The sequence below is a fragment of the Chryseobacterium sp. P1-3 genome, assembly GCF_000738495.1.
Lineage (GTDB): Bacteria > Bacteroidota > Bacteroidia > Flavobacteriales > Weeksellaceae > Chryseobacterium > Chryseobacterium gallinarum.
Window position 1 is genome coordinate 749,729 of the sequence record NZ_JPEQ01000007.1, and the last position, 115,343, is coordinate 865,071.

The 115,343-nt window shown below is 38.6% G+C and carries 83 protein-coding genes, 2 tRNA genes and 7 pseudogenes (1 of these 92 cut by a window edge); 24 read left to right on the top strand and 68 right to left on the bottom strand.

All coding sequences use genetic code 11. The annotated features are described in order from the left end of the window. From HX13_RS12005 to HX13_RS12080, 17 genes and pseudogenes are all read right to left on the bottom strand, one after another. On the bottom strand, positions 1 to 1,133 hold the 5' portion of the coding sequence (locus HX13_RS12005) for a condensation domain-containing protein (protein ID WP_050021255.1). Its footprint begins 631 nt before the window's first position; only the first 1,133 of its 1,764 coding nucleotides appear in the window; its start codon is at positions 1,131 to 1,133; its stop codon lies beyond the left edge, outside the window. Continuing rightward, complete coding sequence (locus HX13_RS12010; protein WP_128572377.1) at positions 1,096 to 5,424, bottom strand: amino acid adenylation domain-containing protein; 4,329 nt, start codon at positions 5,422 to 5,424, stop codon at positions 1,096 to 1,098. The genes HX13_RS12005 and HX13_RS12010 overlap by 38 nt, the downstream gene beginning before the upstream one ends. After that, positions 5,351 to 6,688, bottom strand: coding sequence for a non-ribosomal peptide synthetase (locus tag HX13_RS25590; protein ID WP_050021257.1), 1,338 nt, complete (start codon positions 6,686 to 6,688; stop codon positions 5,351 to 5,353). Before HX13_RS25590 ends, HX13_RS12010 begins: the two co-directional genes overlap by 74 nt. Continuing rightward, complete coding sequence (locus HX13_RS25595) at positions 6,678 to 7,181, bottom strand: AMP-binding protein (protein ID WP_128572378.1); 504 nt, start codon at positions 7,179 to 7,181, stop codon at positions 6,678 to 6,680. Before HX13_RS25595 ends, HX13_RS25590 begins: the two co-directional genes overlap by 11 nt. After that, a complete protein-coding gene (locus tag HX13_RS12025) occupies positions 7,147 to 11,013 on the bottom strand; it encodes a non-ribosomal peptide synthetase (protein WP_050021259.1) in 3,867 nt (1,288 codons plus the stop codon). Before HX13_RS12025 ends, HX13_RS25595 begins: the two co-directional genes overlap by 35 nt. Beyond that, on the bottom strand, positions 10,997 to 12,001 hold the full coding sequence (locus tag HX13_RS25600; protein ID WP_157837439.1) for a condensation domain-containing protein: 1,005 nt from the start codon (positions 11,999 to 12,001) through the stop codon (positions 10,997 to 10,999). The genes HX13_RS12025 and HX13_RS25600 overlap by 17 nt, the downstream gene beginning before the upstream one ends. Further along, positions 11,946 to 15,317 (bottom strand): non-ribosomal peptide synthetase, encoded by a 3,372-nt coding sequence (locus HX13_RS12035; protein WP_050021261.1) that lies wholly within the window; start codon positions 15,315 to 15,317, stop codon positions 11,946 to 11,948. Before HX13_RS12035 ends, HX13_RS25600 begins: the two co-directional genes overlap by 56 nt. Continuing rightward, complete coding sequence (locus tag HX13_RS12040; protein ID WP_316931307.1) at positions 15,226 to 23,532, bottom strand: non-ribosomal peptide synthetase; 8,307 nt, start codon at positions 23,530 to 23,532, stop codon at positions 15,226 to 15,228. Before HX13_RS12040 ends, HX13_RS12035 begins: the two co-directional genes overlap by 92 nt. Then, positions 23,501 to 23,716 (bottom strand): condensation domain-containing protein, encoded by a 216-nt coding sequence (locus HX13_RS26370; protein WP_128572404.1) that lies wholly within the window; start codon positions 23,714 to 23,716, stop codon positions 23,501 to 23,503. Before HX13_RS26370 ends, HX13_RS12040 begins: the two co-directional genes overlap by 32 nt. Beyond that, a complete protein-coding gene (locus tag HX13_RS25605; protein ID WP_316931308.1) occupies positions 23,667 to 24,314 on the bottom strand; it encodes a phosphopantetheine-binding protein in 648 nt (215 codons plus the stop codon). The genes HX13_RS26370 and HX13_RS25605 overlap by 50 nt, the downstream gene beginning before the upstream one ends. After that, positions 24,295 to 25,866 (bottom strand): non-ribosomal peptide synthetase, encoded by a 1,572-nt coding sequence (locus tag HX13_RS12050; protein WP_050021264.1) that lies wholly within the window; start codon positions 25,864 to 25,866, stop codon positions 24,295 to 24,297. Before HX13_RS12050 ends, HX13_RS25605 begins: the two co-directional genes overlap by 20 nt. Then, positions 25,808 to 27,826: a condensation domain-containing protein gene (locus HX13_RS12055; protein ID WP_050021265.1), complete on the bottom strand. Its 2,019-nt coding sequence runs from the start codon at positions 27,824 to 27,826 to the stop codon at positions 25,808 to 25,810. Before HX13_RS12055 ends, HX13_RS12050 begins: the two co-directional genes overlap by 59 nt. Continuing rightward, positions 27,768 to 30,317, bottom strand: coding sequence for a non-ribosomal peptide synthetase (locus tag HX13_RS12060; protein ID WP_410493130.1), 2,550 nt, complete (start codon positions 30,315 to 30,317; stop codon positions 27,768 to 27,770). The genes HX13_RS12055 and HX13_RS12060 overlap by 59 nt, the downstream gene beginning before the upstream one ends. Before the next feature lie 73 nt (positions 30,318 to 30,390). Further along, a pseudogene (locus HX13_RS12065) lies at positions 30,391 to 33,534 on the bottom strand (non-ribosomal peptide synthetase); the annotation flags it as partial. 365 nt (positions 33,535 to 33,899) lie between these two features. Next, a complete protein-coding gene (locus HX13_RS12070) occupies positions 33,900 to 35,504 on the bottom strand; it encodes an FISUMP domain-containing protein (protein ID WP_050021268.1) in 1,605 nt (534 codons plus the stop codon). Between the two features lie 388 nt (positions 35,505 to 35,892). Continuing rightward, on the bottom strand, positions 35,893 to 36,456 hold the full coding sequence (locus HX13_RS12075; RefSeq protein WP_128572381.1) for a hypothetical protein: 564 nt from the start codon (positions 36,454 to 36,456) through the stop codon (positions 35,893 to 35,895). Positions 36,457 to 37,190: 734 nt separating this feature from the next. Beyond that, positions 37,191 to 37,263 (bottom strand) — tRNA-Lys (locus tag HX13_RS12080). A 270-nt stretch (positions 37,264 to 37,533) separates the two neighbouring features. On the opposite strand from HX13_RS12080, the gene HX13_RS12085 reads away from it, so the two are divergent. Both HX13_RS12085 and HX13_RS12090 read left to right on the top strand, forming a co-directional pair. After that, entirely contained in the window at positions 37,534 to 37,989 is a 456-nt protein-coding gene (locus HX13_RS12085; protein ID WP_050021270.1) for a MarR family winged helix-turn-helix transcriptional regulator, read from the top strand. Positions 37,990 to 37,996: 7 nt separating this feature from the next. Next, positions 37,997 to 38,509, top strand: a complete 513-nt coding sequence (locus HX13_RS12090; RefSeq protein ID WP_050021271.1) for a hypothetical protein — start codon at positions 37,997 to 37,999, stop codon at positions 38,507 to 38,509. Positions 38,510 to 38,736: 227 nt separating this feature from the next. On the opposite strand, the gene HX13_RS12095 is transcribed toward HX13_RS12090, so the two are convergent. The 3 genes from HX13_RS12095 to HX13_RS12105 are packed head-to-tail and all read right to left on the bottom strand — an operon-like array spanning position 38,737 to position 42,709. After that, positions 38,737 to 40,326, bottom strand: coding sequence for a beta-carotene 15,15'-monooxygenase (locus HX13_RS12095; protein ID WP_050021430.1), 1,590 nt, complete (start codon positions 40,324 to 40,326; stop codon positions 38,737 to 38,739). Continuing rightward, positions 40,319 to 41,383, bottom strand: a complete 1,065-nt coding sequence (locus HX13_RS12100; RefSeq protein WP_050021272.1) for an HlyD family secretion protein — start codon at positions 41,381 to 41,383, stop codon at positions 40,319 to 40,321. Before HX13_RS12100 ends, HX13_RS12095 begins: the two co-directional genes overlap by 8 nt. Before the next feature lie 3 nt (positions 41,384 to 41,386). Beyond that, positions 41,387 to 42,709, bottom strand: coding sequence for a TolC family protein (locus HX13_RS12105; protein ID WP_050021273.1), 1,323 nt, complete (start codon positions 42,707 to 42,709; stop codon positions 41,387 to 41,389). Positions 42,710 to 42,975: 266 nt separating this feature from the next. Between HX13_RS12105 and HX13_RS24240 the strand changes: the two genes are divergently transcribed. Together HX13_RS24240 and HX13_RS24245 are read left to right on the top strand one after the other, a co-directional pair. After that, positions 42,976 to 43,233 carry a hypothetical protein gene (locus HX13_RS24240; protein WP_238555311.1) on the top strand — a complete coding sequence of 86 codons (258 nt, stop codon included), beginning with the start codon at positions 42,976 to 42,978 and terminating at the stop codon, positions 43,231 to 43,233. Further along, entirely contained in the window at positions 43,217 to 43,657 is a 441-nt protein-coding gene (locus HX13_RS24245) for a helix-turn-helix domain-containing protein (RefSeq protein WP_238555275.1), read from the top strand. The genes HX13_RS24240 and HX13_RS24245 overlap by 17 nt, the downstream gene beginning before the upstream one ends. A 9-nt stretch (positions 43,658 to 43,666) precedes the next feature. Here the strand turns inward: HX13_RS24245 and HX13_RS12115 are convergent, their stop codons facing one another. From HX13_RS12115 to HX13_RS12130, 4 genes are all read right to left on the bottom strand, one after another. Further along, positions 43,667 to 44,455, bottom strand: coding sequence for an SDR family oxidoreductase (locus HX13_RS12115; protein ID WP_050021274.1), 789 nt, complete (start codon positions 44,453 to 44,455; stop codon positions 43,667 to 43,669). A gap of 93 nt (positions 44,456 to 44,548) precedes the next feature. Next, entirely contained in the window at positions 44,549 to 45,016 is a 468-nt protein-coding gene (locus HX13_RS12120; RefSeq protein ID WP_128572383.1) for an SMI1/KNR4 family protein, read from the bottom strand. Positions 45,017 to 45,171: 155 nt separating this feature from the next. Further along, complete coding sequence (locus tag HX13_RS12125; protein WP_128572384.1) at positions 45,172 to 45,435, bottom strand: hypothetical protein; 264 nt, start codon at positions 45,433 to 45,435, stop codon at positions 45,172 to 45,174. A gap of 56 nt (positions 45,436 to 45,491) precedes the next feature. Next, positions 45,492 to 46,082, bottom strand: coding sequence for a TlpA family protein disulfide reductase (locus HX13_RS12130; protein WP_050021277.1), 591 nt, complete (start codon positions 46,080 to 46,082; stop codon positions 45,492 to 45,494). 214 nt (positions 46,083 to 46,296) lie between these two features. On the opposite strand from HX13_RS12130, the gene HX13_RS12135 reads away from it, so the two are divergent. From HX13_RS12135 to HX13_RS12150, 4 genes are all read left to right on the top strand, one after another. Continuing rightward, entirely contained in the window at positions 46,297 to 48,627 is a 2,331-nt protein-coding gene (locus tag HX13_RS12135) for a TonB-dependent receptor (protein ID WP_050021278.1), read from the top strand. Positions 48,628 to 48,630: 3 nt separating this feature from the next. Beyond that, positions 48,631 to 49,443, top strand: a complete 813-nt coding sequence (locus HX13_RS12140; RefSeq protein ID WP_050021279.1) for a DUF4249 domain-containing protein — start codon at positions 48,631 to 48,633, stop codon at positions 49,441 to 49,443. Positions 49,444 to 49,663: 220 nt separating this feature from the next. After that, entirely contained in the window at positions 49,664 to 50,059 is a 396-nt protein-coding gene (locus HX13_RS12145) for a VOC family protein (protein WP_050021280.1), read from the top strand. A gap of 131 nt (positions 50,060 to 50,190) precedes the next feature. After that, positions 50,191 to 50,643: an SRPBCC family protein gene (locus tag HX13_RS12150; protein ID WP_050021281.1), complete on the top strand. Its 453-nt coding sequence runs from the start codon at positions 50,191 to 50,193 to the stop codon at positions 50,641 to 50,643. 397 nt (positions 50,644 to 51,040) lie between these two features. Here HX13_RS12150 and HX13_RS12155 read toward each other — a convergent pair whose 3' ends face one another. Both HX13_RS12155 and HX13_RS12160 read right to left on the bottom strand, forming a co-directional pair. Then, the gene (locus tag HX13_RS12155) at positions 51,041 to 51,694 is read right to left on the bottom strand and encodes a response regulator transcription factor (protein WP_050021282.1); all 654 of its coding nucleotides are present in this window, start codon (positions 51,692 to 51,694) and stop codon (positions 51,041 to 51,043) included. Then, on the bottom strand, positions 51,694 to 53,355 hold the full coding sequence (locus HX13_RS12160) for a sensor histidine kinase (protein ID WP_238555276.1): 1,662 nt from the start codon (positions 53,353 to 53,355) through the stop codon (positions 51,694 to 51,696). The genes HX13_RS12155 and HX13_RS12160 overlap by 1 nt, the downstream gene beginning before the upstream one ends. Positions 53,356 to 54,192: 837 nt before the next feature. On the opposite strand from HX13_RS12160, the pseudogene HX13_RS12165 reads away from it, so the two are divergent. Beyond that, positions 54,193 to 55,330 (top strand): annotated as a pseudogene (locus HX13_RS12165) (vWA domain-containing protein). Positions 55,331 to 55,414: 84 nt separating this feature from the next. Further along, entirely contained in the window at positions 55,415 to 56,869 is a 1,455-nt protein-coding gene (locus tag HX13_RS12170) for a sigma 54-interacting transcriptional regulator (protein ID WP_050021284.1), read from the top strand. Positions 56,870 to 57,173: 304 nt separating this feature from the next. Here the strand turns inward: HX13_RS12170 and HX13_RS12175 are convergent, their stop codons facing one another. The 7 genes from HX13_RS12175 to HX13_RS12205 all read right to left on the bottom strand — a co-directional run bounded on the left by HX13_RS12175 (position 57,174) and on the right by HX13_RS12205 (position 71,228). Further along, complete coding sequence (locus HX13_RS12175; RefSeq protein ID WP_185113605.1) at positions 57,174 to 58,172, bottom strand: thioesterase domain-containing protein; 999 nt, start codon at positions 58,170 to 58,172, stop codon at positions 57,174 to 57,176. Next, entirely contained in the window at positions 58,156 to 60,546 is a 2,391-nt protein-coding gene (locus HX13_RS12180; RefSeq protein WP_050021286.1) for a non-ribosomal peptide synthetase, read from the bottom strand. Before HX13_RS12180 ends, HX13_RS12175 begins: the two co-directional genes overlap by 17 nt. After that, positions 60,497 to 61,003 (bottom strand): condensation domain-containing protein, encoded by a 507-nt coding sequence (locus HX13_RS25610; RefSeq protein WP_050021287.1) that lies wholly within the window; start codon positions 61,001 to 61,003, stop codon positions 60,497 to 60,499. The genes HX13_RS12180 and HX13_RS25610 overlap by 50 nt, the downstream gene beginning before the upstream one ends. Next, positions 60,996 to 68,681: a non-ribosomal peptide synthetase gene (locus HX13_RS12190; protein WP_128572387.1), complete on the bottom strand. Its 7,686-nt coding sequence runs from the start codon at positions 68,679 to 68,681 to the stop codon at positions 60,996 to 60,998. The genes HX13_RS25610 and HX13_RS12190 overlap by 8 nt, the downstream gene beginning before the upstream one ends. 647 nt (positions 68,682 to 69,328) lie before the next feature. After that, positions 69,329 to 69,727, bottom strand: coding sequence for a VOC family protein (locus HX13_RS12195; RefSeq protein WP_238555277.1), 399 nt, complete (start codon positions 69,725 to 69,727; stop codon positions 69,329 to 69,331). After that, a complete protein-coding gene (locus HX13_RS12200; RefSeq protein WP_050021289.1) occupies positions 69,717 to 70,310 on the bottom strand; it encodes a dihydrofolate reductase family protein in 594 nt (197 codons plus the stop codon). The genes HX13_RS12195 and HX13_RS12200 overlap by 11 nt, the downstream gene beginning before the upstream one ends. A 45-nt stretch (positions 70,311 to 70,355) precedes the next feature. Then, positions 70,356 to 71,228 (bottom strand): alpha/beta fold hydrolase, encoded by an 873-nt coding sequence (locus HX13_RS12205; RefSeq protein ID WP_050021290.1) that lies wholly within the window; start codon positions 71,226 to 71,228, stop codon positions 70,356 to 70,358. A 248-nt stretch (positions 71,229 to 71,476) separates the two neighbouring features. Between HX13_RS12205 and HX13_RS22520 the strand changes: the two genes are divergently transcribed. Next, positions 71,477 to 71,620 (top strand): bacteriocin-like protein, encoded by a 144-nt coding sequence (locus HX13_RS22520; RefSeq protein ID WP_156173307.1) that lies wholly within the window; start codon positions 71,477 to 71,479, stop codon positions 71,618 to 71,620. A gap of 289 nt (positions 71,621 to 71,909) precedes the next feature. Here HX13_RS22520 and HX13_RS12210 read toward each other — a convergent pair whose 3' ends face one another. Together HX13_RS12210 and HX13_RS26375 are read right to left on the bottom strand one after the other, a co-directional pair. Next, the gene (locus tag HX13_RS12210; RefSeq protein WP_128572388.1) at positions 71,910 to 72,533 is read right to left on the bottom strand and encodes a LysR substrate-binding domain-containing protein; all 624 of its coding nucleotides are present in this window, start codon (positions 72,531 to 72,533) and stop codon (positions 71,910 to 71,912) included. Between the two features lie 148 nt (positions 72,534 to 72,681). Continuing rightward, positions 72,682 to 72,801, bottom strand: coding sequence for a LysR family transcriptional regulator (locus HX13_RS26375; protein WP_128572389.1), 120 nt, complete (start codon positions 72,799 to 72,801; stop codon positions 72,682 to 72,684). Positions 72,802 to 72,890: 89 nt separating this feature from the next. Here HX13_RS26375 and HX13_RS12215 point away from each other — a divergent pair, with 89 nt between their 5' ends. Then, a complete protein-coding gene (locus tag HX13_RS12215; protein ID WP_050021292.1) occupies positions 72,891 to 74,297 on the top strand; it encodes a pyridoxal phosphate-dependent decarboxylase family protein in 1,407 nt (468 codons plus the stop codon). Between the two features lie 450 nt (positions 74,298 to 74,747). Here the strand turns inward: HX13_RS12215 and HX13_RS12220 are convergent. The 5 genes from HX13_RS12220 to holA form a co-directional block, all read right to left on the bottom strand. Then, positions 74,748 to 74,832, bottom strand: a tRNA-Ser gene (locus HX13_RS12220). A gap of 548 nt (positions 74,833 to 75,380) precedes the next feature. Further along, a complete protein-coding gene (gene trxB, locus HX13_RS12225; protein WP_050021293.1) occupies positions 75,381 to 76,322 on the bottom strand; it encodes a thioredoxin-disulfide reductase in 942 nt (313 codons plus the stop codon). Between the two features lie 207 nt (positions 76,323 to 76,529). Then, complete coding sequence (locus HX13_RS22525) at positions 76,530 to 76,691, bottom strand: hypothetical protein (RefSeq protein WP_157837440.1); 162 nt, start codon at positions 76,689 to 76,691, stop codon at positions 76,530 to 76,532. Further along, the gene (locus HX13_RS12230; RefSeq protein ID WP_050021294.1) at positions 76,669 to 77,358 is read right to left on the bottom strand and encodes an alpha/beta hydrolase family protein; all 690 of its coding nucleotides are present in this window, start codon (positions 77,356 to 77,358) and stop codon (positions 76,669 to 76,671) included. Before HX13_RS12230 ends, HX13_RS22525 begins: the two co-directional genes overlap by 23 nt. 107 nt (positions 77,359 to 77,465) lie before the next feature. After that, positions 77,466 to 78,503 (bottom strand): DNA polymerase III subunit delta, encoded by a 1,038-nt coding sequence (gene holA, locus HX13_RS12235; protein WP_050021295.1) that lies wholly within the window; start codon positions 78,501 to 78,503, stop codon positions 77,466 to 77,468. A 7-nt stretch (positions 78,504 to 78,510) separates the two neighbouring features. On the opposite strand from holA, the pseudogene HX13_RS12240 reads away from it, so the two are divergent. Both HX13_RS12240 and HX13_RS12245 read left to right on the top strand, forming a co-directional pair. Beyond that, positions 78,511 to 78,943, top strand: a pseudogene (locus HX13_RS12240) (type I restriction enzyme HsdR N-terminal domain-containing protein). A gap of 148 nt (positions 78,944 to 79,091) precedes the next feature. Continuing rightward, positions 79,092 to 79,835 carry a dienelactone hydrolase family protein gene (locus HX13_RS12245; RefSeq protein WP_050021432.1) on the top strand — a complete coding sequence of 248 codons (744 nt, stop codon included), beginning with the start codon at positions 79,092 to 79,094 and terminating at the stop codon, positions 79,833 to 79,835. Positions 79,836 to 79,916: 81 nt separating this feature from the next. Here the strand turns inward: HX13_RS12245 and HX13_RS12250 are convergent, their stop codons facing one another. The 7 genes and pseudogenes from HX13_RS12250 to HX13_RS12280 form a co-directional block, all read right to left on the bottom strand. Continuing rightward, positions 79,917 to 80,312 (bottom strand): hypothetical protein, encoded by a 396-nt coding sequence (locus tag HX13_RS12250; protein WP_050021296.1) that lies wholly within the window; start codon positions 80,310 to 80,312, stop codon positions 79,917 to 79,919. Between the two features lie 219 nt (positions 80,313 to 80,531). After that, positions 80,532 to 80,903, bottom strand: a pseudogene (locus HX13_RS12255) (cupin domain-containing protein). Further along, complete coding sequence (locus HX13_RS12260) at positions 80,890 to 81,426, bottom strand: GNAT family N-acetyltransferase (protein WP_050021297.1); 537 nt, start codon at positions 81,424 to 81,426, stop codon at positions 80,890 to 80,892. The pseudogene HX13_RS12255 and the gene HX13_RS12260 overlap by 14 nt, the downstream one beginning before the upstream one ends. A gap of 3 nt (positions 81,427 to 81,429) precedes the next feature. Further along, positions 81,430 to 82,032: a DUF2911 domain-containing protein gene (locus HX13_RS12265; protein WP_050021433.1), complete on the bottom strand. Its 603-nt coding sequence runs from the start codon at positions 82,030 to 82,032 to the stop codon at positions 81,430 to 81,432. 29 nt (positions 82,033 to 82,061) lie between these two features. Further along, on the bottom strand, positions 82,062 to 83,105 hold the full coding sequence (locus tag HX13_RS26040; RefSeq protein WP_050021298.1) for a bifunctional transcriptional activator/DNA repair enzyme AdaA: 1,044 nt from the start codon (positions 83,103 to 83,105) through the stop codon (positions 82,062 to 82,064). 2 nt (positions 83,106 to 83,107) lie between these two features. Further along, positions 83,108 to 83,335, bottom strand: coding sequence for a hypothetical protein (locus HX13_RS12275; protein ID WP_050021299.1), 228 nt, complete (start codon positions 83,333 to 83,335; stop codon positions 83,108 to 83,110). A gap of 97 nt (positions 83,336 to 83,432) precedes the next feature. Continuing rightward, entirely contained in the window at positions 83,433 to 83,945 is a 513-nt protein-coding gene (locus HX13_RS12280) for a methylated-DNA--[protein]-cysteine S-methyltransferase (RefSeq protein WP_050021300.1), read from the bottom strand. Positions 83,946 to 84,132: 187 nt separating this feature from the next. On the opposite strand from HX13_RS12280, the gene HX13_RS12285 reads away from it, so the two are divergent. Next, the gene (locus HX13_RS12285; RefSeq protein WP_050021301.1) at positions 84,133 to 84,987 is read left to right on the top strand and encodes a hypothetical protein; all 855 of its coding nucleotides are present in this window, start codon (positions 84,133 to 84,135) and stop codon (positions 84,985 to 84,987) included. 76 nt (positions 84,988 to 85,063) lie between these two features. Further along, entirely contained in the window at positions 85,064 to 86,044 is a 981-nt protein-coding gene (locus HX13_RS12290) for a hypothetical protein (protein WP_050021302.1), read from the top strand. Positions 86,045 to 86,196: 152 nt separating this feature from the next. On the opposite strand, the gene HX13_RS12295 is transcribed toward HX13_RS12290, so the two are convergent. The 13 genes and pseudogenes from HX13_RS12295 to HX13_RS12335 all read right to left on the bottom strand — a co-directional run bounded on the left by HX13_RS12295 (position 86,197) and on the right by HX13_RS12335 (position 98,020). Continuing rightward, positions 86,197 to 87,255, bottom strand: coding sequence for an alpha/beta hydrolase (locus tag HX13_RS12295; RefSeq protein ID WP_050021303.1), 1,059 nt, complete (start codon positions 87,253 to 87,255; stop codon positions 86,197 to 86,199). Further along, positions 87,239 to 88,057 carry a PepSY-associated TM helix domain-containing protein gene (locus HX13_RS25615; RefSeq protein ID WP_262483536.1) on the bottom strand — a complete coding sequence of 273 codons (819 nt, stop codon included), beginning with the start codon at positions 88,055 to 88,057 and terminating at the stop codon, positions 87,239 to 87,241. The genes HX13_RS12295 and HX13_RS25615 overlap by 17 nt, the downstream gene beginning before the upstream one ends. 64 nt (positions 88,058 to 88,121) lie before the next feature. Next, positions 88,122 to 88,508 (bottom strand): annotated as a pseudogene (locus tag HX13_RS25620) (PepSY domain-containing protein); the annotation flags it as partial. Positions 88,509 to 88,626: 118 nt separating this feature from the next. After that, on the bottom strand, positions 88,627 to 89,937 hold the full coding sequence (locus HX13_RS24265) for a TonB-dependent siderophore receptor (RefSeq protein WP_316931309.1): 1,311 nt from the start codon (positions 89,935 to 89,937) through the stop codon (positions 88,627 to 88,629). Continuing rightward, positions 89,879 to 90,814 carry a TonB-dependent siderophore receptor gene (locus HX13_RS24270; RefSeq protein ID WP_238555278.1) on the bottom strand — a complete coding sequence of 312 codons (936 nt, stop codon included), beginning with the start codon at positions 90,812 to 90,814 and terminating at the stop codon, positions 89,879 to 89,881. The genes HX13_RS24265 and HX13_RS24270 overlap by 59 nt, the downstream gene beginning before the upstream one ends. Positions 90,815 to 91,009: 195 nt before the next feature. Next, entirely contained in the window at positions 91,010 to 91,510 is a 501-nt protein-coding gene (locus HX13_RS12310; protein WP_050021304.1) for a hypothetical protein, read from the bottom strand. Positions 91,511 to 91,622: 112 nt separating this feature from the next. After that, positions 91,623 to 91,787 carry a hypothetical protein gene (locus HX13_RS22530; RefSeq protein ID WP_238555279.1) on the bottom strand — a complete coding sequence of 55 codons (165 nt, stop codon included), beginning with the start codon at positions 91,785 to 91,787 and terminating at the stop codon, positions 91,623 to 91,625. A 58-nt stretch (positions 91,788 to 91,845) separates the two neighbouring features. Beyond that, positions 91,846 to 92,073 carry a hypothetical protein gene (locus HX13_RS12315; protein ID WP_050021305.1) on the bottom strand — a complete coding sequence of 76 codons (228 nt, stop codon included), beginning with the start codon at positions 92,071 to 92,073 and terminating at the stop codon, positions 91,846 to 91,848. A gap of 169 nt (positions 92,074 to 92,242) precedes the next feature. Next, a complete protein-coding gene (gene carB / locus HX13_RS12320; protein ID WP_050021306.1) occupies positions 92,243 to 95,422 on the bottom strand; it encodes a carbamoyl-phosphate synthase large subunit in 3,180 nt (1,059 codons plus the stop codon). A gap of 46 nt (positions 95,423 to 95,468) precedes the next feature. Next, positions 95,469 to 95,642, bottom strand: coding sequence for a four helix bundle protein (locus HX13_RS26045; protein ID WP_316931310.1), 174 nt, complete (start codon positions 95,640 to 95,642; stop codon positions 95,469 to 95,471). Beyond that, entirely contained in the window at positions 95,620 to 95,832 is a 213-nt protein-coding gene (locus HX13_RS26050) for a four helix bundle protein (protein WP_316931293.1), read from the bottom strand. The genes HX13_RS26045 and HX13_RS26050 overlap by 23 nt, the downstream gene beginning before the upstream one ends. 11 nt (positions 95,833 to 95,843) lie before the next feature. Beyond that, positions 95,844 to 96,927: pseudogene (locus HX13_RS12330) on the bottom strand (carbamoyl phosphate synthase small subunit). 200 nt (positions 96,928 to 97,127) lie between these two features. Then, positions 97,128 to 98,020, bottom strand: a pseudogene (locus tag HX13_RS12335) (aspartate carbamoyltransferase catalytic subunit). 241 nt (positions 98,021 to 98,261) lie between these two features. On the opposite strand from HX13_RS12335, the gene HX13_RS12340 reads away from it, so the two are divergent. Continuing rightward, on the top strand, positions 98,262 to 98,723 hold the full coding sequence (locus tag HX13_RS12340; RefSeq protein WP_050021307.1) for an Lrp/AsnC family transcriptional regulator: 462 nt from the start codon (positions 98,262 to 98,264) through the stop codon (positions 98,721 to 98,723). A 382-nt stretch (positions 98,724 to 99,105) separates the two neighbouring features. Here HX13_RS12340 and argH read toward each other — a convergent pair whose 3' ends face one another. The 8 genes from argH to HX13_RS12380 form a co-directional block, all read right to left on the bottom strand. Beyond that, positions 99,106 to 100,401, bottom strand: coding sequence for an argininosuccinate lyase (argH, locus tag HX13_RS12345; RefSeq protein ID WP_050021308.1), 1,296 nt, complete (start codon positions 100,399 to 100,401; stop codon positions 99,106 to 99,108). A 341-nt stretch (positions 100,402 to 100,742) separates the two neighbouring features. Beyond that, positions 100,743 to 101,825, bottom strand: a complete 1,083-nt coding sequence (locus tag HX13_RS12350; protein WP_050021309.1) for a M20 family metallo-hydrolase — start codon at positions 101,823 to 101,825, stop codon at positions 100,743 to 100,745. Next, positions 101,800 to 102,594 carry an acetylglutamate kinase gene (gene argB, locus HX13_RS12355; RefSeq protein ID WP_050021434.1) on the bottom strand — a complete coding sequence of 265 codons (795 nt, stop codon included), beginning with the start codon at positions 102,592 to 102,594 and terminating at the stop codon, positions 101,800 to 101,802. The genes HX13_RS12350 and argB overlap by 26 nt, the downstream gene beginning before the upstream one ends. A gap of 47 nt (positions 102,595 to 102,641) precedes the next feature. After that, positions 102,642 to 103,601, bottom strand: a complete 960-nt coding sequence (locus tag HX13_RS12360) for an acetylornithine carbamoyltransferase (RefSeq protein ID WP_050021310.1) — start codon at positions 103,599 to 103,601, stop codon at positions 102,642 to 102,644. A gap of 234 nt (positions 103,602 to 103,835) precedes the next feature. Continuing rightward, entirely contained in the window at positions 103,836 to 104,975 is a 1,140-nt protein-coding gene (locus tag HX13_RS12365; protein ID WP_050021311.1) for an aspartate aminotransferase family protein, read from the bottom strand. Positions 104,976 to 105,059: 84 nt separating this feature from the next. Beyond that, positions 105,060 to 106,025, bottom strand: coding sequence for an N-acetyl-gamma-glutamyl-phosphate reductase (gene argC, locus HX13_RS12370; RefSeq protein WP_050021312.1), 966 nt, complete (start codon positions 106,023 to 106,025; stop codon positions 105,060 to 105,062). A gap of 53 nt (positions 106,026 to 106,078) precedes the next feature. After that, positions 106,079 to 107,275: an argininosuccinate synthase gene (gene argG, locus HX13_RS12375; protein WP_050021313.1), complete on the bottom strand. Its 1,197-nt coding sequence runs from the start codon at positions 107,273 to 107,275 to the stop codon at positions 106,079 to 106,081. Beyond that, positions 107,247 to 107,846 carry a GNAT family N-acetyltransferase gene (locus HX13_RS12380; protein WP_082129208.1) on the bottom strand — a complete coding sequence of 200 codons (600 nt, stop codon included), beginning with the start codon at positions 107,844 to 107,846 and terminating at the stop codon, positions 107,247 to 107,249. The genes argG and HX13_RS12380 overlap by 29 nt, the downstream gene beginning before the upstream one ends. Before the next feature lie 165 nt (positions 107,847 to 108,011). On the opposite strand from HX13_RS12380, the gene HX13_RS12385 reads away from it, so the two are divergent. From HX13_RS12385 to HX13_RS12415, 7 genes are all read left to right on the top strand, one after another. Beyond that, entirely contained in the window at positions 108,012 to 108,428 is a 417-nt protein-coding gene (locus HX13_RS12385) for a helix-turn-helix domain-containing protein (protein WP_050021314.1), read from the top strand. Positions 108,429 to 108,682: 254 nt separating this feature from the next. Beyond that, positions 108,683 to 110,062: a hypothetical protein gene (locus HX13_RS12390; RefSeq protein WP_050021315.1), complete on the top strand. Its 1,380-nt coding sequence runs from the start codon at positions 108,683 to 108,685 to the stop codon at positions 110,060 to 110,062. Between the two features lie 95 nt (positions 110,063 to 110,157). Beyond that, positions 110,158 to 111,738 carry an MFS transporter gene (locus HX13_RS12395; protein WP_050021316.1) on the top strand — a complete coding sequence of 527 codons (1,581 nt, stop codon included), beginning with the start codon at positions 110,158 to 110,160 and terminating at the stop codon, positions 111,736 to 111,738. Positions 111,739 to 111,781: 43 nt separating this feature from the next. Further along, a complete protein-coding gene (locus tag HX13_RS12400) occupies positions 111,782 to 112,009 on the top strand; it encodes a DUF6814 family protein (protein WP_050021317.1) in 228 nt (75 codons plus the stop codon). Between the two features lie 65 nt (positions 112,010 to 112,074). Next, the gene (locus HX13_RS12405; RefSeq protein ID WP_050021318.1) at positions 112,075 to 112,269 is read left to right on the top strand and encodes a hypothetical protein; all 195 of its coding nucleotides are present in this window, start codon (positions 112,075 to 112,077) and stop codon (positions 112,267 to 112,269) included. After that, positions 112,262 to 114,967 (top strand): ATP-binding protein, encoded by a 2,706-nt coding sequence (locus HX13_RS12410; RefSeq protein ID WP_050021319.1) that lies wholly within the window; start codon positions 112,262 to 112,264, stop codon positions 114,965 to 114,967. Before HX13_RS12405 ends, HX13_RS12410 begins: the two co-directional genes overlap by 8 nt. A gap of 9 nt (positions 114,968 to 114,976) precedes the next feature. Continuing rightward, positions 114,977 to 115,336: a response regulator transcription factor gene (locus HX13_RS12415; RefSeq protein ID WP_050021320.1), complete on the top strand. Its 360-nt coding sequence runs from the start codon at positions 114,977 to 114,979 to the stop codon at positions 115,334 to 115,336. Positions 115,337 to 115,343: the final 7 nt, after the last annotated feature.

Sequence of the window (115,343 nt, forward strand, 5' to 3'; positions counted from 1 at the left end):
ACAATATCGTCCTGACCGGAATAAGCAGACAGCATCAGATAATAGCCCCCTAACATCAGACTATAAAGACTTACTCCCAGTTTCTGGGAAAGGACTCTAAGTTTTTCCCCCTGTTCTTTATTCAGATGGAAATACAGGTTTTCTCCTTCGTAGGATATCTGAGCTGGTCTTTTGAAATCTGAAGGTAAGTCCAGATTCTGGAAATCATCCAGTTTATTTTTCCAATAATTAATTTGACTATCGAGGCGTTCTCCTGAAAGATAATTACGCTGCCATAATGCAAAGTCTCTGTATTGAACTTTTACAGGGGAAAGTTCCGGTTCTTTTCCTTCAACGAGAGCGTAATAAACAGAGGCTACTTCTTTTAGGAAAACATCGGTAGACCATCCGTCGAAAGCAATGTGATGAACTACAACAGACAGATAAACCTGCCCTGCAAGGCTGAACATATTGATTTCTACAGGAAGTTCTTCATCTAACCTGAAGATTTTGTTCACACATTTATTGACAGAACTTTCTAATTCTTCCTCATTCTTCACTTCTGAAACTTTAATTTCAGGAATGAGGTCTGTAACCTTCTGATATCCTACTCCATTTTCAGTGGTGTGAATCATGGAACGAAGTATATCGTGTCGCATAACCACAGTTCTCAAAGATTCCTCAAACAGATTGATCTGAATGCTGTCATCTAATCTTGTAACGATAGGAATGTTATAGGCACTGCTTCCGTCTTCATAGGATTCTATAAACCAAAGTCTTTCCTGGGCAAAGGATAATTTTTGCTCTTCAGGGGAATTAACTTTGATTGGAACAAGCTCTATTTGTTTATCATTATTATTTTCCTGAGCCAGAACATTGGAAAGAGAGGCCACAGTTTTATGATTAAATACCATTCCTATGTTAACCTGCAGATCAAGATCCTGTCTGATTTTGCTGATTAATTTAACCGCCATGATACTATTTCCTCCCAATCTGAAGAAATCATCATGAATACTGATCATTCCAGGGTTAATTCCTAATACATCACCGTACACTTTGCATAGTTTTTCCTGTAATTCATTTTCAGGAGCAACATAATGAGTGCTTCCGGTAAACTCAGGTTCTGGTAACGCTTTTTTTATCCAGTTTACCATTGATTGTCAACGGTAAAGAGGTTAAATGAACGTAGATTCCCGGAACCATGTATTCAGGAAGTGATTCTGACAGATATTCTGACAGTAAGGATGAATCTATGGCTGTATCAGATACATAATACCCGGCAAGATATTTCAAGCCGGCCTTATTTTCCTTGGCTAAAACAGCCACCTGACTGATTTCAGGATAACCCAGTAATTGATTTTCAATTTCACCAAGCTCTATTCTATAGCCTCGGATCTTCACCTGGAAGTCATTTCTTCCAATATATTCAAGCTCTCCGTTGGATAACCAGCGTACTAAATCTCCGGTTTTGTATAAACGCCCGTTATCTTCTTTTACCTTCTGATTTTCAGTCTGGAAAGGGTTTGCAATGAAACGTTCTTCTGTAAGATCTGTTCTGTTCAGATAGCCTCTTGCAATTCCAGCTCCGCCAATGTATAGTTCTCCTACTGCTCCTACAGGAACAATACGATGATGATTATCCAGTACATAAACGGTCATATTTCCGATTGGCCCACCGATATTTACAGGATTTTCATCTTCGTTATAGTGGTGAAGCGTGGCACATACAGTAGTTTCTGTTGGTCCGTAAGCATTGATAAGGTCTACTCCATGTTCTTTGTACATCGCCATCACCTGAGGATTGGTAACGTCTCCGGCTACAACAAGGATCTCTAACGGTAAAATATATTCCTTCGTTAAAAGTACTGGCGGAATAGTGGCAATACTGATGTTATTCGTTTCGATATAGTCTTTTAAAGCAGACAGATCGGTTTGAAGGTCTTTTTCTAAAATATAGATGCTATGACCATGGGTAATGGATGGATACAATTCCCAAACATGGGCATCAAATACATAATTGGCGTACCATAAACAGTTCTTTTGAGCACCTGTTCCCAGCAATCCGAATTCTTTGGCTTCCTGGTGAATCAGGTTGGCCACATTTCTGTGTTCAACCATTACGCCTTTAGGCAATCCGGTAGTTCCACTGGTGAAAATAACGTATGCTAAATTTCCTGGTTGAGTATTAGTAACAGGGTTTTTAGCATCAAAGGTTTCAAGCATTGCTTTAAAGGTAATCTCATCTAAAGAGACCACATCTGTACTTACATTTTTCAGCTTTTCTGCTGTACTTTCCTGGCCTAAAATCAGTCTTGCCCCAGTGTCCTGAAGAATGTGTTCTATTCTTTCCACAGGATAAGAAGGATCCATTGGAACATAGGCTGCTCCGGATTTTAAGACTGCTAAAATAGCAATCAGCATATTCTCGGAACGATCTAAGCATAATGGAACTAATTCGTCTGGCTGAATATTATAGGTTTGGATCAGATACTTTGCTAAGCGGTTTGCTCTTTCATTCAGTTCACTGTATGTCAGGACAGCATCCTGATAAACCAATGCAATATTTTCCGGAGTTTTCGCCACTTGTTCTTCAAATAACTGATGAATGGTTTTATCAGAAGGATAATCTGATTCTACAGTATTCCACTCTTCCATTAGAGCAATTTGATTATCAGAAACATGCAAGAATTCATCGGAAGTAATTGTCCCGTTCGCAAGGATTTGGGCAAGAACCGTTTTCATTCCATCAATCAGCTGCTCCATCGTATGCTGTTCAAAAAGAACGCCTTCATAATTGATTTTCAAGGTTACACTTTCTCCCTGTTCAAATGCCATAATTCCTAGTGGATAATCCAGTTTTTCAACTGAATCTTTGAAGACAAATCCTAATTCATTATTGTCATCGCCACCTTGTGGTACCGGATAGTTCTCGTACACAAATAAGCTGCTGAAAATACGTCTTGCATCCTGGTGAAGTTCTGCAAGGTTTACGTCACTGTGGGTATTCAGTTCACTGATTCGCTGTTGAATATCAGCAATAATATCCACCACTTTGCCTTCAGTATGCTGTACAATTAATGGAAGTGTATTGATAAAGAGACCTGCTGAAGATTCTATGTCATCTACAGGAAGACTTCGTCCGGATACGGTGGTTCCCACTACTGTGGTTTCAACGCCTCCATATACACTTAGCTGATTATGCCATAAATATTGCAGTACCGCATTAATCGTCAGACCGTTTTCAATGGTAAATTTTTTCAGCTGCTGATATTCCTCTTCAATGATAGTCATTTTTACAGCCTGATGATCTTTAATCTGGCGATAGGTTCCCACATCAATATGCTTTTGGGATTCTTTAAGCAGGCTGCTCAGGTCTTCACGATCTTCGAGAAGGTTCATATAAGCATTCCAGAAGCTTCGGCTGCTATCTTTTTGCTTCTGAAGGTATTCCTGAGTTTTGATATAGGCATGATCTGTGACAATATTCAGATCCTGTTTTTTAGTCAATTTCAGATAGATATCGTGAATACTGGTCAGTATGACAGGCATACTCCAACCATCCAACACTGCGTGATGGTTGCTGAAAAGACAGGTATAATGCTTTTCAGCACGTTTGAACAGATATACTCTGAATAATCCTCCTTTTGATAAATCATATACTTCAAAGCGGTCTTTTTGGGTAGCTTCTCTAATCAATTCTTCCTGCTTTTCTTCATTCATTGTACCCAGATCCTGATAACGCCAATCTAGGCTTCCTTTTTTATCAATGATCTGAATAATTTCTCCGTTCCAGTCAAATCTAAGTCTTAGTGCAGGAAACTGCTGTTGAGTGTAAGACCATGCTTCTTTAAGGGCCTCCACATTCATATCCGAAAGATAATCCCATACCAATTGTACACGATAGGCATCATCTGTATCTCCCTGGTTCAAGGCATGATACACAAATCCTTCCTGAAGACTGTTTGCCATATATATTTTCTCAACCTCTGCCGATTCCTGAACTGATAAGAGTTGTTGATCCTCTATGATATAATCAATATCCGAACGGGTAAGGAAGCTGCGGGTATGTTGAGAAAGTTCTTCCACCACATGAATAATCTGTTTTTTAAAAGATTGTGCAAACTGCTCTACCTGTTGTTGAGTAAGATATCCTGAAATACTGAAACGAAGCTGTCCATTCAATACTCCACCATTAATACTGATAATATGGCTGTCTTTGTTCCCTTTTCCTATTGAAAGACCGGTATCTTCTGCTGCAATAGACCATGTTTTTTCACCGGAATGGTCTTCCTGATCCAGCTGTCCAAGATAATTGAATCCAATCTTCGGAAGTTCGTGGTTAGTATAGCCAACAAGGCCTCCATACCCAACACCATGATCCGGAATTTCCCTTAAGGCTTCTTTGGTCAATATTACTGTATCACTCGCATTTGCTCCGGTTGTCAGTAATAGTGGATACATTGAAGTAAACCAGCCTACCGTTTCCGTAATATCCAGATTAGTGAATACCTCTTCACGGCCATGTCCTTCCAATACGATAGCATGTCGGGATGCTCCGGTGAAATCTTTAAGTGCAGATGCCAATGCAGCCAACAGCAGATCATTGATTTCAGTGTGGTATACGTGATGGCTTCCTCTAATCAGTTTTTCAGTAGTATTCTGATCCAGAAGAAGGATATCATGATGGTATTCAGTACCTGAAATTTCTTCAAGAGTCTGATTACTTTGATCTACATCAGAAGTTATTCCATTCCAATAAGCCAGTTCTTTATCTCTGGATTCAGCATCTTCAGATTTATAATTTTTAATCGCCTGTGCCCATTGGCGGTAGCTACTGCCTTTCTTAATCTGATAATTTTCTCCTTTTTCAAGCGTCTGATAGATGTTTCTGAGGTCTTCAAGAATGATTCTCCAGCTTACAGTATCAATAATAAGGTGATGGAAAGCAAAGAAAACTCTTGCGGTTTTATCCTGATATCCTGTGATGTAGCCAATATTGTAAAGTGGTCCTTTTTCAATCTCAAACTGCTCCTGCCATGTGGTGAAGATACCGGAAAGCTCTTCCTTATTCAATTGGGAAACATCAAGATAATTGATTTTTACCCTTGCATTCTGATCTCCGTAATACTGACTATAATTTCCGTTTTCAAGAGGATAATATAATCTGAAAGCATCATGTTTTTTAATCAGAAGCGTAATGCTTTTTTCTAAAAGACTGCGATCCAGTTCCGGAACATTAATCAAGAATGCCTGATTCCAGTGGTTTGAATCTGCCAGGTAACCCTTTTCTTTTTCGCTAAAGAACCATTCCTGAACAGGGAGAAGCGGAACTTCACCTGTAAGGATTCCTTGTTCTGTAAGAATCTCAACTTCAGCTCCTGATTTTTTCTCTTCCATCAGAACCGCCAATGCTGCTGCGGTTCTTGAGGAGAATATTTCTTTCACGCTCAGTCTTACCTCCAGACGTTTGTTTTATTTTTCCTACCAGCTGAATACTGATGATACTATCCCCTCCTAATCTGAAGAAATCATCATGAATGCTGATACTTTCGGCATTGATTCCCAGTACTTCTCCATAAATTTCTACAAGATTCTTCTGAAGTGCAGTTTCAGGTGCAGAGTATTCTTTGTTTCCTGTGAAATCAGGTTCCGGTAAGGCTCTTTTATCCAGTTTTCCATTGATTGTTAATGGTAAGGCATCTAAGTGAACAAAAGCTCCGGGAACCATATATTCAGGAAGAGTTTCAGATAAATATTCTGAAAGCAACCCTGAATCAATCATTGCATCAGAAACATAGTATCCGGCCAGATATTTAATTCCTGATTTATTTTCTTTGGCTATGACAGCAACCTGACGAATGCCTGGATAGCCTAACAATGTATTTTCAATCTCTCCTAATTCGATACGATAGCCACGGATTTTCACCTGGAAATCGTTTCTTCCGATATACTCCAATTCTCCGTTTGGTAACCAGCGTACTAAGTCTCCGGTTTTATACAACCTTCCATTCTCTCCTTTTACGTGTTGTTCAGAAGTTTGGAAAGGATTGGAAATAAAACGTTCTTCGGTAAGCTCAGGACGGTTCAAATAGCCTCTGGCAATACCTGCTCCGCCGATATAAAGCTCTCCGGCTGCACCTACAGGTACAGGACGTTGATAATCATCCAGAACATACACCGTCATATTCCCAATAGCTCCTCCGATATTCACCGGATTGCCATCTTTGTTATAATGATGTAAAGTAGCACATACGGTACTTTCTGTAGGTCCATAGGCATTGATAAGATCTACTCCCTGTTCTTTATACAGCTTCATCACCTGAGGATTGGTAACATCTCCTGCCACCACCATTATTTCTAAAGGAAGAATATGGTCTTTTGTGAGAAGTACCGGTGGTATGGTCGCAATACTGATATTATTTTCATGTATATACTCCTGTAAAGCAATAAGATCGGTCTGTTTATCTTTTTCCAGGATATAAATGCTGTGTCCATGTGTTATGGACGGATATAATTCCCAAACATGCGCATCAAATACATAATTAGCGTACCATAGGCAGTTTTTATGAACAGAGTCTGATTTCAGACCAAATTCTTTGGCTTCCTGCTCTATTAAGTTGGCTACACTTTTATGTTCAATCATTACTCCTTTTGGAAGTCCTGTAGTACCGCTGGTATAAATTACATACGCCAGGTTCTCAGGTTTCACTTCTGTTACAGGATTTTCTGAAGATACTGTTTCTAGAATAGCATGGACAGTGATTGTATCCAGTGAAATAATCTCTACTGATGTATTTTTTTACTTTTTCTGAAGTATTTTTCTTCTGCCAAAAATGATTTTTTGCTGCTGTATCCTGAAGAATATGTTCTATTCTGTCTGCTGGATATGAAGGATCCATCGGCACATAAGCTGCACCGGATTTTAATACCGCTAAGATGGCAATAAGCATTTGTTCAGAACGGTTCAGACATAGTGGGACAATATCATCCGGCTGAAGACCATACGTTTCAATAAGATGGTTCGCCAAGCGGTTAGCACGTTCATTAAGCTCATGATAAGACAGTCTTACGTCCTGATACACTACAGCAATATGATTTGGTGTTTTTGCTGCCTGTTTTTCGAATAATCCATGAATAGTTGTATCAGAAGGGTAAAATACTTCTGTTTCATTCCATTCTTCTGTTATTTTTTTTAGCCGTATCTTCTGTTATTAAACGAAGATGGGAAAGCTTGGTTGTTTCCAGGTTCACATCATTACCGAAGGCCTGTTCAAGCAGAAACAGATAAGAATCTATCATATTATTGACCGTTTCTCTTGCAAAAATTGCCTTGGCATAATTGAACATTCCCTGGATTGTTTCTTCGCCATCATCAATCATCGTAGTCAGATCAAACTTAGCCACCTGATAATCTGTATCTCCTTCATAAGGATGGAACAGCAAATCTGCATCATCAGTATTTCTTCCAAAACTCTGTAGCCCAAACATCACCTGGAATACCGGATGGCGGGACATGTCCTGTTCTACCCCCAATTCTTCAACCAGTTTTTCGAACGGAAGGTCCTGATGAGATTGCGCCTCCATTACAGACTGAGCGATCTGAAGAATAAAGTCTTTCAAATTTTGCTCTGCATCAATGGTTTCTCTTAAGGCCAATGTGTTCACAAAGAACCCGATCATATCCTCAAGACCTGCATGATGCCTGTTGGCAATAGGGCTTCCTACTACGATATCATCCTGACCGGAATAAGCAGACAGCATCAGATAATACCCTCCAAGCATCACACTGTATAAACTCACTCCAAGATCTTTAGATGTTTTTCTCAGGCCCTGGGCCAGTTTCGGAGACAGTACAAAATGGATGGTTTCTCCATCATAAGAAACCTGGTTGGGCCTCTTATAATCTACAGGCAGATTTAAGGTCTGGAAATCATCCAGTTTTGCTTTCCAATAGTCTACCTGATGGTCAAGTCTTTCTCCGGAAAGATAATCTCTCTGCCATAATGCAAAGTCTTTATATTGTACCTTAACTTCAGGAAGCTGAGGTTCTTCACCTTTGATAAGGGCATTGTAAATGGTTTGTATTTCTTTTAAGAAAATATCCGTTGACCAACCATCAAATGCAATGTGATGAATCACAACTGACAAATGATGGTGGTCTCCTAACCTAAAAATGCTAATTTCTATAGGAAGTTCTTCATCCAGACGGAAGATTTTATTGGAAACTCTGTTGATTTCCCTGTCCAGCTCCTCTTTTGTATTTACATCGTGTAAATGAATCGTCGGAACTTGGTCAAGAATCAGCTGATATCCTTTTCCTTCGTCGGTTGAACGGATAATGGTTCGTAATACTTCATGTCGTATCACAATGGTTTCGAGCGCCTTACCTATTACCGAAAGGTCTGTTTTTTCATTCAGGCGGACAGTCATAGGAATGTTATAGGCACTGCTTCCTCCTTCATAGGTTTCAATAAACCAAAGTCTTTCCTGGGCAAATGATAACTTTTGCTCTTCAGGGGAATTCACTTTTACCGGTATTATTGTAACCTGTTCATCAATATTATTTTGATCATTTAATGCTTCTGAAAGTGAGGCTACTGTTTTATGCCCAAATATCACAGCTACTCCAACCTGCATATCCAGAGTTCGTTTGATGGAGCTGATTAATTTGATGGCCATAATACTGTTTCCTCCAAGACTGAAGAAATCGTCATGAATACCAATGCCTGAAGCGTCTAATCCAAGGACTTCACCATAGATCTGACATAATTTCTCCTGTAATTCGGTTTCAGGGGCTGTATATTCTCTACCTCCTGTAAATTCAGGCTCTGGTAATGCTCTTCTATCCAATTTTCCATTGATGGTCAGCGGTAATGAGGTTAAGTGAACAAATGCTGCAGGAACCATGTATTCTGGCAATACCTCTGATAAAAATGCGGTAAGATCACTTATTTCATGGGCTTTTTCTGAGACATAGTATCCAACAAGGTATTTCAGTCCGGCTTTGTTTTCTTTGGCCAGAACCACAGCTTGTTTTACTTCCGGATATTCCTGAAGTCTGTTTTCTATTTCTCCTAATTCGATTCTATACCCTCGGATCTTAACCTGGAAATCGTTTCTTCCAATGTATTCCAGTTCGCCATCAGCAAGATAGCGTATCAAATCTCCTGTTTTGTACAGGATTCCATTGGTATTCTGCTCTTTTTCTTCTAATGTCTGGAAAGGATTGCTGATGAAACGTTCGGCTGTAAGCTCTTCACGGTTCAGATAACCTCTTGCTATTCCTGCTCCGCCTACATACAATTCTCCTACAGCGCCTACCGGAACGGCTCGAAGATGTTTGTCCAAAATATACATGCCCTGGTCTGGAATATTCTCCCCGATCAATGAGGCTTTATCCAGGTCTTCAGCACTTAATTTCTTGTAGGTTACATGGACGGTTGTCTCAGTAATTCCATACATGTTGATCAGTGTTGGGGAAGAATGATAGCGTTCATACCAAGGTTTTAAAGAAGCCAGATTTAAGGCTTCTCCTCCGAAAATCACATAACGAAGGCTGCTTAACTGTTCGTCTCTCTGAATGGCAGTATCAATAAACTGATAGAAGGCAGTTGGGGTTTGGTTTAATACCGTTAAACCTTCTTCTAGACATAAGCTGAAGAATAAATTCGTGTCTTTGGTTTGTTCAGAGGATGGAACTAATAGTTTTCCACCATAGAATAAAGCTCCCCAGATTTCCCATACACTAAAGTCAAAGACATAGGAATGGAATAAGCTCCAGACATCCTGATCATTAAACTGATACCAATGATCTGTCGCACTGAATAAACGGGCTACATTGCGGTGTTCCTGTAGTACACCTTTTGGCATTCCTGTAGTTCCACTGGTGTAGATGACATAAGCCAGATGATGAGATGCAACGGAAGTAACAGGGTTTTCAATGCTATAATTTTCAAGAACTGTTCCCAGTTCCGGATCGTTCAAAATAAGCATGGACGTTTCTTCTCCACAAGCTTCAAGGACATTAAGCTCAGAACCGCCTTGTGTAATCACAATTTTTGCACCTGTATCGGTAAGAATATGTTTGATTCTATCGGCAGGATATGATGGATCCATCGGAACATAAGCTCCGCCGGATTTTAGCACAGCAAGAATAGCCACAAGCATTTCTTCGGACCGCTCAAGGCATAAAGGAATAAGATCATCAGGCTGAATATCATATGTTTTAATAAGATAGTTCGCCAAACGGTTAGCTCGCTCATTAAGCTTACGATAAGAGAGTCTTACGTCCTGATAAACGATTGCTGTATGATCTGGTGTTCTTTCAACCTGGGTTTCAAATAATTGATGAATGGTGGTATCACTCGGATAGTGAACTCCGGAAGACCATAATTTGGAAACCGTTTTATATTCTTCCTGAGTAAGATAAGATAACTGTTCAGATGAAATTTCTGAATCTTCAAGAATCTGATCCAAAACAGTGTTCATTCCACCGATTAATTGCTGAATCATAGCCTCTTCAAAAAGATAACCTTCGTAGCTGATATTCAGCCAAATCTCATCACCTGCTTCGTAAGCTACTATTCCCAACGGATAATCCAGGCGTTCTACCGAACCTTTGAAGACAAATGATAATTCATTATCCTCATCTCCTTTCGGAGCCGGGTAATTTTCATAGACAAATAAGCTGCTGAAAATTCTACGTCCGTCATGCTGAAGGCTTGCCAGGTTTACACTACTATGGGTATTGAGCTCACTGATCCTGTTCTGAATTTCCGAAATAATATCAGCTACTTTACCTTCCGTATGGCTTACAATTAATGGCAAGGTATTGATATAAAGGCCGACTGATGATTCAATCCCATCTACCGGTATACTTCTTCCGGAAACCGTAGTTCCTACCACCGTAGACTGCGTTCCACTGTAAATTGCCAACTGCTTATGCCACAGGTATTGAAGTACAGCATTGATGGTAAATCCGTTCTTTGCTGTAAACTTCTTCAATTGCTGGTATTGTTCACCCACAATCGACATTTTTTATCGAGCGATGGTCTACAATCTGTTTGTATTCTGAAAGATCAATCTGTTTTTTAGATTCTTTAATCCAGCCACTGATATCTTCACGGTCTTCGAGAAGTCCCATATAGTCTTTCCAGAAATCAACATTCGCATCTTTATGGTTCTGAAGATACTTTTGGGCTTCTGCATACGCTTCATCCGGTGCCGGAGAAAGCTCCTGATTTTTAATGAGTTTTAAATAAGCTTCATGAATAAGGGTGAGGAATATAGGCATACTCCACCCATCAAGAATGGCGTGATGATTACTGAACAGACAGGTATAATGCTTCTCTGAGCGTTTGAACAGGTATATTCTGAAAAGACTTCCTTTTGCAAGATCATATACTTCGAAACGGTCTTTATGAGTTATTTCTGCAATCAAATCTTCCTGCTGATCTTTATTCATTTCACTCAGATCATGATAACGCCAGTCGAGACTTCCTTTTTTGTCGATGATCTGAACAATTTCTTCACTCCAGTCAAACCTTAGTCTTAATGTAGGAAGCTGATTTTGAGTATATATCCATGCTTCTTTAAGCTTATCAAGATTTATTTCAGAAAGATAATCCCATACCAGCTGTACACGGTAAGCATCATCAGTATCTCCCTGATTCAATGCATGATATACAAATCCTTCCTGTAAGCTGTTGGCCAGATATACTCCTTCTACAGCTCCTGATGCCTGAATATACATCAGCTGGTCTTTGCCAACGATGTTCTCTGTATCTGATGGCGTTAACCAGGTTCTCTGTTCTGCTGTTAATTCATCAACAATCTGTTTTATATAGTCTTCAAATTTTTCAGTAAGCAGATCTACCTGATCCTGTGAAAGATATCCTGAGATTCCAAAGCGAAGCTGCCCATCGGCAATAGCTCCGTTGACACTAATGATATAGCTGTCCCGGTTTTTATCCCCCATGGAGTTTCCACTGTTTTCTCCTGAGATATACCAGTTTTTTTTCACCTGTACTTTCTTCCTGGTCAAGCTGCCCAAGATAGTTGAAACTGATTTTTGGAAGGGCCTGTTCGGTATATCCGACAAGGCTGCCATATCCAATTCCATTATTTGGAATGCCTCTCAGTGATTCTTTGGTTAAAACAACGGTATCTTTTATGTTTTTTCCTGTTTGTAACAGCAATGGATACATGGAAGTAAACCATCCTACTGTTTCTGTAATATCCAGGTTATTAAATACTTCTTCACGGCCGTGTCCTTCCAGAAGAACAGCATGTCCTGACGTTCCGGTAAGGTCTGAAAGCGCAGAAGCAAGGGCAGATAATAAGATATCATTAATCTGTGTATGATAAACATGATGAATCTCTCTGATCAGCTTCTCTGTATAGCTTTCTTCAAGGCTAAGATTTGCAAAATGATACTCCTCAGAAGATATTTCAGTTAAAATATCATTGTTTTTCGCAACATTACCGGCAGTATGAGTCCAGTAAGTAAGTTCTTTGGTTCTGGCTTCAGGGTTATCAAGAAGATATCCTTTTACAGCTTCAGTCCATTGGCGGTAGCTGCTTCCTTTTACATAGGTTTCAGGCTGGTTTCCTTTTTCCAGGTTCTGATATATATTTTTCAGGTCTTCTGTAATAATTCTCCAGCTTACGGCATCAATAATCAAGTGGTGCAATGCAAAGAAAATTCTTGCACTTCCGTCCTCATATCCGTGAGCATATCCAACCTGGAATAAAGGTCCGGTTACAATATCAAAATGAGACTGCCATTCTGTGAATACGTTGGAAATTTCTTCTGATGACATTCCTGAAATATCAAGATCTTTAATCTCCGGTATATATTCTGTTCCGTACTGTTGAGTGTATGCATTATTTTCTTTTGGATAATAGATTCTGAAGGCATCGTGCTTTTCAATCAGCAGCTTTATACTTTGCTTCAGTACTTCTGGATTAAGCTCAGGAACGGTAATCAGGAAAGACTGGTTCCAGTGATTAAGATCTCCTACATAGCCTTCCTCAACCAAATTGAAGAACCATTCCTGAATAGGTAGGAAGGATAAACTTCCGGTAAGTTGACCTTGTTCCGTCAGAATTTGAGTTTGCTCTTCTTTGGCCTTGCTTTCCATTAATTCGGAAAGTTTCAGAACTGATCTGGTGGTAAAAATATCTTTAACGCTTACTCTTATATCAAGTCTTTGCCTGATCCTGCTGACAAGCTGGATACTGATAATGCTATCCCCTCCTAATCTGAAGAAATCATCATGAATACCAATGCCTGAAGCATCTAATCCAAGGACTTCTCCATAGATCTGACATAATTTCTCCTGTAATTCGGTTTCAGGGGCTGTATATTCTCTACCTCCTGTAAATTCAGGCTCAGGTAAGGCTCTTCTGTCTAATTTTCCATTGATGGTCAGCGGTAATGAGGTTAAGTGAACAAATGCTGCAGGAACCATGTATTCTGGTAATACTTCTGATAAGAATGCGGTAAGATCACCTACTTCATGGGCTTTTTCTGAGACATAATATCCAACAAGGTATTTCAGTCCGGCTTTGTTTTGTTTGACCAGAACCACAGCTTGTTTTACTTCCGGGTATTCCTGAAGTCTGTTTTCAATCTCACCTAATTCTATTCTGTATCCGCGGATCTTCACCTGGAAGTCATTTCTTCCGATGTATTCCAGCTCACCATCAGCAAGATAGCGTACCAAATCTCCTGTTTTATAGAGGATTCCATTAGTTCTCTGTTCTTTTTCTTCCAAGGTCTGGAAAGGATTGCTGATGAAACGTTCGGCGGTAAGTTCTTCACGGTTCAGATAACCTCTCGCAATTCCTGCTCCTCCTACATACAATTCCCCTACTGCCCCTACAGGAACGGCACGAAGATGTTTATCAAGGATATACATACCCTGGTCTGGAATATTTTCCCCGATCAATGAAGCTTTATCCAAGTCTTCTGGACTTAATTTCTTGTAGGTTACATGGACGGTTGTCTCAGTAATTCCATACATATTAATCAGTGTTGGGGAAGAATGATAGCGTTCATACCAAGGTTTTAAAGAGGCCAGATTTAAAGCTTCTCCACCAAAAATCACATAACGAAGACTGCTTAATATCTCGTCTCTCTGAAGTGCTGTATCAATAAACTGGTAGAAGGCAGTTGGGGTTTGGTTAAGCACTGTTAATCCTTCTTCTAAACATAAGCTGAAGAATAAATTCGTGTCTTTGGTCTGTTCAGAGGATGGAACTAATAATTTTCCACCATAGAACAACGCTCCCCAGATTTCCCATACACTAAAGTCAAAGACATAGGAATGGAATAAACTCCAGACATCCTGATCATTAAACTGATACCAATGATCTGTCGCACTGAATAAACGGGCTACATTGCGGTGTTCCTGTAGTACACCTTTTGGCATTCCTGTAGTTCCACTGGTGTAGATGACATACGCCAGATGATTAGATGCAACGGAAGTAACAGGGTTTTCAATACTACTATTTTCAAGAACAGTTTCCAACTCTGGATCGTTCAAAATAAGCATGGAAGTGGCTTCTCCGCAAGCTTCAAGGACATTGAACTCAAATCCTTTTTGAGTAATCACAATTTTTGCACCTGTATCGGTCAGAATATGTTTGATTCTGTCAGCAGGATATGAGGGATCCATCGGAACATACGCTCCTCCGGATTTTAGCACAGCCAGAATAGCTACAAGCATTTCTTCGGAACGTTCAAGACATAAAGGAATAAGATCATCAGGCTGAATATCATACGTTTCAACTAGATAATTCGCCAAACGATTAGCTCGTTCATTAAGCTCACGATAAGAGAGTCTTACATCCTGATAAACGATTGCGGTATGATTGGGTGTTCTTTCAACCTGATTTTCAAACAATTGATGAATGGTTGCATCACTTGGGTAATCAACTCCGGATGACCACAGTTTGGAAACAGCTTCATGCTGTTCTTCAGGAATAAGATTTAGTTCTGATATCGCAAAGCCTTTCTTATCATTAATTTCTGCGATCTGACCAAGCAGAAACAGATAGGTATTCAGCATATTCTGAACGGTTTCTTTTGAGAAAACAGATTTCGCATAGTTGAACATTCCCTGTAAACTATGGCCAATATCGTTAATCATCGTCGTCAGATCAAACTTTGCTACCTGATAATCAATATTTCCATTGAAAGGATAAAGCAGCGTGGTTTCATTTTCCGGTTGAGATAGTTCTTCACCAAAACTCTGAAGCCCAAACATTACCTGAAACACAGGGTGTCTGGAAGTGTCCTTCTCTACTCCAAGTTCTTCTACCAGTTTTTTCAAAAGGAAGATCCTGATAAGACTGTGCTTCCGTTACGGACTGAGCTACCTGTAAAATAAAGTCTTTTACCTGCTGATTCGGATCAATATTTTCCCGAAGGGCCAGGGTATTGACAAAGAACCCGATCATGTCTTCAAGTCCTGCATGATGACGGTTCGCAATTGGGCTTCCTACAATAATATCATCCTGTCCGGAATAGGCGGAAAGCATCAGATAATACCCTCCCAGCACAATGCTATATAAACTTACACCAAGATCTTTTGACAGATTTTTCAATTTTTGGGTTTGTTCTGCATCAAGGCTGAAATAGATATTTTCCCCTTCATAGGAGATCTGAGCCGGTCTCTTGAAATCTGTAGCCAGATCAAGGTTCTGGAATCCGCTAAGTTTGTTTTTCCAGTAACCAATCTGCTGCTCAAGTCTTTCTCCTGTAAGATGATTACGCTGCCATAGTGCAAAATCCTTGTACTGGATCTTTAGTGCTGGTAATTCGTGTGGATGTCCTTCCTTAATGGCATTATAAATACTGATTAATTCTTTTAAGAAGATATCTGTGGACCATCCGTCAAATGCGATATGGTGAATCACTACGGATAAATAATGATTTTTTTCAAGTTTGAAGATGTTGATCTCTATGGGCAGTTCTTCTTCTAAGCGGAAGATCTTATTGGCTGCATGGCTCACTCTTTCTTCCAGTTCCTGCATTGTTTTCACTTCATACTGATGAATCGCAGGAATATCATCCATAACCAATTGCCAGCCTTTTCCTTCATCGGTTATGCGAATGACTGAACGAAGCACTTCATGGCGCATCACAATAGCATCCAATGCTTTGCAAAGGGTTGTAATGTCTGTATTTTTATCCAGAAGGAAGGCCATCGGAATATTATAAGCACTGGTTCCGCCTTCATAATTTTCAATAAACCAAAGTCTTTCCTGAGCAAAAGATAAGCTCTGTTCTTCAGGGGAATTAACTTCTACAGGAGTAATAATCACCTGCTCGTATCCATGGGTGTCTTCTGATAGAACAGCGGATAATAAGGCAATAGTTTTATGATTGAATATTTTGGAAACTTCTACCTGCATCTGTAAAGCCTGTTTAATCTTACTGATCAGCTTAATGGCCATGATACTGTTTCCACCCAATCTGAAGAAATCATCATGAATGCTGATAGTGCCTGCATCCAATCCTAACACTTCCCCATAAACCTGGCAAAGCTGCTTCTGAAGGCTTGTCTTCGGAGCGGTATATTCTTTACTGCCAGTAAAATCGGGCTCAGGTAAAGCTTTTCGGTCTAACTTCCCGTTGATGGTTACTGGTAAGGCCGTTAAATGCACAAAAGCATTAGGAACCATATAGTCAGGAAGAGATGCTGATAAATATTCTGAAAGCAGTTCTGAATCTATAACCTCATCAGAAACATAGTACGCAGCCAGATATTTCAATCCGGACTTGTTTTCTTTGGCCAATACGGCAACCTGACGAATTTCAGAGTATCCTAACAGTGTATTTTCAATTTCTCCTAATTCAATACGATAGCCACGGATTTTCACCTGGAAGTCGTTTCTTCCTACATATTCCAGTTCTCCGTTTAGTAACCAACGTACCAAGTCTCCGGTTCTGTATAAACGTCCGTTTTCTCCTCTTTCTTTCTGATCTGAAGCCTGGAAAGGATTTGAAATGAAACGTTCTTCGGTAAGTTCAGGACGGTTTAAATAGCCTCTTGCAATTCCCGCTCCCCCGATGTACAATTCACCTACAGCACCTACAGGCACCAGGCGATTTTGCTCATCAAGAACGTATGCATAAGTATTGGAAATTGGCCCACCGATATTCAATGGATTTCTATCTTCTTTATAGTAATGAAGTGTGGCACAGACGGTTCCTTCTGTAGGGCCATATTCGTTCACAAAAATAATATCATCAACATTTTTATCCAGGGTAGGGAAACTTTCTCCTCCGGCAAATATGAGTTTCAGATTCGTTCCGTTCTCTACAACTTCTCTTAACAGAACTGGCGGAATGAATGAAACTTCAATATTATTTTCTTTGATATACTCATTAAGTTCTCCTATTGATGTTCTGAGGTCATTACTGTACAACCACAAAGTATTTCCATTGCATAGTACAGGCAATGCTTCATATACAAAGGCATCAAATACATAGTTTGAGTAACATCCCACTTCCTGATATTCTTGAAGTCGGTGAGCTTTTATCATTGATTCAATGAGGTTTATCACTCCCGAATGTTCAATCATAACTCCTTTTGGAAGTCCCGTGGTTCCACTGGTGTAGATCACATAAGCAAGGTGATTGGCATTTACCTGGGTAACAGGATTTTCAGATGATATTATTTCAAGTTGTGCTTGAAGGCTTACCCCATCTAAAGAAAGAACTTCAACAGATGCATTTTCCAGTTTTTCTGCTGTACTTTCCTGTCCGATTACCAGTTTTGCCTGAGTATCCTGAAGAATATGCTGTATTCTGTCTGAAGGATAAGAAGGATCCATCGGAACATAGGCTGCTCCGGATTTTAAGATGGCAAGAATAGCAATCAATGTGTTTTCAGATCGTTCTAAGCAAACAGGAACCAGATCGTCCGGTTGAAGTGCATAATTTTCAATCAGATAATGAGCCAGCTGATTGGCTTTTTCATTCAGTTCCTGATAAGAGAAACGGATATCCTGATACACCAAAGCTGTTTGAGCAGGAGTCTTTTTCACCTGATCTTCAAAAAGCTGATGGATTGTTATTTCTGATGAATATGCTTTATAGGTGGCGTTCCATTCTTCTGTTAATTTCTTATTTTGCTCGAGAGGAACCCAATTCAATTCGGAAAGTGTCATTTCCTTCTTATCATCACCTTGTGCTATCTGCTCCAGTAAAAACTCATAAGAACGGATCATATTGCCTACCGTTTCTTTTGAGAAAATGGCTTTAGCATAGTTGAACATTCCTTTGATATGATCTTCTCCATCATCAATCATGGTTGTCAGATCAAATTTAGCCACCTGATAGTCTATTTCCCCATCAAAAGGATACAACAGTCTGTCCTGATTATTTTGAGAAGAAGAATCGTTTCCAAAATTCTGAAGGCCAAACATTACCTGGAAAACAGGGTGTCTTGAAGTATCCTGTTCTACTCCAAGTTCCTCTACTAATTTTTCAAATGGCAGATCCTGATGAGACTGTGCATCAGTCACCGATTTTGAAACCTGAAGAAGGAACTCTTTAAGTTTTTGTTTGGGATCTAATGTTTCTCTCAATGCCAATGTATTGACAAAGAATCCTATAATATCCTCAAGCCCTGCATGATGACGATTGGCAATAGGACTTCCTACCACAATATCATCTTGTCCTGAATACGCAGAAAGCATCAGATAATACCCGCCCAGCATAACAGAATACAAGCTTATTCCAAGCTTTTTGGATAAAGCTCTCAGTTTTTCACTCTGTTCTTCATCCAAACTGAAATATAGGTTTTCTCCTTCATAAGAAATCTGGGAAGGTCTTCTGAAATCTGTAGGAAGATCCAAATTCTGAAAACCTTCCAGTTTACCTTTCCAATAGCTGATCTGTTTTTCAAGACGTTGGCCAGAAAGATAATCGCGCTGCCATAAAGCATAATCTTTGTATTGAACCTGTACTTCAGGAAGTTTCTCAGGATTTTCGTTATTGAGAATAGCTTTGTATATTGTCTGAATTTCTTTCAGGAATATATCGGTAGACCACCCGTCAAAAGCAATATGGTGAATGACTGCTGACAGATAATATCGGTTTTCAAATCTGAAAATGTTAATTTCAATAGGAATCTCTGTATCAAGTCGGAAGACTTTATTTGCACATCTGTTGATGGCTTCATCTAAATCTGCCCTTGTGCTTACTTCCGTCACATTCCATTCAGGCAGTTGATTGGTAACCATTTGGTAGCCTACTCCATCTTCTGTTGTTTTAATGACTGAACGAAGGACTTCATGACGCTTAATGACTTCTTCAAAAGCTTTCTGCAAGACTAAAATATTTGTTTTCTCGTCCAGAATTGCCGTCATTGGAATATTGTAAGCACTGCTTCCGCCTTCATAGGTTTCAATAAACCAAAGCCTTTCCTGGGCAAATGATAATCTTTGTTCCTCAGGAGCATTTACTTTTACAGGGGTAATTGTAATCTGCTCTTTCAGCTGAGTTCCATCCGCTAGTACTTCCGATAAAGAAACAATTGTTTTATGACTGAAAATGGCTGCTACTTCTACTCTGATATCAAGTACCTGCTTTATCTTGCTGATAAGCTTGATCGCCATGATACTGTTTCCTCCTAATCTGAAGAAATCATCATGAATACCAATATTAGCAGCATCAAGACCAAGAATCTGAGCGTAAATTTCACATAATTGTTTCTGTAATTCGTTTTCAGGAGCAGTATAATCTGTACATGCTGTAAATTCAGGCTCAGGCAGACCCCGACGATCTAATTTTCCATTGATAGTTAGTGGCAGAGCGTTAAGATGAACAAATGCCACCGGTATCATATACTCTGGTAATGTCAGTGATAAGAATGAGGTAAGAAGTTCTGGCTCTATTGAAGAATCTGAAACGTAATATCCCACAAGGTATTTCAGTCCTGGTGTATTTTCTTTAGCCAATACAACTGATTGTCTTACCTCAGGATATTCCTGTAATCTGTTTTCAATTTCACCCAGCTCTATTCTATAACCACGGATTTTTACCTGGAAGTCATTTCTTCCAATATATTCCAGCTCTCCGGAAGGCAAATAACGCACAAGGTCTCCGGTTCTATAGATGTTTCCATTTTCGCCTTTTTCTTTTTGCTCTTCTGTTTGGAAAGGGTTTTTCAGAAAGCGTTCAAAAGTGAGTTCAGGACGGTTCAAATAACCTCTGGCAACTCCTGAACCACCAATATAAAGTTCTCCAATGGCACCTACAGGTACCGGACGATGGTAAGAATCAAGTACATAAATACTGGTATTCGCAATTGCCTTTCCGATATTATTTACCTTGTTATTGGCATTAACAAGGGAGGTAACCGTAGTTTCAGTAGGGCCGTAGGAATTAACCAACTTAAATGCCCCATCTTTTAACCTGTTATGTAAATCTGTAGGTAAGGCTTCCCCACCTGAGTTCAGTATACGCAAGCTTTTTACCTTAGTAATATCAATACTTTGTAATACTGAAGGAGTAAGGTGTATGTAAGAAACCCTATGATCCGTTAATGTTTTTACAAAAGCCTCTTCGTTGAGTAAAAGCTTTTGGCTTTCTATCAATACCAGTGTATTTCCATTTAATAGAGCCAGTAACATCTGCTCTACAGAAGCATCGAAAACGTAGTTCGCAAACTGAAGGATAACATCCGTTTTATTTAAACCATAGCGTGGATAAAGGTCATGAATTAAATTCACAACTCCTTTATGTTCAATCATTACTCCTTTCGGAAGTCCCGTAGTTCCACTGGTATAGATCACATAAGCAAGATTGTCCTCTGTAGCTTCAGTAGGGGGATTATTGGTGTTCATCCTTGCAAGTACACTGCTGAAAGATAGGCTGTCAAGAGATAAGACATCTAAATCTCCATCTGTATTTTGAGCTATAATTTCTTGTGTACTTTCCTGAGCAAGAACCAATAAAGGGTTGGTATCTTTTAGAATATGCTGTATTCTTTCGGCAGGATATGACGGATCTATCGGTACATAAGCTGCCCCTGCTTTCATTACTGCAAGAATGGCAATAAGCATATGTTCTGAGCGGTCCAGGCAAAGTGGAATCAGATCATCCGGTTGAATGCTATAATTCGCTGTCAGATAGTTGGCTAAGCGATTAGCACGCTCATTCAGTTCCTGATAAGAAAGTTCTATATCTTTATATATCAGCGCTGTATGATCCGGAGTTGTTGAAACCTGTTCTTCAAATAACTGATGAATAGTCTTTTGTATGGAAATACCATTCCAGCTATCATTCCAGACTTCTGTAAGATTTTTATATTCTTTTTCCGTGATAAGAGAAAGCTGGTCTGATGTTATATTCTGATGATCAATCATCTGATCAAGGATTGTTTCCATTCCTTCGATCAGTTGGTTCATCGTATCTTTTTCGAACAGGAAGCCTTCATAATTTAGGGTTAATGAAACTTCGTTTCCTCTTTCAAAAGCTACAACACCTAATGGATAATCCAGTTTTTCCACAGCATCTCTGAAAACAAAGCCAAGTTCATTCTGATCTTCTCCTTCCGGTACAGGATAGTTTTCAAACACAAATAAACTGCTGAAAATTCTGCGTCCATCATGATGAAGTTCCGCCAGGTTAATATCGCTATGGGTATTGATATCACTTATTCTGTCCTGAATTTCTCTGATATGATCAATCACTTTTCCTTCTTCATGGGTAACAATCAGTGGTAAAGTATTGATGTATAGCCCTGCAGAAGACTCAATGCCATCAACTGGTAAACTTCTTCCGGATACCGTTGTTCCTACAACCGTTGTACTTAACCCGCCATAGATTCTCAACTGCTGGTGCCACAGGTATTGTAATATAGCATTTACGGTTAATCCATGGGCCTTTGTAAAGTCTTTCAGCAAATTATACTTATCTCCGTCAATCGTCATTTTTACCTGTTGATGATCCCGGATATGACGGTATGTTCCTAAGTCAATAGATCTTTGAGAAACTTTAATTAATCCGCTTAAGTCTTCCTGATCTTCCAAAGACTTCATATAGGTATTCCAGAATGCTCTGGCTGTTTCTTTATGTTCCCGAAGATACTTCTGGGTATCTGTATAAGCACGATCTTGTGTAACAGAAACCTTCTGCCCTTTCGTAAGGTTCAGATAGTGAGTATGAATGCTGTTAAGGATAACAGGTATACTCCATCCATCCAAAATAGCATGATGGTTACTGAACAGACAGGTATACTGTTCTTTTGAACGTTTAAACAGGTATACTCTGAAAAGGTCTCCCTTGGAAAGGTCATACCCTTCCAAACGGTCTTTTGCTGTAATATCTTTAATGAATGTATCCTGAGCATCTTCAGTTATCTCACTGATATCCTGATAACGCCAGTCTACATTTCCATTTTTATTAATAACCTGAACAATCTCTCCGTTCCAGTCGAACCTCAACCTTAACGAGGGGTAAGCTTCCTGAGTAAGGCACCACGCTTTTTTAAGACTTTCTACATCAAGAACAGCATTATAATCCCATAATAGCTGTACTCTGTAGGCATCATCGGTTTCTCCCTGATTCAAAGCGTGATATACAAATCCCTCCTGTAAACTGTTGGCAAGATATACGCCTTCTATTTCTGCTGTCTTTTGGATCTCTGTAAGCTGTTCAACATCTACCACATGATCTACATCAGAAGGAGTTAGATAACTTTGGGTTGCCTGAGAAAGGGTTTCAACGATAGTTTCAATATTGGCTTTAAAGTCCGCTGCAAACAGTTCAAGCTGTTCTTCAGACAGATAACCTGTAATTTCAAAACGTAACTGTCCGTCCACAACAGCACCGTTCATACTGATATAATGACTGTCACGGTTATTTTTTCCTGTTCCCGATCCGGCATCTTCGGCAGCAATAAACCAGCTTTTCTCTTCTGATTCCTGATCTAATTGTCCTAAATAATTGAAACTGATCTTTGGCAGCTCCCGCTCTGTATATCCAACCAAGCTTCCATAACCAATTCCATTATGAGGAACATTTCTTAGGGATTCTTTAGTTAAAACAATAGTATCTGTCAACCCTTTTCCAGTTTTCAAAAGTAAAGGGAACATCGTGGTAAACCATCCTACCGTTTCCGTAATATCGAGCTGCGGGAATACTTCTTCACGGCCATGGCTTTCTAAAAGGACAGCATGAGATTCCTCTCCTGTCAATTCCGAAAGAGAAACGGACAAAGCAGAAAGTAACAGATCGTTGATCCGGGTCTGATAAACATGATGCGTATTTCGGAGTAAAGTTTCTGTTATTTCTTTATCTAAAATCAGACTACTATGGTTGGAGTCTTTTGTTATGAGATGATCCAGCGTTTTATTATGAGCTTCTGTGGTCTCTGCGGATGTATTCCAGTATAATAATTCTTGGATTCTGGCTTCCGGATCTTCAGAACGATAGCTTTTTACAGCATTCACCCACTGACGGTAGCTGCTTCCTTTCGTATGAGAAATGACTTTTTCTCTATCTCCTTTTTTTAAGAGACTGATAAATATTCTTTATATCTTCTGTAATAATCCTCCAGCTTACTGCATCAATCATCAAGTGATGAAAAGCAAAGTAAAGTCTGGCACTGCCATCTTCATATCCATTAATATATCCAATCTGATATAACGGACCTTGCTCAATATCAAAACCTGATTGCCATTCTGTAAGGATTTTTTGATAGATCTTCCTTATTCAGACCAGAAGCATCCAACTGCTTAAGAGAAGGGAAAATCTGAGTATTTCCATACATCTGAATATACCCATTATTACTTTTTTCAAATTTTAGCCTGAATGCATCATGTCTTTCTATCAAATACTGGATAGATTCTTCCAGTAATTCTTTATTCAGTTCAGGAACGTTCACAAGGAAAGCCTGATTCCAATGGTTGAAGTCTGCAAGATATCCCTGTTCTTTCTGGCTAAAGAACCACTCTTGAACAGGAAGTAAGGAAACTTCTCCTAGCAATATTCCTTGTTCTGTTTCAATTTGTGTTTGTTCGTTCTGTTTTTTCTCTTCAATAAGTAAAGACAGCGCTGCTGCTGTTCGGAACGTAAAGACTTCTTTTACACTTATCTTTACATCCAATTGTTGTCTGATTCTTCCTACCAGCTGAATACTGATAATACTGTCACCTCCTAGTCTGAAGAAATCATCATGAATACTGATGGTTTCTGCATCAATTCCCAATACACTGCCATAAATCTGGCACAGGCTGGTCTGAAGTTCGGTTTGTGGAGCTATATAGTCTTTACTGCCTGTAAATTCGGGTTCAGGAAGCTGTTTTTTTATCCAGTTTTCCGTTAATCGTAAGCGGTAAAGCCTTTAAATGAACAAATACCCCCGGAACCATGTATTCCGGTAAAGATGCTGAAACATACTCTGAAAGATGCTGAGATTCTATTTCGGAATCAGAGACATAATATCCGGCCAAATATTTCAATCCGGCTTTATTTTCTTTTGCAATAACTGCTGTCTGGCGGATTCCCGGATAACGTACTAATGTATTTTCAATTTCTCCTAATTCAATTCTGTATCCACGGATTTTCACCTGGAAATCGTTTCTGCCCAGGTACTCCAGTTCTCCGTTAGTAAGCCAGCGTACCAAATCCCCTGTTTTATATAATCTTCCGTTTTTACCTTCTGACTTTTCTTTTAAACTTTGGAAAGGGTTGATTATAAAACGTTCTTCTGTAAGCTCAGGACGGTTCAGATATCCTCTGGTAATCCCTTCGCCTCCAATATAAAGCTCACCTATTGCTCCCACCGGAACCGGACGTAAAGTATCATCCAGAACATAGGATGTCATATTTCCAATAGGCCCGCCTATATTCAGTGAATTGTTGTCTTGTTTGTAGTAATGAAGAGTGGCACATACCGTTCCTTCCGTAGGTCCATAAGCATTAATAATATCCACTCCTTCCTTCTGATAAAGGGCCATCAATTGTGGATTGGTTACATCTCCCGCCACCATAAGCTTTTCCAATGGTAAAATATAGTCCTTGGTAAGCAATACAGGAGGGATGTTTGCAATTCGTATATCATTTTCACTGATATAATTTTGCAATGCTGCAATATCAGTCTGTTTTTCTTTATCCAACAGATAAATACTATGGCCATGAGTAATGACTGGAAAAAGTTCGGCTACATGCGCATCAAAAACATAGTTGGCATACCAAAGACAATTCTTTACATCCTTAGAAACCAACCCAAGAGTTTTAGCAAATTGAGTGGCAAGATTTGATACTCCCTGATGTTCTACCATTACTCCTTTCGGAAGCCCTGTTGTTCCACTGGTATAGATCACATAGGCTAGATTTTCAGGTTTTGTACTGGTAATAGGATTATCTGAATCTTGTATTTCCAGCTGTGCCTTATATTGAACCTCATCCAGAGAAATAAGTTCAACATTTTGATCTTGTAATTTTTCAATTGTATTCTCTTGACCTATCACCAATCTGGCCTGGGTATCCTTAAGAATATGTCTTATTCTGTCTGACGGATATGATGGATCAACCGGCACATAAGCTCCTCCGGACTTCAGTACTCCTAAAATAGCAATCAGCATATTTTCAGAACGTTCCAGGCACAAAGGAATGATTTCGTCCGGTTGAATATTGTATTTTCCGATCAGAAAATTAGCCAACCGGTTTGACTTTTCGTTTAATTCTTTGTAGGAAAGTTGAATATCCTGATATACCAAAGCAATATGATCCGGAGTTTTTACTACCTGATCTTCAAACAGCTGATGAATGGTTTTATCGGAAGGATATTCAGAACCAGTATTATTCCAGTCTTCTGTTACTTTTTTTATACTCTGCAGCTTTAAGGAACTGGAAATCATTGATTTTAACCTTCGCTGTATTTTCGGTACCCATCGCTGCAATTTGCTCTAAAAGCAGAACATAGGTATCTTTCATCCTCAAAATCGTGTCCTTACTGAAAAGAGAAACAGCATAATTAAACATTCCTCTTATCTTTTCTTCTCCATCATCAATCATCGTGGTCAGGTCAAACTTCGCCGCCTGATAATCTATTTCGCCTTCAAAAAGGGAGAATAGAGCATCTTTTTGGGTCTCTCTTCCAAAACTTTGAACCCCAAACATCACCTGGAACACCGGATGACGGGACATATCCTGCTCTACCCCAAGTTCTTCTACTAATTTCTCAAATGGAAGATCCTGATGAGACTGCGCTTCTGTTACAGATTGGGATACCTGAAGAATAAAATTTTTAAAATCCTGATTTGCATTAACATTTCCTCTCAGTGCCAATGTGTTAACAAAGAAACCGACAATATCTTCAAGTCCTGCATGGTGGCGATTGGAAATCGGACTTCCTACAATAATATCATGCTGTCCGGAATAAGCGGAAAGCATCAGGTAGTATCCACCTAACATTACACTGTATAAACTTACTCCAAGATCTCTGGAAATCGCTCTCAATCCTGAGGCAACTTCCGGAGAAAGATCAAAGTAAATGGCAGCTCCTTCATAAGAAATCTGAGCCGGACGTTTGAAATCTAACGGTAAATTAAGGGATTCAAAGTCTTCTAATATACCCTTCCAGTAATTAATCTGCTTATCCAGGACCTCTCCTTTCAGGTAATTTCTCTGCCAAAGGGCAAAGTCCTTATACTGAACAGGAAGATCAGGAAGCTGGTGAGCCGTTTTGTTAATTAAAGCTTCATATACTGTCTGAATTTCTTTTAACACAATATCCACAGACCATCCGTCAAATGCGATATGATGAACCACTATGGATAAATAATGTTGATTTCTCAGTCTGAACAGGGTAATATCCAAAGGAAGTTCTTCTTCTAAACGGAATACTTTATTAGCCGCAGTATTAATAGCCGTTTCCAGCTCTTTTTCTGTGTGAACTTCTACCATTTTGAATTCCGGCATAGCATCTGTAACCACCTGATATCCTATTCCTCCTGCTGTTGTTTTGATTACAGAACGAAGGACTTCATGACGCATAATGACTGTTTCCAGAGCCTTTTGAAGCTCTTCCAGCTGTACATTTGAGTTTAAAGTAAGCACCATTGGAATATTGTAGGCACTGCTACCGCCTTCATACGCTTCAATAAACCAAAGTCTTTCCTGTGCAAAAGATAAACGCTGCTCCTCAGGTGAGGAAACCATCACAGGCTCTATATGTATATTTTCTTCCTGGAATTCTGTTTCCAGAAAAGAGGCAAGAGAAGCAATTGTTTTATGATTAAATACAGTAGTTACCTGAATGCGGAGATCCAGTTGGTTTTTAATCTTACTGATCAGCTTAATCGCCATGATACTGTTTCCTCCCAGACGGAAGAAATCATCATGAATACTGATCTCTTCAGCATCAAGTCCTAATATTTCCCCATAAATATGGCAAAGCTTTTCCTGAAGCTCTGTTTGTGGAGCTGTATATTTTTGGATGCTGGTAAATTCTGGTTCCGGTAAGGCTCTTCTGTCTAATTTCCCGTTAATGGTTAACGGAAGGGCATCAAGGTGCACATACACTGCAGGAATCATATATTCCGGTAAGGTTTCCGATAAGAACTCTGAAAGCTTAGTTTCATCTGCAACTTCATCAGATACATAATATCCGACAAGGAACTTCATTCCTGCCTTATTTTCTTTGGCAAGAACCACGGCCTGCTTTATGCCTGCATATTCCTGCAGCTTGTTTTCAATTTCGCCTAATTCAATTCTGTACCCACGAATTTTTACCTGGAAGTCGTTTCTGCCGATATACTCAATATTTCCATCCGGATGAAGGCGTACCAAATCTCCGGTCTTTGTAAATTCTTTCATTTTTACTTCTTATTTTCTGTACTGGAGTCTGGAAAGGATTTACAATAAAACGTTCGGAAGTAAGATCCGGTCTGTTCAGATATCCTCTTGCAATTCCGTTTCCGCCAAGATAAAGCTCTCCTATTGCACCCAAAGGAACGGGGCGGTAATTCGCATCAAGTATGTAGGCTGCAGTATTTCCGACAGGACGTCCAATAAGATGTACATCACCATGCTCTACCTGTTTGTAAGTTGCATAAATGGTTGCTTCTGTTGGTCCGTAAAGGTTATAAAGATTAGTATATTCTGACCAGTATTTCCCGGTTTCATAATCACATGGTTCTCCGGCATACAGCATTCCTCTCAGAGAAGGATATTTTGTTTTCGGCAATACCGAAAGCATTACCGGCGGCAGATAAGCATAAGCAATGTCGTGGTCTAAAAGGTAACGGCTTATGGCATCGGCATCTTTTTTAAGAGTTTCATCAAGGATATGCAGCTCATTCCCATATAGCAGGGCATTAAAAAACTCTGATACTGATACGTCAAAAACATATGAGGTATAAGCTGTTATCTTCTCTCCTTCACTGAAACCATAGGCATCTCTGATCTGTGAAACGACATTCACCACATTCTGATGCTCAATCATGACCCCTTTAGGCATACCGGTAGTTCCACTGGTATAAATGACATACGAAAGATTCTCCGGGGTAACTTTTGTAACAGGGTTATGAAACAATGCTGTTTCCAGAACGGGTTTAAATGCAGGATCATTTAAGGATATAACCTGTACATCCTCTGCTTCAATTTTATTTTTCGAAACTTCATCCGTAAGAACTACTTTCGCCTGAGTATCATGAAGAATATGCTGGATTCTGTCTGCCGGATACTGCGGATCCATCGGAACATAGGCAGCTCCGGATTTTAAAACACCTAAAATGGCTACAAGCATATTTTCCGAACGTTCTAAACATATAGGAATCAGCTCATCAGGTTTTACATCATAGGTCTCAATAAGATGATTGGCCAAACGATTGGCTCTTTCATTCAGCTCCTGGTAAGACCATTTGATATTCTGGTAGACCAATGCCGTAGCATTTGGAGTTTTTGCTGCCTGATCTTCGAATAATCTGTGAATGGTATACCCTTCAGGGTAATCATACTCTATATTATTCCAGTCTTTTATAACCTTTTGATAATTTTCATCATTCAGAAGCTGAAGGTTCTTAATGGTCTTATTATTTGAAGCCGTACTTCCTATTTCAACCAGTTGGTTAAGAATAAGCACATACGTCTCTTTCATTCGGATAATAGTCTCGTCTTTGAAAAGAGCGACTGCATAATTGAAGATTCCACGAATATTATCTCCGTGAACATCAATCATCATCGTCAAATCAAATTTGGCAGATTTATAGTCTATATTTCCGTCAAAAGGAAGAAGGACTGCATCGTTATTTTTATGGAAAATTTTGTCTTCAAAGCTTTGGATTCCAAACATCACCTGGAAAATCGGGTTTCTGGAATTATCCTGCTCTACCCCCATTTCCTCTACCAGTTTTTCAAAAGGAAGATCCTGATGAGACTGGGCATTGGTGATAGACTCTGAAACCTGTACAATGAAATCTTTTATGTCCTGTTCGGGATCTATTGTTTCTCTTAAAGCAAAGGTATTGACAAAGAATCCTATAATATTTTCAAGGTCGGCATGGTGACGGTTCGCAACGGGACTTCCCACGACAATATCATCCTGTCCCGAATAGGCGGATAGCATCAGGTAATATCCACTCAGCATCACACTGTATAAACTTACTCCAAGATCTCTTGATAGATGCTGTAACCCCATTGCAAGCGGCTCTGGAAGGTCAAAATAGGTTGTCGCTCCTGTATAGGAAACGTGAGCTGGTCTCTTAAAATCTAAAGGAAGATCCAGGGTCTGGAACCCTTCCAATCTGTTTTTCCAATATGAAATCTGTTCCTTAAGTATTTCGCCAGAAAGGTAGTTTCTCTGCCATAATGCAAAGTCTTTGTATTGAATTGATAATACCGGAAGTTCAGGATTTTTCCCTTCGATAAGCGCTTGGTAAATAGTATTGAATTCATTGATGAAAACCTCTGTAGACCACCCATCAAAAGCAATATGGTGAATAACAACAGATAAATAATCATTTTCCTTCATCCTGAAAACAGAAGCACTTATCGGAAGCTCCTGATCCAGATGGAAAACTTTATTCGCCACCTCATCTATAGCCTGATCAAGTTCCGCTCTGGTTTCTACCCGTCCGAAATGAACCTTAAGCTTTTCGTCGGTTACCTTCTGATATCCTACTCCATCTTCTGTGGTAAGAATAATACTTCGCAATACTTCATGACGCTGCATCAAAAGATCAAAAACCTGCTGAAGAAGTTCCATGGAAACATGTTCTCCCAATTTAAACACCATCGGAACATTATAAACACTACTGCTTCCCTCGTAAGATTCTATGAACCAAAGCCTTTCCTGTGCAAAAGACAAACGTTGTTCTTCAGGTTTCGAAACTGGTACTGCATTGATGATTACAGGTTGAGAAACAACATTATTTTTATCAAGTATATGAGATAATGAAGCCACTGTTTTATGTCCAAATACCATCGATACATTGACCGGAATTTCAAGCTCCTGTTTGATCTTACCGATGAGTTTAATCGCCATAATACTATTTCCCCCAAGCCGGAAGAAATCATCATGAATACCAATGCTGGTGGGTTCAAGTCCTAAAGTTTGCCCATAAATATTACATAGTTTCTCTTGCAGTTCATTTTCAGGACCTGTATATTCTCTTTCTCCACTGAATTCAGGTTCAGGCAGCTGTCTTCTGTCTAATTTTCCATTAATGGTTAATGGTAAAGCTGTTAGTTGTACAAAAACACTTGGCACCATGTATTCAGGCAATGTTTCTGATAAATATTCTGTCAGCTTTTCGGCATCCAGTTCTTCTTCAGAAACATAATACCCTGCCAGGTATTTCATTCCTGTATTATTTTCTTTGGCTAAAACCACAGACTGCTTGATATCAGGATGCTGAGATAATCTTTCCTCAATTTCTCCCAATTCTATTCTGTACCCTCTTATTTTTACCTGAAAATCATTTCTGCCAATGTATTCTATATTTCCATCAGGAAGCCATCGAACTAAATCCCCGGTTTTATATAATCTCCCGTTTACTCCTTTTTGTTTTTGGATTTCAGTCTGGAAAGGGTTTTTGATAAAACGTTCTTCAGTGAGGTCAGGACGATTCAGATACCCTCTTGCAATGCCTGCTCCGCCCAGATATAATTCTCCAACGGCTCCTACCGGTGACAACTGCTGGCAAGCATCCATGATGTAGGCGGAACTGTTTCCTACAGGCTTACCGATAACATGAACATCCCCATGCTCTATCTGTTTGTATATCGCATAAATAGTTGCTTCTGTAGGACCGTAGAGGTTATAAAGCACCTTTTTTTTCCGACCAATATTTTCCTGTCTCATAATCACAGGGTTCTCCTGCATACAGGAAACCTTTCACCGAAGGATAATCTACTCGCGGTAAAACAGATAACATTACCGGCGGCAAATAGGTATAAGCGATCTCATTGTCTAGCAAATATCTGCTTATCAGATCTGCATCTTTTTTAGTTGATTCATCCAATAAATGAAGCTCATTTCCATATAATAAAGCATTAAAAAATTCAGATACGGAAACATCGAAAACATAAGAAGTATAGGCTGTTATTTTTTCCCCTTCAGAAAAGCCGTATGCTTCTCTTACACCATCCACTACATTGATAACACTCTGATGCTCTACCATTACTCCTTTCGGAAGTCCTGTAGTTCCACTGGTATAAATTACATAAGCCAGATTGTCTGCAGAAACCCCGGTTACAGGATTTGAGAACTCCTGCGAATTCATTAGAATACTGAAATTCAAATCATTTAAGGAAAGACACTGTACAGAAAGGTGGTTTACTTTCTCTATCGTATCCTCTTCTCCAATAACGACTCTGGCTTTCGTATCTTTGAGAATATGTTCAATTCTGTCTACAGGATAGGAAGGATCCATAGGAACATAAGCAGCTCCGGATTTCAATACTGCTAAAATTGCAATCAACATATTTTCTGATCTTTCCAGACATAATGGAACCAATTCATCGGGTTGAAGATCAAAAGTATTGATTAAATAATGCGCTAAACGGTTTGAACGTTCATTAAGCTCCCGGTAAGTGAGTTTAACCTCCTGATAGACTAATGCAGTATCATCTGGGGTTTTTAAAACCTGATCTTCAAACGCTTTATGAATTGTTTTATGATCCTGATGATTATTATCTATTGTATTCCAGGCATCTATAACTTTTTGATAAGAATTCTCATTTAAAAGTTCATATTGGGAAATGAGTTTGTTTGCATTTCCTTCCAATAAATCTTCCAGTATTTCAATAAACAACCTCTGATAGATCTCTACAAAATTGGTTATCAATTCCGCATCAAGCTTCTGGTTTGCGTACCGGACCTTATAATTAATCTGACCATCCCTTACTTCCTGTTCAAATGACAGCGTTCCAACTAAATCTACATTCAGATCACTGTTAATGATCACATTACTGGCGCCTTCATAGTGAATAACCACATCCTTAAGGCTGGTTTGAACAAACCCAAATTCTAATATATTGGAAGTTGGTGCATAGCTGATAAGCTCTTCAATAGGCAGATATCTGGCTTTGCTTGTCTTTAATTGATTGTTATATTCTATATTTTGATGGATAAGATCCTGAAGAGAAGTCTTCTGCCCGAACCTGTATCCTTTTAAAATCGTATTAATATGAGCACCAAAGATAAAATCCTGGCCCTCTGTAATCCCAACAGGATAATTGATTACCAAATCATTAACTCCTGAAATTCTATGTAATAAAACAGCAAAAACCAATTGTCCATAGGTATATGGAGTCAGCTTATATTTCGAGATCAGCTGTCTTACTTTAAGAAATACTGATTCCGGAAAATGAAAACGGAGTTCACTGACAGGATTGATCAGGGCATGTTCTTTTTCCTGGGAATCAAGGAGGAGTGAATCTGCGGTTTGTAAAAATTTAAAACCAATATTTTCAACTTCTTTTAACTCTGATTTCCAGAATTCGGACATTTTTGCTTTTCCTTTTGTAAGGATATCTTCAAGCTGATTTCTCAGTTTTTCGTATCGTTCTTTCTGTTCTGTGAGGCTGATAGGATTTACATAGTTAAGATCATTGTAAAAAGCGCTGAGTTCAGCGTAAATACTGTTTGCACTTAATCCGTCAACAAGAATATGGGAAAATATATGAATAATTCTGTATCCACCATTATTCAGTTTAATAGCATAAAATCTGGCTAACTGCTCTTTTTCTAAATCAAAAGGCTGTAAGGCAAGTTGTAAAATTTCATCATCGCCGGGTTCTTCGGCAATAAATGTTACTATTTGTGTATCTTCAGAAAGCAAAGGCCTGCGCTTCCAGACCAGATTTTCTGATTCACTTACAACATTACTGTTCAACAGTAAGTTATTGTTAACAAATCTGACTAAGCTTGAGTTCAGCCGTTGGATATCAACATATCCGGACATAGACTGGTCAAAGATAATATTGTAGTCACTTCTGGATGGATTCAGTATCCATTCGTTATAGAAGGTAGATTGATATGGAGTTAGCTTCATAGCAATATATTCCGGGAGACGGTACATTAGATTAGGTTAGGTTTAGGTAAGTTCTTATTCACTTCATCGCTTTGAATTCTTTCTGATCAGATTGCAGGTCATCCTATTGATTAAAAAAAAAGAGAATCCTTAAAGCCGTTAATAACAAGCTCCGCATATAAGAATGAATATTAGAATTAAGTGAGTATAGATGCTTTTCAGCAACATTATTAAATCAAAGCAAATAACCCGAAGTACTGATCAGATCAATACTCCAAGTTAATATAACTTTTATCCAGACTCACCAGAGAATGAGAATTATCTATTAAATATGTTTCTTTAAAAATATTTATTTAAAATAGCAACCAACAATGTTGGCCGCTATTTCAATAATTGTATTTCAATGATATTTTTTACTCTTTAATACAACGAACTGAATTTCCTTGTGATTTGGAAGATCCACTAGTTGTATTAGCTGTTCCAAATGTTGGAATCTGAAGGACATAAGCAGCAGGGTTCGCAACAGCATCAGTAGTGCTGCTCCAATAAAATCCTTGTTGTCCTGTGTATACAGATGATAATGTTCCTTGTCCTGCATCCCGTATTCCCGGAACTGTTAAGCCCAATTTACTTGCAGAAGCTCCGGAAGCTCCATTTAATACATTCATGTTCAGGTAGTTTGTCAACTGATCTCTGGTTGGAACTTTAAATCCTACAGGGCACGGATTATTGGTAGATGTTGAATTATCCCATAAATTCGAATTAGGATTTACTCTCCAATCTCCACCCACTGCAATAAATAATGGATTAGGAGGTACATCATTTTTTACTCCGGTAGTACCATTAGCAGGAGTTCCACTGTTTGGCCCTGTCCAGTTAATCAGTTCATGGGCGTCAGGCCTTCTTCCCCACTGGAATAATGATCCATAGGCACGGTAATCTGATGAAGATGTCGCTTTTTGCCCAAGATTAAAGTTGGGTCCGTTCACATTGGTATAATCTGCTCCTAAGTTATGGTTTAGCCATACATTATTATCTTCAGCCTGTATTGGAAGATAAAGGAAATTATGATTAAAATTCCCCTGAACATCAGGCTCATTAAACATTCTATCCGGAATAGCAGCGATGATACGAACTTCATATCCTTTTTGAACTCCTGAATTAGGAAGTAAGAATTTTCCTAGTAATACTCCAAGGTAATCATTTCCGATTCCAGCATTTACATCCAGCTTACGGGCATTTAATGTTCCGACTTCAGATTTCAGAGTAGCAGTAATTGACTTCGTGGTAGCATTATACGACTGGGAGTTCCATGAAAGAGTAATATTTCTTGAAATACCATCTTCAGTAAGATTAGGATCTATATTAATGGTCTGGCTCCATGCTCCCACAGTACCGCTTCCGGTAGCTGTTGCAGGAATATAAACTGTAAGCCCTGAAGTAGGAATTACCCCCTGCAGATCAACCAGTGTTTCAGGAATTCCGTCAGCAGCCACAGGTCTGGCAGTAGTAGCAGGGCCTGTAGGGGTAGTAAATGGTGAATAATCCTGATCATACACAGAAGCTATAAAATATCTGCCTTCTAACGTTATGTTTGTTGGGATTATAGGCGTTCCCGGATTTACCGGAAGAGTAAGAGCCGGACACGAACTTCCATTCACGGTAACATTGAATGTCGCACTTCCTGAAGCAATAGGAAAACCAGTAACAGATAATTGTAACGTTCCATTTCCTACTGCAAAAGTACCTGCTGCCAATGTGGCAGTTAAACCATTAGCCTGGAAGGTTTGCGCAGCATAAGCGCTTCCGTCACCACCTGTGTAAGGAATCGTCAACGTTCCTGTATAAGATTGTCCCTGTGTTGCAGGATTAGGAGTAAATGTAGCAGCTCCGCAATTTAAAGCAAAAGCAGGATTTTCTTTCCAGAAACATTGTGACCAGGCTCCTCCCTGAAAAGCCTTTACACATTGTTCTGATACATCATAGATCAACATTCCGTTTACCGGATTATTAATCACTCCTGTATTAGGAACTCTGTTCAGTAATAAACTCTTATTGGTAGACCCCAGTTCAAGGTCAGCACTTAAATGAGGATTAGGTTGATTAATCCCAACCTGTGCAATGGAAAAAGAGCTAATACAAATGTAAATAGGTAATAAGAACTTTTTTTTTCATGTTGAATTTTTGTTGTGGTTTAATAAAATTTGTCTATATAAATATCTTTCATTGAAGTTGCAATGAAATAAAGAATAGCAAATTCCAGTAAACAGATTCTGAAAATACCTGTATTAGATACAATACATACACCTTGTAAATGAATCAAGGTAATGCCGGGTATATATTGATTGACTTAAAGATAAAGATATTCAATGGCTTGAAACTGGTCACCGGAAAATATCTATTACATTATTTAGAAACAACAGAACAGGTATTTCCTGCAATAATGGTATTAAATGTGATATTTCCGGTCTTGTCCGGGGTTCCGGTAATAGAATACTGTAAGCTTCCGTTTCCTACAGCAAAGTTTCCGGCGGGCAAAAAAGCAGTTAATCCATTGGCCTGAATAGACTGTGCCTCATAACGCCCACCATTTCCTCCTGTATAAGGAATTGTTAAAGTTCCTTTAAATGCCTGGCCTGCAACCGGATTAGGAGATACAGTAGCAGAAGTACATAATAATGATACCGGATTAGCCAATGCTTTTTTTCCAGTCAGCCCTTTTCCAAGACAATTAGACCATTTACCATTCTGATATGCTTTTACACATTCTTCTGATTGATCATAAATCATCATACCATTAACCGGATTAGCAACAGCAGCAGTGTTGGGAACTCTATTCAACAGTAAGGTTTTATTAGCAGAAGCCAGCTCTAAATCCGTACTTAAATGCGGGCTAGCGGTTCCAATACCAACCTGGGAGAAACAAAGAGCACTATAACAAAATGCCAATAGTAATAACTTTTTTTTCATGGGAATCATATTTGGTTGTGTTGTATATTTTCTTCAAGGCAAATTTATATGTAATTTTTGAAACTGCAAAGAAAAAAAACATATTTTGTCACAGTGTAATGATTTTTTACTACATTATATATAGTTATATTACAAACACATATAGACTAATACATTTCACTATTGAAGGAATTTATAGGTGATCAATAGGAAAAAAATTCATCATTTTTTCACTTTTTATAAATACAACATTATCTCAATTAAATATATTGGTTAATAACAAATGTCTTTTAAGTGTTGATGACAAAAAAAAATAAGATCAGGTTTAAAAATTGGAGGGCAGGAATGATTAGGTGTCTTTTGCACTTATCATTGGATCAGGATCAAAAGTTGGGAACATAATAAATTGAGTCTGAATATAAAAAAATTCTGTTCATTATTGATTAGCGTCAAAATTATTGAGATCGTTTTTCACGCAAAGTTTAAAAAAAAATAATGTTCCATTTCAAGTAGGCAAAGAAGGCAGCATAGTTGCTGATTAATCGCATGCAAAGTCCTTAAAATAAAGAGTAATCAAAAAGAAATCTTACGTGAATTTTAAAAATTAAATAGATCTAAATGTTATAAGACCACAATTTTTGCGCTTGTCCCCTTATCATACAATATAAGATATAAAAAAATCTTTTTTTTGCATTACATTTAAAAGGCAAAACGAAAAAACGGACAAAGCATTAAAAATGTCTTGTCCGTCTTAGTGACCCGGCTGGGATTCGAACCCAGGACCCATACATTAAAAGTGTATTGCTCTACCAGCTGAGCTACCGAGTCGCACTTTACCTGATTTTGTCAGAAATCCCTGTGTTTAAGGGACTGCAAAGATAGAGAAATCCCCTTTAAATCCAAACTTTCCGGCAAGTTTTTGTTATTTTTTTTCGTCTTATTTTATTAAACAACTGTTTATAAAATAATTACATTTTTATTTTTTCATAAGAGTTCCTCTCCTTTTTTCCTAATCGTCTTCAGATATTTTATTTTCAATTTGGATGAATCAAAAATAAATAATATCTTAGCAACTAAGATACTTTAATACTAAAACAAATGAATAAAGACAGGCTGAAACAATTCCGGGAAGCCAGCAGACAATATTCGGATGCTTCCATTTTTATGCATGAAGCTATTGCCAGGAAGGCAGGCTTATCCAATGCGGACCATAAATATTTAGGGCTGATTCTGCAATATAACACTATAACTGCAGGGGAGATTGCAAAACTGACAGGACTTACAACCGGTGCGGTAACCGGCCTGATAGATCGTCTGGAAAAAAAGGAATTACTGAAAAGGCAATTTATCCGGGAAGACAGAAGAAAAGTCATTATCATTCCTGATAGGGAAAACAGCATGAAATTACTGGGTCCGATTTTCGATGAACTGCAACAGAAAACCATTCAGCTTATTTCGACCTTTTCAGAAGCGGAAACAGACATTATCGAGCGGTATTTCAAAGGAGCAACAGCCATCATGAAAGAAACAGCCGATCAATTAAACAATACATAACAAAACCATGGAAAGTTTAACAACCACTTACGCCACACGCGCAGAAATATGGCTCTGTATTACCACATTGCTTTATTTCCTTATGAATGGGGCTCAAATCTTTGAAACCTTTGTTTTCGTTCCCAAATGGACATTTTCGCCACCTGATAATTTTAAACTATTATCAGACGGAAAGGGAGCAAGTCTGAAGTTCTTTTGGATTATATTCCATTCCCTGCATGAAATAGCTTTTATTCTTGCTATTATTTTTTGCTGGAAAATTCTACCTGTAAGAAACTGGCTTCTGATTTTATTGGTAGCACACATTGCCGTAAGGATATGGACATTGGTATATTTTGCCCCACATATTATTTATTTCCAAAAAACTGCTGAATCTCCCGGTGTTGCGGAAGACCTGTCATCCAGGGTTTCGCTATGGCAAACGCTTAACTATGTCCGTGTCACTCTTTTCATTATTATTTCACTGGGACTTATCCCTTTATGTATCAAATTATTCAGCTTCGTCCATAATATGAAGTGAGTAATTCTTTTCTAATAATTACATTTATCTGAGAAAAAAACTTTCAAAGCATGTGAACCTTGGAACTTCTCTACCGGTATTTAAAATAAGGAACAATCTGGAAAAACGTTAACCCACTCTCATAAAAAAGAGGCTGCCTTGCAGGCAGCCTCAAAGCACTCTATAAAAAAACAGCTAAACAGCTATACTTTTCTAATGTAAAACCGGAATCATCACCTCAGGACTGGCTAGGCAGGAGATAATTTACGGGATCTTAAATATAAAACCGTGCGGTTCAGATAGGGAAAAAGAAGAATCAATAATAAAGAAGCAAAAAGAAGCCAGCCCATTATTTCATAATAGTCCATAGCAAAACGTACATGATTCTGAACGTTTATCCTGCCCAGCAATAGTCTCTCAGCTGCTTTTGCTGCATGATCTTCAGACATTCCTTTTGCTGTAAGTTTAGCGGTTTGCGTGTGGAGAAAGCTTTTCACAGCAGGATCTATTGTGGTCAGGTGATCCTGGAAAGCATTGTAATGGCGACTCTTTTCAAAAAGTTCATAAAAATTAATCAAAGCAATACTGGTGCAAAATCCAAGATACCTTACGGCCAATGCAGTTGCTGCAGCGGAAGGTCCAATGGAAGCAGGAACTGACGAAATGATAAAAATAATAGTAGGAACCATAATCAAGCCTACTCCCAGTCCCTGGATAAATAAAGGAATAAAATAATTGAACTCATCCGCCTGAACATCAAAAGAATAATACATCATCACATGAAAGGCAAACAGCATCAGGAACCCCGGGCCCCAGAGGTATTGTATTTTTTTCTTCTGTAATACCATACAACAGGCAATAATCACTCCCAATATAAGCCCGGAAAGGTTAAAGATATTGATATAGGAGATGTGGAAAGGATCCAAATGCAGTTCCGTTGCAAAATAATTATTGGTAATCCCTGAAGCAAAACGACAGATATACATAATGAAAAGAATAAGCAGTCCTACTTTAAAATTACGGTATCTGAACACCCTTAAATCTATATAAGGTCTTTTAATTGCATATTGACGAAATACAGAAATACCTCCCAATAATACAATTCCAACAACACTTCCCAGGATTCTTCTATCTTCCAGCCAATAGTACTCCTGACCGTAAATAGTGATATAACCTATCAATACCAATATGATACTAAAGAGGACAAAACTTTCCCAGTCCAGCTTATAAAGCGGGAACCTTGCTTCCGGCCTGTAATTACTCATGGTGAGGGTCAGAAAAATAAGCCCCGGCAAATACGAAAAAATGGCTGTTTTGTAAACGATATTAAAATTATAGGAATCGATCAGGTCTGCAGTAATCAGGTTATTAAAAGGTAAAGCACAGAGAAGGATTCCGAAGAATACTGAAAAACTGATTTCCCTGCCTCTTTCACTACTCAATCTTGTAAATATTAAAGTAAGTGAAAGATTTACATTTCCGGCAAACAACATCCCCTGAAGAAAACGCACCGGAAAAAGAATATATATTTCATGGGTATAATAACAGATCAGGCAAGCCATAATCTGTAATGTTGTAAAGATCAAAAAGTATTCTTTGGCGGCCAGGAAACTGAAGAACCGTCTTTCCAGGCTATAGAACCCTACGTATCCCGCATAAAACAAAGCTACTGCAAACTGGATGTCTGCCGGCTCACTGCCATAGTATCCTGCCGCTGCATTACTATTCGCCAATGGCAGGAAGAAAATAATAATTCCGGGTAAGGTCATGGAGAAAAGAATGATTTTGATCAGCCATTCAGGTGCCCAGCGTTTAAAAATCGGGATTTTTCTAGCCATTGAAATGCTTTTTACGGGCATATACATTTACATTCATCCCCACTTTCAGGACATCAATATCCTTTCTTTTTCCATCCACGCGAATTCTTACGGGAATACGCTGTACAATTTTCACATAATTTCCGGTAGAATTATCAGGCGGCAGTAACGAAAAACTTGATCCCGTAGCTGGAGATAAAGAAATAATGGTTCCCTGAAATTCTCTGTCGGGATAAGAATCGGCTACAATCTTTACATGGTCTCCGATATGCATATCCTTAATCTGGGTCTCTTTATAATTGGCCACCACCCATTTATCCGTTTCATTATTGACGATAAAAGCCAGTGTTTCTCCGGCTTCAATCATCTGCCCTACCTCAACGGTTCTTCTCCCCATCCTACCATCATATGCTGCTGTAACAGCTGTATAGCTTACATCCAGCTTATGGCGGTCCAGTAAAGCTTCCAGTCTTGCAATCTCAGCCAGAACAACCGTTTTCTCGGCCTGGATATCGTTTATTTTGGATACAGAAGCAGCATAGATATCCTGTGAAGACTTATAATCATTCTCATTCACCTCCAAAGTGGCTTTTACATCTTCCAGCCTCTGCCTGGTGGCCGATTCTTCATTGTAGAGTTTCTCATAGCGGTTATAATCAAGCTGCTGTTTCCAGACTTTCGCTTTATTGGCAGCTACCTGGGCCCGGGCTGAAGCCGCCTGCTTCTCTGTGGTACTGGTATTGCTTTCCAATACTTTCAGCTCCGCCCTGGCTTTCTGAAGGGCTGCCTGGGTTTGTTTCTGCTGGAGAATATATTCACGGTTATCAATGACCAGGAGGGTATCCCCTTTTTTAACTTCCTGATTCTCTTCAAACTTTACCGCGACAATGAACCCGCCTGCCCTGGAAATAATCGGATTTACATATTCCTGTACCTGGGCATCGTTGGTTTGTTCATATTTAGAATAGTTTCTGAGTGTAAATCCGCCCCATACCGCCAATGCTGCTACGATAAAAAGGGAAACCCAACCTGTAATCCTGGTAATTAAACGGTCAGTAGGCGTATATTTCTTTTTCATTGTTTATAAAGTACCTGTTATGTTTTGTAATAAATAATAATTGTTTTGTGCCATAATTTTTGCCGCTTCCAGTTCAAATTTTGTCTGAAGCAGCTGTATATCTGCATCCAGCAGATCTGTGATTAAAGAAGTCTGGCTGAAATAGGTATTTTTGGTAATCCGTGCATTTTCTTTGGCCTGGGTTACATTGGTTTCTGCAACCCTGATCTGCTCAAGGGCTTCCTGGTATCGCAGATACGCTTCTTTCACCTGCTGCCTCACTTTATCTTCCGTATCCTTATGGGTCTCTTCTTCTTTCTCAAACTCCAGGGCGGCAGCTTTTACCTTTTGTGTGTTATGATACAGCGATGAAATGGAAAAAGAAGCTTTCAGACCTACAATTCCTAATGAATACCAATAAGGGTTATAAGGATACAGGAAAATCTGCGGATTAGCATAGTAAAACTCGCCATACAAACCAATTTTAGGGCTTACATTCGCTTTTACCTGCTTTAGTTTAATTTTGCTGAGTTCTGTCTGCTGTTCAGAAACATGATAATCAAAAGAATGATCCAGCGCCAGTTGCAGATATTCCTTATATGTTGTATTTTCATCCCACTGACTGAACGGAGCGTCAGGAATAACAATCTGGTCATCAGGAATCCCCAGGATAATATTCAGCTTTTGCATGGCGATAAGAATATCGTTTTCAATAGTCATCAGGGCCATTTTCCGTTTGGAAAGTTCAAGTTCTACCCTTAAAACATCTGTCTTTAATACCACCCCGTTTTTGTAAAGGGCCTGTATTTCCTTAAGCTGTGTTTGCTGATCAGCAATATCCTGCCTGATAAGGTTACGGAAAATTAAAGTTTTCTGAAGTTCAAGATAAAGGGTGGCTGTTTTGTAATGGATATCGGAAACTGACTGTTCTTTCCTTATATTTTTAATTTTTTGAAGCGTCTGATTTTCTTTGATTTTAAGATTGAGTTTATTTCCTTCATAAATATTGAGGTAAAAGTCGGCTCCGGCTCTGTAAAGGGTGTGAATTACTTCATGCTGGACCGGTCTGGAAAAGATTCCGTTTTCATAGATAGGGATGTTGGAAGCCTTTTCAATGGAACCTTTCACTCCTATTTCCGGTAATCTTTCCCGTTTGGCATCTTTTACTTCCGCTTCTGCAATATCTGTATTGATGGTATTGATTTTAATATAACGGCTGTTTTCTTCAGCTCTTTGCCATGCGTCTTTTAGAGAGAGCCGGATGGTATCATTTCGGAGACTGCCTGCCTGGGCCGGTATGCTATAGATAATACCCAGCAACAGCAGTCCGGTGAGATAAATTTTCATCTGAATTTTTCGAATTATTGCAGTGCAAATTTATCGGCAATCCTGAAAATATTTTTATCTAAAATAGTCAAGTTTTACATGATTCCGGCCAAATGATTATATTTGCATTCTGATATTATTTAAGTTCTTTGTATGGGATTAATCGCTACACTTCCGCATATCGATCAGCATGATAAAAAGTGTCTTTGTGATGCACGAAAAAATCTGAAAAACTGATCCCGTTCCACAAGCATACCAAAGGTCAGTTAAGTTATGTAGAAGGTGGCATCGCCTATATTACCATTGATAACCGTACTTATGTGGTACCAGCACGGCATTTTTTCTGGATTCCTCAGGGAATGGAACACATCCTTGAAATCGGCCACTCTGCTACCATGCTTCGTTCACTTTATTTCTATGCCTATGATGATGTTTCAGATCCTTTTTATGGCAGATTAGGGATCTATCCTGCATCAGAATTGCTGATTCAGATGATTAAATACACAGAAATATGGGACGAAAAAACATGTGACTTCCGGGGATGAAAACTTTGAATTTTTAGTTGCCTTAAAAAAAATTCTCCCCAAAACGCATCAACAGCCTTTACCAATTATTCTCCCTGCCACCCACAACAAGCAGATGATCAAAATAGTTTCTTACCTTGAGTGGAATATCGGCGAAAAGCATACTTTAGCCAATGTAAGCTCCCGGTTCGGATTAAGTGAGCGTTCCATGTCCCGCCTGTTTAAAGCAGATATGAATATTTCTTTTCTTCAGTATCTGAAAACATTGAGGATTATCAAGGCTATCGAACTGCTTCTGAATACGGATAAATCCATCAGTGAAATTGCCGATGATGTCGGTTACAGCTCCATCAGTGCGTTTAGTGACACGTTTCACGAATTTACCCGGTCCAGGCCTTCCGATCTTAGAAAAAGCAGTACAATATTCAGGAATCCTGCCAACTGATCTTCAAACTTAATAGGTATTATTCAGGCCTCCATCCAGAGGAATACTTGCTCCTGTAAGATAGGCGGCATATTCCGAAGCCAGAAAAGCTACAAGATGTCCATACTCTTCAGGTTTTCCTAATCTTTTCATCGGAATTTTATTTTCCCTGGCTTTCCTGATGGCTTCAGCAGATCCTCCGGTTTGTTGGGCTTCATGCTGAATCAGGTTTTGTATTCTTTCCGTATCAAAATAGCCGGTCAGAACATTATTAATGGTAATATTATGTTGTGCTATTTCATTAGACAGGGTTTTTGCCCACGCGATTACTGCTGAACGAATGGAATTGGATAGTGCCAGATTGCCTATAGGCTCTTTGACTGACAGAGAAGAAACATTGATAATCCGTCCCTCATTTTTTGCGATCATATAAGGCAAAGCCAGGAGGGTGGTTTCACAGACGGTCTTAAAAAGGAGGTCAAATGCCTGTTGATAATCCTCCGGTATTTTATCTAATGCCAGTCCCGGCTCGGGCCCATTGGTATTGTTGACCAGAATATCTATGGAGTTATTATGAAAATATTCACGAATCACTTTTTTATAGTTTTCAAAATCAGAAAAGTCAGCTACAAGATATTGATGTTTCTGATTAGCATGAACAACAGGCAATGAAGACACAAAATCCTGAAGTTTTGTTTCGCTACGCGACATTACCGTTACATTGGCTCCACATTTTGCCAGTTCAGTGGCAATTCCGGCACCTATCCCTTGTGTGGCCGCTCCTACTAATGCATTTTTTGAAAAAAGCTGAATATTCATAAGCGATAATATTGTTTGTTTATGATAAATGTAAGAAAAACCCTCAAAACCCGGAAGGCATTTGCACTCTACGGATCATAAAAGATTAAACCACTACACTGTAAAAGGATAATTTTCACTTAATGCAGGATCTAGGATATGTAAAGTTTCATAAAAATATTGTTTAACGGTTTCCGGGATATCATCGTATTCATCCGAATATTCATCCAGCTGCTGAATAATAAATGCCATTTGCAGCCATTGTCCAAAATTGATATTCATCGGCTGAAGTTTTTCATCATCATGATCATAAAACAAAACATTTCCATCCGGATCAAAAAACCAGCGGTCTCCTTGTCCGTTACCTGCAAAACACCAGTAATCCGGCATTTGAAGTGATTTATTTTCATTCACAGCTTCTACAGAACTGTATAAAATAGCTTCTGAAGCAATTTCACTGGTTTTTATTGAAGTAACCAGACTTTTATACCGGTCAGGAAAAGGAAAATCAACGGTTTTTGGAAAGTTTTGCAGGATTCTTTTTTCCTTTAAAATTTCTGTTTCTATCGCTTCAATCGACATTATTTTAAATGGATTCATAGCAAGCCGAATTCTTATTTTGTTTGAAAAATTTCAAAATGATATTTGGTATGATTTAGATTACTCTGCATATACAGGTACGGGCCGGCCTTTCAGCATACATGGGATAAATTCAACTTCTCCCTGTAGTTCTTCCCTCAGGGCAAGAACGGCTTTTTCGAAAACAGATCACCTACACCTCCTGTATAGCATGTATACAGATCGTATTGGTGAAGGAAATCATCCAGATGCAGATGATGCTCTTCAGAAAATTCTTCTTTAATGGGAATGCAGTTATTTCTGACAGGAGTATCCCTGTATCCGGAAAGCTGAAATTTATTAAAAATGATTCCCTGTTTATCGATCACGGAAAAATAATAATCTTCTTTCTCATGGAAAGAAAATAAGGTGTAGGAATTCATTATTTCATTCTCTACCATATACAAAAAAACAACATTCACACTTCAGGTTGCTGTATCTACTTTAATAATGTATCAATTCCGTTATAAAAAGAATCCTTGCTATAGTCTGCAACTCCTGTATGCCGAAGCCGGATTTTCCCCTGCTTGTCCAAAACTACTGTAGTAGGCAGTGATCCGTCGTAAATTTCTTTTGGAACAGAACCTGCGGGAGTCAGAAACGGAACTGTAAATCCTTTTTCTTTCAGGTATGCTTTTCCCGCTGCCGGATTATCGTCCAGGTTTACTGTGAGGAAAATCAGGTCCGGATGGGAACGGTATTTTTCATAAAATTTCTGGATAGAGGGAAATTCAGCACGGCATGGAGGGCACCATGACGCCCAAAAATTGATAAAAACCACTTTCCCTTTCCAATCTGATATATTTTTCCCTTGTTCATCTATCAGGGGAAAATCTGCATATGAAATCTCTGATACACCTTTATCATCTTTATTTCCAGGCTCTGACATACTGGAATTGAGCAGGCCGGTGGAAGCAACCTGCCTCATCAGCCATGCTTTGGCATCGGGATTTACAAGCAATACAATCAGCAGGATAGCTAAAACCACTGTAGACCCATTGCTTACAAGCCATTTCTTTAGTTGTCCCATATACTGTTTCTGACAATTTTTTACAACAATATAAGGCTAATATTTGAATCGATAGCCATAGGAATACATGTATATTGAACTGAAAAAAGCATTTTCAAGTGCATTTATTTCATAATTAACGCTTTATATGTAACTAATCTTTCTTTTCACCAACTAATCCAGTAAACTATAACTGATATTGAAGGGATTTCTACTCGTGTAAAAAATAAACTCAATGCAAACATCTTTTTTTAAAATTGCTGCCGCTTCAGCCGCCTTCTGTATCAGCAGTTGGGCTATAGCCCAACAAAAATACCAGGTCAGCGGAACCGTTAAAGATCAAAAAAACGGAGAACTTCTGATCGGAGTAAGTGTAAAAGTAGCTGAAGATCCTTCTATTAATGTGATCGCCAATGAATATGGCTTTTATTCCCTGTCTTTACCGGAAGGGAATTACAAGATCATAATCTCTTATCCTGGTTATCAGGATTTTGAACAGCAGATTACGGTCAATCAGAATATCAAACAGGATCTCCTGCTCAGCCAGCAGGAACAGGTATCAAAATCAATTGATGAAGTAATTATTACCGGTATTAAAAAGGACAAAAACCTGACATCAGCTCAAATGGGGGCTGAAACATTAAGTATTAAAAATATAGAAAAACTCCCTGTTCTTTTCGGAGAAAAAGATGTAATGAAAACTATACAGCTATTGCCGGGTATTAAAAGCAACGGTGAGGGAAGCAGCGGATTCAGCGTGAGAGGTGGTGCCACCGACCAGAACCTGATCCTACTGGATGAAGCCCCGGTTTATAATGCCTCACACTTACTGGGCTTTTTCAGTACTTTCAACAGTGATGCTTTAAAAGATGCCAGCATTATTAAAGGAAACAGCCCCGCCCAATACGGAGGGAGGCTTTCTTCAGTACTTGACGTGAAGATGAAGGACGGAAATAATAAAGACTATAATATCAACGGAGGAATCGGGTTAATCAGCAGCAGGCTAAGTGTAGAAGGACCTATTCAAAAGGAAAAGTCTTCTTTCATTGTTTCGGGAAGAAGAACATATGCGGATCTATTCCTTAAAACAAATAAAGATTATAAAGACAACAAATTATACTTTTATGACCTGAACCTGAAAGCCAATTACCAGATTAACGAAAATAACCGGCTTTATCTTTCAGGATATTTCGGGAGGGATGTTCTGGGATTAGGAAATACATTTTCTACAGATTGGGGAAATACCACCGCTACATTGAGATGGAACAGCATTATCAACAGCAAATTATTTTCCAATACCTCATTTATCTACAGCAATTATGATTACAAAATCAGTCTGAAGAGTAACAATAATACTTTCGGATTGAATTCAAAAATACAGGACTGGAATCTAAAGCAGGATTTCACCTGGTTTGCCGGAAACAAACATTCGGTCCGTTTTGGTCTTCAGTCGATTTATCATACCATTACCCCAAGCAGTGCTTCAGGAACAAGCGTAAGCAGTTTTCCGAGGAATCCAAGAAAATCATGGGAAAATGCATTGTACATCAATGATGATTTTAAAGCTACGGAAAAGCTGACAATCAACTATGGAGCCAGGCTTTCCATGTTCAGTATTCTGGGAGGTGATACATTTAATACTTATGAAAACGGGGTGCTTACCGGCAGCAGGTTTCTTGAAAAAGGTAAAATCGGAAAAACCTATGCCAATCTTGAGCCCAGAATTTCGGCAAACTACCGGATCAATGAGGTGAGCAGTGTGAAAGGAGCCTATTCCCGCAATACCCAGAATCTGCATCTTTTAAGCAATTCCAACAGCGGCAACCCTACAGACCAGTGGATCGGAAGCAGCTATACGGTAAAGCCTGAAATTGCAGATCAGATCAGTCTGGGATACAGCAGAAATTTCAACAATAACAATTATGAGCTGAATGCCGAGATCTACTACAAATCCATGCAGAACCAGATCGATTTTAAAAACGGCGCCCAGATCACTTTTGATACAGCCGCTGATGTAGAAAGTGAACTTCTATTCGGAAAAGGAAGGGCTTACGGTCTTGAGCTTATTGCCAAAAAGAAAAGCGGAAAGCTTACAGGATGGATCTCCTACACCCTGTCTAAAACAGAACGAAAAATCAACGGGATCAATAATAATGACTGGTATAATGCCAGAATGGACAAAACCCATGATCTTTCTGTGGTAGCAACTTATCAGCTGAATCCTAAATGGTCTGTCTCAGGATTGTTTGTATACAGCACAGGAAATGCCGTAACCTTCCCTACCGGGAAATATGAACTGAACGGCCAGACTGTTTTCCAATACAGCAATAGAAATGCAGACAGAATGCCTGCTTACCACAGAATGGACCTGAGTGCAACATACGAACCGGAATCCAATAAACGATTCCGTGGCTCATGGACTTTTGGAATTTATAACCTGTATGGCCGTGAGAATGCCTACATCATCAAATTCGAAGACAATCCGGATAACCCGGGAACAACCCGTGCCATGCAAACTTCTTTATTCCGCTGGGTACCTAACATCACTTATAATTTCAAATTTTAAATCATGAAAAATCCATTTTTTATTATATTATCCCTGTTTTTAGTTATCTCATGCCAGAAAGAAATTGACCTGGATCTGGCTGATCAAAGTGGCAGGATTGTCATTGAGGGCAATGTAACCGACCAGGTGGGTCCATACACCGTAAGAATTACAAAATCTGTAGCTGTTAACCAGCAGAATCAGTATCCTGCAGTAACCGATGCACAGGTCATTCTAAGTGATAATACAGGCCAAACAGAAACCTTACAATACATTGGTGACGGAAAATATCAGACCTCAACCTTTATAGGGGTATCAGGAAGAACCTATACACTTAAGGTACAGGCGGAAGGACAGCAATATATTGCTCAAAGTACCATGCCGGAAGCAGTAGACTTTGAAGGTCTTGCACAGGATTCTTTTAAATTCGGGGATAAAATGAGTTATACACTCCTGCCCATTTTTACCGATCCTGTAATGTTAGGAAACCGTTACCTGTTCAGTTTTACAATCAATGACCTGTCTAAAAAATATATTAGTGTATTTTCAGATAACCTCAACAACGGATTACCTAATCAACGTCCACTCATGCTTCCGAATGATGATAATGATGGTGCAGATCATGAGGTGGTAGCGGGAGACACCATTTATGTAGAGATGCAAAGCATTGATAATTCTATATTTACCTATTACAGTGCCCTTCTTGATATCTCCGGCAATGGCAGCGGGGTAACTCCGGCCAATCCCCCCAGCAATATCAGCAACGGTGCTCTGGGATATTTTTCTGCGCATACCCAAAGTAATAAAAGTTTTATCATCCAGCAGACCACTCCATAGATTTAAAAGGATATTCCACCTTTTGGAAATATCCTTGATAACACGGCTCCGGAGAAAATTTTTCTCCGGACCTTACATTACATTTTGGACTGTGTTTTTGAATTCCCAATACTGCCATTGAGCTTCTATATACAATCTATGAAAAGACTACTGACATGCTGTTGTCATTGCCCTACTCTACCTTTGTTTAAAATTATTCAACAATACAATTTTAAACAGTATGAAACTTACATCATTAAGAGTTATTACCAAAGACATCAGACCATCCGTTCAGTTTTATGAAAAAGTAACCGGATTAACGGCCCGATGGTATACAGAAGATTTTGCAGAACTTTCTGCCGGTACGATTACCATTGCTATCGGAAGCCTCAGGACCATGAAGCTGTTTGGCGGAAACCCCGCAACACCGGTAGGAAATAAAAATACAATCATCGAGTTTCTGGTTCCCGATGTAGATGAATCCTATCAAAGAATTAAAACTCTTACCAATGATATCATTCAGGAGCCTACAACTATGCCCTGGGGAAACCGGTCGCTCCTGTTCTGTGATCCGGACGGGAATTTAATTAATTTTTTTACTCCTGTGAGTGATGAGGCAATAAAGAAATTTAGCTAAGTGCTTTAATTTCTTATAGCAATTCCTGAAATTTTGATTTCTTGCCTTATGCAAAGATTACTGGTCAATAATTTACCTACCATTGTATTGCCTACCAATTTTTCAAGTAAAGTAAAATAAAAACTAAATCTATGGATAATTACAGTAATACTCTTGAAGTAAAAGCTACTTCTGATAAGATCTATGGGGCATTAACCCGTACCATTCCTCTCTGGTGGAGTGAAATGTTTGAAGGATCATCTGCACACAAGGACGATGTATTTACTATCAGATTTGGAGACAACATTCATAAAACCATGCGGGTGAAAGAAGTGATTCCTGGTTCCAAGATCAGCTGGTACGTCGAAGACTCACTGATCGCTATTCCTACATTAAAAAATCAAAAAGAATGGATAGGAACCACTATAGTTTGGGAAATGGAACAAAACGAAAGTTCAGGTTTATTACGACTTACACACGTCGGTTTACAACCTTCCATCGAATGCTATGAAGTGTGCTCTGTCGGCTGGGAACAATTTATCAGCAGCTTAAAACTATTCCTGGAAACAGGAAAAGGAAATCCCTATTTAAAAAACGGAATATAAAGAAAAAGGAGGCAAAAAGCCTCCCTTTTAGTGTTAAATAACCTGAAATTATCTTTTGTTTCTTTATATTTATGTTTGTGTTTTTTTTAGTATAAGTTTTCAAGAAACGCCAGATAAGGTTATTCCAAACTTTTTATAATTTAATTTCATCATTTGTTTTATATTTAATTTCATCACTTGCGTTTTTTATATAACTATAGTTTATTATTTTTATAGTTACTCCAATTTACCTTAAATCCATTTGTGTTTTTTTTAATCGGGTAAATTTTATACTGCAAAGTAACAACATTAGGATATAATTTCCCATAAAAACCCTGTAGATACACATCGGACATCTTATCGATATTTATCGATAATCCGGATTTAGCAAGGAAAAAGTGAGAAATAAGTTTAAAAACTAAATATTATGGTGTGTTTTGATCAGATCAATTAATTCGACAAGGTTTTCTATTTTCAGTTTACTGAAAATGTTCTTTTTAATGGTACTGACTGTATTTTGTTTGATATCCAGCTTATTGGCAATCTCAAGATTTCCGAGACCTTCCGCATACATTTCTGCAATTTCCAGCTCTCTTTTCGTAAGGCTATTAAGGGGATTAATTAAATTAGGATTGTAAAGGAACTGTACTAACAGTTCGCGGGAGGTCGCAGAAAAATATTCTCCTTTTTTTACAAAATATGAGATAGCCTCACGTATTTCTTCTTCTTCACTGAGCTTGCTCAGAAAACCGTTGGCACCTGCTTTAATAAATTTAAGAACATGCAGATCTTCTTCAAGCCCTGAAAATATCAGAATTTTGATATCAGGATTTACCCTTTTCATTTCAGATAAAATATGCAGGCTGTTGCCGTCAGGAAAATGAGCATCAATGATGGCTATATCAATTCCCTTTGACTCTGTCAGTTCTACAATCTGATGTAATGATGAAGTATGAAACACCCTGGCGTCAGGAACAATATCATGGAGTATAATCTCAATTCCCTGTCTTACAATACTATGATCATCTGCTAAAAGAAAGATGATTTCTTTGTTTTCAAATTCTGTCTCCATTATTTATTAGTATTTAGATGTAACCTGAATGTTATTTTTGTTCCCTTGTACAGTTTACTGGTAGCCGATATTTCTCCGTCAAAAAGATCTACAATCTCCTTTACTAAGCTCAGCCCCAGCCCTGCACCAAGATTGTCTACCTCATCAGACACTACTCCCTGGTAATAAGGTTCAAAAATCTTTTTCACATCAGATTCCGATATACCGACTCCTGTGTCTGCTACAGTTGTGATCAGGGAAATTTTATTTTTATCAACGGATTCTGTGGTCAGGATAAGATCGATTTGTCCGTTTTCCGTAAACTTATTGGCATTCCCCAGAATGTTCATAAATATCTGGTTGATCCTTATATTATCTGAGTTGACAACCATATTCTCGGGTATTCCGTCCGTTACAATAAATTTATTATTCCGGGTCTCCATATAAGGTGTGATCACTTTAACAATAGAATTAATCTCATCTTTAAGGTTAAAAACGGAATTGATAAGCTTTTTTTCGGCATCCTGATTCCTGGTATATTCCAGGATCTGATTAGATTGCAGAAGCAGGGTGCTATTGGTAAATTTTATGGATTGAAGATAGTCTTTTACTGTAGCATCTTCGGTACTTTTATAAATTTTATCAATAAAGATATTAATAATCTTCAGTGGTGACCTTAAGTCGTGGCTTAGCATACCCAGGATCCGGTTTTTGAAATTAAGATTGTTCTTAATCTCTTCATTCGCAGCATTTAATTTCCGTTCATATAGAAAAGCTACCCTGGTAAAGTACATAATCAAAATCGATACAATAAACATCAAAATCATTAAGCCGAAAACCAGATATCTCCTGATTTTATTATTGCTTGAACTTTGTTCATTGTATTCCTTCTCTAATTGTGATTTGAAATCTTTGATGGCACTTTCATACACTTCTATCAGCCCGTTGCTATACACCAGCAATTTGCTGAAATTACTGTAAAAACGCATATTATCCCGTTGGCTCTGGGCAGCATAGAGTTGTACTTTTTTTACTTCGGCTGCATAATGCCTGTCCATAGATTTCATTACGTTACTGACCTCTGACTTTACCTGGGAAAGATCCACTTCCTTATTATTGGTCATTGTAATAACCGTATTTTCTTTCTGAACATTTACTTTTCCCGTTATTGCATCTTTCAGACGTCCCATAAAACCTTTCTTCTTGATGGTGTCCGTATAAGTGTGGGTCTGTATATTTAAATTCTCTAAACTATTCTTATACTTTTCCGGCTGATAAGACTGCTCTTCCATCTTTACAGGAGGATTCAACGAAGATTTATATGCAGAATCTATTAATGTTTTTAACCGTGTCGCTTTCAGGGTATCCTTTTTCTGCAAAGCCAGACTGTTTTTCAGTCTCGGGCTGGTATTTTCATAGGTGCTGATCTTATCAAAATTATTTTTAAGCTTTCTTAATGACTGAAAATAGAGCTGCAGTTCTTTATCATCCTGATTCATCATGTACTTTTGAAGGTGATCCTGGGCGTCCATGAAATCTTTCCTGGAGTTATCAGTCAATCCTCCCAGAGCTCTGCTTTCCTCCAACTGGTTCTTAATAAACTTCAGCTTTTTCTCATTAACAAACTCATTATAAATGAATACAGCAATAATAACCTGTATTAATAAAATACACAATATCAATGAGTAATGAACAATTTTCCTCAGTCTAAAATTTAAGAATTTATATTTCATAGGTGCCTATACGCTCAATTAATTTTGTGGTTTCTTACGTTACATTATTAAAATGACATTATTACCAAAAATTTAATGATTAATACTGATCATTTAGCTGACAAAGTTAAAGTAATTTTTTATTTTTTTTATAATGCTAAATATCAGATAAAAAACCAAAAAAACAGAACAATATGAAAAAAATAAAGATAATACATTAAATCTGATATTTAATTCATTTTTATATAAAAAAACGGGCTTTACATTGAATATAGAAAATATTTTTTTTCCTTGTCTGTGCCTTTACCGGCTGTAGTGTGAGCTAAAACAATTACCTGAACTGTTTTATTCCTAAGAGCATAAAGAAAATCCCGGTTTTTTCTCATCAGCTTATATTATCATTTTTAAAAATAAAACATTATTATTATAAAAAATCATTACAGTATATGGTAAGATAAATTGAAAATAAAATCATTTTTGTAATCTCCATATTATGATATCAGTCTGAACATTTTGAAATGCAAATACAAGGGAATGGAGTGAAAGCTCATCGAGAGTGCAAGGTATTGATATATATATTTTTTTTGTGGGGGTTTATTGTATAATATATGTTTTCATATCACAGTTATTAGTATTTTCTATTTTTCATAAGGGATCCTGAGATGATATTTTCCTAACTTTTCAGTTTGAAACGATGTAAGGAATTACAAATATCTTAGGTGATAAATGATAAAAAACTGTTTTTAATTTCATCTAACCTGAGTATTTAAGGAAGACAACGGATTGTTTCATCATAAGCCAAGACGAATGAATAAAGATTTTAATTTTCAAAAAGGTTTTACATTCAGTAAACACATACCGGCTGAAATATCCAATTTTGACCGGGTATTTGATATTTTCAAAGATTTGCTCACCCACACTTCCGGTGATATTGAGGAAGCCTTTGAATGGCTGGATATGCTTGATAAAGAATATGACATCTTCAATGAAGAATATACGCTCGAAGATTTTGAAGAAGATCTGAAAAAACGGGGATATATCAGGGAAGAAGAATCTGAAGATGGAAGTACAGGAGATAGAAAAGGGAAAAATCTCCTGACCCCGAAACTGGAAGCCGCCCTTCGGGAATATGCTTTGGACCAGATTTTCGGGAAATTGAAAAAAAACGGACTGGGAAACCATCGAACCACCAAAACAGGAACCGGTGATGAGCGGGATGGTGAAAACCGCCCTTTCCAATATGGAGATGATCTGGCTGCTGTAAATATGACTGAAAGTTTAAAAAAACGCCCAGATCAATAATGGAATTTCAGATCTGCATTTAACAGAAGATGACCTTATTGTAGAAGAAACCAAACATAAGGCACAAATGAGTACCGTCCTGATGATTGACATCAGCCATTCTATGATCTTATACGGAGAGGACCGCATCACGCCTGCCAAAAAAGTAGCGATGGCATTGGTAGAACTGATTAAACGAAAGTATCCGAAAGATTCCATAGATATTATCGTATTTGGTAATGAAGCCTGGCCGATTAAAATCAAGGACCTTCCCTATCTAAAAGTAGGGCCTTACCATACCAATACGGTGGCAGGCCTGGAACTGGCCATGGATATTCTTCGCAGGAAAAGAAATACCAATAAACAGATTTTTATGATTACTGACGGAAAGCCAAGCTGTATCCAACTTCCTACCGGAGAGTTCTATACCAACAGCTATGGGCTGGACGAAATGATTGTTAACCAATGTCTCAACAGAGCCGCCCAGGCCAGAAAACTGAAAATTCCCATTACCACTTTTATGATTGCCCAGGATCCTTATCTGCGTCAGTTTGTAGAAGCATTTACTGCACAAAATAAAGGGAAAGCATTTTTAACAGGCTTATCCGGTCTGGGACAGATGATTTTTGAAGATTATGAAAAAAACAGAATAAAGAGAATATAATCAGCCGTAAAAACAAAATTAGAAACATTATTATAGCTTTATGATAAAGACTTCTGTAAAGCTAATCACTAGTATTTAAAGAAAATGAAAAAAGATATCACATTTAAAAAACTAAAAGATTCCGGTTATATTGATAAAACAATTCATGAAGAAATTCAGGCCAATTTAATTGCCAGGATCAGGGCAAAAGAGCCGGTGTTTGAAGGATTATGGGGCTATGAAGACACTGTAATTCCTCAGTTGAAAAAGGCTATTCTTGCAGGTCATCATATCAATCTGCTGGGTTTACGAGGACAGGCAAAAACCAGGATTGCAAGAAGTATGGTAAGTCTCCTGGATGAATATATGCCTATTGTAAAAGGATCCGAAATCAATGACAGCCCGTTTCATCCTATATCGAAATATGCCAAAGATCTCATTGCAGAACTTGGGGATGAGACTCCCATTTCCTGGGTACACCGTTCAGAACGTTTCTTTGAAAAGCTGGCGACTCCCGATGTAAACGTTGCGGATTTGATTGGTGACATTGATCCTATTAAAGCTGCTACTTTGAAACTTCCTTATTCCGATGAGCGGGTTTTACATTATGGAATGATTCCCCGTGCCAACCGTTCAATATTTGTTCTCAACGAACTTCCCGATTTACAGGCAAGGATTCAGGTTTCCTTATTTAATATTTTGCAGGAAGGAGATGTTCAGATCCGTGGGTTTCAGCTGAGAATGCCTCTTGACATTCAATTTATTTTTACAGCCAATCCGGAAGATTATACCAACCGGGGAAGCATTGTAACCCCTTTGAAAGACAGAATCGGGTCCCAAATTTTCACCCACTATCCCCAGACGATCGCTCTGGCCCGTCAGATCACAGAGCAGGAAGCCGCTGTATCAGCCGAGGATAAATTACAGATACAAATTCCCGGCTTAGCCAGAGACCTGTTGGAAGAAGTTGCTTTTGCCGCACGAAGCAGTGAATACGTGGATGCCAAAAGTGGCGTAAGTGCCCGTCTTACCATCAGTGCGATGGAAAACTTGGTTGCTGCTGCCAAATTACGCCTGATTGAATCAGGAGCTCCCAAAACAACGGTCCGTTTACTTGATTTCATGTCAATTATACCTTCTATTACCGGGAAAATTGAGCTTGTATATGAAGGAGAACAGGAAGGAGCAGATTATGTGGCTAAAATGTTAATAGACAAGGCCATTATGACCCAGTTTGAAAGCCTATTCCCCCGTATTGCCAAACTTGAAAAAGAAGGAATAAAAACCCCGTATACCGATCTGATCAAATGGTTTAACAAAAACCATCTTCAGCTCAATTATAATGATACAGATAAAGAATTTTATGCCAAACTTGATAAAGTTACCCCACTGACAACAGTTGTTGAAGAAAATGCGGCAGAGTTAAGCCCTGAAGACCAAAACTTTTGTAAAGAACTGGTGTTATGGGCATTAACAATCAGCAATAAAATCGATAAATCCGAAAATCAATCTGCATTTACCTTTGATTCTATAGGAATCGGCCAGTTTTTACGGAATTAAAAGGTTTGATCAAAATAAATTACTTAAAAATAGCCACGAATGCATAATTCTATCCTGCATTCGTGGCTTAAATTTCTTAGTCCACGTACGAATTTCTTTGTATTTCTTACCCTTATTTCAATATTGGTGCAAGCTTCCAGAGCTGATTGTAGGTGGATTCAAACTCTAATCCAACAAGCACCGGTCATCTCACAGTCAGAAAACAGCAAAGGGCCTGCTTTATCTGACCCTTTGCAAAGTGAATGCTCACTTTTTCACCTGTAAAGTTCCTGGTGTATTCAATAAACATTATTAAAGTTTTTGTTTACTGTTCAATCATTTCAACCATGAATTGCTGTAATAAACCTGCTATTTCTATTGCTGAATCTTTATAAAGCATTGTAAAATGTCCTCCGGAAACGTCTGCTGCCTGTACCGATGTACTGTGATGTTCCCATCCAAATGCAGGAAGGTCGTGAGCAACCGGATTCTCCGTTGCTTTTATCACAATAAGAGGGGCATTCACTTTACCCGAAATGGTATAATCAAGCATCATATTACTGATATTCAAATCAATAATACGAAGAATAAGCCCGGTGTCTTCAGCAGATGTTTTGAGTTTATCTTTCAGCAATCCGCTGATATCCGGAATCTTCTTCTGAGACATTAATGCTGTCAATTCAGAATGCAGATTTCCCTTCCATTCCGGCGCAGAATCTTTTAATATTCCGTATTTAACAAGTGAACCGATCACAAAATCCAGTACGGCATCCGCATCAGAAAACATATGCGGTAAGGTAGTGGACATATCCAGTATGGAAGCCATTTCTACTTTCTCACCGGCTTGTTCCAATTGTTGAATCATTTCAAACATTACATGCCCGCCAAAGGAATGCGCCATAAACTGATACGGACCAGCAGGCTGTATTTCCCGGATCCAGTCCAGCTGTAGTTTGGCAATTTCTTTCATGCTGTGTAATGGTTTTTCCCCTTCCAATACACCCATCATCTGAATACCAAATACTTTCGCTGATGAGGAAAGAGCATCTGCCAATTCATCATACCCGTCACAATTACCATTTGAACCCGGCAATAAAAATATTTTCTGGGAATGATGGCTGTTGTTTAGCAACCGGATATGCCTATGCTGTGAATGAGAGGCTCCATGGGGTTGTTGACGGTTCATCAGGAAAATAGCCTGTTTGGCTATAGTTGTCCGGGAAAGTATCTCACGTAATTGTATTTCATGTCCTGCTTCCCGTATACGGCCAAGCAGTTGTAACGTAGTGAGCGAATGCCCGCCTAATTCAAAAAAAGTCATCATCTGTACTGATTTCATCTATACCTAATAAATCCTGCCATATTTCTGCCAGCATATCTTCCATTGGATTAGCCGGAAGAATGAGTTGGCGGCTTTCAGATTGTACTGAGGAATTAATGCTGAGAGCATTCCGGTCTATCTTTCCTGTAACGGTAAGCGGAATTTGCGGCAGTACCTTGATATAGGATGGGATCATATAGTAAGGAAGCTGTTCATGCAGGTAAGAAATAATATGTTCTGTGGACAGTTCGTCAACAGATCGTGATACATACGCTACAAGCCGTTTATCATGATGTATATCTGCCTGCACCACTACAGCAGCCTGTTTAATACCAGGATGTTTTAATAATACAGCTTCTACCTCGCCCGGTTCTATACGATAGCCACGTATTTTTACCTGATCGTCAGCTCTGTGCTGATATTCCAGAGTACCATCCGGAAGCCATTTTCCTATATCTCCGGTCCGGTACAAAACGGCATCCGGGCCGTCATCAAAAATATTGCGTATAAACCTTTGAGCCGTTTGCTCCGGACGATGCAGGTAGCCATCGGCTACGCCTGCTCCGCTGATGCAGATTTCTCCGGCTACACCTGCCGGTAATAATTGCTGCATCTCATCCAATATATATACAGCTACATTCTGTATTGGCCTGCCTATTGGTATTTTCCTTAAGGCTGTACCTGCGTATTTATACCGGGTAGCCGTTACTGTGGTTTCCGTAGGCCCGTAGGCATTATAAAAATCTACATGTTGAGACCAGTATACGGCAAGCTCCGGTGGGCATTCTTCCCCTCCTACAACAATGCGCTTAAGTGCAGGAGCTGGTTTTACAGGCCCGAGACTTTGTAAAAAACCTGGCGTAAGATCGAGATGAGTAATCTGTTGTGTGGTTACAAACTGACAGAAAAGATCAGGATCATATAAATCTTCACTGCCCGGTAATACAAGTGTGGAGCCATTCAATAAGCACAGGAACATTCCTTCTACTGATGCATCGAAAGTAAAGCTTGCAAATTGGAGTAAACGTTCATCCGCCGTAAAACCAAAATGCGAACTGGAATCTTCTATCAGATTTATGACAGATCTATGTTTTACCGGTACTCCCTTAGGCATCCCGGTAGAGCCTGAAGTATAAATTACATAGGCAGAGGATAAGGAGGTCAACTCCGGAAGCTCTACATCGGTTAACAGATCAGGAAGTTCCGTTGTAGAAATAAATGTAACGCCGGAAGGAAGTTCAAACACAAGCTGATGATGTCCTAAAACAAGGCCGGCTTTCGTATCATCCAATATCATGGCCATCCTGTTCTGAGGAGTTTTAGGATCGATCGGGACGTAGGCTGCCCCGGCTTTCATAATCGCCAATATGCTTGCCACTGTATTTGCAGTGCGGTCTGCAATCAATGGGACATACATTCCGGGAGTAACACCGCTATTAATAAGTAAGGCTACCAGCTTGTCCACCCATTCCTGCAATGTCTGGTAAGTGTACTCTTTTTCAGGGGTAATTAATGCAACCTTATCAGCAAAATCTATTGCTACCTTGTCGAAGGCAGAAGAAAGTGTGGCATCTTGTGAGAAATCCTTCGTCGTATTGTTAAGGTTTTTAATGAGATATTCCTGTTCATCTGCAGGCAATACCCATTGTTTACCTATTGTTTCTTCGGCATGGTAACAGAAACAATCCAAGACATGATCGAAATAAGATTTGAGGTGTTGAGGGGTTTTGCCGCTTTGGAGCGTCCTGGTAAGTGAGACAATGGTTTTCAGATCATTCCCTGTAAGGCTTACGGAAAAATCAAGAAAAGTATTGGCCACTCCGAAGCTACTTCCCGTAAGCGTTTCTTTTCCTAGCCCTATATTCACAAAATCTTTCTCAAGCTCGTCATAAATATGGAAATTGATAAAATTAAAAATAACATCAAAAAAAGGATTTTCATGAGGTGAAGACTCACCATTGATCCGTGCAATTTCGGCAAGTGGCGTACGGTCATGGATTTCCAGCTCTTTTAACTTATCTTCTACCCTTCTGAAATAGTCTATCCAGGATAGATCTGGTCCAGGCATCTCAAAGACAAACGGAATAGTATTGAGAAAACATCCAAGCAATTTATCACCATCTTCCACTATAGGACGGTTATTGGTCACCAGGCCAATGGTAATTTTACGCCTGTAGCTGAACATACTCAACGCATACAGGGCAGCCCCAAGAAATACCCCCTTCAGGGAGAGCCCATGATTTTTCGTCAGAACTTTAAGGTCATTTAATACCCGGATATCATATCCCTCCACAATATTTTCATAATGCTCTTCCTGGGTAAAAATATCAAGGCGGTGATGGTCTTCCATTTCTTTTAACCAGAAAGCATGATCCAATGCCTGCTTTTTTTCTGCTCATTTCTTCTTTCACAAAATCACGATAATGACCATTTAAGCGTGATAACGGCTCGCAAACAGGATTCTTTTCCAATTGTAAATAAAGGTTAAAAAGCTCCGTATTAAAAGCTGCCACACTCCAGCCATCCAGGATAGCATGATGAAACTGCAGAATGAAGACAGTACCTTCCTTCCAATGTAAAAGAGCAGCTCGCCATAAAGGACCTCTCTGGATATCGAAAGAGAGTAAGCGTTCTTTTGCCAGATAGCTTTCCAGATATTGCTGTACTGCATGCATATCCTCATCAGACATATCCAGTTCGTCTACGGTTACTGATATCGTGCGGGACACTGCCTGTAACCCGGTATCGTGAAGCCCCGGATAAAAAACAGTCCTTAATATCTCATGTTTATCCGCCATCAGCTTTAAAGCCTGTTCAAAAAGTTCTTTATTCAATTGTTTTTTTTACAGGATACAGAAACTGATCATGATAAATGGCAGCGTCCGGATTGCGCAATGAATCGTAAATCATACCACTCTGAATACTGCTCATAGGATAAACAGATTCTAACTCCCCTTCATAATCCGGCAAAGACGAATATTTTTGTTCCAGCTCAAACAGTTCCCGGGTTATTTCTGCAACAACTTCATTCTTATTGTCTTGATCCGCGTTTTCCAATAAGGCTGCTAAATCACGAACGGTACGGGCCCCATAAATATCGGCTACACTCACTTCTGCCCCGGTTCTGTTTTTAATGCGTGCCGCTACTTTTACAACACGGATAGAATCTCCTCCGATCTCAAAGAAGTTATCCAGTGCTCCCACACGTTCTATTCCTAATAATTCCTGCCAGATGTCCGCAAGCAGGGTCTCCATCGGGCTGGACGGAGTTTCATATCCGGCACTCCGTTTTCTCTGCTGATCCTCAATCCGGGAGAGAAACCCCCGATCTGTTTTCCCATTGGACGTGACAGGCATATGCTGTAAGGCTATCATATCTGCAGGAATCATATAGTCAGGAATAGCTTTGGCCAATGCTTCCCTAAGATTCTTTTGCATGATAATCATGATATCCGGAAAAAGAGGAATATTGCTATACGTCATATAGGAAGTCGCTTCATAAGGCGTTACTATAAAGTCAGCTACCGGATTTTTCTCAAGCAATAGATTAATATGCATAGCATTTGTAGCAGGCATCATGCGTATATGATATCCTCGCTCAGCTGCTCTCTTCAGCAAGGCTGATATCGTTTCAGTTTCATGAGAAGGCTGTTCAATAGCATACAGCAGGTCACGTACATTCATTGTTGTTTTATCGGCAAGCCTGGCGGCTAACTGCTGTTCTTTCCATAGTCTGTAGTTTGGCATATCACGTATTGCCACTACCGGAAGATCATCAGCCAGGCATTTTTCAGGATCAGTTCTGATGGTACTCCAATCCGTCCATTCCGGTTGTAGCAGTTTTTTATTTATTCCTATATGAAGGATAACGGTAAAACGGTAAAGGGTAAGCTCATTGATTGCCTCTCCTGTTTTCCAGCACATATCTACATGGGTGATTTCAGGAAACTTGTTTTTCAGCTGATAAAAATAATCAGGAGCAAAACATAGTTCTTCCTCTTTCATCATCTCCTGATCTACCAGCCAGCGGAACTCATTAATTTCTGCATGTTCCTGTATCTTATCCAGACATAACCGGGATTTAAAATCATATAAAAGACGATTATCTCTTACATCTCCGAGAATAATACGTCCATAACCATCCAGGCGGGTAATATTTGCTGCAATAATCTCAGTAAGATAATCTTCTCCCGGAAAGTACTGTATGACTGAATTAAGGATAATGGTATCGGTATGTTCCATTTCGTCGGGTCTTACTTCATGTGCAGCACAGGCCCGCAGATGTGTGGCAGGGAAATCATCCGGGTGATTTTTAATGTGACGGCGTATCTGCTCTACTGAATGGTGCGAGAGATCTACTCCTGTATATTGCCTGATATGAGGGGCCAGCTGATAATAAATCATCCCTGTTCCGCATCCTATCTCAAGCACATGTTGTGGCTGCTGTGAAAGAATAACCCGGCAGATATCATTAAGCCATTCCTTCATTTCGGGTTCAGGAATAGCTTCTCCGGTGAAAGAATCATTCCAGCCGGTAATATCAAATTCTATTGTTTCATCAGCAGCATCCATTTTACCATAGGTATCTTCATAGAGCACCTGCCAGTTATTCACCTGATCCTGATGAAGGGACTTCTCCAACTGTTTCACTATATTTACTTCAGGGACATAATAGCAAACCAGCTTTTTATCTGTCTGATCTTCCGAGTTCTTTACCACCACACAGCTTTCCATTACCTCTGGTAATTTGTTTACAGCATGCTCTATCTCTCCAAGCTCAATGCGATAACCCCGTATTTTCACCTGATGGTCTATACGTCCCAGGTATTCGATGCTTCCATCTTCTAACCATTTGCCCCAATCACCGGCTTTGTATAATTTTTCCTGATCGTTTTCACTGAACGGATTCCTGATAAACCGTTCTGCTGTAAGCTCTGTTCTGTTTAAGTAACCGGTAGCCAATCCTTCTCCTGCAATACATAATTCTCCGGGTACCCCTACAGGAACAGGCTGCAGGTTCTTATCCAGGATATAAGCACGCAATGTAGGAATAGGTTTACCAATCACACTGCCGCTGCCATTCATCTCCTTTTCGGTAATTTCCTGGTAGGTAACATGTACCGTTGTCTCTGTAATCCCATACATATTAATTAATTTGCAGGATGGGAACAGCTTGTGCCAGCCTTTTAACCGGACCGGATGTAAAGCTTCCCCTCCGAAAATAACATAACGAACCTGCAGCGAAACAGGATTCAGCAAAACAGATTCCTGCAAAACATAAAAAGCTGAAGGGGTCTGGTTCAGGACGGTAACTCCCTCTTCTTCCAAAAGCCTTGTAAATGCCATCGTATCACGGGCCATCACACGCGGAACAATCACCAGCCTTCCACCATAGAAAAGGGCACCATACATTTCCCAGACGGAAAAGTCAAAAGAATAAGAATGGAACATCGTCCAGACATCATTCTCATTAAAATCATACAATGGCTCAGAAGTCATAAACAAACGCACCACATTACGGTGGGGAATAACCACCCCTTTAGGCTGTCCCGTTGATCCCGAAGTATAAATGATATAAGCGGGCTGATCTGGCTCACACGCAGGCAGCTCAACAGGCTCCTCTTCCATGAACCATTCTCCGTCAAGGCATATGAAAAGGGATTCATACACATCCTGTACAGCTTTTAATGTATTTTCCAGCACCAGTACAACTTCAGCACGGGTATCAGACAGGATAAAGCGGATACGGTCTTCAGGGTATTCAGGATCTACAGGTACATATACCCCACCTGCTTTCAGGACTGCTAAAATCCCTACCATCATTTCCAGGCAATGACCGGTACAGATGGGAACAAGACTGCCTTTTTCCACCCCGGCAAGCTTCAGCCGCTTCGCAAGCCCGGTGGATTGCTCATCAAGCATACGGTAACTCAGGTGCTCTCCCTCGAAGCTAACGGCAATATGGTCCGGGGTACGCAGTGCCTGGCCGGTAAACAAACTCACGATGGTCTGATCAGCAGGATAACTCGCCGGAATACCACTGAAGGAATATAATAACTGATCGGTTTCCCGGGCACTTAGCATCGGCATTTTCCCAATCGCTACATCGGGCATTGATACCACTGATTCTAAAAGCCGTTCAAAATGTCCCAGCAAACGTTCTATTGTTGAAGAGTTGAAAAGGTCATTACAGTAAGCAACGTTAGCCAACAAGCCATCCGGGGTTTCATGTACCGAAAAATGAAGGTCAAACTGGCTGGTACGATACTGGTAGTTCATTTTTTCAAGGCTGACTTCATCAAGGGTATTCATTTCTGCATCCGGAGCATTCTGCAATACAAATACTACCTGGAAAAGCGGGTTCTGGCTTATATCCCTTTCCGCTACTACCTTTTTTACAATTCTTTCAAAAGGAACCTCCTGGTGGTCATACGCTTCTAATAATGTTCCTTTGACACGTTGCAATGCTTCCCGGAAATCAGGATCCCCGCTCAAATCCGTACGTAAGGCAAGGGTGTTGACAAAAAAGCCAATCAAAGGTTCAAACTCCTGCTGTAAACGCCCCGATATGGCTCCGCCCACACAAATGTCATCCTGCGAACAGTAACGGTGAAGAAGCACCTTAAAGGCTGTCAACAGCGTCATATACAATGTAACATCCTCCCTTACAGAGAAGGATTTAAGCTGCCCGGTAAGCTCTTTATTTACCCTGAACTTCATCGAATCCCCACGGACACTTTGCCGTGCAGAACGAACATAGTCAGTAGGCATATTCAATAAAGTTACTCCATTAAGTTTACGCTGCCAATACTCCAGTTTATCTTCTAAAAGAGATTCCTGTCTGCGCTGCCAAACTGAGTACTCTTTGTATTGTAATGGCAATTCAGCCAATTCAGGTTCTTCACCCTGAAGATAAGCCCGGTAGCAAAGATCAAGCTCTTTTGATAAAACAGACATAGACCAGCCGTCTGCCGCGATATGGTGAATATTGATTACCAATATATGGTCAGAGGAAGAAACCGGAATGAGATGGGCACGAAGCATATGTTCTGCTGAAAGGTCAAAAGGGGTTCTCACCCAATCATCTATCAGGGAATCAACACCTTGCTCATCCAATGGCTCACCTTTATAAATATCAGCCTTCCAGTTGTTTTTCTCCAGGATATGCTGGTAAGGAACACCCTCCTCCTCACGGATTACAGTACGCAAAGCTTCATGACGGTCTACAATATATCCCAGTGCTTTTTCAAGGGATGGTATATCAAGAGGTCCTTTGAGCCTGAATACAGAGATAATATGGTATTGAACACTACCATGCAGGCAGTCTATAAACCATAGGCGTTCCTGGCCAAAGGAAAGGGGAAGCTTTTGATCTGTATAATGTTCCGGGGAGCGGATTATACTGCCTGCAGGATCCTGGCCCTTGAGCTGGTCAATATGGGCAGCAAGGCGTTCAATGGTTTTACAGTTAAACAATACAGTAGGAGCCACACGCAGTCCCCATTCATTTTTGATAAAGGCACTTACCCGCATTGCCATCAGAGAATGCCCTCCCAGATGGAAGAAATTATCATGGATACCGACCTTAGAGACCTGTAACAGTTCCTGCCAGATTTCAGCCAGGCGACTTTCCGTTGCATTGCGTGGGACATTATCCTGTTCGGACCGTGTTTGTTCAGGAACAGGTAAGGCCTTACGGTCTACCTTACCGTTAGCATTGAGAGGAAGGGCTTCCAATACAATGATATGGGCCGGAATCATATAACCAGGCAGCTGCATTTCAAGCCACTGTAACAAATCTTCTTTCTGGTAAGTATGGTCAGAAGCCGTTACATATGCTACCAACTGGTAACTGCCTGTAGCATCAGGCCGGGCAACCACCACTGCCTGCCTGATCATCGGTGACCGAAGCAGTACAGCTGTTACTTCACCAGGTTCTATGCGGAATCCCCTTACTTTAACCTGATCGTCTGTACGTCCTGCAAAAACAATATTCCCGTCAGGTAACCAGCGAACCAGGTCACCGGTTTTATAAAGCCTTTCGCCACTCCCTTCTTTGAATATATGGGGAATAAAGACTTTAGCTGTAAGTTCAGGACGGTTGTAATATCCATCAGACAATCCCGCTCCGCCCAGATAAAGTTCTCCCGTTACACCAATGGGAACATGTTCCTGGTGGTTATTGAGGATATAAGCACTTCGGTATTGAAGGGGCGTCCCTATTGGTGTTTCTCCTGATTCAATAGTATCATTAATTGTGTACGCTATTGAAAAGGTTGTATTTTCGGTAGGTCCATAGCCATTGACAATTCGTAAGTCTTTACAATGGGCTTGTATCTTCCGTGCATGCCGGATAGAAAAGCGCTCCCCTCCGACTATCACAGCTTCCAATGTCTCAAATACCGAAACATCTGTATCTGCCAATAAATTAAACCATCCTGTTGTGAAGAACATTTTAGTCACACCCTTCGTTCGAATAATGGTTTTTAATGTTGCAGTATCTATTAATTCCGCTTTGGTAGCCATCACCAGTGTTCCTCCGTTCAATAAAGCGCCCCAGTATTCAAAAGTACTGGCATCAAAGGCAAAAGATCCGCCTGCCAATATCGAATCATTTGCTGTAATCGGAAAATATTCTGTTGCTTTTACCAGGCTGGTTACATTACGATGAGTAACCATTACTCCTTTGGGCTTGCCTGTTGAGCCTGAGGTAAACATAATGTAAGCCATGTCTCCGCTATCCACTGCAGCATGTAAGGGTTCTCCCAAAACTAAGGATAAAACATCCAGACAAACAACTTCCGAATTACTGAACAAAGATGCATAAGCACCGGTAGTTACTACAGTTTTGCTTTCTATTTCTGCCATCAGCACCTGTAACCGTTCTGCCGGGAAATCCGGTTCTACAGGCACATAGGCTGCACCTGCCTTGAGAACGGCCAGAACAGCAATCATCAATTCAGCGGTACGCTCCATACATACAACCACCGGCATACCCGGAGCCACTCCCCTTTCTTTTAAATGTACAGCCAATGCATCAGAAAGACCTGCAAGCTTTGAGTACGTAAGTTTTTCTTCTCCCGAAATAACCGCGACCGCATCCGGACGGGCAGCAACCTGTGCCGCAAACATTGATAAAATGGTATCATCAGAAGTATATGTAATCTTCTCATTAGAGTATTGTTCTATCAGTAACAATTCTTCAGAGGGTATTACTGCAATATTTTTTAGTTTGATTTCAGGGTTCTGCGCACATTGTTCGAGAATATGCAGGAAACGATTCGCAAAAAGTTGTATTTCGTCAGGAGAAAAATAAGCTTTATTGTATATAAAATCTATATGTAAAGGGTGATTTTCACCGAATTCCCGCCAGAATATTTCTAATGGAAATAACTGGTGATTGTGCCTTATCAGTTTCAGATCTGAAAACAGGTCAGGTCCAAAATCCAGTGTAAAATCAAGTCTTGCATGGTTTACGATAATCTCAAGGGGAGATATTTTTTCTTCATCACCCGGGAATAGTGTTTTAAAATCGGAAACCAGATAACGATAATGCGGATAGCTTTCTTTTTGTCCGGAGGCTATTTCAGCTAGTAACCCGGTAAAGGATTTCTCCGGATCATACCGGCAATGAAATGGCAACACACCCGAAAACATTCCCACACAGGAACGTTCTTCATCCGTTCTTCTTTTATGTAGAGTTATCCCTAAAGCAAATTCATGCTCCCCGGTAATCCGGGCCCAATATACATTGAGCATGGCTAACGAAAGTGCAGACAAGCCGGAACCGGTATGTTCTTTCAGATCTGCTAAACAAGCATTTTGCTTTTCATCCAATTGTATGGTATATATACCGCTCTGATCTTCCTTTTGTATGGTATATTTCTTTTCGAGCAGCGAAGGAAGCGGATCTTTAAATTTCTTTTTCCAATAGTTTTTGGTTTCTTCGTATGCAGAAGAGGTATAATCATCGTGTGCTTTGGTCATTGCAATGGCGTAAGACTGGCTTTTTATGACCGGATTGTTGCCTGCTTTTAATTCACGATAACATGCCGCTAATGCCTTGAACCCATTTGCCAATCCCCAACCATCCAGAATAATATGATGATAGTGCATAAAATACCAATAGGTATCGTCACTGATCTTTAGCAAATAATGATAATGTGGGTAGCTTCCCGGTTGTAAAAGTACGGGTTCCGTTAATTGTTCCTGCATCCATGATAATGCTTGTTCTTCTGATTCTCCGGTAAAATCTTTTTCTGAAAAAACTGCGACCGAAGAAGCTGGAACAAGGTGAGCCATTGATTCTAATTCATCTGCATTAAACTGCAGCTGAAAGACATCATGAGCAGATAACATCTGGTTGACTGCTGAAAAGAAAAGGTTTTTCTCCACGGGTCCTTTTAATATTAAATAACACCCACGGTTATTACGCACGCTGTCGGGGTTCATTATCTGGTCAATAAAAATTTCCCGTTGTGAGGGATGTAAAGGATACTTGAGTGTACTCATTTAGATCTTAGTTTAGAAATTAGTTTTTGTCATTAATATTTATCATTTATTCACCATCCGGGCTGCTATGAAACAGGAAAGCCAGAGATGATCCTCTATCCAACATTTATTTGGATATATTTCATTCTTAACCATGCTCTTATCCTCTTGAAACAGAGCATGCTTTCAAGGATATAGCTTTAAACAATAAATTTCTCAGGTTAAAAGCCGGATAGTAACCAAAAAATCAGAATCTGCATCGGCTTCAAATGGCAGGTTCCTGTTAACATCTTTGGGAAGCGTTCAGAGGTGTAGTAAATAGAAGAACACTTTCTTGTGCTGATCTCTAAAGTAAGACACTCTGATGTATGATCTCACATCTCTTAAACTTTATTCAATTGATCCGGTATTGAAAGATAATACCGGTACTGAAGCATATTCATCATAAGAAAGGTATAATTCATAGTTGTAATTTTTTGGTGCGTGATAAATATAAAAAAATAATTCTTATATCAGTGACATTTATGAAAAAAAAAACTATAAAAAAAGCTTTTTATCTGGCTATATGCACAATAAAAAAGATACAGGCCTGATGACCTGTATCTTTTTAATCTGAAACGATAAATCAAAACTATCGCAAATCTCGCGTTATTATGGTAATCAAGTAATTATTGTGATTTCTGTATATTAAAAACAGTCCCTGCCGGATCCATAATCCAATGCATATCTTCGGGAAGTTCTTCTATTTCGTCACAGGTTTCTACTCCTTTTGACTGTAAATATTCCGTAGCTTCTCCTACATCAGGAACGGTGAGCTGCAACCAGGTTTCGGAATGGGTATAGTTATCTACACAATCCAGCCATATTATATTATTTCCAAATTTTACTTCATGTGTCCTGGAAACAGTTGGATTATCAACCGGTTTTTCTTCTACCTCCAGTTTGAGAATGTCCCGGTAAAAAGCAACTGTTTTTTCGTATTTATTTTTTGGAATTTTTATGGCAATATTTATTCCTGCTTCAAATTTTACATTCATATCCAATACAATAATCTGTTTATATTTCAATATCACCGGTTATTATTTCTCCGGAACGTTTATAAACGGCAATAATTACTCCTTTTGAAGTCACATGGCTCTCTGTCAAAGCAAAGGCTGCTGGCACCGCATTATGGTCAAACAGTTTTTTGCCTTCGCCAAGGATCAGCGGATAAATTTTAAGCCGCAATTCATCGACAAGATCATGCTTCAGCAACAGATGGATAAGTTCACTACTCCCCCAAACCTGGATATCGGGTCCTTCGGATTGTTTAAGCTTCTGTATTTCTGCCACATCTTTAAGGAAAACAGTATTTTCCCAATCTGATTTTTCCATGGTTTGAGATAAAACATATTTTGTCCCTTTATTAATAGCCGGCCAGAAATCTGCATGGCCCGGCCAGTATGACGAAAAAATATCATATGTTTTTCTTCCCAAAAGGTAGTCAGCAGGTTTCATTTCCTCCTGCATAATTTGTCCAAAAAGTTCATCACCGTAAGATACTGTCCAGCCTCCATATGCAAAATTACCGGATGTATCTTCTTCAGGTCCGCCGGGAGCCTGCATCACACCATCTAAAGTAATCATTGATAAAACACTTATTTTTCTCATTGTAATTATTTTTTAATTAAGATATTTTATATTCCATTCAACCGGTTACTTTAAAAAACTGTTCAGCTCATTCAGGATTGTTGCGGTCTGCATCATCAGGCTCACATGGCTCTGTCCGGGAATAATAGCCAGGCGGGATTTTGGCATTGGGGACAGATCGGCAGAAACTCCGCCTCCCAATAGCTTATATGTTTTTGCAAGTTCAATCTTATCCAGTCCATCATTGTCACCGGATATAATTAAAACAGGTGCAGAAATCTTAGAAATATTGGCATCGCCCAGATCAAAAGGCTGGCCTGCAGCAGCGATCATCTGCTCTAAAAATTTTGTCCATTTTGTTTTATCGGGAGCTACCTGGTCATAGGCAGTCTGCATGGGACTATTAGTAAACAGTTCAGGTTTCATTGTTTTAAAGACATTATTTACCTCCGGTATCCAGCCTGTATTTTTATAGGTTGCAGAGATTATTACCAGTTTATTAAGTCTATCAGGGTTTTGTATGGCAAATTGATAAGCTATTGCACCGCCAAAGCTGTATCCGGCAATATCTGCCTTATCAATTTTCAGATAATCCATTACTCCTTTGACATCGCTTGCCAGATTAGCGTGTGATAATTTTCTGTCTGAAAATGGAGTATGCCCGTGTCCCTGCAACTCGATGGCGATAACTTTCCGGTTTTTCGACAAGTCAGGGATCAGCTGTCCCCAATTCGTATCAATGGTCATAAAAGCACCATGTAAGAGTACAAGAGGTTTCCCTTCACCATATACTTCATAATAAACTTTGATTCCGTTAACAGGTATATAACCGCTTACGGAAGGTTTTATTTTCTGGCTGTATAATGATGATACAGCAAACATCATAATTGCTATCAGTAGCGGCTTTAAGAAACGAGCCGGAGTGAATGTATTTTTCATAATATTATCTGGATTTAAGTTAATCAATATTCATACTCAAAATTACCAAGCCATTATGAAAACCGACTTGTCACAAGGCAAGATTTTTTGGAAGTAATGTATTTTAATGCTTTATATTTTATTCAGTTCAAAAGATTTTAAAGCAAAAAACTTAAAATAAACCCCACCTTAGTTAAATATTTTCAAAATAATTACACTTTAGTTGACGAAAATTGATTAATTTCGGGTTGAACTAAAACAATATTCTTATGAAAAATTTAAAGAAAATCGAAAGACAGGAACTGAAAGCGATCAAAGGTGGTATTAATTGCCCTGGAGGCCAGATTTGCTTAATCAACGGAAAATGGCAATGCATGCCATATGACGGATGTGGTGGTGGAAACCAGCCCTAATTTGTACACTTAAATTACTTGATTATGAAAAATTATAAGAAAATTCCGAGAGAGCATTTGAAAAATATTAATGGCGGAACATTAACCTGCTCTGAGGCATGCTGCCCACCACCGGGGAAAAAAAGATGTCCCTGGATTGTTTGTGTAGCGCCATGTGATATACTAAGTTAACAGCATATACATAATCAGAATAAAAAAGCCTTAGAATCCAAACTCTAAGGCTTTTATAATGATCAGATTTGTTGCTATAGCCTAAATAAAACCATCTTGTAACCGGTAGACTTTTATCTTATGTATTATAAAAATCAAAGTCGTTAATTAATGAGAATATCCCGGCGTGAGTAGATTCCAGGTCAGCATTCCATAACATAACAATGATCGCTTTTTGTTTTATATTCTTTAATTCTATGTATTTAATGTTATTATTATGATACCTGATTAATCCGGAGAGCGGCTCAATGGTGATCCCAATCCCCGCTTCTACAAGTCTTATAACTGTACTGGCATGGGAAGATTCATGAATTACGTTTGGTAAATATCCGGCATCAATACATATTGATTCAATGATTCCTACATACAATTCTCCATCAGCTTTCGGAGCTAATATAAAAGACTCGGTTTCAAACTGAGCCACACTTACAAAATTTGAATGGTTTATTGGATGGTTTTTAGGCAAAACAACAGCAAAGTTTTCTTCTTTTAACACCTTGCTTTTTAAGTTGCCTTTAATGGTAGGGTTAGTGGAAAGACTGATATCTATTTCCCTGTTTCTTATAGCTTCTACCTGGCGGGTATTTGACATTTCTATCAATATGATTTTGATTCCTGGCAAGGCATGGTTCAGCTTTTTTACAAGATCCGGTAAAAAAGACTGCATTACCGAATGAGTGTATGCAATTCTGATTTCGCCCATTTCTCCCTTCTCAATCTGTGCACTTTGCTTAATACAGTAATCCAGCTGATTGATTATTTTCTGGACCTCATTTCTAAAGTATGCCCCCGCAGGGGTAAGCTCTACATTTCTCTTGTTTCTTTTAAATAATACAATTGACAGTTCATCTTCAAGCTTTTTTTATTTGCCTGCTGAGAGCTGGTTGTGCAATAAACACCTTATCCGAGGTTTTTGTAAAATTTAATGTTTCGGATAGCTTTAAAAAGTTTCGTAATACTTCTATATCCATACTAATGCAATTTAGGAATAAGTTTGATGATAAATAAGTATTTTTTTTAATAAATTTTACTTTGTTATTTTGTTCATAAATAAAATATCATGAGCACATTATTACGTAAAGCATATTCTGCAGCATCATTTGAGCAACAAGGCTATCAATTAATCAGCCTTTTGGCTCAACATCTCAAAAAATCCACAGATCATTCTGCTATGAACTGGATTGCTCCTGAAAAGCAGATGGAATTCTGGAAGAATGATTTTAGTTCGGGACTGCTTTCCGATCCTGTTACTCTTTTTAAAGAAATAGCTGACCGGTCTATTAATGTGAGAAACCCCAAATATATGGGACATCAGGTTGCCTGTCCGTTACCTTTAACCATACTGAGCTCTGCTTTTATTTCTTGTCTTAACCAGAGCTTACCTATTTATGAAATGGGTATGGTGGGGACTGCATTAGAAAAAATAGTTACCGACCATATTAAAACAAAGTTCGGATTCGGGAATCAATCATCCGGGATTATTACATCAGGAGGCTCACTTGGAAACCTTACAGCTATTTTGGCAGCCAAAGCACAATTTAAGGAAAAAGATCATCCTGATTTAGTAATTCTTGTTTCCCGGGAAGCCCACTATAGTATAGAACGGGCGGCTAAAATTGCAGGACTTCCAGCTTCAGGACTTATACAATTGCCAGTAAATGAAAAGTTTCAGTTGCAGACGGAATTACTCACAGAAGTATACCGGGATTTAACTTTGAAAGGGAAGAAAGTTTTATGTATCGTAGGGTGCGCCTGTTCTACATCGCTCGGGGTTTATGATGACCTTGAGGCTATTGGCAGCTGGGCCCGGGAGCATAATATCTGGTTTCATGTTGATGGGGCACATGGTGGTGCCGCTATTTTTTCACCTGATTATAAGGATTTGCTAAAGGGAGCAGAACAAGCAGATTCAATTATCCTGGACTTTCATAAGCTATTGATGGCTCCATCTTTATCAACGGCTCTTATTTATAGGGACGGAAAAAATGCAAAAAAAACCTTTGCGCAGGAAGCTGATTATTTATTTGACAACCATGATAAAAATGATTGGTGCGAATCCGGGAAGAGTACCTTCGAATGTACCAAACCGATGCATATTTTAAATACCTATATGATTTTACGGACTTATGGTGATGAAATTTACAGGGAGAATATAGATACCTTATACAATCTTGCAAGAAAATTCTATTTTATGATCGAGAATGATGATAAGTTTGAAGCTGCCCTGGAACCTATGAGTAATATTGTTTGTTTCAGGTATAAAAACGGTAATAATTTAAATGTAATTAACCATACGATTTCAAAAGAAATTCTTCTTGACGGGTCCTATTATATTGTAAATACAACTATCAATGGGGAGTTTTGGTTAAGGGTTTCGATTCAGAATCCTTTTACTAACGAAAGTCATTTTAAGGGTCTTTTAGGCAAAATAAAAGAAATTGGTGGTAAGCTGCAGGAGATTATATAATGACGCAACATAATATTTTTGTGGCAATTTACAACAAGTGAAAATGGGAGGGAGTCTCAAAAGGGATCAGGAGCAAAAGTTGGTGACATAATAAATTGGGTCTGGATATAAAAAATTCTGTTGATTATTGATTGGCTCAAAATTATTGAAATCGTTTTTCACGCAAAGTTTAAAAAAATAATGTTCCATTTCAAGTAGGCAAAGAAGACAGCATAGCTGCTGACTAAGCGCATGCAAAGTCTTCGCTTCATCAGAAGCGATTAAAAATCGATTCATTTCTTAGCTTATTTAAAATAAAGAGTAATCAAAAAGAAATCTTTGGGTGAATTTTAAAAATTAAATAGATCTAAATATTATAAGACCATAACTTTGCGCTTGATCCCTCAAAAGTTGGGATGGGAAAAACTCAAAAAATAAAAACCTACTGCGATCAGTAGGTTTTTATTATTGCGGAGAGTGAGGGATTCGAACCCCCGGACCTGTTACAGTCAACAGTTTTCAAGACTGCCGCAATCGACCACTCTGCCAACTCTCCCTAAACTCCGGCTATACCGTTGTTTTCAGTGGTGCAAATATAGAACGATTTTTAATTCCTGCAAAACTTTTCAGGAACAAATTTTAACAGAACTTAATAATAGACTAGAAATCAAGGGAATTATTTCATCCTATCTATTTTCCCTGCTATTCACATTCATAGTAAACTTTCAACATTTATTTAATTCTCTGAATTTTCTTAAATCATCCTTAAACACCTTAACCATATTGTTTTCAATTCAACCATATTAATCTTATTAAATCTACTTTCCTTTTCTCTGCATCTGTAGCTACAATTTAACCACAAAAGTCACAAAGCTTCTGAACATTTTAGTTTTTGAAGTTATAAGCATTATGTTAAGAAGAACACAGAAGTTTAAAAATCAAAGATTTTATAATCAGCCATATCCGCATAATCTGCGGTATCTGTATATCTGTAAACAAAAAAGTATCCACAAACATCTGTGAAAATCCGAACAATCTGTGGGAAACTAAAGATCAAAAAAAGCGCACCCATTGGGCACGCTCTGTATCATTGAACACTGGATATTAGTGTAATTCAGCTAAGTATTTCTCTGCATCCATTGCCGCCATGCATCCACTCCCTGCAGCGGTAATAGCCTGTCTGTAGATATGATCCTGAACGTCTCCTGCTGCAAATACTCCCGGAAGATTTGTTCTTGAAGATCCTTTCTCTGTCAGAATATAACCATTTTCATCAAGATCCACCTGGCCGACAAAGATATCCGTATTCGGTTTGTGACCGATGGCGATGAAAATTCCTTCCACATCTATCTTAGAAGTTTCCTGTGTCTGGTTGTTGATGACCACAGCTCTTTCCACCAAACTGTTTTCTCCTTCTATTCCAATCAATTCATGGTGGAATTTCACCTCAATATTCGGTGTGTTTTCTACTCTGTGAATCATTGCTTTTGATGCTCTGAAAACATCTTTTCTTACCAGCATGGTTACTTTTCTGCATAATTTTGCCAGATAAGTAGCTTCTTCAGCAGCAGTGTCTCCTGCTCCCACCACCACAACGTCTTTTCCTCTGTAGAAAAACCCGTCGCATGTAGCACAAGCTGAAACTCCTCCCCCGGCATATTTTTTCTCATCTTCCAGCCCTAAATATTTTGCGGTAGCTCCTGTTGAAATAATAACAGTTTTTGCTAAGATCTCTTTATTACCTGCATATAGTTTGTGAACACCCCCTACTTCTTTTGAAAATTCAGCTTTGGTGATCATCTCATAGTGAACCTTTGTTTCAAATCTTTCTGCCTGTTTTTGCAGATCCATCATCATTTCAGGACCTGTAATCCCGGCCGGATACCCTGGAAAGTTATCTACTTCAGTAGTGGTAGTTAATTGTCCGCCCGGCTCCAGACCTGTATACAATTCAGGTTTTAAGTCTGCTCTTGCTGCATAGATTGCAGCTGTGAAACCAGAAGGTCCAGATCCAACGATCACACAATCTAAAATGTTTTGCTCCATAATTTATTTGTTCGAAAAGATTTAATTCAATTAAGTCCGCTAATTTCGTAATTTTTAATGTTTTTTTAAAGTTATTTTAATGATACTTGTCAATATCAGATATGCGGATTGTCAATGAAGGGTATGAGATGCGGGATTAGGATGAGGGACACGGATTTTAAAATTGATCGATTATTTTATCCGCTTCTAATCTCTTCATCTACCTCCTCACTCCAGCATCCATTTTACCAGTCCCTTCTGTTCCACAATATTCCAGGAATGGGGATGTTTTTTACCGTTGGCTCTTATACCACGGTTCTTGGTTTCTATGTATTCTGCAGTATGATTTCCAAGATTGACTAAAGCCTCATTGGTTTTTTTTAAGAACAAAAGCGTTCAGGTCTTCAAACTTTCTGCCTTTGTTTTGCTGTTGCCAATCCAGATCCGGTTCACAGTAAAACCTTGTTTTGATATTTTTTAAATATTGAATATTTTCCACTGAATTGGAAGTCATCAGATAGGGTGAAGCGGCTTTATATGTTGCCGGGTTTTCATCGGGTTTTCCTAATTCCTGATCAAAAAGCGCGATAAGGAATTTCCCTTCTTCCACTGCGTCAGGATCTACGTTGGCAGCCACATCTTTTTCAGCATTATGATAGAGCTGTTCCAGGTCAACAGGTGAATCTACCACCAATAGTCCTTTGGGCTGAATAGCGTTTTCATTTTTGATTAAAAAAGAAGAAAGTAACAGAGCTACATTACCACCGCTGGAAAATCCTCCTATAAAAACATTGGCCTTATCAATATGATGCTGATCAAATATGGAGTTTAAAACAGCTGCATATTCCTTCTTTTCAGATTCTTTTAAAAATAGTTTTTGATTATAATCTAAAAGTATTGTTGTAATACCTTCTTTCTCAATACTTTTCAAAAAGCCGGCTTCAGCTTTTGTATGTTCAATATCACAAGGAAAACAGGGAAATAAAACAAGTACCGCTTTTTGATTGTCAGACCGGGTTACTTCATAATGATTGTTGTTCTCTGTGTTTTTTATCAACTTTCCCTGAAGTGCAGCTTAGTAAAAATAAGGATAAAACAAATAGTAAAATATTTTTTTGCATTAATAATTATTAAAAAAATTCGCACTCGCCAGACTCTCAAACCCTATACTTTCATCTTGATCTTATCCACATTAATAATCTTATACACCAGTTCTTTGATCAGTTCTGCTTCACTCATATTCACAGCTCCAAGTCCTTTCCCTTTCATATCAAATTCTCTTAAAATAGAGATCACCCTTGTGGCATGTTTTAAAGGATATAACCTGGCACTTTCGGCATAATCTTTAATGAAATAGGGATTCACACCCATCCGGGAAGCAATAGCTTGGGGAGGTTGTCCCGCCATGGTCTGATAGATTATAACGTTTGAAAAATAACTGTAAAGGCTGGCCAGCATCATCACAAACGGATTATTCTTGGGGTTTTTACCCATGAAATGGGCAATTTTAAAAGCTGCATTGGCATTTTTTGTTCCTAATGCCTTTTGAAGCTCAAAAACGTTATACTCTTTACTGATCCCGATATGATTTTCAATGATGGTTCCGTCAAGAATTTCACCCTCTTTGAGAATCATTTTCAACTTATTAAGTTCATTAGCTATTCTCGACAGGTCATTTCCCAGGTATTCTGCCAGAAGATGGGAAATATTAGGAGCGGTTTTGATTTGAAGTTTTGTACATTCATCCGCAATCCATTTGGGAAGATTGCTTTCTCTCACAGGTTCACTCAGGAAAAGAGCTTTGGCCTTATCCAATGCTTTGGCGGCTTTTTTGCGGCTGTCAAGCTTTTTATGTTTATGGGCAAAAACCAGTACTGTAGAAGGTACCGGATTTTCTACATAAGATTCGAGGATCCTGTTTTCCTCTTCATTCAGTTTCAGATCCTGGGCTTCCTTGACAATGATTACCTGTTTATCCCCCATCATAGGAAACTGCCTTGCCAGAGAAAGAATCTCCTGATAGGAAGTGTCTTTTCCATAAGTAACGGTCTGGTTGAAAGCTTTTTCATCTTCTTCCAGAAAGTCGTGTTCAAGGGCTTTTACAGCAACATCTATAAAGTAGGGTTCTTCTCCATGGAAAAAATAAATAGGTAAAACTTCTTTATTTTTAATATTTTTGAGGATTAAATCTAATTCTTTCATCTTACTAATGGAACTTCCAAAACTGAATTTTCAGGAAACTTTTGATTTTAAATTCAAGAAAGACAAAGATAAGTTTTTTATTTATGATTTAGTTCGCAAAACTTATCTTCTGCTCACTCCTGAGGAATGGGTAAGACAACACTGGGTACATTACTATCTTACCGTAAAGTCCTACTCTACATCGGCTTTAATTACTGAAAAAAAAATTATTCTCAATGGTTTAACCAAAAGAATTGATCTTTTAGTGACCGAAAGAACAGAGCCTATAATTCTGATTGAATGTAAAGCTCCTCAAATCAAACTCACAGAAAAAAACATTTGAGCAGACCGCACGATACAATTCTATTGTGGGCGCTAAAGAAATTATTTTAACCAACGGACTTCAGCACATCAATGCGTATTACGAAGACGGGCAATACCGGTTTTACAGACCTGAGTAAATTAAAAGACAGCTTTCACTACAGCTAAATCCCTGCATCATAAAAGATTAATAATCCTCTATTAAGTTATTTTCATTAATTTAGTTGAGGATTTTATTTGTCCTGTATTAAAAACACCAAGATTATACCCATTACTAAATTACAAAATATGATACGTTCAATCTTATTAACCGCATTCATGATGACATCAGGAAGTCTTTTCAGTCAGAAACTTACAACAATTTCCTACCAGGACGGTTCTCAGAAGCTGAATGGTTTAATCACTTCCAATGCAGGAAAAAAGCTTCCCGGAGTTTTAATCCTTCCTGCCTGGAAAGGGATAGATGAAGAAGCTAAAACAGCTGCTATAGAGCTTGAAAAGCAGGGATACATTGCCTTTATCGCTGATATTTACGGAGAAGGAAAAATTCCTGCTGATAATGAATCTGCTGCGAAAAGCTCAGGATATTACAAACAAAATTATCAGGAATACCAGAAAAGGATTTCATTAGCATTGGAACAGTTGAAGAAAAACGGTGCTATTTCCGGGAAAACAGCCGTTATCGGATACTGTTTCGGAGGAACAGGTGCTTTGGAAGCAGCCAGAGGCAATTTAGCTGTTGCAGGGGTTGTATCAATCCATGGAAGCCTTGCTAAGGACCAGACCAGAAAAAATGAAAAACTGAATGCTAAAATTTTGATTGAAAACCCGGCAGATGATAAAAGTGTAACACCACAGGATTATGATAACCTCATCAAAGAAATGAATGAAGGAAATGCCGACTGGCAGATCATTACCTATGCCCACTCCAAACATACCTTTACGGATCCTAAATCCCCCGATTATAACGAAATAATGGCGAAAAGAGCTTGGAACCATACCCTGATGTTCCTGAAAGAAATACTGAAATAGTCTTTAATATATCCTTTTGATCAGTTTGACAATGTACCGATGAAATTTATTCCCGGTACATTGTTATATTGATGATTTTTATTACTGAACCGTTTCTTGCTGAGCAGCACTCAATTCAACGTTATAATTCTTTGGAGAATATTTCGTCAAAGAACCTGTAGCCGCATCAATTCCTACTCCGATAGCGCCACCAAAAAGGATATTAAGCAATGTTACCGGGTTAAAAGTTTTAGTCAGCTTCACCTCTTTGCTGTTATAGCCTTCTTTTTCAAAAGTAACCATTTGTTTGCTCAATGATCTTGGTATTTCAGCTACACACGGAGTCGTACATTTTTCGATTCCTTTGTGAAATACTTTGACGCCTTCAGGGCTTGAGGTAAATGATATTTTGTCTTTAGTTCCTGTGAACATGGAAGCGCAGGAAGTCATAGAAACTGTAATACCCAATAATAATGCAACTGATAGTTTGTTTTTCATATATTTAAATAATTAATTTCCTTATTATTTCAGCGCGCGAACATACAAAATAATTCACAATAACAAGTATTAATCCGTATCAATAATATACTTCTATAACCAGCTTTACTACTAAGTCTTTAAAACAAAGGGTTTTAATTTTACATGACATTTTACCATAAAAAAGCAAATCCGCTGATTGACAGATTTGCTTTGTATTTTATTGTATTCATTAATTATTCAGTCTACTCCTTCTTCTTCCCTGTTCACCAACTCCATAGAAAATGCGGGAAGGCAGATGGCAAGATATTCGCAAGGCTCTGAAAACGGGTTACTGTACCGGATTCTGGCTCCCTTTTCAATAAGGATACTATGGCCTTTTTCCAATACTACAATTTCTCCATCTATTTCAAATTGTTTTTTTCCCGAAATAATATAGGTAAATTCATCAAATTCCGGAGTCTAATGTGGCTCGCTCCATTCCGGAGGTGCTACCATATGGGCAATGGAAATATCAGAGTTTCCGGTAGAATTTCCCCAGTGTTCCTCAATCAGCTTTCCATCTCTGGCAGGAACTATAAATGGGGATTGCTGGATTTTATATTTTTTCATACCAATCTTCTTTTTTTATTTCATACACGAAATTAGTTCTCGTGGGTTCTCCAAAATATGCCACTTCTTCTTCCGCTATTTTTTTGCCCCCAAGCCTTTCCAAAGCAATCTGTGATCTGAAATTCTCTTTTCCGATATGAAAGTGAACTTTATCTACAAACTGAAAGATATATTCCAGCATCAACTTTTTAACCTGCGGATTGATCCCTTTTCCCCAGGATTTCGTCCCATAGAAAGTATAGCCAATAAAAATATGGTTGTCATCCTCATCAAAATTATAATAACGGCTGCTTCCCAGAACATCTCCCGTAGCTTTTTCAATAATTTTGAAGGCTCCCTTGCTTTCCATGGCTCCCTGAAAAAAGTTTGTAAAAACTTCCCGCTTATAACGGTCTTTATTAGGATGTTGTTCCCAAACTTCAGGATCAGAAGCCACTTCATATAAAGATTCAAAATCCCCTTGCTGTAAGGGGATTAATTGAAGTTCTTCATTCTCTAAAACGGGCTGAACAGAAAAATTCATGATTTAGCTCTTTTTAGTAGAATCTGATTCTATTTTCTTGATTTCTTTTAACTTGTCGGAAATCTTGATTACGGTATCTAACTTTGATGGCTTTAACGGAACTTCCGCCTGAGCCGTATCCCATTTGATCACTAGGTTTCCTGAGTTTTCATCTGTAGGGTTCAGGGTAATTTCAAACCATTCCTGCTTGTCTGCAAGTTTACTGACAGGTACAGTAACATCTACTACGTCTTGTTTAGGGTCATAGGTATAAGCCCCCCATTGCTGAAAGTCTTTATTCAGAATAACTTTCCATTCTTTTTCTGTCGGAACAATGAATAATCCATAGGTTCCTGCCTGAACCGTTTTTCCTCCAAAATTAACGGCTTGTCCGAAGGTAATTTTCGTAGATGAGTTCGCTCCTGCTCTCCATACTTGTCCATAAGGAACCAGCTCTCCGAAAATCTTACGTCCTTTTACTCCCGGTCTTCCGTAGTCGATCGTGATCTTGGACATTGAAAACTGCTGCTCTACTCTTTGTCGCGGGCTTGCTGCCGGTACGGAATAATCCTGTGCGAAACTGAATGCCGATACTGAAATGCAAACTGCTGCTAATAATTTTTTCACGTGTAAATTTTTGTTTAAAATTACAAAAATCAAAACAAAATAGCTTTCTCCAGCTCCAATAATTTTTGTTTTCTCCATATCCCGCCACCATAACCGGTTAGCTGACCATTGCTTCCAATTACCCTGTGGCAGGGGATGATAATGGATATTTTATTTAAGCCGTTAGCATTGGCAACAGCCCGTACAGATTGGGGACTCCCTAAGATATCTGCCTGTTCCTGATAGCTTCTCGTTGATCCATAGGGAATACCCTGCAGAATTTCCCATACCTTCTTCTGAAATGCAGTACCCACCGGTGAAAGGGGAACTGTAAAAATGCTCCTTTTTCCTTCAAAATATTCGGTAAGTTCTTTTTCCAGAGTGGTAAAGTGAGGGTTCTCTCCCTGTATGATATTGGCATTATAATACCGGGATATACTTTTAAGTTCCGTGGGAAGAGCCTTTCTGTCAGAAAATTCCAGGAGGCATATTCCTTTTTCATCAGCACAGGCTATCATGGTTCCCAGTATGGTTTCAATTCTTTTAAGATCAATGATTTTTTCCATTGTATTATTTTTAGGAGAAACCCCAAAAATATTTTTAAAACTTTCATTGAAACCACTAAGGCTCTCATATCCCACCTCAAAAGCTACCCCTGTAACAGATTCTCCCTGCTGAATCTTTTTAAATGCCGTATTCAGCTTAGACATTCTCTGAAAAGCCTGAAAAGTCATCCCGTGATGTTTCAGAAACCATCTTCGGACCGTAGCTGGCTCCCACCCTCTTTTAACGAGATCATAATCTTTCAGCTTTAATGAAGGATCTGCGGTAATTTCATGCAACAATTCTTTAATATATAAAGGAGTAACGTCAGGATTTTCAAGGGGTTTGCAGACTTTACAGGGGCGATACCCTTTCAATAGAGCGTCTTTCGTATTGGAAAAAAATTCTACATTTTGAAATTTAGGTTTACGTGCTGTACAGGTCGGCCGGCAGAAAATTCCGGTAGTTTTCACTCCCATCCAGAAAACTCCTTCAAATGAAGGATCTTTTGTATAGGAAGCCTGATACATTATTTCGTCTGTAAGTTCCATGATCAGAAAAGTAAATTAAAATTATTGTTATCTGTAATCATCTCACCGGCTTTTTCCAGATCACCATAAACAGGCCTGGTTAAGAATGCCCCGGAAGTAATTCTTTTTACACCTGAGTTTTTAAGAGTAATATAGCCTGCTTTTTCGTATGCCTTTGCACTTTGTACATTCCATACATTTCCTGATAATAGAGGCTCTTCATTTTGATATAAATTTTTGAAACCGATCATTATTCTTTTTCTTCAAAAGTACCTCTATTCTTAAAGGACGTACAACCGAAAAATGAACAAGTATTTTATTGCAGGCTGAAAATATTCACACCTGCGGTTAAAAAAGAATTGCTTTCTCCAGCTCCAGCAGTTTCTGTTTTCTCCAGATACCACCTGCGTAACCTACCAGTTCACCATTGGAACCAATCACCCGGTGGCACGGAATTAAAATAGCAATCTTGTTAATCCCGTTAGCTGTTCCTACTGCACGGATGGCCTTGGGATTTCCCAGGAATTCGGACTGCTGTTTGTAAGTTCTTGTTTCTCCCATCGGAATCTCACGCAGCAACTGCCATACCTGTTCCTGGAACACGGTTCCTGTTGTATATAACGGTACCTCAAAAGCGCTTCGTTTTCCTTCAAAATAGTCTTTCAGTTCGGCTTCCAGCTGCTCAAAATGCGGGTGTTCCTGTTCTATAATTTCTGCTTTTATAGCTTTTGATAAGGAACGGATTTGCTTTTCAATATTTTTCCGGTCTGTAAATTCAAGCAGGCAGATACCCTGTTCTACAGCACAGGCTATCATCTCTCCCAGTGGAGTATGTATGGTTTTCTGATATATAATTTCCATTGGTTTAAAAATACTATTTTTTCAGGATAGTATCTCCCAGTTTTAGTTGATCCATCGTGAAATGCATTTTGCATATTCTTTCTTTCCCCAGGAATCCTGCCTTCAGTAATTTTCTACCATTCTATTTATTTATTTGCTGTTCCAATGAGAATGGGTAATTTTATAGTTCTAAACATGAATCACCATAATGCTCAAAAAAACATGTCTTTTCCTGCTGTTTTCTGCCGGATTTTTCGGGATGAAGGCTCAGCAAACTATCCCCTTCCGGATTACAAAACATAATAATATCATTATAAAAACCCTTGTCAATAAAAAGGACTCACTTGACCTGATGTTTCAGATTGCCATGAAAGATGGCTCTCTGTCCCCCGGACGACAGCGGAAAACAGATCATATTATTTTTAATAAAGAAAAAGTTAGCGATCACAACACTGTGCAAACCGGAAATCTAATCCTGGAAAATATACGCTTTTTTGATAATGAATTATCAGGTCATGAAGCTGACGGAAAGATCGGGACAAGACTTTTTGAAGGAAAAACATTTAAAATTGATTATGATAACAGCCAATTTGTTATTTATGACAAAGAGCCTGATCTGAAAGGCTTCCAACCTCTTACAACCATTTTTGATCATGACGCTTTTTATATTTCAGCAGACAATACCATAGATGGAAATCGCCGGCGAAAAGCTTATTTTGCACTGCAATCCGGCTATTCGGGAGGAATTTTATACAGTAATAACTTTGCAGAAAAAAATGAGCTGGATAAAAAATTAAAAATAACCGGAGAAAAGATGCTGAAAAATTCCCACGGGCAAAGCATTATTACCCAACAAGCCATTCTCCCTTTTTTTACACTTGGAAATATTGTTTTCAAAGATATTCCTGTAGGTTTCTTTGCAGGTGACTTAAAGACACAAAATGTCAGCTATTTCGGTGCAGACATGCTCCGGAGATTTATCTGGATCTTTGATGCAGACAGAAAAACTGCCTATATCAAACCCAGCAGATATTTTTCAGCCCCTTATTACAAACTTAACTAAACACTCGTATATTTCATGCTACGAAAACATATTAAGATCAACACTGCTCTAAGTATTTTACTTGTCCAACTGACTCTTGTCAGCTGTCAGAAAGGCAATAAAAAAAACAGCTGCCGAAACTGTAAAAACAGCTAACGATTCCATCAAAGCCACTCCTTTGGTTACTCAGGAAGATACAATGGATTACAGTAATTTTCATATTTACAGTATCTCCGTAATGTCTTCTGCAGAAAAAGATGCGTTGGCAGATGTTTTTATCTCTGTATCTGATATTTATACCGACCCGCACCCGATACAGGAAGGTGCTTTAAAAAAACAAAAGGATATTCCGTTTGAACAGATTCAATATCTGGAACTTGACGCCCAGCATAGGAAAAAGATGATGGATGCGCTGAAACTGACTGAAACTGATTTCCTTTATATTTTCAATTATGCGTTAAATACACTTCAGCAGATCCCCATACACAAGCTGAAAGCAGTTGCTTATTTAAGTCCTTATGAGTCGGATGGTGAAGAAGTTGACCCGGATTCCTACATGATAGGCTTTCAGATTGAACACCTTCAAAACAATACTATCTACGACAAATATACGAATGCCATTGCTTATTTTGGAAGTAAAAATCCATTCATTGAAGGCAAGATGCAAGCTATAGCCTGGAAAAAAGCGGGTGCTGATATTGGAAAGAAATATTTTAACCATCCAAAACTGAAATCCGGAAATACATACCAGGCCCGGTATGAAAATCTTACTTATTATCTGCAGGATTATCTTGAAGAAGAGATGGTAATGGAACGTAAGCTTGCTGTTTTCAATGACCGTAATGAAAAGATATTTGAAAGGACTATAACGCCGGCCGGAAATGATGGTGCTGAACTTTCTCCTCTCAACGGAATAGAAACTGACGAATCTAATTTAATGCAATGGACAGGTTATCTTTTCAAAGGAAAACCCCCTGTAATTTTCGGATTTACTGTACAATCGTTCGGCTGTCCGTCCATTACATTTTTAGACAAAGAGGAAAAAGATATGGTGATTAATTGTGATAACAGGCATTAAGAACTTTTCCAGCCCGGTGAGTAGATAATTCGGAAACTGTTTATTACCTTACTTTTCAGGCTGATCTTTATTATAAAATATAAACACACCCTATATGCATTATGTAGGGTGTGTTGGTACATTTACTGACGGCAGACTTCCTTTTTACCGGATTATTTTATGTCCGGATAAAGCTTATTCTTCAGATTCATGAAATAGGTTTCCGCATTTTTAAATTCGTTGTTTTTCATAAATTTGATGATAATATTAAGATAAGATTCCGAAGGGATAAATTCAGCCCCTATTGTATCGGAAAACGTTTTATATTTTTCTTCAAGCTGTTCCGGACTTTTGGCAAATTCTTTAATATTGGTCCTGAATCCGTTGAATATAAATTTCAAAGCTTCATAATTTCCGGGATAAGAAACGGTTCCATGCACTTCACCTTTAAAGAATGTATGTTTATAATTCAATGTTCCGTTTTGCTCAACAATGGTTCTGAATTCATTGATGGCCTGGGTCATATCGGAATTCCAGTTTTTCTGCTGTTCTTCATTATCTGCCTGGGAAACATATAAAGATTTCTTTGCCGGGAAGTTTTTGTTTTTCTCCAGATAATCTCTTGTTTTTGAAATCAATATTTTATGATCCCACCAGAGGCTTGGATCATTTGCGACATAAGCATTGAAGTCATCGGGATGGGTAAGAAAAGTATGAATGGCAAACAATCCGCCAAATGAGTGCCCTACCAGAACAGAATACTCCTGGGTTCTGTATTGTTTACGGATAAATGGTTTCAATTCTTCCTGTATGAAACTTCTGAAATTTTCACTTCCTCCGCTATCTGCAAAAAGAATCAGATTGGGATTTACCGGGCTTTTCTTTTGGGATTTTGTGGGAGTAAGATCCCTGGTTCTTTCCGTATTTTTAATTCCCACCACAATGCATTCCGGGAGGTCTGCGTATGGAGGCCTTGACAGAAAATCTGTCATTCCGGCGTAATATTCAAAATTATTTTCACCGTCTAAAAGGTAAATGACCGGATATTTTGCAGGGCTGATACTGTTGTCATCATAGGTTTTAGGAAGGTGTACCCAAATTTCCCTGTTCTCCTTTAAAATTTTTGAAAATAATATCTGTTTTTCTCCTACAGTTACTTTTTCCTGTGCTTTCGTTTCTGAAATAAAAATGATCAGCAGTGCAAAGCATGCCCATTTAAACCATTTGTTCATAGTGTTCTTCTTTTCTATGTTGATGAATATTTTTAATTTCTTTTGCTTTTTTCGGGGATTTGTTTCTTCTTCCCCACCAGATCAGAAATCCTGTAACAGGAAGACTTGTGCAGATTATACCGATAATGAAAGTGAATATTTTCCCGAACATTCCTCCCCAATAGCCTACGTGGAGATCAAAGTTTGTATGTTCAATCACTTCATGCATCCTCACTTTTTCAGGGTAATTGATTTCATTTCCTGTATACTTATTGATTTCCATCCTCTTACCATTCACGATACTTTTCAAGCCGATAAACTGAGCTGCCACCACATGGTATACTGTTGTGGAATCTTTTCCCGGGATACCTATCCTGACCTGCCTGGCTTCAGGAAATTCTCTAAAGCTTTTTTCTACAAAAGAGGCATAGGACAATGATTTTTTCTGAGAATCAAATTCAGGCTCATACTTTTCAGCAATTTTGTGAGCATCTGTAACGCCACCAAAAGCTTCCTGGGTAAGATCTGACAAAACTTTATAAGCCATGATCAATCCGGTAATGGTAATAAATATTGCCGGTAATACTGAATAGAAGCCAAAAACATTATGAAAATCATAATTCCTGCGGCGCCATTTTGTTCCGGATTTGATTTTAAATGCAGCCGTCCTTGTCGTTTTGTTCCATTTTTTTGGCCACCACAATATCAAACCACCCAGCAGCTGAATGAAAAAGATAATGGAAGCAATGCCTACTACCGTTTTCCCTAATTTCCCAGCCAGTAACTGCGCATGGATATGAGCTACCACATAAAAAAAATTCATAGCTTTTGGTAGAACCGATCACTTTTCCTCTATAAGGATCCAGATAGTGGTAGGCAAATACTCCTCTGGGACCACGTCCTTTTGGTTTTGCTGCTTTTTCTGCATTTTTATTTTCTGGTGGCTGAGTTGCAGAAGCCACCCGGAAACTCCGGTTCGCATCTTTATAAGTATCGAAATAAAAAGGTTTCCTGTCCGGAACCTGCTGATGAAACTGAACAAGAAGTTGTTCGGGAGTCATTTTTTTTATGTTAGCCGGGGCCTGAACATATTTAGCACTTCCTCCGAACAGGTCAATAATTTCATCACAAAAGACAAATATTGTTCCTGAAAGGGTAACGGTGAATACAATAATTCCGGAAACGAGTCCCAGCCAGAGATGCAGCCATCCTGTAATTCTCTTTGTCAGGGATTTTCCTTGTTTTTTCCTGAGGTTAGTTTTTTTGTTTTCCATATCTGCTGATCAGGTTATCTGGTTGCTGGAATGCAGGAATTTTTCAATAATACATTAAGTGGCAAAATCTTAGTGTCTTGCATTTTCCAACAAAGGATATATTCTTTAAGTTTTTTAATTAAAATTTGAAAGCGAAGTTGGCCAGGATTTCCCTTGGTTTCTGTGGCTGACCATAGAAATTCCAATAGGTCTGATTAAGGGCATTATTCATCTTCAGGCCAATTCTGTATTTTTTCTTATCATAGAAAATAGTGGCTCCCACTGTAGTGTATGACGGTGCCAGAAAATGATTGGTGATATTAATGTAAGTTTTATCTACAAAATTAAACCCAGCACCGAAACCTAGTCCTTCATAAGTTCCGTCAAGAATCTTGTAGCTTGTCCAAAAATTAGCTACATGTTTGGGTGTCCATGCACTTCTTTTTCCGGCATCCCTGCTTCTGTCATCAAATTTATTGTCATTATATCCATATCCTGCGATGATATTCCATCCTTTAACCGGATTAGCTACAACATCTATTTCAAACCCCTGATTCTTAATATTTCCATCCTGGAGATAAAGGCCTGAAATTCCTGACGGATCTGCGATCAGACGGTTTTTGATTTTCATATTATAGTAACTCACCGTTGTTAAAAGCTTTTTACCGAATAGATCTACCTTAAATCCGGCCTCAAACTGATTTCCTTGCTCCGGTTTATATTCAATAAAGGTATTCCCGCTTTTATCCCTGGGGTCCCGGGTAGGTGCTACGTTTTTAAATCCGTTTACATAATTGGCAAAGAATGAAATTTCATTTTTGATGATCTCATACACCAAACCGAACTTCGGAGCAAATTGAGTTTGTGTATATTTTCCTTTTCCTTCCACTCCATTTGTAATGATATTGTTATTTTTATAGTTATCCATCCTTAAGCTCGCCATCACCAATAGATGATCTGTAATATTAAGAACATCGGATGCGTATACACTGAATGTGGTTACTTTATTGACATCATACATGGTTCCGCTTCTCGGAAGCCTTTTAATGACATCCCTTGATATGGAAGTCCATGGAGAACTGTCATCCAGCATTACAATATCATTTCCTTCAGGTGTACCATAGCTATCTGTAAAAACTCCATTTAACGGATACGGGGCAAAAACGGATGAGCTGCTTCCCACCTTAAACATCGGGTACTGATTTTTACTTGTCTGCTGGAAATAATCTATTCCCACTACCAGGCGATTTCTGAGCTTTCCGATTTTAAAATCTCCGATAAAATTTTGTTGAATATTATCAGTCGTTATTTTATAACTATCAAAAGGCCGTATGCTTCTACTGACTGAATTGTTATTCAAATAGTTTAAAACTAAAAATATGGCTTCATTTTCATTTGCTTCCCCTCTTTGATAAGATGTTCTGGAAGTCCACCGGTCGTTTGAACTTATGAGTTACTTCGGCCATAGTTACAAAGTTGGTTCTTTTTGAACCGATATCATTACTGGTGAATGATCTGTCATGAGCCCCGGCAAGATCCTTCATGGAACGAAGTGTTAATTTTTCAGACTGCCTTACATAGGCATTTAGTGTTTTTTCCGGGGCATGGAATTCGGTATCCAGTGTTACTGTTGTTTTATCACTTACTTTATACAGGATGCTTCCTGAAAAAAACACTCCTTTGTTGTAACCGGCATCCTGAAAAGAGTCCTGGGAATATGCCGCCACATTGAATCTTGCCAATGCTGTTTTCTCTTTATTTAAAGGGGTATTTACATCTGCTGTAATCCTGTTCATTCCCCAGCTTCCTGTGGTATAACTGATAATTCCACCGAAATTTTCCTGTGGCTTTTTGGTGATCACATTCACTACACCGCCATAATTGGCCAATGTTCCCCCAAATAAGGTTCCTGATGGCCCTTTAATTACTTCTACTCTTTCAATGTTTGCTATTTCTGACTGGACTCTGGGATTTTGTGTTAATCCATTTCTAAAACTGGCATTTGAACTGAATCCCCTTAGGAAAATATCATTTCCATTATCGTTGACACTGTTATTCACCACTACTCCGGGAGCAGAAGCCATGGCTGTATTAAAATCGATGGCACTCATTTCACTGATGATTTCCTTTGGAACCAGGTTATACACCGTGGGATTTTCCAGGTTTTCTAAAGGAAGTCTTGCTATTGATTCTGATTTCTTCGTTCTGTAATTCTGGGTTACCTTAAGGGATACGGATTGGATTTCAGCTACTTTAATGGTATCGGCTTCCTGAGCCCATAGCATGGTTACTGCCAATAAAGATGCAGAAATAATAGTTTTTTTCATTTTATAATTAAGCTTAGTGTCGCTAAATTAATTTATTTTTATTGATTCTAAATAAAAACATGATGGAAATCATAAAATTTCACGCTAAAAAAGGCCATAAATAAAGGGTTTTCGGAAATCGAAAACCCTTTATTTATTATTGAAGTTATTTTTAATTAAACATTCAAGCATCCTGTATAATTATCAATGATTCATCTATATTACCGCACCTACCATCATAGACATATAATAATTGCCACAATGTAATGCAGTGATTAACAGTATTTCTTTATTGGGAAGTGTTTCAAAATGTTCAGTGGTAATTATTTGATATTCATAATTCATCAGTTTCCATGACAAATTGGGCTTCAACACCAAAAGCTCAATTCCTTCCTGATCCGTAAGTACAAATGAATCTTTAAAAACACCTCTGTGCTTGAAAACATAGCCATTTTTCATTCCGTTGAAACTGGTTTGAATGACAATTTCTCCAGTCCAGTTCATCCTGAATTTCAGGAGTACCTGCTCTCCATTCTTTAATTCAATAGTGGTTCCCCAAAAACCTTTTGGCTCAATCTGATAGCGTTGATGTTCTGCAGTTTCAATTTCAGCATTAAATGTAAACCAGCTTTTATAAGTAAGGCTTCCAACTAATTGGCTGCTTTTTGTGATTTCAAAAGATAAAGAGTTGTTTGATTTTACGTGGTATTCTGCCATGGTTATTTTTTGATTGGGTGGAATTTTTATCAGTTTTTAAATCGCATTAACATTTTGAATTTTAACGCTCTAATTTATAAATAAATTGCAAAAAAAAACAACATGGAAGGCATTACTTAATTTTGAAGATATAATCATTTTTTATTTTATCAGAATTTTCATTCAATTCTTTAATGGTATACACCTTATCATCAATTTCAATACTGGCAATCCTCCAGTTCCAATGATAATTATGCGCTTTTTCAACCCGCATAGTAGATTCAGGTCCCATTTCCACTGTAATACTGGTACTATCAATTTTTATTTTTTCCAGTGATTTAATATTTTTTTCTCTTTTAAAAAAGTCTTGGGTTCACTACATCATCTATGTAATTGAAGCTAAATCTTCCATAGGTGTCTTTTTCCAAAGAGTTTACAATATTTCCGAGATAATTTATTTTTATTATTTTTTTAGTCCCGGTTAAATTCTGAAGGTAAAAATCGGTGGGGATGGAACATCCTGATAATGTAAAAAGAAAGATAAAAGCAATAAACGAGGTTAAGAATTTTCTGGTTATAATCATGATGTTTTTATTGAGCTAATAAACTTTTTAAATATAATAAAAATCCAAATTCCAGGTAATATAGTTTCACACAAGAATTCTTTGACAAAGTATAAAGGAAGAGAAATACCAAACAAACAAAACCCAGCAAGAAAGCTTGCTGGGTTTATTATATTTACTTTTATCCGAATTACATCGTCTCCATTTTGAAGCTCATGCTTTCGATTACTTTTAAGATTGCTTCCACAGTGTCCATTGATGTTAAACAAGGAACTCCATTCTCTACACTCATTCTTCTGATCTGGAATCCGTCTCTTTCGGCTTGTTTACCTTTAGTAGTTGTATTAACTACATACTGAACTTTTCCTTTCTGGATCAGGTCGATCAGGTTTACATCCTCTTCTCCGATTTTGTATCCGATTTTGCATGGGATGCCTTTTTCTTCAAAGAACTTCGCAGTACCTTCCGTAGCCCATATTCTGAATCCTACTTCATGGAATCTTGCTGCAAGAGCTGCTGCTTCTTCTTTATGCTTATCGGCTACCGTAAACAAAATGGATCCATGCATCGGAACTTTTCTTCCTGCAGCAACAAGACCTTTATAAAGTGCTTTCTCCAGCGTTGTATCTTTCCCCATAACCTCTCCTGTAGACTTCATTTCCGGCCCCAGGGATATATCTACTTTTGTCAGCTTTGAGAAAGAGAACACAGGAACTTTCACAAATACTCCTTCTTTGTTTGGAACCAGACCGTTTTTATAACCAAGATCTGCCAGCTTCTGTCCTAAGATTGCTTTCGTTGCAAGGTTGGCCATCGGAACGTCTGTAATTTTGGATAAGAAAGGAACTGTTCTTGAAGACCGCGGATTTACTTCGATTACATACACATTGCCCTCGAAAAGAACGTACTGGATATTCATTAATCCGACAACATTCAGTCCTTTTGCTAATCTTTGGGTGTAATCAACCAGCGTGTCGATTTCGCTTTGAGAAATATTCTGTGGCGGATACACTGCAATAGAGTCTCCGGAGTGAACCCCAGCTCTTTCGATATGCTCCATAATTCCGGGGATTACTACAGTTTCACCGTCGCAGATGGCATCTACTTCGATTTCTTTTCCTACCATGTATTTGTCTACCAAAACAGGGTGCTCAGGACTTGCATCTACTGCATGTTCCATGTAATGAGCCAGTTCTGATTCTCCATATACAATCTCCATTGCTCTACCTCCTAAAACGTAGCTTGGACGCACCAATACCGGGTACCCGATTTCATTGGCAATTTTGATGGCTTCTTCTTTTGAGGTGGAAGTTCTTCCTTTTGGTTGAGGAATACCAAGTTCCTGAAGTGCTTTTTCGAATTTATCCCTGTTTTCAGCTCTGTCAAGGTCTTCCAGTGAAGTTCCTAAGATCTGTACTCCGTGAGAAGCTAATTTATCTGCAAGGTTGATGGCAGTTTGTCCTCCGAACTGTACCACCACACCTTTAGGTTTTTCAAGTTCGATGATGTTCATTACATCTTCTTCCGTCAATGGCTCAAAGTATAGCTTATCAGAGATGGAGAAGTCTGTAGAAACTGTTTCAGGATTATTGTTAATGATAATCGCTTCGTAACCCATTTCTTTAATTGCCCATACCGAGTGAACTGTTGCATAGTCAAATTCAACTCCCTGCCCGATTCTGATAGGTCCTGAACCTAAAACGATGATCTTTTCTTTATCTGAGACAACACTTTCGTTTTCTTCTTCGTAGGTCCCATAGAAATATGGTGTTTCGCTTTCAAATTCAGCAGCGCAGGTGTCTACCATTTTATATACCGGCATTACCCCGTTTTCTTTTCTGAAGTTGAACACTTCACGTTCTGTTACCTCCCAGAGAACTGCGATATTGATATCTGCGAAACCTAATCTTTTAGCTTCAATTAAAGTTTCTTTATCAAATTTATTAGCAGCAATTACTTTTTCAAAGTCAACCAGTTTTTTCAGTTTCCAGATGAAGAATTTATCAATTTTACTCCATTCTACGATTTGTTCCCAGTCGTATCCTCTTCTCAAAGCATCTCCGATGATGAATAGTCTCTCATCATCACACACCCTGATTCTTCTTTCAATTTCTTCATCAGTAAGGGCCTGGGCCTGCTTGGTTTTTAATCCCAAATGTCTGATTCCTGTTTCCAGTGAACGGATTGCTTTCTGTAAAGATTCCTCAAGGTTTCTTCCGATCGCCATTACTTCTCCTGTTGCTTTCATCTGAGTGGAAAGCCTTCTGTCTGCTGTTTCGAATTTATCGAATGGGAATCTCGGGAATTTAGTCACCACATAATCCAGGGCAGGTTCAAAACATGCGTATGTTTTTCCTGTTACCGGGTTCATGATTTCATCCAGTGTTAATCCTACTGCAATTTTCGCAGCAATCTTTGCAATCGGGTATCCTGTTGCTTTACTTGCTAACGCTGATGAACGGGAAACTCTCGGGTTAACCTCAATGATATAGTAGTTGAATGAATGTGGATCCAACGCTAACTGTACATTACAACCTCCCTCAATTCCCAAGGCTCTGATGATCTTAAGAGAAGCATTTCTCAGTAACTGATATTCTCTGTCTGAAAGCGTCTGAGAAGGTGCTACTACGATAGAGTCTCCTGTGTGAACTCCTACCGGGTCAATATTTTCCATGTTACAAACTACAATGGCGTTGTCGTTTGCATCACGCATTACTTCGTATTCTATTTCTTTGAAACCTGCAATTGATTTTTCGATAAGACACTGGGTAACCGGGCTGTGCTTTAATCCCAGCTCAGCAATCTCCTTCAATTCGGCTTCTGTGGAAGCAATACCGCCTCCCGTTCCTCCCATGGTAAAGGCAGGACGAACAATGACAGGATACCCGATTTCATCAGCAAAGGCAAGTGCTCCTTCTACTGTATTTACAATATCAGATTCAGGAACCGGTTCATTCAGTTCTCTCATCAGCTCACGGAAAAGGTCTCTGTCTTCTGCTCTGTTGATCGCAGAAAGCTTAGTTCCCAATACTTCTACTTTGCATTCTTCAAGAATTCCTGATTTTTCCAGTTCTACCGCCATGTTAAGTCCTGTTTGCCCTCCGAGTGTCGGCAATAATGCATCGGGACGTTCTTTTCTGATGATGTGGCTTACAAACTGTAATGAAATCGGCTCGATATATACTTTATCTGCGATTTCCACATCCGTCATGATCGTTGCAGGGTTTGAGTTAATCAAAATTACCTTGTAGCCTTCTTCTTTCAGAGACAGACAAGCCTGCGTTCCTGCGTAATCAAATTCAGCTGCCTGACCGATGATGATAGGTCCTGAACCGATTACTAAAATTGTTTTTATATCGTTTCTTTTCATAGGGGTTTAAAATGTAACAATTTATCAATCTAACAGTGTAACAATGTTACTGCCCGTTTTCATTTGATAAACTTGTGCTTAAAATTTTATAAATAATCTTTCCAATTTCTATAATCTGTGTTTCCAAATTTTCATTAAATGGATAACTTTGAGAGTGTTTACACAGGTATAACCAATATTTTGTTTCTTCAAGCTCTTTAGCGGCAATTTTTGACTTTATTCACAAAATCTTTTTTACTGTATGGATTTTGTGCTTCAAAAGAATTTGCACCAATACTTGTTCCGGAACGTAATAATTGTTTAGCAATAATAAATTTCTTTTTACTTTCCAATAATTCACAGTACTCTATAATATCTAATGAGAACTTAACGGTTTTTTCAATTAAAGGATTGTTTTCGAAATTGATCATTTTAATTATTGTTAAACTGGTACATTTTTAAATTGGTACATTAAATCAATGAACTCATCAAACAGGTAGTTTGCATCTTCAGGACCTGGACTTGCTTCAGGGTGGTACTGAACAGAGAAGCACGGGTGGACTTTGTGTCTCAGACCTTCGTTTGTCCTGTCGTTCAGGGCTATGTGAGTTTCGATAAGGTCTGTTCCTTTTAAGCTTTCCTGATCTACGGCATATCCGTGGTTTTGGGAAGTGATGGCTACCCTGTTTTTTTCTAAATCCAGTACCGGGTGGTTTCCTCCCCTGTGTCCGAATTTTAATTTAAATGTTTTTGCTCCACAAGCAAGACCAATCAGCTGGTGTCCTAAGCAGATTCCGAAGATTGGAACTTTTCCTAATAATCCACGGATCATATCTAATGCGTGTGGTACATCTTCCGGATCACCAGGGCCATTTGAAAGCATGATCCCATCCGGGTTCATCAACAGGATATCTTCAGCGGTAGTATCCTGGGAAACTACAATAATATCACAGTTTCTTTGAGATAATTCCCTGATAATTCCCAATTTTGCCCCGAAATCTACCAACACCACTTTGAAACCTCTGTTTGGATTGGCGTAAGGCGTTTTAGTGGAAACTTCTTCCACTTGATTGATCGGGAAGCTGGTTGATTTCAATTCTGCCGCAACAACATTTTCATCAGCATCAGCATTCACGATTTTTCCTTTCACTACTCCGTGGTTACGAAGAATTCTTGTCAGTCTTCTTGTGTCAATTCCTGAAATTCCTGAAAGGTTTTTTCTTTTTAAATAATTCATCTAAAGTGATCTGAGTACGGAAGTTGGAAGGAAGATCGCAAAGTTCTTTTACGATAAGCCCTTTGATTGCCGGCTCGATACTTTCATAATCATCACGGTTAATACCATAATTCCCGATAAGCGGATAGGTCATACAAACTATCTGACCACAATACGATGGATCAGAGATCAATTCCTGATACCCAGTCATTCCGGTATTGAAAACTACTTCTCCTGCAGTTTCCAATTCAGCTCCGAAACCTTCTCCATGAAACACTTCACCGGACTCCAGTATTAATTTTTTCTTCATTTTTTCTATTTAGATTTTCTTTTTTATTAACAGGTCGCCTCTACGAGGCTTTTTATTTTTTCAAGGGTTTCTTCCGTTGTTATGAACAGGTCGCCCCTACAGGGCTTCCAATTGTTGTCTTCATTTATTTACCATGGATTTCATCCTTGGCTATTAACAGTCGCTCCTACGGAGCTCACCATACTTTTACCCTGGCTCTTTTATTTAAAGGTAAACCCTTTCTCTTCCAGGGCTTCTTTCAAAATAGCCATTCTGGCGAAGACGCCGTTCTGCATTTGTTTGAACACTCTTGATCTTTCGCATTCTACCAGATCAGAATCTATTTCCACGCCCCTGTTGATAGGTGCCGGATGCATGATGATTGCTTCTTTTTTTCATGGCTTTTTCCCTCTCTTTGGTCAGACCATATCTTTTGTGATATTCTGAAGCGGTAAAACTCATTGCTGCATCATGTCTTTCATGCTGGATTCTTAACAGCATCAGAACATCCACTTCAGCAATTAGTTCATCTACTGACAGATATGTTCCGTTGATTAAAGCTCCTTCATCAAACCATTGTTCGGGTCCTGAGAAATATACTTTTGCTCCCAGCCTTCTTAGTGCTTCTGCGTTGGAATTGGCTACACGGCTGTGTTTCACATCCCCTACAATTCCTACTTTCAGTCCTTCAAATTTCCCAAACTCCTGATAGATGGTCATCAGATCCAGCATACATTGTGAAGGATGGTTTCCCGTTCCGTCACCGCCATTGATTACAGGAATCTTTATATTCTTCAATTCTTCAAAATACCTGTCTTTTTTATCCCGGATCACCACCAGGTTTACCCCCAGGCTTTCAATCGTTTTCACTGTATCATACAGGCTTTCCCCTTTATTTACGGAACTGTGTGAGGCATCAAAAGGCACAACCTGAAGACCTAATCTTCTTTCTGCAATATCAAAACTTGTTTTTGTTCTTGTACTGTCTTCGAAGAAAAGGTTTGAGCAAAAAAACTTCTCCTTCAATTTTAGCAGTTTTACCGTTTGCAAAAGCCAGGGCTTCTGTCAGTATACTGTTGATTCTCTCGGTGCTTAGTTCTGTAATCGTAAACATAATTCTTATTTTTGGGCATAAAAAAAGCGAAGACAACTATCTTCGCTTAATAACAATAAATATCGTAAAGGGCGCTTTCGCCCGGTAAGTCTAATGATATAAATGCTTTTTTATTCATTAGGTGCAAAGATACAACAATTTTAGAAACCCACAAAAATTAAATTTAAAATAAATTAAAAACTTCAGTATTTCCTTATTCTCATTTAAAATTAATATTTTTGTTAAAACTCAAATTTACCCTATGGATTTAAAAGACAAAATGATTCTCAGTATTATTCAGGAAGACTCTACTTTATCTGTGAAAGAAATTTCAGAAAAGATAGGTCTTACCTTTACTCCCACCTATGAGCGGATCAAACAACTGGAGAAACAAGGAGTCATTGAAAAATATGTAGGTCTTTTGAACCGTGAAAAACTAGGCCTGAATATTATTGTATATTGTAATGTACGTCTTAAAGAGCAATCCAAGAAAGTACTGGAGACCTTTGAGAAAAACATTTCAAAATACGACGAAGTTCAGGAAATCACCAGCTTATCAGGGGAATATGATTATATGCTGAAAATTATCGCAAAAGATATCAATTCCTATAATGAGTTCGCTGTAAGTGTAATTTCCAATCTTCCTAACATCGGGCAATACCACAGCTCTATTGTGCTTCATGAGGTGAAAAAGTCTACCAAATTTAAAATCGATCTGGAATAGCTTAATTATATATCCCGGAACTGTTTGACTTCTTGCAGGAAATCTTTCTTAATTGTGCCTCATTTACCAACCGCTTTCATTCTCTAAGTACCTTATCTTATTAAAAAAAGCAAAGACACAAAGAAGTTCCGAAACTTAAAGCACTAAGATCATCTTTAAAATTTCCGGCAGCATATTAATCCTGATATTCAACTATATCCAATAATTTTAAATCAATCATCAAATTCAAAGAGCAGAGTAAAATCTAACCATTAAGATCACTTAAGCAGGTAAGATTTATTAAGATTAAGGTTTCACAACGAGTGTGTAAGACAGTATTAAAGTAATTTTAAAACGCTGTACAATTTCACCTAAGTATTTTTACATCTTAATGGTTCAGATTCTAACCCAATAATTTGTTCTTCAGTTTATTGAACTGATACTCTATTTTATCCAGACAAAGATTGCCGATGCTTCCCTGGTGAGTGTGATCCAGGTTACCCGGCTCAAAGTCAAACTCATTATTTTCAATTTCCTGTCCTACTTTTATATAGGCATCACGAAATGAACTGCCATTTTTCACTTCTTCATTGATCTTTTCCACACTGAACAGGTATTTATATTTTTTATCCTCAAGAATTCCGTCTTTAACCTGAATATTAGGTAAAGTATAACTTAAAATTTCCAGGCATTCTTTTAAAGAATCTATTGCCGGAAAAAGGATTTCCTTGGTAAGCTGTACATCTCTGTGGTATCCTGAAGGAAGGTTATTTGTCAAAAGGATCAGTTCATTGGGAAGAGCCTGGATTCTGTTGCATCGTGCCCGGACCAGCTCAAAGATGTCCGGATTCTTTTTATGGGGCATAATGCTGCTTCCCGTTGTAAATTCTTTGGGAAAACTGATGAAATCAAAATTCTGATTCAGATACAGGCATACATCATAGGCAAATTTACCAAGCGTTCCCGCTAAAGCAGCCATTGACATTGCCAACAACTTTTCCGACTTTCCGCGGGTCATCTGAGCGTACACCGAATTATAATTCATCGACTGAAAGCCTAGGTTATACGTAGTACTTTCACGATTAATCGGGAATGAGGAACCATATCCTGCTGCTGATCCCAGCGGATTTTTATTGATGATATTCTTTACCGAAAACAACATTTCCACATCATCCAAAAGCGCTTCCGCATAAGCCCCGAACCACAATCCGAATGATGAAGGCATCGCAATCTGCAAATGCGTATATCCAGGAAGCAACACATTTTTATGCTGATCCGCCAGCTGAATCAGGATCTGGAAAAATTCATCAGTAAGTATTGTAATCTCACGGATCTCATCCAGCAGATACAGCTTGATATCCAGTAAAACCTGGTCATTTCTGGATCTCGCTGTATGAATTTTCTTTCCTGTATCGCCAAGCTCTGCAATCAGGATTGCTTCTACCTGAGAATGGATATCCTCAGCTTCTTTATCAATTTCAAAACTGCCTTCTTCAATTTTATTTAAAATAGTATTTAACACAGATAGCATCTGTTCTGATTCTTCATGGGAAATAATCCCGGTTTCTGACAACATTTTGCAATGCGCCATTGAACCTTTAACATCATATTTTGCTAAACGCTCATCAAAGTCAAGATCCTTTCCTACCGTAAAGTTATTGACTAATATATTGGTGGCCAGGTCATCCTTCTGCCATATTTTTTTTCATATGTAATTCTCTATTTTTCTAAGGTTATATGTAATCACCATTTCCATCTTCATTGTTATTATAAAATTCTTAATGGTAATTCATAAAACGGGTTGAATATTGTCCGGTTTTGACATGCCCGGCAGAGCATCCTTATTATTAACTATAAAAAAAACATTTCCTCATTTAAAGTCTTCATTTCTAATCTTCATTTTTGCATAAATCCTTATTAAAAACTAAACCTTTTGCCTGCCGGGCAGAATCAAAACATATATTAGATATCCAGATTCAGATGTCAGACACCAGATTCTTTATTTGTCATTATTTCTGATGCCTGATCTCTGATATATCTCTATAACACTTTTTCCAAAATCCGGATATAGATATCAATTCCTTCTTCTATCTCACTGATATAAATGAATTCATCTGCCGTGTGGGAGCGCCTACTATCACCCGGACCTATCTTCACCGAGGTACATGGAATGATAGCCTGGTCTGAGGAAGTAGGCGAGCCGTAAGTCGTCCTTCCTATCTCCAATCCGGCCTGTACGAACGGGTGTTCCATTTCAATTTTTGAAGAATTCAATCTGAAAGACCTTGCAGTAAGAGTTGATTTCATTTGGGATTGAATGATCTCAAAAGCTTCCTTATTGGAGTATTCATCCGTTACTCTTACATCCAATGTAAAGCTACAAGACTCAGGCACCACATTATGCTGGACGCCGGCATGAATCCCCGACAAGGTAATTTTAACATCGCCCAGATATTCTGAAACCTTTGGAAATTTAAAGTTTAAAATATGCTGCAGATCCTGCATGCATTTTACAATTGAATTATCATCATTAGGATGAGCAGCATGAGAAGGAGTTCCCTTCATTTCCCCATCTATCACAAGCAATCCTTTTTCTGCAATCGCCAGATTCATCTGCGTGGGTTCTCCTACAATGGCGAGTTCTATATTAGGAAGCTGTGGAAACAAGGCCTCAATTCCGTCAAAACCTGAAATCTCCTCCTCTGCTGTCAAAGCAATAACTAAATTATATTGTAAATCTTCTTTATTATAAAAATGTAAAAAAACCTGAGCCATAGAAACCAATGATGCACCTGCGTCATTGCTTCCCAACCCATAGAGTTTTCCATCTTTTTCAACCGGTACAAACGGATCCAGTGTATAAGCTTTATTAGGTTTTACTGTATCATGGTGGGTATTCAGCAAAACAGAAGGTTTAAATACATCAAAGTGCTTATTCACGGCCCAGATGTTATTTTTAAAACGTTTTGTCGGGACCTGATGTTTCATGAAGAATTTCTCAATCTCTACCGATGTGTTGAATTCATCTTTGCTGAATGAAGGAATTTCAATCAGATTTTTCAGCAATTCAACTGCATTATTCAACAGTTCTTCTTTATTATAAACAGATTTCAGTTCCTGCATGATGATTTTCTATATGATTTTTCAGCTCGGTTTCTTTAATCAGAAACACTTTATCTACATTATTTTTTATTGCTCCAATGGCGTTTTCCAGCTTGGGTAAAATTCCTTTATGAAGTTTTCCTTCCTGTTTCAACACTGCAAATTCTTCTTCAGAAACAGTTCTGATCACAGATTCCGGATCATTTATATCTTCCAGGACACCTTCTTTATCAAAACAATACAGAAGCTCAACTTCATACTTCTCTGATAAAGCCTGAGCTATCACAGAAGCAATGGTATCTGCATTGGTATTGAACAGATTTCCTTTTTTATCATGTGTAATGGCAGAAAATACAGGAACAAGATCCAGTTTGATCAATTTAGAAAGTAATTTTTTATTGATACTTTTCTTATTGATATCTCCTACATATCCGAAATCAATTTCAGGATGTTCTCTTTTTTTAGCCTTGATCAAATTCCCGTCGGCACCGGAAAACCCTATGGCATTACATTTTTTCTGCTGCAGTTTTTCAACAATATTCTTATTGATTCCACCTGCATAAACCATCGTTACAATATCCAACGTTTCTTTATCGGTAATCCTCCTTCCGTTGATCATCTTTTGCTCGACACCCAGCTTATCAGCCAATGTTGTTGCCAACTTACCTCCACCATGCACAAGGATCTTTTTGCCTTTAATTCCGGAAAACTGATCTAAAAACTGATCCAGTAATCGTTCATCATCAATGAGCGCTCCGCCTATTTTTATGATGTATATTTTCTGTTTCATCTTTATCATTTCTTATTACCCTTGATTACCCTTGACAAGGGTAAAGATTATTCAGCATTCAGTTCATCCAGGATTTCACTGAACACAGCCTGCGCTGAGAAAACACGGTTCTTTGCCTGCTGATAGATGATGGAATTTTCTCCGTCCATTACTTCATCACTTAATTCTACATTACGACGAACCGGAAGACAGTGCATTACTTTTGCATGGTTAGTACCGGCCAGTTTTTCATTGGTCAGCATCCAGTTTTCTTTCACTTCAGGCATTGCCGCATAATCATCAAAAGACGACCAGTTTTTCACATAGATAAAATCTGCATGTTTCAAGGCTTCATCCTGGTCATGAATTATCGGCGTATCTTTTGTAAAGGCTGGATCTAAATCATATCCTTCAGGATTAGCGATTACCAGCTCAACATCCATTTTCTGCATCCATTCTGCGAAGGAATTTCCTACCGCATGAGCAATCGGCTTAATATGCGGTGCCCAGGTCAACACTACTTTTGGCTTATGATCTTTTTTCCAGTTTTCTGTAATGGTAATACAGTCTGCCAGGCTTTGCAGCGGATGTCGCGTTGCAGATTCAAGGGAAACAACAGGAACTTTTGCATGCTGTTCAAACTGGCTCAGGATGCTTTCATTCACATCATCTTCCTTGCTTTTCATTCCGGCGAAGCACCGTACTGCAATGATGTCACAATATTGATTTAAAACCTCAATGGCATCTTTGATATGTTCTACGGTGTCACCATTCATCACGGCTCCATCAGCAAATTCAAGGTTCCATGCTTCCTGGGCTGCGTTTAAGGTTAATACATTCAGTCCCAGGTTTTGCGCTGCAATCTGGCTGCTCAGACGGGTTCTAAGGCTTGAATTTAAAAATACAAGTCCGATTGTTTTCCCTTTTCCTTTTTCTGTCTCCGAAAGTGGGTTTAATTTTATTTTTAAAGCTTTATTTATGATTTCCTGTAAGTTTTCTACATCATTTACAGTAGTGAATTTTTTCATTTTAAAATTGATTTTAAAGGTTTTCTTTACCTACTTAATTGCTAATTCAACCACAAAAGACACAAAAGTTTTTATTTAAACACTTTAGAACACTTAAGTAAGTTTAAAATGAAACTGTATATAAAGTTCACATAAGCAGAAAATCTAAGATTTTCAAATCAAGCGTGCTTTTTAAGCGTTCAGTAGTTTCTTAACATCACTTAAGGGTTTAAACTCTTTTGTGACTTTGTGATTTTAAATATTCTCTAACACCGTTTTCAAAGCGTTGATGAACAGATCCGTTTCCTCTTTCTTGATATTGAGTGCCGGAAGAATCCTTAACACCGTTTTATCATTAGAATTCCCTGTGAAAATATGATGATCGAACAGTAAGCTTTTCCTTACTTCTGAGCAGTCTCTGTCGAGTTCTATTCCAATCATCAGTCCTTTCCTTCGGATGGATCTTATGTGTGGTAAATCTTTAATTTTATTTTCAATATACTCGCCCATTTGTTGAGCATTTTTGATGAGATTTTCATCTTTCATCACATCCAGAACGGCAATAGAAGCTACACAAGCTAAATGATTTCCGCCAAATGTAGTTCCCAATAAGCCATTGCTCGCCTGGAATTTAGGATGAATTAAAACTCCGCCAACCGGAAATCCATTCCCCATTCCTTTAGCTGTTGTGATAATATCTGCCTCAACTCCAAATTCCTGATGGGCAAAGAAATATCCGCTTCTTCCGTATCCGGACTGTACTTCATCCAAAATAAGAACAACATCATATTTCTCGCATAATTCTTTAATTTTTGATAAAAATTCCGGTGTTGGAATCATAATCCCTCCTACTCCCTGAATTCCTTCGATAATTACAGAAGAAATTTCATTTCCATGAATCTCAAAGGTCTCTTCAAGCTGTTCTACATTATTCCATTCAGACCTAATAAAGCGTTCTGAGAAGTTTACAGGAGCCACAATTTTAGGATTATCCGTTACTGAAACAGCTGCGGATGTTCTTCCGTGAAATGATCCTGAGAAGTAAAGCACTTTGCTTTTTCCATTATGAAAAGAAGCTAATTTTAAGGCATTCTCATTGGCCTCAGCTCCCGAATTACACAGAAAAAGGCTATAATCCTCATATCCTGAAAGCTTTCCAAGCTTGTTTGCAAGCTCTGCCTGCAATTCATTCTGAACAGAATTAGAATAGAAAGAGATCTTCTCCAGCTGTTCTTTTAATTTATTTTGATAATGCGGATGGTTGTGACCGATAGAAATAACAGCATGACCTCCGTAAAAATCAAGGTATTGTTCGCCTTTATCATCCCAAAGGAAAGATCCCTGAGCTTTGATTGGATTTATGTTGAATAATGGATATACGTTGAATAAATTCATGTCTTTTTATAAATGATAATTGATTAATGATACGGGATTCAATTTTCGAGTTTTTCCCATAATATCAGTTGGTACATTACTGTATTAAAATGCTATTGGTTTCAGGTTCAGTCCTGCATTTTCTTCCCAGTCCATGGCGATATTCATATTTTGTACAGCCTGTCCTGAAGCCCCTTTTAACAAATTGTCAATCGCTGAGTGAATAACGGCAACATTTCCACTCTTTTCAATCTGAATCACACAGCGATTGGTATTGACAACCTGCTTTAAATCAACCGCCCTGCTACTAACGGTAACGAAAGGCTCCTCTGCATAAAAATCCTGATACAATTGTTTTAATTCCTCCAGCTTCAAATCCGTCTTCATCGTGGAACTTGTAAAAATCCCTCTTGCAAAATCCCCTCTCCATGGAACAAAATTCAGGGTTACTTCTTTATTATTCAATGAAACCAGCTGTTGCAAAATCTCATCCACATGCTGATGGGTTAAGGTTTTATAGGCTGAAATATTATCATTTCTCCAGGTAAAATGAGTGGTTGCCTGCAAAGACTGGCCGGCTCCTGTGGAACCCGTAATCCCTGTGGTGTAAACCTCATCTAACATTCCTTTTTCTGCCAATGGCAACAATGCCAATTGGATAGCTGTAGCAAAGCATCCCGCATTGGCAATACTCTTTGAGCCCTGGAAATGTTTTTTATTGATTTCAGGTAATCCGTAGATAAAATTTCTATTCCCGAAATTTCCTTCTAAACGGAAATCATTTCCGAGATCAATTACCAGTGTTTCATCCTTAACAGGATTTTGAGCTAACCAATTCCGGCTTTCCTTATGGGGAAGACATAAAAAAAGAATATCCACTTCCTCAAACTCATCCGTTAAAACCTGATCACAAACTGTCGTTAAATCCGGGTACAAATCCGATATTTTTGTCCCCGAATTTGAACGACTATATAAAAAACTCAATGTCACATGGGGATGGAAGGCCAGTAAGCGTATCAGCTCGCTTCCTGTATAACCGTTGGCTCCAACTATTCCTACTGTTTTTTTCATTTTTAAACTGATAGGACTGCGTCCTATCTTGGGGTTAAATCGTTCCTTCGGAACTAATTGGTATTTTTATTGATCTGGTGGTATATATTTAAGGAATTGCTTACAATTTTTGTATATCCTTTCACATCTTGCCCTGTCCATGCCCTGTTGGCTTCTCCATAGCTTCCGAATTTATCTGACATCAGGTCATGACCGGATTCAATTCCATTTAAAATAAACCTGTACGGATAAAGCGTTATAAATACTTTCCCACTTACGGTTTTTTGAGAATCCGTCAAGAAAGATTCAATGTTTCTCATCACGGGATCCAGGAAAAGTGCTTCATGCAGCCAGTTTCCGTACCAGTCTGACAATTGCGACTTCATCATCTGCTGATATTTTGAAAGGGTATGTTTTTCCAACAAATGGTGCGCTTTGATAATTACCGAGGCCGCTGCCGCTTCAAATCCTACTCTTCCTTTAATTCCTACAATCGTATCTCCTACATGGATATCACGCCCTATTCCATAAGCAGAGGCCAGTTCTTCTATTTTTTGAATCGCATATACAGGGTGTTCAAAGTTTTCACCATTGACCGCTATAATTTCACCATTCTTAAACTCTATCTCCATTTCTGAGGGCTCAGTTTGCCGGATTTGTGATGGAAATGCTTCTTCAGGCAAATAATTTCTGGACGTCAGGGTTTCTTTACCACCTACCGAGGTTCCCCACAGACCTTTATTCACTGAGTATTGTGCTTTCTGAAATTCCATCTCATATCCATGATTTTTCAAAAATTCTATTTCCTCTTCACGGGACAGAGCCATATCGCGGATCGGCGTGATAATTTCAACATCAGGACACATGACCTGGAAAATCAGATCAAAACGCACCTGATCATTTCCCGCACCTGTACTTCCGTGGGCAATAGCCTCAGCATTTACTTCCATTGCGTATTTTGCAATTTCCTGCGCCTGGATCGTACGCTCCGCACTTACAGAAAGCGGATAGGTATTATTTTTCAGCACATTTCCAAAAATCAAATACTTCACACAAGAATTGTAATAATCCTCCTGAGCATCCACACACCTGTATTCTTTTACTCCAAGTTTTAAAGCTTTCCTTTCCAGCTCTTTTTCTTCTTCTTTAGAAAAACCTCCGGTATTTACAGTAACTGCGTACACATCATACCCCAGTGTTTCACTAAGGTATTTAGCACAGTAGGAAGTATCCAAACCTCCGCTAAACGCTAAGATGACTTTCTTGTTCATTGTTATATTTATTTTCCGGCTGCTTGTTGGCAATACCGTTTACTTTATTATTATCAGGAACGAAAAGCATTGCGGTACATAAGCAGTTCTTTCGCTCCTTTTTCATTAAAATTTCATAATTCACACAATTCTTACACCCATTCCAGAATTCTTCATCCTGGGTCAGTTCCGAATAGATCACCGGTTTATATCCTAAATCGCTGTTGATTTTCATCACTGCAAGCCCTGTTGTCAGCCCAAATACTTTCGCGTCCGGGTATTTTTCTCTAGATAACTGGAAAATTTTGTGTTTGATCTGAGTAGCTACTCCTCCGTTCCTGAATTTCGGAGACACAATCAGTCCCGAATTGGCAACAAACTTTCCATGTGACCAGGTTTCTATATAACAGAAACCTACCCACTCACCGTTTTCAGTGGCGACCACAGCATTGCCTTCTGAAATCTTCTTACTCAAATATTCGATAGAACGTTTTGCGATTCCCGTTCCTCTACGCTGTGCAGAATCGTACATTTCCTGCTGTATTTCACTCACATACATTAGATGTTCGCATGAGGAAATTTCTATTTCCATTTATTTATCTAAATTTTTTTGGCAAATTTAAAATATAATTTCTTTAAAAACCAAAATATAAAAAGATATTTTTTTTTGGTTTAAAAATTTAAAACAGGTAAAATTATCTTTATTGGAAATTATATATTTGCTAATTTATTATATATTTGCTAAAAAGATATAGCTATGGAAAATATCTGTCCTAAATGCAAGAGTAACAAAGTAGTAAAAAGCGGCATCATCAACGAAAAGCAACGTTTTCATTGTAAGGGCTGCAACTATTATTTCACCGTTAAAAAGTTAGGCAAACAAATTGATGATTATTATGTAACCAAGGCCCTTCAGCTGTATCTTGAAGGCTTAAGTTACCGGGAAATAGAACGGATCATAGGGGTTTCTCATGTGACCATCAGTTCATGGATCAAAAAGTATAACATTACAAGACCTCCTCATTCCGAATTCCATCCCGTATATAAAGTCCTGAAACAAAATGAATTGATTGAATATATCGCTCAGGAAGAAAATATTAAAAACTCAGGCATCATCATTACCCAGTTTGCAGATAAATACATGCTGATCAAATGGGAAAGATTTAAAAAGTAAACCAAGAGCAAAGAAAAAAGAATAAAGACTTTGGATATCAGGCAGGAGATTGTAAGGTATGAGATAAAATCATGTATTTCACTGATTGATCTAAAAGGTTGTTTTTCAACAGAAATAATTAACCTTTTAAACGATTAAGTAGTAATTTCCAATTAAAACTATACTATTACCAGTAATATATATTAAATTTTCATAAATAAATTATTAATTACAATTTGGCTTTCACAAAAAACAACGCCAAAAATTGATAATTTATGAAGAAATTACTCACATTCATTGGAGCAGTCTTAATCAGCAGTTCTTTATATTCGCAGGGTTCTCCCGATTATGGCAGCGGCTTAAAACTCAACCTCAATCCTGAGGGAGACAAATTCGTCAGATTTATTTTATGGGACCAGCTTTGGCTGAGGAATACCTCCATGAATCCCGGAACAATGGTTGGCGGAGAGCCTACTGACAATTCCTGGAACATAGGAAACAGGAGACTGCGTGCTTTAACGTATGCCCAGATCTCTAAAAGATATATGATCCTGCTTCATTTCGGGATTAACAATCAAACCTTCATCAACGGTGGCGCCACAGGTACTTCAGGAACCGGAGGATACGGAAACGGAAAAAAAACACAACTGTTCTTTCATGATGCCTGGAATGAGTATGCAGTTATTTTACCCGGGGAAGCCGGAAAATTCAGTTTATCTTTAGGGGCAGGACTCCATTACTACATGGGGCTTTCCCGGATGACCATGGCGTCAACACTTAATTTCCTAACCGTAGATTCTCCTGTTTTTTCCTGGCCGCTGATAGACAATTCGGATCAGTTTGCAAGACAGCTGGGAATGTTTGCCAAAGGGAAATACGGAAAATTAGAATATCGTTTAAGTTTAAACAAACCTTTCGCTACTGATCTCACGCCGGTAAATGTAACAGACCCTTCCAAAGCTATAGCTGTAGACAACAATGGCAATCCCAGTTTTTCAAAAGCGGGATATCTTGAATATCAATTCCTTGACGAGGAATCCAACACCCTTCCTTTCAAAGTAGGTTCTTATCTGGGAACAAAGAAAGTGTTTAATGTGGGAGCTGGTTTTTATCATCAGGCAGACGGAACGAGGACTTCCGTCAATTCCAATATTGAAAAGCATGACATCACCCTGTTTGCAGTAGATGCGTTTGCAGATATTCCGTTGGGAGAAGCTAAAAACAAAATGGCCATTTCTGCTTATGCCGGATATTATAACTACAATTTCGGTCCTAAGTATGTAAGGAACCTGGGAACCATGAATATCGGAGCCAATGATCCCAATTTCATCGGCAATAAAGCAATTGCAGGACCAGGAAACCTGCAGCCGACCATCGGAACAGGTAATATTATCTACGCACAGGCCGGTTTACTGTTGCCGAGCCAGGCGGAGAAGCCAAAAATCAGAATACAGCCTTTTGCAGCTTATACTCACAAAAATTTTGAAGCTTTTGACAAGTCTTCGTCTCAATTTGATATTGGGGCCAATTGGTTCATCGATGGGCATCACGCAAAAATCACAACCCAATACTCAACAAGACCGGTTTATACCAGCCCCACCGAAAGCCCATCTTCAAAAGGGGAATTTATTGTACAGTTCCAGATCTACCTGTAACTATAAGCCATTAATAAACAAAATTTAAAAAATAAATCCATTTCCATAAAATTCTGGATGAAATAATATTTCTGTTAACATCAAAACCAACCAATATGAGTGAAAACCACCACGAAAGCTACGAGAATATGACCGACAGGCAGAAAAACCGCACCATATGGAGCGTGATCACCGCCTCATCACTCGGAACCCTGATAGAATGGTATGACTTTTATATTTTCGGAAGTCTCGCCGTTGTTTTAGCCACTAAATTTTTCCCTGCCGATAATCCTACCGCAGCATTTTTATCTACCCTGGCTACTTTCGCTGCGGGATTTGTAGTAAGACCTTTCGGTGCTTTGTTCTTTGGAAGACTGGGAGATCTTATCGGAAGAAAATATACTTTTCTTGTTACTTTACTGATCATGGGTTTCTCCACTTTCCTGATAGGATGTATACCAAGTTATGAAACCATCGGATTTTTAGCTCCCGTTTTGGTTTTAATTTTAAGATTATTACAAGGGTTGGCTCTTGGAGGAGAATACGGAGGTGCTGCCACTTATGTTGCGGAATATGCACAGCCCCACAGGAGAGGGTACTGGACTTCATGGATCCAGACAACCGCCACAGCCGGACTTTTTATTTCGCTGATTGTTATCCTTATCACCAAAACATCCCTTTCTCCCGAAGAATTTGATAACTGGGGATGGAGGGTTCCCTTCTGGATCTCTATTCTAATGGTAGGAGTTTCCTATATTATCAGAAAAAACATGAAAGAATCCCCGCTTTTTGCCAAAGCTAAAAGTGAGGGAAAAACTTCAAAAAATCCTTTAAAAGAAAGTTTCGGGAACAAGTATAATTTTAAATTTGTATTGCTTGCTTTATTCGGGGCAGCTATGGGGCAAGGAGTTATCTGGTACACAGGACAATTCTATGCCATGAGCTTTCTACAGAAGGTAATGAATGTAGAATCCGCACAGGTTGATTCACTGATGGCTACAGCCTTATTCCTGGGAACACCTTTTTTTGTATTTTTCGGATGGCTATCGGATAAGATCGGAAGAAAAGCAGTAATGATGACCGGAATGCTGGTGGCTATTTTAGCGTACCGTCCCATCTACGACAGCATGTTTAAAAGCGTAAGCCTGGAAAATAAAACCATCGCCACTAACGGGATTTCAGAAAAAAGGACAGCAAAAATCCATCCTGCTATTGCTACCGACAGCCTGATTACTTTTCATAAAGAAACCCTTTATACAGACGGAACATTAATTAAAAAAGACAGTATTCTCCACTGGTCTCCTGCCGGTCCTGTAATGAAAGACGGAAAAGCCGAAGAAGCTAAAGTCTCACAATCTTTAAAGCTGAGCGATAATACAAAATGGTACATCATCTTTCTTGTATTTATCCAGGTGATATTTGTAACAATGGTATACGGGCCAATTGCAGCATTCCTTGTTGAAATGTTTCCGGTAAGGATCCGTTATACTTCGATGTCTCTTCCTTATCACATCGGAAACGGAGTATTCGGGGGGCTTCTTCCTGCCGTTGCCACCTATCTGGTAACCGTAGGTAAAGATGCAGGTCACCCGACATGGTACCTTCAGGGCCTCTGGTATCCGATCGGGGTAGCCGCTGTTTGTCTGATCATCGGATTGTTCTATCTTAAAAATAAGAACAACAATCTTCACGATTAAGCATTGAATCAATCAAATTTTTATTAATTTTAAAACTACTAAAATGAACGGACTAAAAAAGATATTAGGCATACTCTGGATTGCAATAGCATTAATTGTAGGATATTTCGGAATTACGGTTCTGGGAATCCCCAAAATAGCCTCAGGAAAACAGGAAGATCTGGTTTTCGGCATTATCATTCTGTTTGTACTGATGCCGATCATCTCAGGAGGAATGGCTGTTTTCGGATATTATGCACTGACAGGAGAATATTCTGACGACAAAATATAAAACAAAATAATTGGGATAATTGATGAATACTGCATTCATCAATTATCTTTTGCCAGCTATCATGTATGAAAAAAAGACACGAACAAAAACTGATCATCCTGAGTATTGGGTTAATGATTGCTTTCAGCATTCCTATATCACTGCTTTTCAACAGCGAGAGAGAGGTGCTGGGGTATCCTATGATACTGGTCTACCTGTTTGTAGTCTGGATGATTTCCATTGTGATTTCTTTTGTAATCGTAAAAAGGTATGATGAGTAGTTTTGCATTATTTTTTGTGGTATTGTTTTATCTCGCCCTCCTGTTCTTAGTTGCCCATCTGGCAGAGAAGAAAAGAAGCAAGCTCTGGATCAACAATCCCTATATTTATGCATTATCTCTGGCTGTGTATTGCACTGCCTGGACGTATTACGGCAGCATCGGTGTAGCGGCAACAAGCGGACTGAACTACCTGCCAATCTACATCGGACCTATTATGATTATTCCTGCCTGGATCTATATCAACACCAGAATCATCAGGATTTCCAGGGTCAATAAAATAAGCAGTCTGGCCGATTTCATTGCTTTACGCTACGGAAACAGCAGGAGTCTCAGCGCCATCATTACTATAGTCTGTCTCCTTGCCATTGTTCCATATATCGGGCTTCAGATCAAAGCGATTTCCGAAACTTTCCATCTGGTGACAGAGACAGCAATGTCAAAAGATATATTAACAGACAATGCGACATTCGTGGTCGTCCTCATCGCGCTATTCTCTTCTTATTACGGAACCCGGTATGTAGATGCTTCAGAAAAGCGCCTGGGAATTATCTCCGCTATTGCTCTGGAAAGTTTTTTAAAGCTTTTCTTTATTATTATACTTGGGCTTTTCGTAATCTATTATGTGTTCGACGGATTTTCGGATATCTACCACCAGGCCAGCCAATTTAAAGATTTTAAAGAAAAAAATACATTCAATGGAATTGAAGGTGCTATGAACTGGATGGTTTTATGTATGATTTCTGCTACAGCCATTTGTATCCTTCCGAGACAATTTCACACTGCTATTGTTGAGAACAGACAGGAAAAGCATATCAAAACAGCCATATGGTTTTTTCCGCTTTATCTTTTAATTTTCACTATATTTATATTCCCGATTGCCTGGGGTGGAAGATTAATTTTCGATGGACAGAAGGTCAATCCCGAGTTCTACTCCATTTTAATTCCTCAGCATTTTGACAACACTTTGATTACCGTTCTGGTTTTCCTTGGAGGATTAAGCTCATGTATTTCCATGATCATTATCTCTGCTATTACACTATCTATCATGCTTTCCAATAATCTCATCATCCCATATGGACTGCTGGGAAAATTAAAATCTGAAAACGAAGAGCAAAATACCAGAAGTATTACCAATATCAGGAAATTCAGCATTTTCGCCCTGATTATTATGGCTTTTGTTTTTTACAAATACTTTATCCTGAAGACATCCCTGGATTCTGTGGGCCTTATTTCTTTTGTAGTAATTGCCCAGTTGGCCCCTGCTTTCTTCGGAGCTTTGTTCTGGAGAAGAGGAAGCTATAAGGGCGCCGTTGCGGGATTGGCTGCCGGTCTCGCGATCTGCTATTTCGGGTTAATTATTCCCCAGTATTATTTTTCTTACAACCAGGAATTCAAAGGAGCCCTGAGAGAAATGTATGATGCTTTCGGATTCTTCAGCATTCCTTATTTAGGAAGAATCCCGCAGATCTTTTTCTGGTCTGTTCTGGTAAACACAGGTTTATTTACCATTATTTCAGTGAGTACCAAAGGAAATTACCGGGAAAGAAATTTTGCCGAACTGTATGTGGATATTGACAAATACATTCAAAATCATGAAAATGCCTTTATCTGGCGCGGAACTGCCTATATTTCCGATATCAGGAATATCCTTGAAAGGTTCCTAGGTAAAAATAAAACGGAACAAGCCCTTAGAATTTTTAATTTAAAATACAATATTGACTCCAACACCGAAACCGCTGATTCCAGGTTTATTAAGTTTTCTGAAAACCTGCTGGCCGGAAGAATAGGAACAGCCTCTGCCAAAATCCTGATAGAAGGCGTAACAAAAGAAGATAAAATCTCTTTGAAGGAAGTCCTCAACATTCTCGAGGAATCTAAAGAAAATATCAGCTTAAATAAAAAGCTTACGGAACAGTCTGAAGAACTGCAGAAATTATCCGACGATCTAAGGACTGCCAATGAAAACCTGATTATCAAAGACCGGCAAAAGGATGATTTCCTGGATTCCGTAGCCCATGAACTAAGGACTCCGATTACCGCCATCCGCTCTGCAGGAGAGATTTTAGCCGATGACGACGATATTCCTTCCGAAATCAGACAGGAGTTCTTAAATAACATTATCACAGAATCTGACCGGTTAAGTGAAATCATCAATGACATTCTCTACCTGGATAAGCTTCAGCATGGTGAAATCTCATTACATATCCGGGAAAATAATATTATTGAAACCTATAAAAAAGCATTAAATCCACTCCTCCATCTGATACAACAAAAAAATATTCATTTAAGTGAAGTCAACCTTTTGAACCAGGTAATTTTTGAATATGATGAAGCGAGGATGATCCAGCTGTTTCAGAACATCTGGGGAAATGCGTTGAAATTTACCGACGAACAGGGAACGATACAGACCAAACTTTTTGAAAAAGACCATCAATTAATGATTTCTATTTTCAATACAGGCAAACATATCCCTGAAGAAGATCTGGAAATGATCTTTGACAAATTTTATCAATCCAGAAATCAGAATATATTAAAGCCAACAGGAAGCGGACTCGGACTGGCAATTTCCAAAAAGATCGTACAGGCCCACGGTGGAAATATAAAAGCAGAAAACAGCGGTCTCGGCGTGACCTTCACGATCAATATTCCTGAAAAAAATATAAAAAAAGAGATTAAAAATGAAGTTGAACACCATTAAAACCCATTTATGAAAAAAATAATCATTGCAGATGATGAACACAAAATATTAATGTCACTGGAATACAGTTTTAAGAAGAACGGCTATGATGTTTATATCGCACGGGACGGAACAGAAGTTCTTGATTTTTTAAAAACAATGGTCCCGGATGTCATTTTATTGGATATCATGATGCCTAATCTTGACGGATACAGCACACTGGACATTATCAAGCAGGATGAAAAGTTTAAAGACACCAAAGTTATCTTCCTAAGCGCCAAAAACAATCCGAAAGACATTGAAAAGGGCCTTGAAATGGGAGCTAATGCGTATGTTACAAAACCCTATTCTATTAAAAAGCTGATACAGCAGATTGAAGAATTGTTTTAGAAAAATA

What these genes read in the sequence shown, in the direction of transcription:
- HX13_RS12025 (WP_050021259.1), bottom strand. Translation starts at nt 11,013, where the DNA reads ATGTCGATTGTGGGTGAACAATACCAGCAATTGAAGAAGTTTACAGCA.
- HX13_RS12050 (WP_050021264.1), bottom strand. Translation starts at nt 25,866, where the DNA reads ATGATTTCCAGTTCCTTAAAGCTGCAGAGTATAAAAAAAGTAACAGAA.
- HX13_RS12055 (WP_050021265.1), bottom strand. Translation starts at nt 27,826, where the DNA reads ATGAAAGAATTTACAAAGACCGGAGATTTGGTACGCCTTCATCCGGAT.
- HX13_RS12075 (WP_128572381.1), bottom strand. Translation starts at nt 36,456, where the DNA reads ATGAAAAAAAAGTTATTACTATTGGCATTTTGTTATAGTGCTCTTTGT.
- HX13_RS12085 (WP_050021270.1), top strand. Translation starts at nt 37,534, where the DNA reads ATGAATAAAGACAGGCTGAAACAATTCCGGGAAGCCAGCAGACAATAT.
- HX13_RS12090 (WP_050021271.1), top strand. Translation starts at nt 37,997, where the DNA reads ATGGAAAGTTTAACAACCACTTACGCCACACGCGCAGAAATATGGCTC.
- HX13_RS12095 (WP_050021430.1), bottom strand. Translation starts at nt 40,326, where the DNA reads ATGGCTAGAAAAATCCCGATTTTTAAACGCTGGGCACCTGAATGGCTG.
- HX13_RS12100 (WP_050021272.1), bottom strand. Translation starts at nt 41,383, where the DNA reads ATGAAAAAGAAATATACGCCTACTGACCGTTTAATTACCAGGATTACA.
- HX13_RS12105 (WP_050021273.1), bottom strand. Translation starts at nt 42,709, where the DNA reads ATGAAAATTTATCTCACCGGACTGCTGTTGCTGGGTATTATCTATAGC.
- HX13_RS12115 (WP_050021274.1), bottom strand. Translation starts at nt 44,455, where the DNA reads ATGAATATTCAGCTTTTTTCAAAAAATGCATTAGTAGGAGCGGCCACA.
- HX13_RS12120 (WP_128572383.1), bottom strand. Translation starts at nt 45,016, where the DNA reads ATGTCGATTGAAGCGATAGAAACAGAAATTTTAAAGGAAAAAAGAATC.
- HX13_RS12125 (WP_128572384.1), bottom strand. Translation starts at nt 45,435, where the DNA reads ATGAATTCCTACACCTTATTTTCTTTCCATGAGAAAGAAGATTATTAT.
- HX13_RS12130 (WP_050021277.1), bottom strand. Translation starts at nt 46,082, where the DNA reads ATGGGACAACTAAAGAAATGGCTTGTAAGCAATGGGTCTACAGTGGTT.
- HX13_RS12135 (WP_050021278.1), top strand. Translation starts at nt 46,297, where the DNA reads ATGCAAACATCTTTTTTTAAAATTGCTGCCGCTTCAGCCGCCTTCTGT.
- HX13_RS12140 (WP_050021279.1), top strand. Translation starts at nt 48,631, where the DNA reads ATGAAAAATCCATTTTTTATTATATTATCCCTGTTTTTAGTTATCTCA.
- HX13_RS12145 (WP_050021280.1), top strand. Translation starts at nt 49,664, where the DNA reads ATGAAACTTACATCATTAAGAGTTATTACCAAAGACATCAGACCATCC.
- HX13_RS12150 (WP_050021281.1), top strand. Translation starts at nt 50,191, where the DNA reads ATGGATAATTACAGTAATACTCTTGAAGTAAAAGCTACTTCTGATAAG.
- HX13_RS12155 (WP_050021282.1), bottom strand. Translation starts at nt 51,694, where the DNA reads ATGGAGACAGAATTTGAAAACAAAGAAATCATCTTTCTTTTAGCAGAT.
- HX13_RS12170 (WP_050021284.1), top strand. Translation starts at nt 55,415, where the DNA reads ATGAAAAAAGATATCACATTTAAAAAACTAAAAGATTCCGGTTATATT.
- HX13_RS12175 (WP_185113605.1), bottom strand. Translation starts at nt 58,172, where the DNA reads ATGATGACTTTTTTTGAATTAGGCGGGCATTCGCTCACTACGTTACAA.
- HX13_RS12190 (WP_128572387.1), bottom strand. Translation starts at nt 68,681, where the DNA reads ATGAGTACACTCAAGTATCCTTTACATCCCTCACAACGGGAAATTTTT.
- HX13_RS12200 (WP_050021289.1), bottom strand. Translation starts at nt 70,310, where the DNA reads ATGAGAAAAATAAGTGTTTTATCAATGATTACTTTAGATGGTGTGATG.
- HX13_RS12205 (WP_050021290.1), bottom strand. Translation starts at nt 71,228, where the DNA reads ATGAAAAATACATTCACTCCGGCTCGTTTCTTAAAGCCGCTACTGATA.
- HX13_RS22520 (WP_156173307.1), top strand. Translation starts at nt 71,477, where the DNA reads ATGAAAAATTTAAAGAAAATCGAAAGACAGGAACTGAAAGCGATCAAA.
- HX13_RS12210 (WP_128572388.1), bottom strand. Translation starts at nt 72,533, where the DNA reads ATGGGCGAAATCAGAATTGCATACACTCATTCGGTAATGCAGTCTTTT.
- HX13_RS26375 (WP_128572389.1), bottom strand. Translation starts at nt 72,801, where the DNA reads ATGGATATAGAAGTATTACGAAACTTTTTAAAGCTATCCGAAACATTA.
- HX13_RS12215 (WP_050021292.1), top strand. Translation starts at nt 72,891, where the DNA reads ATGAGCACATTATTACGTAAAGCATATTCTGCAGCATCATTTGAGCAA.
- trxB (WP_050021293.1), bottom strand. Translation starts at nt 76,322, where the DNA reads ATGGAGCAAAACATTTTAGATTGTGTGATCGTTGGATCTGGACCTTCT.
- holA (WP_050021295.1), bottom strand. Translation starts at nt 78,503, where the DNA reads ATGAAAGAATTAGATTTAATCCTCAAAAATATTAAAAATAAAGAAGTT.
- HX13_RS12245 (WP_050021432.1), top strand. Translation starts at nt 79,092, where the DNA reads ATGATACGTTCAATCTTATTAACCGCATTCATGATGACATCAGGAAGT.
- HX13_RS12250 (WP_050021296.1), bottom strand. Translation starts at nt 80,312, where the DNA reads ATGAAAAACAAACTATCAGTTGCATTATTATTGGGTATTACAGTTTCT.
- HX13_RS12260 (WP_050021297.1), bottom strand. Translation starts at nt 81,426, where the DNA reads ATGAATTTTTCTGTTCAGCCCGTTTTAGAGAATGAAGAACTTCAATTA.
- HX13_RS26040 (WP_050021298.1), bottom strand. Translation starts at nt 83,105, where the DNA reads ATGGAACTTACAGACGAAATAATGTATCAGGCTTCCTATACAAAAGAT.
- HX13_RS12275 (WP_050021299.1), bottom strand. Translation starts at nt 83,335, where the DNA reads ATGATCGGTTTCAAAAATTTATATCAAAATGAAGAGCCTCTATTATCA.
- HX13_RS12280 (WP_050021300.1), bottom strand. Translation starts at nt 83,945, where the DNA reads ATGGAAATTATATATCAGAAAACCATACATACTCCACTGGGAGAGATG.
- HX13_RS12285 (WP_050021301.1), top strand. Translation starts at nt 84,133, where the DNA reads ATGCTCAAAAAAACATGTCTTTTCCTGCTGTTTTCTGCCGGATTTTTC.
- HX13_RS12295 (WP_050021303.1), bottom strand. Translation starts at nt 87,255, where the DNA reads ATGAACAAATGGTTTAAATGGGCATGCTTTGCACTGCTGATCATTTTT.
- HX13_RS25615 (WP_262483536.1), bottom strand. Translation starts at nt 88,057, where the DNA reads ATGAATTTTTTTTATGTGGTAGCTCATATCCATGCGCAGTTACTGGCT.
- HX13_RS24270 (WP_238555278.1), bottom strand. Translation starts at nt 90,814, where the DNA reads ATGAAAAAAACTATTATTTCTGCATCTTTATTGGCAGTAACCATGCTA.
- HX13_RS12310 (WP_050021304.1), bottom strand. Translation starts at nt 91,510, where the DNA reads ATGGCAGAATACCACGTAAAATCAAACAACTCTTTATCTTTTGAAATC.
- HX13_RS12315 (WP_050021305.1), bottom strand. Translation starts at nt 92,073, where the DNA reads ATGATTATAACCAGAAAATTCTTAACCTCGTTTATTGCTTTTATCTTT.
- carB (WP_050021306.1), bottom strand. Translation starts at nt 95,422, where the DNA reads ATGAAAAGAAACGATATAAAAACAATTTTAGTAATCGGTTCAGGACCT.
- HX13_RS26050 (WP_316931293.1), bottom strand. Translation starts at nt 95,832, where the DNA reads ATGATCAATTTCGAAAACAATCCTTTAATTGAAAAAACCGTTAAGTTC.
- HX13_RS12340 (WP_050021307.1), top strand. Translation starts at nt 98,262, where the DNA reads ATGGATTTAAAAGACAAAATGATTCTCAGTATTATTCAGGAAGACTCT.
- HX13_RS12350 (WP_050021309.1), bottom strand. Translation starts at nt 101,825, where the DNA reads ATGCAGGAACTGAAATCTGTTTATAATAAAGAAGAACTGTTGAATAAT.
- argB (WP_050021434.1), bottom strand. Translation starts at nt 102,594, where the DNA reads ATGAAACAGAAAATATACATCATAAAAATAGGCGGAGCGCTCATTGAT.
- HX13_RS12360 (WP_050021310.1), bottom strand. Translation starts at nt 103,601, where the DNA reads ATGAAAAAATTCACTACTGTAAATGATGTAGAAAACTTACAGGAAATC.
- HX13_RS12365 (WP_050021311.1), bottom strand. Translation starts at nt 104,975, where the DNA reads ATGAATTTATTCAACGTATATCCATTATTCAACATAAATCCAATCAAA.
- argC (WP_050021312.1), bottom strand. Translation starts at nt 106,025, where the DNA reads ATGAAAAAAACAGTAGGAATAGTTGGAGCCAACGGTTATACAGGAAGC.
- argG (WP_050021313.1), bottom strand. Translation starts at nt 107,275, where the DNA reads ATGAACAAGAAAGTCATCTTAGCGTTTAGCGGAGGTTTGGATACTTCC.
- HX13_RS12380 (WP_082129208.1), bottom strand. Translation starts at nt 107,846, where the DNA reads ATGGAAATAGAAATTTCCTCATGCGAACATCTAATGTATGTGAGTGAA.
- HX13_RS12385 (WP_050021314.1), top strand. Translation starts at nt 108,012, where the DNA reads ATGGAAAATATCTGTCCTAAATGCAAGAGTAACAAAGTAGTAAAAAGC.
- HX13_RS12390 (WP_050021315.1), top strand. Translation starts at nt 108,683, where the DNA reads ATGAAGAAATTACTCACATTCATTGGAGCAGTCTTAATCAGCAGTTCT.
- HX13_RS12395 (WP_050021316.1), top strand. Translation starts at nt 110,158, where the DNA reads ATGAGTGAAAACCACCACGAAAGCTACGAGAATATGACCGACAGGCAG.
- HX13_RS12400 (WP_050021317.1), top strand. Translation starts at nt 111,782, where the DNA reads ATGAACGGACTAAAAAAGATATTAGGCATACTCTGGATTGCAATAGCA.
- HX13_RS12405 (WP_050021318.1), top strand. Translation starts at nt 112,075, where the DNA reads ATGAAAAAAAGACACGAACAAAAACTGATCATCCTGAGTATTGGGTTA.
- HX13_RS12410 (WP_050021319.1), top strand. Translation starts at nt 112,262, where the DNA reads ATGAGTAGTTTTGCATTATTTTTTGTGGTATTGTTTTATCTCGCCCTC.
- HX13_RS12415 (WP_050021320.1), top strand. Translation starts at nt 114,977, where the DNA reads ATGAAAAAAATAATCATTGCAGATGATGAACACAAAATATTAATGTCA.